General features: G+C 59.9%; 120 protein-coding genes (1 of these 120 cut by a window edge). 69 read left to right on the top strand and 51 right to left on the bottom strand.

The window, feature by feature from the left end:
• The 3 genes from AC19YS_RS19620 to AC19YS_RS19610 all read right to left on the bottom strand — a co-directional run.
• On the bottom strand, positions 1-2,626 hold the 5' portion of the coding sequence (locus AC19YS_RS19620; protein WP_500602452.1) for a dermonecrotic toxin domain-containing protein. 2,390 nt of this gene lie to the left of the window's left edge; 2,626 of the gene's 5,016 nt are visible here — the first part of the coding sequence; the start codon lies at positions 2,624-2,626; its stop codon lies off the left edge, out of view.
• A gap of 150 nt (positions 2,627-2,776) precedes the next feature.
• Positions 2,777-5,866, bottom strand: a complete 3,090-nt coding sequence (locus tag AC19YS_RS19615) for a transglycosylase domain-containing protein (protein ID WP_500602451.1) — start codon at positions 5,864-5,866, stop codon at positions 2,777-2,779.
• Between the two features lie 89 nt (positions 5,867-5,955).
• Positions 5,956-11,289, bottom strand: a complete 5,334-nt coding sequence (locus AC19YS_RS19610) for a hypothetical protein (protein ID WP_500602450.1) — start codon at positions 11,287-11,289, stop codon at positions 5,956-5,958.
• A gap of 452 nt (positions 11,290-11,741) precedes the next feature.
• Here AC19YS_RS19610 and AC19YS_RS19605 point away from each other — a divergent pair, with 452 nt between their 5' ends.
• Positions 11,742-13,154, top strand: a complete 1,413-nt coding sequence (locus tag AC19YS_RS19605) for an amino acid permease (protein ID WP_106579433.1) — start codon at positions 11,742-11,744, stop codon at positions 13,152-13,154.
• Positions 13,155-13,201: 47 nt separating this feature from the next.
• On the opposite strand, the gene AC19YS_RS19600 is transcribed toward AC19YS_RS19605, so the two are convergent.
• From AC19YS_RS19600 to AC19YS_RS19585, 4 genes are all read right to left on the bottom strand, one after another.
• Positions 13,202-14,326 carry an OpgC family protein gene (locus AC19YS_RS19600; protein WP_500602449.1) on the bottom strand — a complete coding sequence of 375 codons (1,125 nt, stop codon included), beginning with the start codon at positions 14,324-14,326 and terminating at the stop codon, positions 13,202-13,204.
• 132 nt (positions 14,327-14,458) lie between these two features.
• A complete protein-coding gene (locus AC19YS_RS19595) occupies positions 14,459-14,755 on the bottom strand; it encodes a cupin domain-containing protein (RefSeq protein WP_500602448.1) in 297 nt (98 codons plus the stop codon).
• A gap of 65 nt (positions 14,756-14,820) precedes the next feature.
• Positions 14,821-16,440 (bottom strand): FMN-binding glutamate synthase family protein, encoded by a 1,620-nt coding sequence (locus AC19YS_RS19590; protein ID WP_500602447.1) that lies wholly within the window; start codon positions 16,438-16,440, stop codon positions 14,821-14,823.
• A gap of 27 nt (positions 16,441-16,467) precedes the next feature.
• Positions 16,468-17,232: a helix-turn-helix transcriptional regulator gene (locus AC19YS_RS19585; RefSeq protein WP_106579429.1), complete on the bottom strand. Its 765-nt coding sequence runs from the start codon at positions 17,230-17,232 to the stop codon at positions 16,468-16,470.
• Between the two features lie 93 nt (positions 17,233-17,325).
• Between AC19YS_RS19585 and AC19YS_RS19580 the strand changes: the two genes are divergently transcribed.
• From AC19YS_RS19580 to AC19YS_RS19555, 6 genes are all read left to right on the top strand, one after another.
• The gene (locus AC19YS_RS19580) at positions 17,326-18,147 is read left to right on the top strand and encodes a carbon-nitrogen hydrolase family protein (RefSeq protein ID WP_124416531.1); all 822 of its coding nucleotides are present in this window, start codon (positions 17,326-17,328) and stop codon (positions 18,145-18,147) included.
• 283 nt (positions 18,148-18,430) lie between these two features.
• A complete protein-coding gene (locus tag AC19YS_RS19575; RefSeq protein ID WP_106579427.1) occupies positions 18,431-19,756 on the top strand; it encodes an APC family permease in 1,326 nt (441 codons plus the stop codon).
• Between the two features lie 100 nt (positions 19,757-19,856).
• Positions 19,857-20,129: a type B 50S ribosomal protein L31 gene (locus tag AC19YS_RS19570; RefSeq protein ID WP_500602494.1), complete on the top strand. Its 273-nt coding sequence runs from the start codon at positions 19,857-19,859 to the stop codon at positions 20,127-20,129.
• Between the two features lie 166 nt (positions 20,130-20,295).
• Positions 20,296-21,642, top strand: coding sequence for a response regulator c-di-GMP phosphodiesterase, NosR family (gene nosR, locus AC19YS_RS19565; RefSeq protein ID WP_106579425.1), 1,347 nt, complete (start codon positions 20,296-20,298; stop codon positions 21,640-21,642).
• Between the two features lie 47 nt (positions 21,643-21,689).
• Positions 21,690-22,103 carry an NUDIX hydrolase gene (locus AC19YS_RS19560; RefSeq protein ID WP_119738588.1) on the top strand — a complete coding sequence of 138 codons (414 nt, stop codon included), beginning with the start codon at positions 21,690-21,692 and terminating at the stop codon, positions 22,101-22,103.
• Positions 22,100-22,606, top strand: a complete 507-nt coding sequence (locus tag AC19YS_RS19555; RefSeq protein ID WP_500602446.1) for a GNAT family N-acetyltransferase — start codon at positions 22,100-22,102, stop codon at positions 22,604-22,606. The genes AC19YS_RS19560 and AC19YS_RS19555 overlap by 4 nt, the downstream gene beginning before the upstream one ends.
• Positions 22,607-22,735: 129 nt before the next feature.
• On the opposite strand, the gene metR is transcribed toward AC19YS_RS19555, so the two are convergent.
• A complete protein-coding gene (gene metR, locus AC19YS_RS19550) occupies positions 22,736-23,653 on the bottom strand; it encodes a transcriptional regulator MetR (RefSeq protein WP_057012200.1) in 918 nt (305 codons plus the stop codon).
• Positions 23,654-23,835: 182 nt separating this feature from the next.
• Between metR and AC19YS_RS19545 the strand changes: the two genes are divergently transcribed.
• Positions 23,836-24,855 carry an alpha/beta fold hydrolase gene (locus tag AC19YS_RS19545; protein ID WP_106579422.1) on the top strand — a complete coding sequence of 340 codons (1,020 nt, stop codon included), beginning with the start codon at positions 23,836-23,838 and terminating at the stop codon, positions 24,853-24,855.
• A 55-nt stretch (positions 24,856-24,910) separates the two neighbouring features.
• A complete protein-coding gene (locus tag AC19YS_RS19540; RefSeq protein WP_106579421.1) occupies positions 24,911-25,564 on the top strand; it encodes a DsbA family oxidoreductase in 654 nt (217 codons plus the stop codon).
• Positions 25,565-25,810: 246 nt separating this feature from the next.
• Here AC19YS_RS19540 and AC19YS_RS19535 read toward each other — a convergent pair whose 3' ends face one another.
• Entirely contained in the window at positions 25,811-26,581 is a 771-nt protein-coding gene (locus AC19YS_RS19535; protein WP_448201638.1) for a MipA/OmpV family protein, read from the bottom strand.
• A 241-nt stretch (positions 26,582-26,822) separates the two neighbouring features.
• Between AC19YS_RS19535 and AC19YS_RS19530 the strand changes: the two genes are divergently transcribed.
• From AC19YS_RS19530 to AC19YS_RS19505, 6 genes are all read left to right on the top strand, one after another.
• The gene (locus tag AC19YS_RS19530) at positions 26,823-27,521 is read left to right on the top strand and encodes an MtnX-like HAD-IB family phosphatase (protein WP_179606498.1); all 699 of its coding nucleotides are present in this window, start codon (positions 26,823-26,825) and stop codon (positions 27,519-27,521) included.
• Entirely contained in the window at positions 27,514-28,908 is a 1,395-nt protein-coding gene (locus AC19YS_RS19525; protein ID WP_106579418.1) for an aspartate aminotransferase family protein, read from the top strand. The genes AC19YS_RS19530 and AC19YS_RS19525 overlap by 8 nt, the downstream gene beginning before the upstream one ends.
• A complete protein-coding gene (locus AC19YS_RS19520) occupies positions 28,905-29,825 on the top strand; it encodes an alpha/beta hydrolase (protein ID WP_106579417.1) in 921 nt (306 codons plus the stop codon). Before AC19YS_RS19525 ends, AC19YS_RS19520 begins: the two co-directional genes overlap by 4 nt.
• Positions 29,826-29,909: 84 nt before the next feature.
• Positions 29,910-31,034 carry a GNAT family N-acetyltransferase gene (locus tag AC19YS_RS19515; protein ID WP_119738596.1) on the top strand — a complete coding sequence of 375 codons (1,125 nt, stop codon included), beginning with the start codon at positions 29,910-29,912 and terminating at the stop codon, positions 31,032-31,034.
• Entirely contained in the window at positions 31,034-32,812 is a 1,779-nt protein-coding gene (locus AC19YS_RS19510; protein WP_500602445.1) for a sensor histidine kinase, read from the top strand. Before AC19YS_RS19515 ends, AC19YS_RS19510 begins: the two co-directional genes overlap by 1 nt.
• Entirely contained in the window at positions 32,802-34,199 is a 1,398-nt protein-coding gene (locus AC19YS_RS19505) for a sigma-54-dependent transcriptional regulator (RefSeq protein ID WP_500602444.1), read from the top strand. Before AC19YS_RS19510 ends, AC19YS_RS19505 begins: the two co-directional genes overlap by 11 nt.
• A gap of 166 nt (positions 34,200-34,365) precedes the next feature.
• Here AC19YS_RS19505 and AC19YS_RS19500 read toward each other — a convergent pair whose 3' ends face one another.
• The 8 genes from AC19YS_RS19500 to AC19YS_RS19465 form a co-directional block, all read right to left on the bottom strand.
• Positions 34,366-34,704: a GlpM family protein gene (locus AC19YS_RS19500; protein ID WP_106579413.1), complete on the bottom strand. Its 339-nt coding sequence runs from the start codon at positions 34,702-34,704 to the stop codon at positions 34,366-34,368.
• Positions 34,704-36,053 carry a two-component response regulator AauR gene (gene aauR / locus AC19YS_RS19495; protein ID WP_124416536.1) on the bottom strand — a complete coding sequence of 450 codons (1,350 nt, stop codon included), beginning with the start codon at positions 36,051-36,053 and terminating at the stop codon, positions 34,704-34,706. The genes AC19YS_RS19500 and aauR overlap by 1 nt, the downstream gene beginning before the upstream one ends.
• The gene (gene aauS / locus AC19YS_RS19490) at positions 36,050-37,951 is read right to left on the bottom strand and encodes a two-component sensor histidine kinase AauS (protein ID WP_124416537.1); all 1,902 of its coding nucleotides are present in this window, start codon (positions 37,949-37,951) and stop codon (positions 36,050-36,052) included. Before aauS ends, aauR begins: the two co-directional genes overlap by 4 nt.
• Before the next feature lie 188 nt (positions 37,952-38,139).
• Positions 38,140-38,874: an amino acid ABC transporter ATP-binding protein gene (locus tag AC19YS_RS19485; protein ID WP_012722475.1), complete on the bottom strand. Its 735-nt coding sequence runs from the start codon at positions 38,872-38,874 to the stop codon at positions 38,140-38,142.
• Positions 38,871-39,542, bottom strand: a complete 672-nt coding sequence (locus tag AC19YS_RS19480) for an amino acid ABC transporter permease (RefSeq protein WP_106579410.1) — start codon at positions 39,540-39,542, stop codon at positions 38,871-38,873. Before AC19YS_RS19480 ends, AC19YS_RS19485 begins: the two co-directional genes overlap by 4 nt.
• Positions 39,542-40,288, bottom strand: coding sequence for an amino acid ABC transporter permease (locus tag AC19YS_RS19475; RefSeq protein WP_003208731.1), 747 nt, complete (start codon positions 40,286-40,288; stop codon positions 39,542-39,544). Before AC19YS_RS19475 ends, AC19YS_RS19480 begins: the two co-directional genes overlap by 1 nt.
• Before the next feature lie 194 nt (positions 40,289-40,482).
• On the bottom strand, positions 40,483-41,409 hold the full coding sequence (locus AC19YS_RS19470) for a glutamate/aspartate ABC transporter substrate-binding protein (protein WP_106579409.1): 927 nt from the start codon (positions 41,407-41,409) through the stop codon (positions 40,483-40,485).
• A 568-nt stretch (positions 41,410-41,977) separates the two neighbouring features.
• Positions 41,978-44,299: a TonB-dependent receptor gene (locus AC19YS_RS19465; protein ID WP_500602443.1), complete on the bottom strand. Its 2,322-nt coding sequence runs from the start codon at positions 44,297-44,299 to the stop codon at positions 41,978-41,980.
• A gap of 121 nt (positions 44,300-44,420) precedes the next feature.
• Between AC19YS_RS19465 and AC19YS_RS19460 the strand changes: the two genes are divergently transcribed.
• Positions 44,421-45,146: a tetratricopeptide repeat protein gene (locus AC19YS_RS19460; RefSeq protein ID WP_200624584.1), complete on the top strand. Its 726-nt coding sequence runs from the start codon at positions 44,421-44,423 to the stop codon at positions 45,144-45,146.
• 47 nt (positions 45,147-45,193) lie between these two features.
• Here AC19YS_RS19460 and glpD read toward each other — a convergent pair whose 3' ends face one another.
• From glpD to AC19YS_RS19440, 4 genes are all read right to left on the bottom strand, one after another.
• Positions 45,194-46,732, bottom strand: a complete 1,539-nt coding sequence (gene glpD, locus AC19YS_RS19455) for a glycerol-3-phosphate dehydrogenase (RefSeq protein ID WP_106577275.1) — start codon at positions 46,730-46,732, stop codon at positions 45,194-45,196.
• Positions 46,733-46,975: 243 nt separating this feature from the next.
• A complete protein-coding gene (locus AC19YS_RS19450) occupies positions 46,976-47,731 on the bottom strand; it encodes a DeoR/GlpR family transcriptional regulator (RefSeq protein WP_010212755.1) in 756 nt (251 codons plus the stop codon).
• 95 nt (positions 47,732-47,826) lie between these two features.
• Entirely contained in the window at positions 47,827-49,332 is a 1,506-nt protein-coding gene (gene glpK / locus AC19YS_RS19445; RefSeq protein WP_106577274.1) for a glycerol kinase GlpK, read from the bottom strand.
• Positions 49,333-49,412: 80 nt separating this feature from the next.
• Positions 49,413-50,267: an MIP/aquaporin family protein gene (locus AC19YS_RS19440; RefSeq protein WP_106577273.1), complete on the bottom strand. Its 855-nt coding sequence runs from the start codon at positions 50,265-50,267 to the stop codon at positions 49,413-49,415.
• 327 nt (positions 50,268-50,594) lie between these two features.
• On the opposite strand from AC19YS_RS19440, the gene ybaK reads away from it, so the two are divergent.
• On the top strand, positions 50,595-51,065 hold the full coding sequence (ybaK, locus tag AC19YS_RS19435; RefSeq protein ID WP_124416540.1) for a Cys-tRNA(Pro) deacylase: 471 nt from the start codon (positions 50,595-50,597) through the stop codon (positions 51,063-51,065).
• 143 nt (positions 51,066-51,208) lie between these two features.
• Here ybaK and AC19YS_RS19430 read toward each other — a convergent pair whose 3' ends face one another.
• Positions 51,209-52,318: an ABC transporter ATP-binding protein gene (locus AC19YS_RS19430; protein WP_500602442.1), complete on the bottom strand. Its 1,110-nt coding sequence runs from the start codon at positions 52,316-52,318 to the stop codon at positions 51,209-51,211.
• Complete coding sequence (gene argF / locus AC19YS_RS19425; RefSeq protein ID WP_500602441.1) at positions 52,315-53,235, bottom strand: ornithine carbamoyltransferase; 921 nt, start codon at positions 53,233-53,235, stop codon at positions 52,315-52,317. Before argF ends, AC19YS_RS19430 begins: the two co-directional genes overlap by 4 nt.
• A 424-nt stretch (positions 53,236-53,659) precedes the next feature.
• On the opposite strand from argF, the gene AC19YS_RS19420 reads away from it, so the two are divergent.
• Positions 53,660-55,768 (top strand): molybdopterin oxidoreductase family protein, encoded by a 2,109-nt coding sequence (locus AC19YS_RS19420; RefSeq protein ID WP_500602440.1) that lies wholly within the window; start codon positions 53,660-53,662, stop codon positions 55,766-55,768.
• Positions 55,769-55,854: 86 nt separating this feature from the next.
• Positions 55,855-56,193 (top strand): Grx4 family monothiol glutaredoxin, encoded by a 339-nt coding sequence (gene grxD, locus AC19YS_RS19415; RefSeq protein ID WP_106577269.1) that lies wholly within the window; start codon positions 55,855-55,857, stop codon positions 56,191-56,193.
• Positions 56,194-56,294: 101 nt separating this feature from the next.
• On the opposite strand, the gene bfr is transcribed toward grxD, so the two are convergent.
• On the bottom strand, positions 56,295-56,765 hold the full coding sequence (gene bfr, locus AC19YS_RS19410; RefSeq protein ID WP_106577268.1) for a bacterioferritin: 471 nt from the start codon (positions 56,763-56,765) through the stop codon (positions 56,295-56,297).
• Between the two features lie 200 nt (positions 56,766-56,965).
• The gene (locus tag AC19YS_RS19405; protein ID WP_078047118.1) at positions 56,966-57,184 is read right to left on the bottom strand and encodes a bacterioferritin-associated ferredoxin; all 219 of its coding nucleotides are present in this window, start codon (positions 57,182-57,184) and stop codon (positions 56,966-56,968) included.
• Positions 57,185-57,425: 241 nt separating this feature from the next.
• Between AC19YS_RS19405 and AC19YS_RS19400 the strand changes: the two genes are divergently transcribed.
• The gene (locus AC19YS_RS19400; RefSeq protein WP_057724790.1) at positions 57,426-58,028 is read left to right on the top strand and encodes a peroxiredoxin; all 603 of its coding nucleotides are present in this window, start codon (positions 57,426-57,428) and stop codon (positions 58,026-58,028) included.
• A 322-nt stretch (positions 58,029-58,350) separates the two neighbouring features.
• Here AC19YS_RS19400 and rnt read toward each other — a convergent pair whose 3' ends face one another.
• A complete protein-coding gene (gene rnt / locus AC19YS_RS19395; RefSeq protein ID WP_017137041.1) occupies positions 58,351-59,022 on the bottom strand; it encodes a ribonuclease T in 672 nt (223 codons plus the stop codon).
• Positions 59,019-60,065: a dihydroorotase gene (pyrC, locus tag AC19YS_RS19390; RefSeq protein WP_500602439.1), complete on the bottom strand. Its 1,047-nt coding sequence runs from the start codon at positions 60,063-60,065 to the stop codon at positions 59,019-59,021. Before pyrC ends, rnt begins: the two co-directional genes overlap by 4 nt.
• A 156-nt stretch (positions 60,066-60,221) precedes the next feature.
• Here pyrC and AC19YS_RS19385 point away from each other — a divergent pair, with 156 nt between their 5' ends.
• The 4 genes from AC19YS_RS19385 to AC19YS_RS19370 all read left to right on the top strand — a co-directional run bounded on the left by AC19YS_RS19385 (position 60,222) and on the right by AC19YS_RS19370 (position 63,741).
• Positions 60,222-61,130 (top strand): flagellar protein MotY, encoded by a 909-nt coding sequence (locus tag AC19YS_RS19385; RefSeq protein WP_500602438.1) that lies wholly within the window; start codon positions 60,222-60,224, stop codon positions 61,128-61,130.
• A gap of 129 nt (positions 61,131-61,259) precedes the next feature.
• Positions 61,260-62,477, top strand: a complete 1,218-nt coding sequence (locus AC19YS_RS19380; protein WP_017738284.1) for an argininosuccinate synthase — start codon at positions 61,260-61,262, stop codon at positions 62,475-62,477.
• A 285-nt stretch (positions 62,478-62,762) separates the two neighbouring features.
• Complete coding sequence (locus AC19YS_RS19375) at positions 62,763-63,116, top strand: hypothetical protein (protein ID WP_500602437.1); 354 nt, start codon at positions 62,763-62,765, stop codon at positions 63,114-63,116.
• Positions 63,109-63,741 carry a response regulator transcription factor gene (locus tag AC19YS_RS19370; RefSeq protein ID WP_106577265.1) on the top strand — a complete coding sequence of 211 codons (633 nt, stop codon included), beginning with the start codon at positions 63,109-63,111 and terminating at the stop codon, positions 63,739-63,741. The genes AC19YS_RS19375 and AC19YS_RS19370 overlap by 8 nt, the downstream gene beginning before the upstream one ends.
• Before the next feature lie 68 nt (positions 63,742-63,809).
• On the opposite strand, the gene AC19YS_RS19365 is transcribed toward AC19YS_RS19370, so the two are convergent.
• From AC19YS_RS19365 to metG, 4 genes are all read right to left on the bottom strand, one after another.
• Positions 63,810-63,992 (bottom strand): PA3496 family putative envelope integrity protein, encoded by a 183-nt coding sequence (locus AC19YS_RS19365; RefSeq protein WP_106577264.1) that lies wholly within the window; start codon positions 63,990-63,992, stop codon positions 63,810-63,812.
• A gap of 106 nt (positions 63,993-64,098) precedes the next feature.
• A complete protein-coding gene (gene nth / locus AC19YS_RS19360) occupies positions 64,099-64,737 on the bottom strand; it encodes an endonuclease III (RefSeq protein ID WP_106577263.1) in 639 nt (212 codons plus the stop codon).
• Between the two features lie 98 nt (positions 64,738-64,835).
• Positions 64,836-65,999, bottom strand: coding sequence for an electron transport complex subunit RsxB (gene rsxB, locus AC19YS_RS19355; protein ID WP_500602436.1), 1,164 nt, complete (start codon positions 65,997-65,999; stop codon positions 64,836-64,838).
• A gap of 240 nt (positions 66,000-66,239) precedes the next feature.
• A complete protein-coding gene (metG, locus tag AC19YS_RS19350; RefSeq protein ID WP_179678125.1) occupies positions 66,240-68,291 on the bottom strand; it encodes a methionine--tRNA ligase in 2,052 nt (683 codons plus the stop codon).
• 172 nt (positions 68,292-68,463) lie between these two features.
• On the opposite strand from metG, the gene apbC reads away from it, so the two are divergent.
• Complete coding sequence (apbC, locus tag AC19YS_RS19345; protein ID WP_145161584.1) at positions 68,464-69,558, top strand: iron-sulfur cluster carrier protein ApbC; 1,095 nt, start codon at positions 68,464-68,466, stop codon at positions 69,556-69,558.
• Between the two features lie 497 nt (positions 69,559-70,055).
• On the opposite strand, the gene fdxA is transcribed toward apbC, so the two are convergent.
• From fdxA to AC19YS_RS19320, 5 genes are all read right to left on the bottom strand, one after another.
• The gene (gene fdxA / locus AC19YS_RS19340; protein ID WP_003208688.1) at positions 70,056-70,379 is read right to left on the bottom strand and encodes a ferredoxin FdxA; all 324 of its coding nucleotides are present in this window, start codon (positions 70,377-70,379) and stop codon (positions 70,056-70,058) included.
• A 142-nt stretch (positions 70,380-70,521) separates the two neighbouring features.
• Entirely contained in the window at positions 70,522-73,101 is a 2,580-nt protein-coding gene (mutS, locus tag AC19YS_RS19335) for a DNA mismatch repair protein MutS (RefSeq protein ID WP_500602435.1), read from the bottom strand.
• 51 nt (positions 73,102-73,152) lie between these two features.
• Positions 73,153-74,142 (bottom strand): tyrosine-type recombinase/integrase, encoded by a 990-nt coding sequence (locus AC19YS_RS19330; protein ID WP_500602434.1) that lies wholly within the window; start codon positions 74,140-74,142, stop codon positions 73,153-73,155.
• A gap of 10 nt (positions 74,143-74,152) precedes the next feature.
• Positions 74,153-74,347, bottom strand: coding sequence for a DUF4224 domain-containing protein (locus tag AC19YS_RS19325; protein ID WP_005785292.1), 195 nt, complete (start codon positions 74,345-74,347; stop codon positions 74,153-74,155).
• Between the two features lie 87 nt (positions 74,348-74,434).
• Positions 74,435-74,638 (bottom strand): hypothetical protein, encoded by a 204-nt coding sequence (locus AC19YS_RS19320; protein ID WP_500602433.1) that lies wholly within the window; start codon positions 74,636-74,638, stop codon positions 74,435-74,437.
• A 124-nt stretch (positions 74,639-74,762) separates the two neighbouring features.
• Here AC19YS_RS19320 and AC19YS_RS19315 point away from each other — a divergent pair, with 124 nt between their 5' ends.
• On the top strand, positions 74,763-75,011 hold the full coding sequence (locus AC19YS_RS19315) for a hypothetical protein (RefSeq protein ID WP_218911094.1): 249 nt from the start codon (positions 74,763-74,765) through the stop codon (positions 75,009-75,011).
• Between the two features lie 35 nt (positions 75,012-75,046).
• On the opposite strand, the gene AC19YS_RS19310 is transcribed toward AC19YS_RS19315, so the two are convergent.
• The 6 genes from AC19YS_RS19310 to AC19YS_RS19285 all read right to left on the bottom strand — a co-directional run bounded on the left by AC19YS_RS19310 (position 75,047) and on the right by AC19YS_RS19285 (position 77,869).
• Positions 75,047-75,517, bottom strand: a complete 471-nt coding sequence (locus tag AC19YS_RS19310) for a class I SAM-dependent methyltransferase (RefSeq protein WP_498248974.1) — start codon at positions 75,515-75,517, stop codon at positions 75,047-75,049.
• Positions 75,518-75,566: 49 nt separating this feature from the next.
• On the bottom strand, positions 75,567-75,932 hold the full coding sequence (locus AC19YS_RS19305; RefSeq protein ID WP_500602432.1) for an HNH endonuclease: 366 nt from the start codon (positions 75,930-75,932) through the stop codon (positions 75,567-75,569).
• A 78-nt stretch (positions 75,933-76,010) separates the two neighbouring features.
• Complete coding sequence (locus tag AC19YS_RS19300; RefSeq protein WP_200625359.1) at positions 76,011-76,499, bottom strand: hypothetical protein; 489 nt, start codon at positions 76,497-76,499, stop codon at positions 76,011-76,013.
• Complete coding sequence (locus AC19YS_RS19295; RefSeq protein ID WP_500602431.1) at positions 76,496-76,711, bottom strand: hypothetical protein; 216 nt, start codon at positions 76,709-76,711, stop codon at positions 76,496-76,498. The genes AC19YS_RS19300 and AC19YS_RS19295 overlap by 4 nt, the downstream gene beginning before the upstream one ends.
• A 209-nt stretch (positions 76,712-76,920) precedes the next feature.
• Positions 76,921-77,301, bottom strand: a complete 381-nt coding sequence (locus tag AC19YS_RS19290) for a hypothetical protein (protein ID WP_500602430.1) — start codon at positions 77,299-77,301, stop codon at positions 76,921-76,923.
• Between the two features lie 10 nt (positions 77,302-77,311).
• On the bottom strand, positions 77,312-77,869 hold the full coding sequence (locus AC19YS_RS19285; RefSeq protein ID WP_500602429.1) for a hypothetical protein: 558 nt from the start codon (positions 77,867-77,869) through the stop codon (positions 77,312-77,314).
• A 249-nt stretch (positions 77,870-78,118) separates the two neighbouring features.
• Between AC19YS_RS19285 and AC19YS_RS19280 the strand changes: the two genes are divergently transcribed.
• From AC19YS_RS19280 to AC19YS_RS19270, 3 genes are all read left to right on the top strand, one after another.
• Complete coding sequence (locus AC19YS_RS19280) at positions 78,119-78,346, top strand: hypothetical protein (protein ID WP_500602428.1); 228 nt, start codon at positions 78,119-78,121, stop codon at positions 78,344-78,346.
• 67 nt (positions 78,347-78,413) lie between these two features.
• The gene (locus tag AC19YS_RS19275; protein WP_500602427.1) at positions 78,414-78,719 is read left to right on the top strand and encodes a hypothetical protein; all 306 of its coding nucleotides are present in this window, start codon (positions 78,414-78,416) and stop codon (positions 78,717-78,719) included.
• 105 nt (positions 78,720-78,824) lie between these two features.
• Positions 78,825-79,010, top strand: a complete 186-nt coding sequence (locus tag AC19YS_RS19270) for a hypothetical protein (RefSeq protein WP_500602426.1) — start codon at positions 78,825-78,827, stop codon at positions 79,008-79,010.
• Between the two features lie 35 nt (positions 79,011-79,045).
• Here the strand turns inward: AC19YS_RS19270 and AC19YS_RS19265 are convergent, their stop codons facing one another.
• Positions 79,046-79,762, bottom strand: a complete 717-nt coding sequence (locus AC19YS_RS19265; protein WP_500602425.1) for a hypothetical protein — start codon at positions 79,760-79,762, stop codon at positions 79,046-79,048.
• A gap of 98 nt (positions 79,763-79,860) precedes the next feature.
• Between AC19YS_RS19265 and AC19YS_RS19260 the strand changes: the two genes are divergently transcribed.
• A complete protein-coding gene (locus AC19YS_RS19260; protein WP_500602424.1) occupies positions 79,861-80,208 on the top strand; it encodes a hypothetical protein in 348 nt (115 codons plus the stop codon).
• On the opposite strand, the gene AC19YS_RS19255 is transcribed toward AC19YS_RS19260, so the two are convergent.
• From AC19YS_RS19255 to AC19YS_RS19245, 3 genes are all read right to left on the bottom strand, one after another.
• The gene (locus AC19YS_RS19255; RefSeq protein WP_500602423.1) at positions 80,203-80,571 is read right to left on the bottom strand and encodes a hypothetical protein; all 369 of its coding nucleotides are present in this window, start codon (positions 80,569-80,571) and stop codon (positions 80,203-80,205) included. The genes AC19YS_RS19260 and AC19YS_RS19255 overlap by 6 nt on opposite strands.
• A gap of 81 nt (positions 80,572-80,652) precedes the next feature.
• On the bottom strand, positions 80,653-80,967 hold the full coding sequence (locus AC19YS_RS19250) for a hypothetical protein (protein ID WP_500602422.1): 315 nt from the start codon (positions 80,965-80,967) through the stop codon (positions 80,653-80,655).
• Positions 80,964-81,245 carry a hypothetical protein gene (locus tag AC19YS_RS19245; RefSeq protein WP_500602421.1) on the bottom strand — a complete coding sequence of 94 codons (282 nt, stop codon included), beginning with the start codon at positions 81,243-81,245 and terminating at the stop codon, positions 80,964-80,966. The genes AC19YS_RS19250 and AC19YS_RS19245 overlap by 4 nt, the downstream gene beginning before the upstream one ends.
• A gap of 733 nt (positions 81,246-81,978) precedes the next feature.
• Between AC19YS_RS19245 and AC19YS_RS19240 the strand changes: the two genes are divergently transcribed.
• Entirely contained in the window at positions 81,979-82,290 is a 312-nt protein-coding gene (locus tag AC19YS_RS19240) for a DUF1654 domain-containing protein (protein WP_500602420.1), read from the top strand.
• A 58-nt stretch (positions 82,291-82,348) separates the two neighbouring features.
• Here AC19YS_RS19240 and AC19YS_RS19235 read toward each other — a convergent pair whose 3' ends face one another.
• From AC19YS_RS19235 to AC19YS_RS19225, 3 genes are read right to left on the bottom strand one after another with little or no spacing between them, the layout of a single operon-like run.
• A complete protein-coding gene (locus AC19YS_RS19235) occupies positions 82,349-82,867 on the bottom strand; it encodes a BRCT domain-containing protein (RefSeq protein WP_500602419.1) in 519 nt (172 codons plus the stop codon).
• 48 nt (positions 82,868-82,915) lie between these two features.
• Complete coding sequence (locus tag AC19YS_RS19230; RefSeq protein WP_500602418.1) at positions 82,916-83,155, bottom strand: hypothetical protein; 240 nt, start codon at positions 83,153-83,155, stop codon at positions 82,916-82,918.
• A 4-nt stretch (positions 83,156-83,159) separates the two neighbouring features.
• The gene (locus AC19YS_RS19225; protein WP_500602417.1) at positions 83,160-84,020 is read right to left on the bottom strand and encodes a S24 family peptidase; all 861 of its coding nucleotides are present in this window, start codon (positions 84,018-84,020) and stop codon (positions 83,160-83,162) included.
• A gap of 95 nt (positions 84,021-84,115) precedes the next feature.
• On the opposite strand from AC19YS_RS19225, the gene AC19YS_RS19220 reads away from it, so the two are divergent.
• The 34 genes from AC19YS_RS19220 (at position 84,116) to AC19YS_RS19055 (ending at position 105,751) form a co-directional block, all read left to right on the top strand.
• Entirely contained in the window at positions 84,116-84,370 is a 255-nt protein-coding gene (locus tag AC19YS_RS19220) for a transcriptional regulator (protein ID WP_500602416.1), read from the top strand.
• Positions 84,371-84,452: 82 nt separating this feature from the next.
• Positions 84,453-84,875: a phage regulatory CII family protein gene (locus AC19YS_RS19215; RefSeq protein ID WP_184316635.1), complete on the top strand. Its 423-nt coding sequence runs from the start codon at positions 84,453-84,455 to the stop codon at positions 84,873-84,875.
• A gap of 70 nt (positions 84,876-84,945) precedes the next feature.
• Positions 84,946-85,647, top strand: coding sequence for a phage antirepressor KilAC domain-containing protein (locus tag AC19YS_RS19210; RefSeq protein ID WP_500602415.1), 702 nt, complete (start codon positions 84,946-84,948; stop codon positions 85,645-85,647).
• Entirely contained in the window at positions 85,647-86,396 is a 750-nt protein-coding gene (locus AC19YS_RS19205) for a DnaT-like ssDNA-binding domain-containing protein (RefSeq protein ID WP_500602414.1), read from the top strand. The genes AC19YS_RS19210 and AC19YS_RS19205 overlap by 1 nt, the downstream gene beginning before the upstream one ends.
• The gene (locus AC19YS_RS19200; RefSeq protein ID WP_500602413.1) at positions 86,396-87,085 is read left to right on the top strand and encodes a replication protein P; all 690 of its coding nucleotides are present in this window, start codon (positions 86,396-86,398) and stop codon (positions 87,083-87,085) included. Before AC19YS_RS19205 ends, AC19YS_RS19200 begins: the two co-directional genes overlap by 1 nt.
• The gene (locus AC19YS_RS19195; RefSeq protein WP_500602412.1) at positions 87,078-87,287 is read left to right on the top strand and encodes a hypothetical protein; all 210 of its coding nucleotides are present in this window, start codon (positions 87,078-87,080) and stop codon (positions 87,285-87,287) included. The genes AC19YS_RS19200 and AC19YS_RS19195 overlap by 8 nt, the downstream gene beginning before the upstream one ends.
• Positions 87,278-87,580, top strand: coding sequence for a nuclease domain-containing protein (locus tag AC19YS_RS19190; protein ID WP_252959743.1), 303 nt, complete (start codon positions 87,278-87,280; stop codon positions 87,578-87,580). The genes AC19YS_RS19195 and AC19YS_RS19190 overlap by 10 nt, the downstream gene beginning before the upstream one ends.
• A complete protein-coding gene (locus AC19YS_RS19185) occupies positions 87,577-87,954 on the top strand; it encodes a RusA family crossover junction endodeoxyribonuclease (RefSeq protein ID WP_500602411.1) in 378 nt (125 codons plus the stop codon). The genes AC19YS_RS19190 and AC19YS_RS19185 overlap by 4 nt, the downstream gene beginning before the upstream one ends.
• Positions 87,951-89,231, top strand: coding sequence for a tyrosine-type recombinase/integrase (locus AC19YS_RS19180; RefSeq protein ID WP_500602410.1), 1,281 nt, complete (start codon positions 87,951-87,953; stop codon positions 89,229-89,231). The genes AC19YS_RS19185 and AC19YS_RS19180 overlap by 4 nt, the downstream gene beginning before the upstream one ends.
• 2 nt (positions 89,232-89,233) lie before the next feature.
• Positions 89,234-89,464 carry a hypothetical protein gene (locus tag AC19YS_RS19175; protein ID WP_500602409.1) on the top strand — a complete coding sequence of 77 codons (231 nt, stop codon included), beginning with the start codon at positions 89,234-89,236 and terminating at the stop codon, positions 89,462-89,464.
• Positions 89,461-89,775 (top strand): hypothetical protein, encoded by a 315-nt coding sequence (locus AC19YS_RS19170; RefSeq protein ID WP_177024710.1) that lies wholly within the window; start codon positions 89,461-89,463, stop codon positions 89,773-89,775. The genes AC19YS_RS19175 and AC19YS_RS19170 overlap by 4 nt, the downstream gene beginning before the upstream one ends.
• Positions 89,776-89,778: 3 nt before the next feature.
• Positions 89,779-90,342 carry a hypothetical protein gene (locus tag AC19YS_RS19165; RefSeq protein ID WP_500602408.1) on the top strand — a complete coding sequence of 188 codons (564 nt, stop codon included), beginning with the start codon at positions 89,779-89,781 and terminating at the stop codon, positions 90,340-90,342.
• Between the two features lie 118 nt (positions 90,343-90,460).
• Entirely contained in the window at positions 90,461-90,832 is a 372-nt protein-coding gene (locus tag AC19YS_RS19160; protein ID WP_197900372.1) for a chemotaxis protein, read from the top strand.
• Positions 90,832-91,149 carry a hypothetical protein gene (locus AC19YS_RS19155; RefSeq protein ID WP_500602407.1) on the top strand — a complete coding sequence of 106 codons (318 nt, stop codon included), beginning with the start codon at positions 90,832-90,834 and terminating at the stop codon, positions 91,147-91,149. The genes AC19YS_RS19160 and AC19YS_RS19155 overlap by 1 nt, the downstream gene beginning before the upstream one ends.
• 60 nt (positions 91,150-91,209) lie before the next feature.
• The gene (locus AC19YS_RS19150) at positions 91,210-91,569 is read left to right on the top strand and encodes a hypothetical protein (protein WP_500602406.1); all 360 of its coding nucleotides are present in this window, start codon (positions 91,210-91,212) and stop codon (positions 91,567-91,569) included.
• Positions 91,560-91,934: an HNH endonuclease signature motif containing protein gene (locus AC19YS_RS19145; protein WP_500602405.1), complete on the top strand. Its 375-nt coding sequence runs from the start codon at positions 91,560-91,562 to the stop codon at positions 91,932-91,934. Before AC19YS_RS19150 ends, AC19YS_RS19145 begins: the two co-directional genes overlap by 10 nt.
• Before the next feature lie 159 nt (positions 91,935-92,093).
• Positions 92,094-92,579 carry a phage terminase small subunit P27 family gene (locus tag AC19YS_RS19140; RefSeq protein WP_339455769.1) on the top strand — a complete coding sequence of 162 codons (486 nt, stop codon included), beginning with the start codon at positions 92,094-92,096 and terminating at the stop codon, positions 92,577-92,579.
• Positions 92,579-94,303 (top strand): terminase large subunit, encoded by a 1,725-nt coding sequence (locus tag AC19YS_RS19135; RefSeq protein ID WP_500602404.1) that lies wholly within the window; start codon positions 92,579-92,581, stop codon positions 94,301-94,303. Before AC19YS_RS19140 ends, AC19YS_RS19135 begins: the two co-directional genes overlap by 1 nt.
• The gene (locus AC19YS_RS19130) at positions 94,303-95,703 is read left to right on the top strand and encodes a phage portal protein (protein WP_065948820.1); all 1,401 of its coding nucleotides are present in this window, start codon (positions 94,303-94,305) and stop codon (positions 95,701-95,703) included. The genes AC19YS_RS19135 and AC19YS_RS19130 overlap by 1 nt, the downstream gene beginning before the upstream one ends.
• A 14-nt stretch (positions 95,704-95,717) precedes the next feature.
• Positions 95,718-96,605 carry a head maturation protease, ClpP-related gene (locus AC19YS_RS19125; RefSeq protein WP_500602403.1) on the top strand — a complete coding sequence of 296 codons (888 nt, stop codon included), beginning with the start codon at positions 95,718-95,720 and terminating at the stop codon, positions 96,603-96,605.
• A complete protein-coding gene (locus AC19YS_RS19120; protein WP_065948818.1) occupies positions 96,602-97,813 on the top strand; it encodes a phage major capsid protein in 1,212 nt (403 codons plus the stop codon). The genes AC19YS_RS19125 and AC19YS_RS19120 overlap by 4 nt, the downstream gene beginning before the upstream one ends.
• Before the next feature lie 41 nt (positions 97,814-97,854).
• On the top strand, positions 97,855-98,112 hold the full coding sequence (locus tag AC19YS_RS19115; protein WP_500602402.1) for a DUF7210 family protein: 258 nt from the start codon (positions 97,855-97,857) through the stop codon (positions 98,110-98,112).
• Positions 98,113-98,114: 2 nt separating this feature from the next.
• Positions 98,115-98,591, top strand: a complete 477-nt coding sequence (locus AC19YS_RS19110; RefSeq protein WP_500602401.1) for a head-tail connector protein — start codon at positions 98,115-98,117, stop codon at positions 98,589-98,591.
• Positions 98,591-98,926 (top strand): phage head closure protein, encoded by a 336-nt coding sequence (locus AC19YS_RS19105; protein WP_500602493.1) that lies wholly within the window; start codon positions 98,591-98,593, stop codon positions 98,924-98,926. Before AC19YS_RS19110 ends, AC19YS_RS19105 begins: the two co-directional genes overlap by 1 nt.
• Positions 98,919-99,410 (top strand): HK97-gp10 family putative phage morphogenesis protein, encoded by a 492-nt coding sequence (locus AC19YS_RS19100; RefSeq protein WP_500602400.1) that lies wholly within the window; start codon positions 98,919-98,921, stop codon positions 99,408-99,410. Before AC19YS_RS19105 ends, AC19YS_RS19100 begins: the two co-directional genes overlap by 8 nt.
• On the top strand, positions 99,407-99,775 hold the full coding sequence (gene gp17, locus AC19YS_RS19095) for a tail completion protein gp17 (protein WP_500602399.1): 369 nt from the start codon (positions 99,407-99,409) through the stop codon (positions 99,773-99,775). The genes AC19YS_RS19100 and gp17 overlap by 4 nt, the downstream gene beginning before the upstream one ends.
• 59 nt (positions 99,776-99,834) lie before the next feature.
• Positions 99,835-100,326, top strand: a complete 492-nt coding sequence (locus AC19YS_RS19090; RefSeq protein WP_500602398.1) for a phage tail tube protein — start codon at positions 99,835-99,837, stop codon at positions 100,324-100,326.
• A 9-nt stretch (positions 100,327-100,335) separates the two neighbouring features.
• Positions 100,336-100,683: a phage tail assembly chaperone family protein, TAC gene (locus AC19YS_RS19085; RefSeq protein WP_448194156.1), complete on the top strand. Its 348-nt coding sequence runs from the start codon at positions 100,336-100,338 to the stop codon at positions 100,681-100,683.
• A gap of 29 nt (positions 100,684-100,712) precedes the next feature.
• Positions 100,713-100,967: a phage tail assembly protein T gene (locus tag AC19YS_RS19080; protein WP_448194155.1), complete on the top strand. Its 255-nt coding sequence runs from the start codon at positions 100,713-100,715 to the stop codon at positions 100,965-100,967.
• Between the two features lie 25 nt (positions 100,968-100,992).
• On the top strand, positions 100,993-103,695 hold the full coding sequence (locus AC19YS_RS19075) for a phage tail tape measure protein (protein WP_500602397.1): 2,703 nt from the start codon (positions 100,993-100,995) through the stop codon (positions 103,693-103,695).
• A 6-nt stretch (positions 103,696-103,701) separates the two neighbouring features.
• A complete protein-coding gene (locus AC19YS_RS19070) occupies positions 103,702-104,040 on the top strand; it encodes a phage tail protein (protein ID WP_500602396.1) in 339 nt (112 codons plus the stop codon).
• Positions 104,041-104,050: 10 nt separating this feature from the next.
• The gene (locus AC19YS_RS19065; RefSeq protein WP_500602395.1) at positions 104,051-104,803 is read left to right on the top strand and encodes a phage minor tail protein L; all 753 of its coding nucleotides are present in this window, start codon (positions 104,051-104,053) and stop codon (positions 104,801-104,803) included.
• Between the two features lie 2 nt (positions 104,804-104,805).
• Positions 104,806-105,570, top strand: coding sequence for a C40 family peptidase (locus tag AC19YS_RS19060; RefSeq protein WP_367241991.1), 765 nt, complete (start codon positions 104,806-104,808; stop codon positions 105,568-105,570).
• A 25-nt stretch (positions 105,571-105,595) separates the two neighbouring features.
• Positions 105,596-105,751 carry a hypothetical protein gene (locus AC19YS_RS19055; RefSeq protein ID WP_305438138.1) on the top strand — a complete coding sequence of 52 codons (156 nt, stop codon included), beginning with the start codon at positions 105,596-105,598 and terminating at the stop codon, positions 105,749-105,751.
• Here AC19YS_RS19055 and AC19YS_RS19050 read toward each other — a convergent pair.
• A complete protein-coding gene (locus AC19YS_RS19050) occupies positions 105,748-105,933 on the bottom strand; it encodes a hypothetical protein (protein WP_305438137.1) in 186 nt (61 codons plus the stop codon). The two genes, AC19YS_RS19055 and AC19YS_RS19050, sit on opposite strands and share 4 nt — an antisense overlap.
• A 78-nt stretch (positions 105,934-106,011) precedes the next feature.
• On the bottom strand, positions 106,012-106,431 hold the full coding sequence (locus tag AC19YS_RS19045) for a hypothetical protein (RefSeq protein ID WP_367241990.1): 420 nt from the start codon (positions 106,429-106,431) through the stop codon (positions 106,012-106,014).
• A gap of 190 nt (positions 106,432-106,621) precedes the next feature.
• Here AC19YS_RS19045 and AC19YS_RS19040 point away from each other — a divergent pair, with 190 nt between their 5' ends.
• The 4 genes from AC19YS_RS19040 to AC19YS_RS19025 all read left to right on the top strand — a co-directional run.
• On the top strand, positions 106,622-107,212 hold the full coding sequence (locus tag AC19YS_RS19040) for a hypothetical protein (RefSeq protein WP_500602394.1): 591 nt from the start codon (positions 106,622-106,624) through the stop codon (positions 107,210-107,212).
• Positions 107,213-107,229: 17 nt separating this feature from the next.
• Complete coding sequence (locus AC19YS_RS19035) at positions 107,230-107,580, top strand: hypothetical protein (protein WP_367241988.1); 351 nt, start codon at positions 107,230-107,232, stop codon at positions 107,578-107,580.
• Between the two features lie 61 nt (positions 107,581-107,641).
• Positions 107,642-108,253, top strand: coding sequence for a tail assembly protein (locus tag AC19YS_RS19030; RefSeq protein WP_500602393.1), 612 nt, complete (start codon positions 107,642-107,644; stop codon positions 108,251-108,253).
• A gap of 59 nt (positions 108,254-108,312) precedes the next feature.
• Positions 108,313-110,320 (top strand): TipJ family phage tail tip protein (locus AC19YS_RS19025; protein ID WP_500602392.1); only part of this gene is annotated, 2,008 nt, incomplete at its 3' end.

Below are 110,320 nucleotides of genomic sequence, written 5' to 3'. Positions count from 1 at the left end.
TGTCGCTGTGAACCTTTAAGGTGTTGAGCACCAGTCTCTCGGTTGGGGTCGGCAGCGGCGAAGGCCAGTCAAACCCCTGAAAGGCCAGCACCGATTGGTTGGCAAACCCCAATTCACGCGCCTGGTTATGCAAGCGCAGCGGCAGTTGTCGTTGGGCGAGCGCCTGGCGTTCTTCGCCGGTGGCGCTGCCGAGCAGGGCAATGGCGGCGTTGGAGTCCAGGTACTCGAACGGCTTGCGCAGGGTTGCAAGGCTGGGCTTGTCGGTGATTTCCCGGGTCTTGTAGACCTTGTCGGCAATCTCGGGGGCGTTGCTGAGCACGCGGTCGGCCAATTGATCGCGCAGGGTGGTGAGCCGAAGGTCCTTGGGGACATCGCCGTTGAGCATGTTGCGTAGCGCGGCGTCGTCGAGAAAAGCCAGCACCTGTTCAGGCAGGGTCCCGGACAGCGTCTGAGACAGGCTCAAGGTCAGCCTCCTGGCCTGGGTCGCGTTGACGTTGCCGAAGGTGAGCGCCGGTCCGGACAGATCATCATTGAGGCACACCTTCAGGGCGTGGTCTTGTGGCCAGCCGGGCAACTCGGTGATGAGCTGTGGGAACCAATCCGATGACGGCCCGTTTGGCAGCGGCGCGCCTGTACGAACCTTACGACTGATGGCTTCGGGATAGCGCTGGGCTTCAAGGCGGCCAAGGCTGGCGGCCAACAGCGGCGGCAGCGGCTGGTTGTAGAGGTGCATCGCGCGCAGCACGTCCTCATCGGTGCCGCTGGCGATGCGCAAGTCGGCCAGTTGCTGGTCGCTGAAGTCTTGTACGCGCGGGCCAATTCGGCGCATCAGGGTCTGGCTGTCCCAGCGTTGCGGCTGTTCGCCCTCGTGCAAAAACGCGCCGTCGGCATTGAACCTCACCCAGGGCTGATACGCCTGTTCACGCGTCGGGTGCACCACGCGGTGCTCGTCGGCCCTGGCATCGTGGCGCACGTGATAATGCCGGTCCTCCAGCGGCAACAGGGTTTTGTCCGTGGGCCCCTGGGTGCTGGATTGGGCGTAGGGTGCAAGGTCCGGGTTCCACAGTTTGAGCGTGCCGTCAGCCTGTTGCACCGGGTGCAGGCCTTCGACGAACGCCGACAGTTTGAGGCGCGCGACCTCGCCGATTTTTCCCGCACCGGCAAACAAGGCGAGCTGAATCAGGTTTTCAGCCACTCCCAACACATGCTCGCCAGCCTCCTGTGCATTGCCCTGGGCCCAATCGAGGAGGCCTTCAAACACGTCGTCGCACAGTTGATAGGCGCTGTAGGCCAGCATCAATTGGCCCACCACCGGCACAAAAGGAGTGACCACCAGCAAGGCCGCATTGAGGACGTCCGAGAGTATCTGCTCGAGGTTGTCCCACCAGGCCCAGCGGGCCAGCCGGTCGACGTAGGCAGTGGATACCGCCAGCTCCCGGGCGTCATTGACGATCTTGTTGAGCTTGACCCGGTGCAGGTAGTTCCACGGGTCGTCTCGCGCCGGGTCGGCGGCGCGGTTGGGGTAATCCCGGTCAATGTCCAGCAGGCGCAATGGCAGGTGTGCACGCGACTGCAACCGCGAGAAAAACACGCCGCGCTCGGCGTGCGCCACAAATTGACTGAAAAACGCCTGATACGCCGGGCCGCTGTGCAATTGACGCGTCAGCTCTTCGACGAAGGCAATCGGCGAAGGGTACTGCTTGAGCGGATGCTCGGGGTCCTGGGGCACCCAGGCAATCAGCCGTCCACGGGCGGAGCCCTGCTCTGCAGGCGTGGCGAACAGCACAATCCCGCTCAGTTGGCAGCCTGCCAGGCTCAGGGTGTGACACTTCAAGGTGTGGCCATCGAGTGACAGGCCGAGCGGCGTGGCGATGAACCCCAGCAACGCGTGATGGGCGTCGTTTGCCAGGTGACCGCTGTGCAGGCCCAGATGGGCACTGCTGCGCAAATCCGCCTTGAGCTGGCTGACCACTTCGTCGCGCACGGTGCGGGCCAGCGCCGGCTGATCGAACCCCAGCGCGGCTTGAAGGCGGGCCTGATAAAGGCCGCCGATGTCCAGGGATCGACACACGGCCTTGAAGCGCTGCGCCGTGAGTAGCGGCCCACCGGGCCGACCCCGTATCGACAGGCTGTCGCGCTGCCCACGGGCGTCTTCCGGGCCCAGGAAGGCGTGGTCGACGAAGGTGTCGCCGGCGGCGAAGTTATGCAGGGCCATGTCCAGCAACGACAGGGTTTTGCTCTGTACGCCTCGGCTGACGTCAATCACCCACCAGGCATTGGAGGCGTCTACGTACACCCGCAGCCAGGTGTTGCGCACATCGACCTCGCCGTAGTGCGTGAACAGCGCTTGCTTGAGCAGTGGCTCGGCAAAGGCGCGCAAGTCGTTGAGCGGGCCCAGGCGTTTGTCCAGCGGCGCCTGGGCGTGCCAATGGTCAGCCACGGCGCGCTTGAGTGACACGTGCTGAGCCGGCGAGGTATCGGGGTAAGGCGCCGCAGATGGAAGACCCTGGCGTTTGAGCGCGCCAATTCGCGCCGCTGTGGTGCCCTTTACCCAAGCGGGCAATGCGTTCTGGATCAACTCGAAATGACGGCCCTGGAACGGCAGGGCGCAGGAATCGGTAGGCATGGTGTGAACCTGAACAGAGAGTGGAGACTCCCTGAGTCTATTCACGCGTCGAGGCTAAAATAAGCTTTAAAAATAGTGGCTTACGCGGGTTTTAAAGCGCGTAACGGTCAACAATTCGAGGGTGAAAAATACATAACTGACACCCTGGATTCAGCGCGCCACGCACAGCGTCTGCGTGCCCGGCTGCAGGTACGGCGTGAGGATCGGCGCCATGCCTTTGAGCACTTGCACCGGCAAAGCCGACGTGAAGGTGAAATGCTCGGCCGAGGCCCCAGGGACGAAGGCGGTCAGCGTGCCGAAGTGATGCTCGCCGATGTAGAACACAAACGTTGCGGTGCGGTTGATCGATTTGGAGCTGAGGATGCGCCCACCTGCGCCCATGGCTTCGATGCGGTTGTCGCCGGTGCCGGTCTTGCCGCCCATGGCCAACGGCGCGCCATCGGCCAGTTTGAAACTGCCGGCCACGCGTTTCGCCGTGCCCGCATCCACCACCTGCGACAGTGCACCGCGCAGCGCCGTGGCGACTTCGCTGGGCATCACGCGCTTGCCACGGTTGGGGTCGTTGATCACGAGCGTTTCATACGGCGTGCCGGCGGCAAAATGCAGGCTGTCGATGCGCAGCACCGGAATGCGCACGCCATCGTTGAGGATGATCCCCATCAGTTCGGCGAGGGCGGCGGGGCGGTCGCCGGAGCTGCCGATGGCGGTCGCCAGCGACGGTACCAGGTGGTCGAACGGGTAGCCGACAGCCTGCCAGCGCTGATGGATTTCCAGGAACGCTTCGATCTCCAGCATGGTGCGGATGCGGCTGTCGCGCGCGCTCTGGTGCCGGCTCTTGAACAGCCAGCTGTAGACTTCCTGGCGTTCGAATTCGCTGGCCTTGACGATCTCGCCGAAGGTCGCGTCGGGGTGGTTGAGCAGATAGCCCAGCAGCCACAGGTCGAGCGGGTGCACCTTGGCAATGTAGCCTTGGTCCGGCAGGTCGTAGGCGCCGGGGCCGTAGCTTTGGTAGAGCTTTTCGAGACGCTCGTCCGTAAGCTTTTCGGGGGGCTTGGGGTTCTTCAGATGGGAGCGCACAAAACGGTTGAAGCTCTCCTGGCTGGCCTGCGGCAGCAAGTAGCGGTGCACGGCAGCCAGGCGAATCGCGGTGGGGTGCAGCCCGTCCATAAAGGTGTCGAGGCGCGTCTGCGTGTCTTTGTTGCGGTACTTTTTCCAGAACTTGAGCAGGAACGCGGTGCCTTCGTGGTCGGCGAACTTGGCCAGGTATTCCTGACGGCGCGGATCGTTGTCATCTATGAGCAAGCGCGCGCTGTTGTCTTCGCCGGAGTAGGTGGTGTAGCGCACCAGGTCGCGCATCAGGCGAATGAACGGCAGGTTGATCGACTCGCGCAGCGCATCGCGCAGGGTTGGGCTGCGGCCATTGTCTTCATTGCGAAAATTGTGGAAGTGATGCAAGCCGCCGCCGGTGAAAAACGCTTCGCCGGGGCTGGCCGAATAGGTGCGGTTGAGGGCCGCGTCAAGCATCTTCGACAGGTCGCGGTCCGGGTTCTGGATCAGGTAGTCCAGCGCCCAGCGTGACAGTGGGTCCTGTTCGGGGACCTCGACTTTTTTCAACTCGGCTGGTGTGTGCGCGCGGTAGCGATCATGCAGCTCGGTGATGATTTGCAGGTAGGTGGTCAGCACGCGCAGCTTGGCGGTGGAGCCCAGTTCCAGCTTGCTGCCTTCGTTGATATCGAAGGGTTGGTCGGTGTTGTCGGTTTGCACCCGCACCCGTGCGCCGTCGGGCGTCAGTTCGAACAGGGTGAAGCTGTAGCGCACTTGCGGCGTGCTTTGCGGGGTGAGCAAGCGCGGGCCGAGCAGGCCCATTTGCCCTGCGAAGGCGGGGTCGGCCAGGTGCTTGAGATAGTCGGTGGCCTGGGTTTGCAGGTCGTATTGCAGCGTGCTCGTGGCCGACAGGTCGAGGCGATCGAGGTCATACAGCGGACGGTTGAGCAGGCTGGCAAGGCGACTGCGTGCAACGTTGATCGCCTTGTTGGTTTCCACCGGCTGGAGCGTCGGTTGTTGCTGCCAGTCGCGGTAAGTGACATGGCTGGCGAGGGCGGCCTTGGCCAGCGCCGGATCGATCACGTTGTTCTGTGCCAGCAGGCGGATATGGCTGTCGGTCAATTGCGCCAGCTCATCGCGGCCCTTGGTCAGATAATGCGAAGGGCGGCGCTGGGCGATCATCAGCGACAGCACTTCGCGCAGCGCCAGGCCTTTTGCTGGAAGGTCCTTGGGCGCGTTACCACTCAACAGCGCATTGCTCTGGTTGAAGTCGGCGCCGTACCACACGCGTAGACCTTCAGCCATGCCGTGCACTTCACCATGGCCCGGCACCGCCGACAGTGGCACGCTATTGAGGTAGTCGCGCACGATGTTCTGCCGGCTGTCCAGGGTCTGCGGCCCCGGTTGGTAGGCGCGGACGCTGGCAGACATCATCTGGCGGATTTTTTCGCCACCGGACAGCGTCAGGCCGTCGGGCGAATGGCGATACTTTTCAAGCTGGGTGGCCAGGGTGCTGCCGCCGGCGGTTTGCCCTGGCAGATGCAGCAGTTTGGCCACCTGCGACCAGGCGGCCTTGGCAAAGCGCGGCCAGTCCACCGCCGGGTTGGCCATCGGACGCTTGGGGTCCAGCAGGTCGCGGTCTTCAATAAACAACAGGCTCTGCACCACCAGCGGTGGAATGGCGGCAAAGCTGGCATAGAGTTGCTGTGGGTAACTGAAGGCGTACAGCGGCGCCGCGCGGCAGTCGGTGATGGTCAGGCCGGCCTGGACCTTTTCGGCGTAGGGCACGAACAGGCCGTGCTCGGCGTAGCTCATCAGCGCCGGGGAAAACCGCGACTGTGCCTGGATCACGTAGTTGCGTTTGATCAGGCGTGGCAAGAACTCATTCAGCGCGCTGTAGCCCAGGCGCCGGTCAAAAGGACCCTCGCCGGGATACACCATCGCATCACTCGCGCCAGGTTCCACCCGGTAGCTCAGTGATGCGGCAAAAGGGCTCAGGTGTTCAGCCTGCAGGCGCGAGGTGCGTATTTCCCGACTGGCGACCCACCCCAGGGCCACCAACGCAAGCACCAGCACCAGCCCCATCAGCCGCCACCACAGGCGTCGAGAGCGGGGGCTTTGTGGCAATGGCGGTGGATCCGCACTGTCGGTCTGGACCACAGCGGGTTTCGAATCGGTCTGCCATAAAGCGCCCATAGTCGATTGATCCATTCACGCAGATTGATCGGACTTGGTTCAAGCTTAGTCGCTGGTGATGCGCCGTGAAGATTTTGTGTGCGGGCTGCCTAGCGCCATGAAAGTTTCAGGCCGCGTTTCCAGTCCGCCAGCCAGCTGGAGTTTTCGATTCGCTCCCATTGGCCCTTGTAGTACACCGACATGTGCTGGCCGGACCAGTCACGCACCCGTTCGTTGAACGCGTTCAGGTACTGGTTTGCCGGGCAGGCAATCCTGGCCCAGGGGTCGCAGATCCACAGACCCTGCCAGTCGTCCTCCGTGAAGTCCTGGGTCTCGACCAGGCTTGACGGCGTTTTGCCGACCACCACAAAGGCATGGGTAGGCGGACGTGAGCCCCATATCTGCGAGACGCCGCCGTTGGTGCGGATCAGTTCATGGGCGACATGGGCCATCTGGTCGCAATTGCCTGCCCCGGTCTTGAGGATGATCTCGGTGTAGTCGGGCTGCCCGACCAGCGTGTATTGCCACAGCACCACAGGCGCTGCGATCCGCAACCGCGCCAGGTCGTCGACGGCATCGGTAACGAGGTTGGCGGCGCCGACTCCGGTTCTTTCGACCAGCGCCAGCGTGCTGGCGTGGGCCTTCTGCGCGAGGTACTCGTTGATCTGCGCGGCGCTGGGGCCGCCGGCTACCACCGGGCGTGGCGGCCATATGTCCAGCTGCAAGGGTTTGGCGGCGACATGCACGTCCAGACGCTGTCCCTGGCTGGACGCGTTCAACAATAATTCCCGTTGTTTGAGGGGGGTCAGGGTACTGGCGGTATGGCGCAGCCTTGCCAGGGTGCCGTCAGAAAAACCGCGGGCTGCCAGTTGCCGGTACAGCACCTCCAGCGTCGGCAGTGCCACCAGCGGTTGCGTGGGCATGAGTTCGGCAATGTCCAGGTAATCGCGCTTGTAATCGCAGAAAGCGTGGATCAGCCGCGCGGCTTCGCCGCCCTGGCTGAAGTCCAGGTAATCGAAGACCACTTCAGGCGGGTTGGCGGTCTGGATAACTTCAAAGAACACACCGGTGTCGGCCTCGACAACCCAGCGTGGGCCCGGGATCGGCCCAGGCCGGGAGAGTTCGAACACCATGGCCCGCATGACGCGCGTGTCATCAATGCCTTCGGCGATACCTTGCAGTTCCACCACCCGGGTTTCATGGCCCAGCAGGTTGTCCAGTTGGTCGTCGGGCAACCCGAATTGCGGTTCGTCGACAAGCGTGCCCAGCGTGCGACGGCGATAGATCAGGGGCGGTGCCGGGACCTGGGTCAGCTCAAAGGCAACTTCGTCACGGCTGACTTCGTAAACGGTGTGGTGATACACCAGTCGCTGCTTCGCACCGCCCTGACTGGGCGCGGGAATGATCCGGATATGCTCCAGCGCTTGCACGCGACGTTGATGAATGGAGTGGTTAAACGCAGAGAGCCTTTTGGTGAAGCAAATGAATGGGGGCGCGTTGCGTTTGCTTCGGGTGGGCGTGCAGCGGGTGTCGAAATGGTGTTCGACGCGAAAATGAGCAGGCGATGCCAGGTCGTCCAAGTGGGTCGGTGCACTGTGTTCAAGGCGCATGACCTTGCCGTCAACCAGTAAATCCGTGGCGGTGGCGCGAGGAATGAGCAATGGCGGGGTGTCAAACAGGCGCTCGGTGACGCGCGCCTGGTAACCGTTGACGCAGTGCACCGGTGTCACGCTCAGGGCGCTGTCCAGGCGAAAGTTGGGCAGCGGTGGCCCATAGGGTCGCGCGCTGAAAGGGTCGAAGGCGTACCACTGCCTTTCGCGCATTATCGCGACAATGCGCGAAAAGTCGCTCCCGCCCAGTACGGCACCGATGCCGATGTCGGCCCTGGACAGCCAGCGCACGTACTCGCGCAACGGCGTGTTGGCGGTCCAGCGTTGTGTTTGCTCGATGGCTTCCCTCAGGGTGTGCCACGCGGCCTTGCCCAGAGCGATCAGGCCATGACGGGCCAACCTGGCGAGTGTGGGAGTAAGGTCGAGGGGGTTGAGGGTTGTCTGCAGCAGGTTCGTGCTCAATTTGCCCAGTTGCAGCAGTTTTATTGGCAGCGGTGCGGTGCTTTTCAGTACCGCCAGGCCGGCCGACGAGTAGGCGCGGGCGGGCATCAGCAGGCCGAACAGGTCGAGCAGGCACTGGTAGCTGCCATACGTCATGCGGTGGGGGTCGCCCGAGGCGATGTCCTGGCCGCACGACCACAACGGCACCAGGATTTTGAGGCGTTGGGTCAACGCGTCGTGGTGGTGTTCGAAGCCCTCTTCGGCGGACGCGCCGCGCGCCTGTTGTCGCGCAGCTTCGACGTCGAGGAAAAAATGCCGCTCGACGATGGCCTGGGTGATGCTGCGCAGGATCGCCGAACCGAACCGCGGGGTGGCGGTTTCGGCGGGTGTAGGGCCCTGCTGCCATAGCTGCTCGACGACCACCGTGGAGAACACGTTCGGCCGCGGCGCGCTGCCGGTTTCGTAGGCTTGCCAATCGATGGCCAGTGGATTGCCGGTGTGCAAGACACTGACGGGTTGAACCGAGCCTGGTCGGCCGGTGGTAACCGACAGGGGCTTGCCGCCCAGGTCAAACACCAGGGCGGGGCCGCTGCGTTTATGCAGGCGGTTGAGCAGTGGGAACAACTCGTAATCGTGGGTGGCGTGGGGCAGGGTGCAGCGCAGGATGATGCCGAAGCGCCCGACGCGGGCTCTTTTTTCCTCGCGGGTTTCCAGGGTTTCGGCCTTGGTGGCCTCTTTGCTCAGCACCAGCAATTGCAGTTCGCCGATGGGCAGCCGGGCACGCTCGGCCAGCGGCAATTGTGCCAGCAGGTCCTGAAGGGTGGTGGCGTACGCCTGTTTAAGGCGGTCAATGTGGGCGTCGAAGGCGTCCTCGAAGAGCGTATTCACATGCCCCAGGCGGCTGAACGCGCTGCGCATCAGGTTCAGGTCCAGGTGTGGGTGAACCGACGCCCAGTGGCGCGAAAAAGGCTGCAGCCAGCCCTGGCTGTGCAAGTCCACGAGGGAGTACTGGCTGAGGTAAGGCACGTTGTGCCAACGCGGCGGGCCGCTGGACGCCAGGCCGAGGTTCAGTTGCAAGCGCGACGCCAACGCCCAGCGCAGGTCGGGCGTATTGATACGGGGGTGGCCCGGGAAGACGTTTCGCAGGTCATCGAGCGCCACCGACCGGCGCGTCGGAAGGTCGCTGGCGAACGTCATGAAGGCGCTTTTCAGTGCCTCCAGGCGTGCCTGCAGTCGGGCTTTCGCCGCGTTGATCGCGCCGATCGGGTAGCGTCCGTCGGCCTGTTGCGTCAGTTCACCCTGGGCGACAGCCCAATCGAGCAGGCCTTGGGTTGCGGTGTATTCGCGCCATTGTTGTTGCTCGGGCGAGGTGTCCTCCCGTGACGCCAAGGCGATGACATCGTTGTAGCTCAGTTGCTGCGGTGAGCCGGGCGCGATCCTCTGCGCCATCGCCACGCCTTGGCTGAACACCAGCCACTGGGTGGAGGTCATGAAGCGCAACGTGTCCGGCAGTTCCCGCACCAGAAACTCCGGTGCTGCCCCCGCGAGCAGCAGGTGGGCCGCCAGCGGCGTGGCCTCAGCCGAGACGACGCCGCTGCGTATCAGGTGCAGTTCCAGGTCTTCACGCAGGGCCGCGTGGGAACGGCCCCATTGGCTGCTTTGCGCGAGGTTGAACCCCGCGACGACGTAACGCTGTTCGTCCGGCAGCGGATCAAGCTCGATCATCAGCGCGGCCAGCACCAGGTTTTCAAGGCTGGCGCTGTTGGTGTGTTCGTGTGGATGCTGGCCGTACCCGCCCAGTGCCTCCAGCAACCGTCGGCCCAGTTGCCGGGCAGGAGGGCGTCTGAGCATGAGCTTGAGCAACCGGTCGGCCTGGGTGCGAATCGCGGTTCGGGACAGCTCGGTCAACAACGGCCCCGCCAGATACTCCAACAGCCTGCTGCTCGTGCGCGGCAGCCAGGCGTTGACCCGCGTTCGCACGGTCTCACGCTGGTCGGGCGTTAACGGCAAACCTTGTCGATAGTCAGCGTGTTGAGTGCTGCGCGGCAGGGTCATTTCGAGGATTTGCAGCGTACCCAGGGCGTCGCCGGCGGTACGCGGAACGGCCAGACCCTGGCCTTGTAGATGCTGGGCGAGGCTGCGCGCCTCGGTGCGCGGCGCAGGTGCGAGCGCCGGATGCAAATGGGCGTCGCCGGCGCAGGCCTGCAGCAACGTCGAGTGCGTGGCAATCACGGCCTCAGCGGCTTTGCCCTCGAGCAGCGTGCGCAAAGCCGCCGCGGCATGGTCGCGGTCATGGTCCAGACGCTGCCAGTGCAGTTGCTGCATGAGCGCAATATCGGCCTCGGCGAAGTCGCAGACGGGCGGCACGTGCAGGGGCTGCGACGCGCGCAAGCGCAGGCTCAGCGCCCTGGCCGCGTCTGGCGTGGCGGGCACCGCCAGGTCATGGCACTGCAGCAACTGCGCCACGCTGAACTGGCCGCTTTGGTGAACAGAGGTGCCGAGCTGTTGCGCCACGCTGACCAGTTGTTCGAGACGGCCTGCCAGTGGCAGCGGCAACAGCCATTCGATGCCGAGTGCCACCTGTGCGCCATTTGCGCGCTGGCCGGTGAGCTGGCGGGTGTCGGGATCGAATGTGTAGTGGCCGGGCTGCAAGCCGTGAACCGGCTCCAGCGCCAGGAAGTCTTGATGACGGGTGATGTAATCCAGCAGCGCTGCGCCGGCTTGTTGGGCGTTGGCTGCAAAAGAGCCGGAGTCGAGGGTCAGCCTGTTGCGGTGAGCGGTTTGCGGGTTGAAACCCGCTTCGCTCGCGGCAGCCTCCAGGCTGTCGGCCAGCTGCAGCAGGTCTTGGTTCAACCGCTCGAAATCACGCGCCAGCGTTGGGCTGGCGCTGGCGAAAGGGTTGAGTTGATCGAGGGCCTGGATGACGATCATGCGCTGGCCCCGGGTCTGCGGCTGAGGGTAACCGTAGAACCGCAGCACTTGGCTGGCGGGCAATTGCAGCGTGTTCTCGCCGGCAGTCATCGGCCCGTACGGCACGCCGCTGGCCGCTGGGTCCAGGATGTCGGCGATGGTCAGGAGGGGAAGGGCCAGGGCGCACCCTTGCGCGTCGTCCCACAGGGTCCAGGTTTTTTGGGTCTGGTCTGTCAGGCTGCCATTGGCCAGGGTCAGGCTGGCGAGGTCGATGTTCCGTTGCCGGGCCCAGGCGATGAAGCGCGGGCGGTTAATGGCCTGGCGCCAGAGTTGCAGCCAGCAACCTGGCGAAGAATGGGGCGGTATCAGCAGCGGCGCGGCGCTGGTGCCATTCAAATGATTGATCAGGGCAGTGACCATGTGCTGATCACCCTCCTGGCGTCGGGTGCGGCCCTGCTCGAGTCGTTCGGTAGGCGTGTCCATTGATTTTCCCTGTGCATGGAGGCTGTTCCCTCATCCTGAGGGAGTGCCGCTGGCAGGGGGATCATGACGGTTCCGATTTACCTGTGGCCGAGCTCGAAGCCTTGGGCCAGAGCCTTCGTTGACGGGCGGAGGGCGTCGGCCCAGGCATGACGCTGCACCATCACTGTGCAATACTCACGGCCCTCGCGATGACCTGATAAATGCGTAAAGGCAGGTAATGCTTCCTTGTAAAAGGCTTATTTACCCAGACTTATCGCTGAATTTAGTCATTTTTAGAGTGAAAGACCCTAGTGTCGGCTTTTTATACTGCACCCCCGCCGATCCCGCAGGCTGTGCGCTGCCGGACGTGCCTGTCCACGAAACAGGCCTGGTTGAAGTGCACCCGGCTTACCGGCTTGGCGTGCGCAACGCTCGGTGGTTCATATCCAATAACAAGACGAGGTTGTACCCCTATGCCAGTTGGCAATCACCTGCCCCATGGCGAGACCGCTCAGGGCGGCCCGCTGAAACGTGAACTGGGCGAACGGCATATTCGCCTGATGGCCCTCGGCGCCTGTATCGGTGTCGGCCTGTTCCTGGGTTCCGCCAAGGCCATCGAAATGGCCGGTCCGGCGATCATGCTCTCCTACATCATTGGCGGCCTGGCGATCCTGGTGATCATGCGCGCGCTCGGCGAAATGGCGGTGCATAACCCCGTCGCCGGTTCGTTCAGCCGTTACGCCCAGGACTACCTCGGCCCGCTGGCGGGCTTTCTTACCGGCTGGAATTACTGGTTCCTGTGGTTGGTGACCTGCGTGGCAGAAATCACCGCCGTTGCCGTCTACATGGGCGTCTGGTTTCCCGATGTGCCGCGCTGGATCTGGGCGCTGGCGGCGCTGGTCAGCATGGGCACGATCAACCTGATTGCGGTCAAGGCATTCGGTGAGTTCGAGTTCTGGTTCGCGCTGATCAAGATCGTCACGATCATTGCCATGGTGATCGGTGGCGTCGGCATCATCGCGTTCGGCTTTGGCAACGACGGCGTGGCACTGGGGATTTCCAACCTGTGGGCCCACGGCGGCTTCATGCCCAATGGCGTGACCGGCGTGTTGATGTCCCTGCAAATGGTGATGTTCGCGTACCTGGGCGTGGAAATGATCGGCCTTACCGCCGGTGAAGCGAAGAACCCGCAGAAGACTATCCCGAGCGCCATCGGCTCGGTGTTCTGGCGCATCCTGCTGTTCTACGTGGGGGCGTTGTTCGTGATTCTGTCGATCTACCCATGGAATGAAATCGGCACCCAGGGCAGCCCGTTCGTGATGACCTTCGAGCGACTGGGCATCAAGACCGCCGCCGGCATCATCAACTTTGTGGTTATCACGGCTGCGTTGTCCTCCTGCAACGGCGGCATCTTCAGCACCGGCCGCATGCTCTACAGCCTGGCGCAGAACGGTCAGGCCCCGGCCGCCTTCGGCACCACCTCAAGCAATGGCGTGCCGCGCAAGGCGCTGCTGCTGTCGATTTTCGTGCTGCTGCTGGGCGTGTTGCTCAACTACATGGTCCCCGAGAAGGTCTTCGTCTGGGTGACGTCCATCGCCACCTTCGGCGCGATCTGGACCTGGCTGATGATCCTGCTGGCTCAGCTCAAGTTCCGTAAAAGCCTGAGCCCGGCCGAGGCAGCCGGCCTCAAGTACCGCATGTGGCTGTACCCGGTCAGTTCGTACCTGGCGCTGGCGTTCCTGGTGCTGGTGGTAGGGCTGATGGCGTACTTCCCGGACACGCGTGTCGCGCTGTATGTCGGCCCGGTGTTCCTGGTGCTGCTGACAGTGCTGTTCTACGTGTTCAAGTTGCAGCCCACCCAGGCTGCGGCGCGTGCTCAAGCCTGACGTTCAGGCGCACAACAAAAAGCCCCGGGATCGGGGCTTTTTGTTTTTCAGGCGGTGGCCACGCGAGGCGATTGGCTCAGGCGTTGGTTGAATTCCAGCCAGGCGCCCAGCGCGGCCATCAGGGCGGCGCCGACCAGTGCGGTGACGATTTGCATGGTGAAGGCATCGCCAGCCAGGGCGTTGAGCATATCCGCCAACGGCGCCAGTAAGACGCCCAGGCAGAATACTTCCAACGAATAACGCCCCATCCGGCAGGTCTGCCGGGCCAGCCAATTTTGTGTCCAGGCACGCCCAGGCAACAGTTTGGCGGTGACGTAGGCCAGCGCCAGGAAGTGCAACAGTCGCACCGGTGACAAGTCGGTCTTGCTGATCGGGTAGAGCAGTTCGCTCAAGGCCGCTGGCATCAATGCGTCGTGCACCTCAGGCCAACGCCAGGCGAGGGTGAGCACACCCGCCGCCAGCGCGTAGACCGCCGCCGTGACGAACAAAGGCTGGCGCAGCAATGGCCGATTATCCTGTGCGCGGGGTTGTTGCCCGTGAATGGCCGCCGCGCCACCCAGGACAAACAGAAACTGCCAGGTGACCGGGTTGAAGTACCACACGCCGTCAGCAATGGCGGCCAGGTTCCAGCCCTGGTGCGGCGCCAGCAGGTACACCGCCATCGACACCGCGACCACCGTCCAGGTCTTGCGCAGCAGCAGTGGCAGTACCAGCGGCAAGCCCGCCAACAGCACGATATACAGGGGCAGCGGGTCCATCAGGTTCGGCTTGAAGCGCAACAGCAATTCGTCCACCAGCGCTTGCTGAGGATGGGTGACAAAATGCGTCAGGCCCATCTCTTCGACCAGGTCGCGGGTTTCGACATGGCTGTTGGCGAAGAACACAATGCCCATCAGCATTGCCAGCAGGAAGATGTGCACCACGTACAGCACCCACGTGCGCCGCAGGATCTTCAAGCAGGCCATCCAGTAGCCTTCGCGCTGCAGGACCTTGCCGTACGCCAGCACCGAGGCGTAGCCGGCAAGGAACACGAAGACTTCAGCTGCGTCGCTGAACCCGATATTGCGCAGGGTGATCTGGCCGAGGGGATTGTGGGGGACGTGATCCCAGAAAATGAAGATCAACGCCAGGCCCCGAAAAAAATCGATGCGCGGGTCGCGTCCGTTCAGCATGGCAGCGGGCTCTTGAACAAATAGTTTAGTAATGACAGGTGCACGGCAACGTTGTCGCACGCCGCACGTCGGGCGGGCGCAGGTTGGCGGTATTTATAAGCAATTGCAAAGGCTGGGTATTACTGAATGTCTCTAGACATCAATGATTACCAACGTGCCTTGGCTACCGGCAAGGACCGCGTGGGCGATACCGGCTTGGACGAGGTACATCTGGCCGGCTTCCACGCGGATTTCCTCGTCACCGATGCTCAAGCGCAGCAGGCCGCTGATCACCAGCAGGCCTTCGTTGTAAGCGTGGGTTTCTGCCTCGTAGGCCTGCTCATCCATGCGCAACACCTTGATCCGCGCCGGGCCTACCTGGCCCAGGCGCGTGGATTTCCAGCTGTCAGGCAGTTGCCCGGCGAGGGCGTCGAAGTCGAGTAACGGCATGTGAATCTCCTGGTTTCAACGATGCCGTCGGTGGTCCGGTTCAGCAGTGAATAGTTTTCATCGGGTTACGCGGCTACCAGCTCATTCGGCTCAAAACTGTCCGCGCGTGCCATCTGCCACATGCGCGAATAGAACTCGCCGTTCACTTCACCGGTAAGCAGTTCACCGGGCTTGAGGAACACATGCAGCTGCGAGAACAGTTTGATTTCAGTCGCCGACATGCGTCGCACCAGGTGCTTGGCCGACAGCTGCGAGGGGTGATCCAGACCGGCTGCGGCGAGCATTTCCGCCAGGGCCTTAAGGGTGTTGCGGTGGAAGTTAAACACGCGCTGGGCTTTGTCCGGGACCACCAGCGCACGTTGGCGCAGCGGGTCCTGGGTGGCGACGCCGGTCGGGCATTTGTTGGTGTGGCAGCTCTGCGACTGGATGCAGCCGATGGCAAACATGAAGCCGCGCGCGGAGTTGGCCCAGTCGGCACCAATGGCCAGGACGCTGGCGATATCGAACGCGCTGACGATCTTGCCGCTGGCGCCGAGCTTGATCTTGTCGCGCAGATTGAGGCCCACCAGCGTGTTGTGCACAAACAGCAGACCTTCACGCAGCGGCACACCGATATGGTCGGTGAACTCCACCGGCGCGGCGCCGGTGCCGCCTTCCTTGCCGTCGACCACGATAAAGTCCGGGAGGATGCCGGTTTCGAGCATGGCCTTGGCGATGCCCATGAACTCCCACGGGTGGCCCAGGCAAAACTTGAAGCCCACCGGTTTGCCGCCGGACAGTTCGCGCAGTTGGGCGATGAACTGCATCATTTCAATCGGCGTGGAAAACGCGCTGTGGCGCGACGGCGAGATGCAGTCGTCGCCCATCATGATGCCGCGCGTCTCGGCAATTTCCTTGGTGACCTTGTGCTTGGGCAGAATTCCGCCATGGCCGGGTTTTGCGCCCTGGCTCATCTTGATTTCGATCATGCGTACTTGCGGGTTCTGCGCCTGCGCGGCGAAGCGTTCCGGGTCGAAGCGGCCGTCGCTGGTGCGGCAGCCGAAGTAGCCACTGCCCAGTTCCCAGGTCAGGTCGCCGCCGTTTTCGCGGTGGTAAGGGCTGATGCTGCCTTCGCCGGTGTCGTGGGCAAAGTTGCCGAGCTTGGCGCCCTGGTTCAATGCGCGAATGGCGTTGGCGCTCAACGAGCCGAAGCTCATGGCCGAGATATTGAACACCGACGCCGAGTACGGGTGCTTGCACTGCGGGCCGCCGACCATCACGCGAAACGCGCTCGGGTCACTCAACGGCGCAGGGCGCATGGAGTGGCCGATGAATTCGAAGCCCGATTGATACACGTCGATCAGGGTGCCGAAGGGTTTGTCGGCGGTTTCGTTCTTGGCGCGCGAATAAACCAGTGAGCGTTGCGCGCGTGAGAAGGGCAGCGCGTCGCTGTCGGATTCGAGCAGATACTGGCGGATTTCCGGGCGGATGGCCTCCACCAGGTAACGGATGTTGCCCAGGATCGGGTAGTTGCGGCGCACCGCGTGGGGGCTTTGCAGCAGATCGAACAGACCGATCAAGCTGAGCACGCCGGTGACCACGGTGATTGGCCACAGCCATTCATGTTCGATAAAGGGGAGGCTGGCGAGGGTAAAAATGACGCACACGGCAAAGAAGGCGTAACGGCTTAGTAACGACAGGCTCATACGGTTTTCCTTGGGTTCACTCATCGGCTAGGCGTTTTGCGCCTGTAGAAAGATCGAGAACAGCTCCGACTGGGATTTGATCCCTAGCTTGCTGTACATGTGTTTTTTATGGACTTTCACGGTTTCAACAGAGATTTCCAGCTTACGAGCGATTTCCTTGCTGGAGCAACCGCTGAGCATCAAGCGGCCCACATCCAGCTCACGGGCGGTAAGTTGCGCGCCCCAGTCATCATTCTGAATCGGCGGCTGCGGCGCGCTGACCTGCTTGAGCTCAAAGGGCAGTCGCTGGCGCAGCAAACTCAAGACCCAGGGCTGGATCAGCGACAGCAGAGCGATCTGCTGCGGGTCAAACCGCTGTTTGGAGCCCAGGGACAGGCACAGGGTACGCCCATCCGCCAACTGGCAATTAAATTGGATTTCATCGGCCACCACGTTCAGGCGGAAGTAGCGCTGGTAGTACTCGGTGAGTTCAAAGTGCTCCGGCGCGACTTCGGCCAGGCGAAACAGGCCGGTGCGTGAGTGTTCGCGGCTGGCGATATAGAAGGGGTCGAGCAGGTACAGGCCGTTGAGGTAGTCCTGGAACAACTGGTCCGGCGTGCCGTCGACGCCCGGGCATTCGGCGAACACCAGCGGGCGGTGCGCGCTGCTGAACAGCAATACCACCCAGCTGTCGAACGGCACGTAGTTGTCCAGCAAGCGCACGAGCTGGGTCCAGAAGTTGGCCTGGTCGAGGGCGTCTATCATTTGCCCCACCGAACGGTGCCAGGCAATGTCTTGTAGCGAGACTGTCATTCGTCTACCCCCATAGGGTTACCCCGGCGGCGTGATTTCCCCGGCGGGTGCGGCTGCGCATACTGCGCCACAGATAAAACAACAGGACTTCCCATGAAGGTCGAATTTGCCCAGTTGGCAGGTCGTGATAACGGCACAGCTTACAACCTTGAGCGCGCCTTGGCGGCAATTGCTGCCTGCGCCGCCGACACGCAACTGATCGTATTTCCGGAAACCCACCTGATGGGCTTCCCGTCAGCCGAGACCGTCGCCGACATCGCCGAACCGGTGGATGGCCCGACCGTGCAGGCCGTTATCGAGGCGGCTCGCGCAGGCAATATCGCCGTGGTGATCGGCATGGCCGAGAGCGACGCCGGCCAATTCTATAACACCACGTTGCTGATCACCCCCGAAGGCATCGCCCTGCGGTATCGCAAGACCCACCTGTGGGCCTCGGATCGCGGCGTGTTCACGCCCGGTGACCGCTATGCCACTTGCTTGTGGAACGGTGTGCGCGTCGGCCTGTTGATCTGCTACGACATCGAGTTTCCGGAAACCGCCCGCGCCAACGCGCAACTGGGCGCCGAACTGCTGATTGTCACCAACGGCAACATGGACCCTTACGGTCCCACGCACCGCACCGCGATCATGGCGCGCGCCCAGGAAAACCAGGCGTTTGCACTGATGGTCAATCGGGTGGAAGAAGGCGATGGCGGCCTGTTGTTCGCCGGCGGCAGTGCCCTGGTCGACCCGATTGGCACGCTGCTGTTCGAAGCCGGGCGCGAGGAAGGGCAATTTACCGTCGAGCTGGATCTCGACCAACTGGTGGCGGCTCGCAAGGACTACCGCTACCTCGACGACCAGCGCTTGAAATTGCCGGGTGAGGTGATCGAGCGCACGGATGGGACGCGTGAACTGCTGATTCCTAAACCCTGAGAATTCCTATGGCGAGCGGGCTGTTGTGGCGAGCGGGCTTGCCCCGCGTTGGGCTGCGCAGCGGCCCTAAAACCTGCAACCGCAGTTCGTCTGGAGAAATACAGCGAATGTAATGGGGCCGCTTCGCAGCCCAACGCGGGGCAAGCCCGCTCGCCACATCAAGCCCGCTCGCTACATCAAGCATCGCTCGCCACAGTAAATACGCTTGATCATAAGAAAAATGACATCCGCTTCACCGACTTCAGTTCTGCCATAAATCTAATAAATCAGCGGAGAATCGCTCATGGCTCGTTTGCAACGCACCCTGTCGTTAGGGTCGGTGGTGCTGTTTGGCATCGCCTATATGACGCCGATCATTGTGCTCGGCACCTTCGGCATCCTCGCGCAATCCACTGGCGGCATGGTGCCGGCCGCTTACCTGGCCGCCCTGGTGGCGATGTTCTTTACCGCCATGAGTTACGGGCGCATGGCGTCGGCCTTTCCGGTGGCCGGTTCCGCCTACAGCTACGTGCGCAAGGCGATCAGCCCGAAACTGGGCTTTATCGCCGGTTGGGCGGTGTTGCTCGACTACCTGTTCTTGCCCATGGCCATCTGGTTGATCGGGGCGGCGTACCTGCATTCGGCATTCCCTGCGGTGCCGCAATGGATCTGGGTGCTGGCGTTTATCGGCGTCACCACGGCGATCAATATCATCGGTCTGAAACTGGCCAACGGCATTAATGCGCTGCTGATGTTGGTGCAGTTTCTGGTGCTGATTGCGTTTGTCGCGCTGTGCATCCATTACATCGGGGGCGACGCGAGCAAGCCGCTGTGGACCGTCGCGCCGTTCTTCAACGGCCAGATGCACATGCCGCTGATCATGAGCGGGGCGGCGATTGCCTGCTATTCGTTCCTGGGCTTTGACGCGGTCAGTACCTTGACTGAAGAAACCCGCGACCCACGCCGGACCATTCCGCGGGCGATCATGCTGATCACCTTGATCGGCGGGTTGATCTTCGTTGGCGTGTCGTATTTCGTGCAGATCGCGCATCCCTCGTTCGAGTTTGCCGATGTGGATTCGGCGGCCTATGAAATTGCGCGCAATGTCGGCGGTGACCTGTTTGTGTCGATCTTCCTGATCGGCTTGATCGTCGGCCAGTTCGCCTCGGGGCTGTCGGCCCAGGCCAGCGGTTCGCGCTTGTTGTTCGCGATGGGGCGCGACGGCGTGTTGCCCAAGTCGTTCTTTGGCACCTTGCATGCGCGCTTCGGCACGCCGGTCAACAGCATCCTGTTGTGTGCGGTTGTGGCGTTGCTGGCATTGAAGCTGGATGTGACCACCTCCACCTCGTTCATCAACTTCGGTGCATTCCTGGCGTTCAGCCTGGTGAACCTGTCGGTGATCTTTCACTACTGGATCGGCGCGAAAGCGCGTGGCGTGCGTGAGTTGATGTTGTTCCTGCTGTTCCCGGCCATCGGCCTCGCGGCGGACGTGTGGCTGATGGTCAGCCTCGATCATCTGGCGATTTATCTGGGCGTGGTGTGGTTGGCGATCGGCCTGGTTTACCTGGGGTTCCTGACGCGCGGCTTCTCGCAACAGCCGCCGGAAATGGACTTTCAGGAAGCTGCATAGACGCTACAGGTCTATCCTTATTACAATCGGTTCTCGTTTGGGCGCGTGATTTGTGTTACTGTGTAACACATTGATCGCACTCAAACGCCCCGGAGGCACTCTGAAAACTGGTATCCATCCCGACTACCGCACCGTGCTGTTCCACGACACCGCCGCCGACGTGTTCTTCCTGATCGGCTCCACGGCCGACAGTGATCGCACCCACACACACAGCGATGGCAACGCGTACCCTTACATCCCGTTGGACGTCTCCAGCGCCTCGCACCCGATCTACACCGGCCAGCAACGCAAGACTCAGGTCGAAGGCCGGATTGCCGGGTTCAACAAGCGTTTTGCTTCGTTTGGCGCCAGCCCGAAAAACGCCGAGGCGTGAGGGATTCACGTTTCACCTCAAAGGCCGCTCCAGCATTTGGAGCGGCTTTTTTATGCGTTGATATCGCAAGGCCATCACCTGGTAAAAACCAACTAAACTACGGGTAATCGCCAGGAGGCATTGTCCCAGACCGTAAGGAACGCAGATCGACGATCCGAGGTGTCCCATGGGAGAGTCAGTGACCTTTATCGATGCCAACCGTCCAGTGCTGCTGTTGATCGACGCCCACCCGGACGTTTTGCACAGCCTCAAGCGATTGCTCAGCCTGGAGCCTTTCGAACTGCACAGCGCCACCTGCGCCGCTGATGCCCTGGGCATTCTCGCCACTCAACCCATTGACCTGGTGATGAGCGCCGCGCGTCTGCCGGACATGGATGGTGCCTCGTTGCTGGCGCACATCCACCAACACCACCCGCACACAGTGCGCATTCTGCTGACCGGCGAGACCGACCTGACGTTGATCGTCAAAGCCATTAACGAAGGCCAGATCTACCGTTACCTGAGCAAACCCTGGAACGATGAAGAACTGCTGCTGGCCCTGCGTCAATCCTTGGCCCATCAGCATTCGGAGCGCGAACGTGGGCGCCTGGAGCTGTTGATCCAGGCGCAGAACGATGAACTCAAGCAGCTCAACGCCACATTGGAAAAACGTGTTGCCTCTCGCACCAGTGAATTGCAGCAAACCGCCGATATGCTCGACCTGGCCTACGAAGAGCTCAAACACAGCTACGCCACGGGCACCGAGGTGTTCTCGTTGTTGGCCAACCTGCGCTTACCGCGCGCCAAGCAAACCAACCGGCAAATCATCGAGTTGGTGCGCACCTGGTGTGTGGCCCATGGCGTAGATGAGGCCAGTAACCGCGACCTGACCATGGCTGCCGCGCTCTACAACATCGGCAAATTGAGCTGGAGCGACAGCATGATGGCCTCGCCTTCAGACCTGTTGCACAGCAGCGACCGTGAGCGTTATCGCGCTTACGCCACCCAAAGCGAATCGTTGCTGATGACCCTGGAACCGATGAAAGACGCAGCGCGGCTTATCCGCCATCATCAGGAACGCTGGGACGGCAGCGGTTTTCCCGATCACCTCAAGGGTGACGCGATTCCCGCAGGTTCGCGCCTGTTGAAACTGGCGGTGGATTTTATCGAGCTGCAAAAAGGCCTGATCCTCGAACGCCAGATGAACAGCGACGAAGCGCTGCTCTATATCCGCAAATACGCCGGTCGCCTTTACGACCCCGACATGGTGGAAAGTTTTGTTTCAGTCTGCGCCACGTACCTCAATGACGTGACCCTGGGCGACCCCAGTGTCAGGGTGCTGGGCACCCGCGAGCTGGAGGAGGGCATGGTGCTGGCGCGCAACCTCAACGCCGATAACGGCATGTTGTTACTCAACGCCGGCAAGGTGCTGAACCTGCCGCTGGTGGACAAGTTGATCGCCTTTGAGACCATGGAAGGCGCCAGGTACAGCGTGTTTATCAAAGAGCGGCATGAAGGATTGCTTTGCGAATAACGCGCTATCTGTGATCCTTGCGCCTTTGCATTGAAGGAAGTTTTTACATGACATCCACTATCCGCATCGCCGCTGCGCTGTTGATTGGCAGCGACGGCCGAACCCTGCTGGTGCGCAAGCGCGGCACCCAGGCGTTCATGCAACCGGGCGGCAAGATTGACGCCGGCGAACAACCGGCCCAAGCCCTGGCCCGTGAGCTGTTTGAGGAACTCAACCTGCGCATCGAGCCAAGTCAGGCTGTCTATCTTGGCCACTTCTCGGCCCCCGCCGCCAATGAGCCTGGGTTCACTGTGGACGCCGAGCTGTTCCAGGTGCACATCGACGTAGCGGTGACGCCCGCGGCCGAAATCGAAGAAGTGCGCTGGATCGACCCTGCCGGTGACGGTGGCCTGCAACTGGCGCCGTTGACGCGCGACGTGATCCTGCCGTTTTACCGCGCATCGCTGACCTGCGACGCATGATGGTTCGTTCGCTTGGCGCCAACGACGCCGAGGCTTATCGGGCGTTGATGCTTGAGGCGTACGGCGCTTATCCGCAGGCGTTCACCTCCAGCGTGGCGGAGCGCGCGCTGATGCCCTTGAGCTGGTGGGAAAAGCGCGTCGACAGCCCGCTGGATCGGCTGCTCGGGGCTTTTGAGGGGGACGCATTGGTGGGCATTGTCGGCCTGGCGTTCGAGCCGCGTGAGAAAGCTCGGCACAAGGTGACCTTGTTCGGTATGTACGTGAACCGGGCGTACCAGCACCGAGGCCTGGGCCGTCAGTTGGTGGAGGCGGCGCTCGCCGAGGCGCGTGAACATCCGCACCTCACACTGATTCAGTTGACCGTCACCGCTGGCAACGACGCCGCCTTCGCGTTGTACCAGCGCTGCGGCTTCATCCAGTACGGCCTGGAACCGCTGGCGGTGCGGGTGGGCGAGGATTATTTCGACAAGATCCACATGTGGCGTGAACTCAAGGTCGACTGAAATCCCAGGTGGAAACTCAATCCCATGTGGGAGCTGGCTTGCCTGCGATAACATCGCCTCGGTGCTGCAGTCAGACCGCGTCGTCTGCATCGCAGGCAAGCCAGCTTCCACATTTTTAATCTGTGTCGTTCAGCGAACGGCGCTGACGCCATCGAGCGTGGAAAACGACGTGTCCTTGGCCGTCAGCAAAAAGTCGCGCATGTACGGCGCGTCCAGCATGTCTGCACGAATCCCCGCATACAACGTTGCGAACAGCCCTTTCTCGCCCAACCGTTTGGCCTTCACGTAACCGCGCGAGCTGTACTCATGCAGCGCCCAATGCGGCATGCCGCACACACCACGGCCGCTGGCCACCAGCTGCATCATCATGACGGTGAGTTCCGAGGTGCGCACCTGGGCCGGTTCCACGTCGGCCGGCTCTAAAAAGCGCGTGAAAATGTCCAGCCGATCGCGTTCCACCGGGTAGGTGATCAGGGTCTCGGTGAGCAAATCTTCGGGCACGATGTACGATTTGTTCGCCAGTGCGTGCTGGTTGGCCACGGCCAGCATGGCTTCGTATGTGAACAGCGGCACGTAGGTGATGCCCGGCAATTCCAGCGGGTCGGAAGTCACCACCAGGTCCAGGTCGCCCCGCGCCAGCGCCGGCAGTGGCGCGAAGGCGAAACCGGAGGCCAGGTCCAGCTCGACTTCCGGCCAGGCATCGCGGAACTGGTCGATGGTCGGCATCAGCCACTGGAAGCAACTGTGGCACTCAATGGCCATGTGCAAACGCCCGGCGGTGCCGCCGGCGAGACGCGCAATATCGCGCTCGGCGCCGCGCAGCAAGGGCAGGGTGGCGTCGGCCAGTTGCAGCAAACGCAGACCGGCGCTGGTAAAGCGCAGTGGCTTGGTCTTGCGCACGAACAGCTGCATGCCCAAGCGCTCTTCCAGCTCCTTGAACTGATGGGACAGCGCCGACTGCGTCAGGTGCAGGCGCTCGGCGGCTTCGACCAGGCTGTCGGCTTCGCGCAAGGCGTGCAGGGTCTTGAGGTGACGGATTTCGAGCACGGGCTCTCCATGAAGACGATTTGTGAAAAACGGCAATGGCGTGAGTTTGTCTCATGTTGCAAGGCGTGTCGATCATGACCGCTGGGCGCCGTTCATCAAACTGTCACGCAACTGTGGCAGCGCGCTTGAACAAACTTCATCAGACTCGCGCTCTACTGGGGTTCTGTGTTTCGGTGTTTTTCATGCGCGTGTTGTGTTTACTGGCCGCTCTATTGTTCGGCCTGCCGTCTTTTGCGGCTTCTCGATGTGACGTCAATGTCCCGACGCAAACGGTCGACCTGGCTCAGGTGAGCATTGCCTACCAGAGCATCGGCCGTGCGTCCGACCCTGCATTGCTGCTGGTCATGGGCCTGGGCGGGCAGTTGATCCACTGGCCGGACGAAGTTGTCGTGGCGCTGTGCGAACAAGGGTTTCGGGTGATTCGCTACGACAACCGTGACGTCGGCCTGTCCACGTGGCGCCAGGCACCGGCCAGTGCCAACCTGACCTTCGAAGTGCTGCGCTACAAACTCGGCCTGCCGGTGGCGGCGCCTTACACGCTGACCGACATGGCCGACGACGCCCTGGGCTTGATGGACGCGTTGCAGATCCGCCAATTTCACGTGCTGGGTGCGAGCATGGGCGGCATGATCGCCCAGCACCTGGCGGCCATGGCGCCGCAACGGGTCGAGAGCCTGACGTTGATCATGACCAGCTCCGGCGCCGAAGGCTTGCCGGCGCCGAGTGCGGCGTTGGTGCAGTTGCTGTCGCGGCGCAGCGCGCCCAACCGTGAAGTGGCGCTGGAGCAACAGGCCGACTTGCTGGCGGCGTTGGGCAGCCCGAATGTGAAGGACGATCGCCAGGTATTGCTGCATCAGGCCGCGCTGTCCTACGACCGCGCCTTCAACCCGGACGGGGTCAAGCGCCAGATCATGGCGATCCTCGCCGAGCCCAGTCGTGTGCCGCTGCTCAATCAATTGCGTGTGCCAACGCTGGTGGTGCATGGCACTGCCGACCCGTTGCTGCCGGTGATGCACGGTGTGCATTTGGCCGCGCATATCCAGGGCAGCCAGTTGAAGTTGATTCCCGGCCTGGCGCATCGTTTTCAGGAGGCGTTCAAGGCGCCGTTGCTGGCGGCGGTGTTGCCGTACCTGCAAGCCCATCGCGAAGATGCCGCGCACTGGGCGCAGATTGATTTGGGGCAGCCTTCGAAGGTGTTGTGAAGTTGGTGTATCGTGCAGCTTTTACGGCGCATCAATGCCAGCGAGGTTGCCTACCATGAGTACTCCCCTGAAAATCGATTTCGTCAGCGACGTGTCGTGCCCCTGGTGCATTATCGGCCTGCGTGGGCTGACTGAGGCGTTGGACCAGCTGGGCGCTGAGGTGCAGGCCGAGATTCATTTCCAGCCGTTTGAGCTGAACCCGAATATGCCGGCTATCGGGCAGAACATCGTTGAGCACATCACTGAAAAATACGGCTCCACGGCAGAGGAATCGCAGGCTAACCGTGCGCGTATTCGTGACTTGGGTGCGGCGTTGGGCTTTGCGTTTCGCACTGACGGGCAGAGTCGTATCTACAACACGTTTGATGCGCATCGCTTGCTGCATTGGGCTGGGTTGGAAGGGTTGCAGTACAACCTGAAGGAAGCGCTGTTCAAGGCTTATTTCAGTGATGGGCAAGACCCGTCCGACCCTGCGACCTTGGCGATTATTGCTGAAAGTGTTGGGTTGGATGTCACGCGTGCTGCGCAGATTCTGGCCTCTGATGAATACGCCGCAGAGGTGCGCGAGCAAGAGCAGCTGTGGATTTCCCGAGGGGTGACTTCGGTGCCAACTATCGTGTTCAACGATCAGTATGCGGTCAGTGGGGGGCAACCGGCCGAGGCTTTTGTTGGGGCGATTCGTCAGATCATCAGTGAGGCCAAGGGCTGATAGGTCTTCGGGGCCTTGTGTACCTATCCTGAGTGATTGCAGCAACAGCAGATCTGTTTTTCTGTGTGAGCTGGCTTGCCTGCGATGCAGGCACCTCGGTACATCAGGCGCACCCAGTTGATGCTATCGCAGGCAAGCCAGCTCCCACATTTGACCGAGTACACCTGATGCACTGAGCTTCAAGTGTGGGAGCGGGCTCGCTCGCGAAGGCGGCGGGACGGCCGCCAGCCACCCAGAACCAACCCATCACTCAAACTTGTAACTGATCGCCGTCTGAACCTGCCCCTGGTTCACATCACCCGTCTGCTTGACGATCGTGCTGTTGGCCGCCGACCCCACCAGGTGCGTCCAACTGGCGCTGGTCAATAACGACCAATGCGTAGCCAGCGGGAATTCAAAACTCTGGGTCAGCGTCAGGTTCTGGAAACCCGCGCTGGCGTTATAGGCCCGAATGCCCGAAGCCGCAGACTCCTTGTCATCCACACCAAAAAAAGTCTGCGTCTGGCGCGCATCGGCAAAGTGCGCCATCAGGCCGGTGCTACCGATGATGCCGCCACCCAACGGGTAACCCAACTCACCGCCGAGCTTGCCCAACACGCCACTCTGATCACGCCCGCCGCCCACGGCCTGGCCAACCTGCGCGTACACGCGCCAGAACTCGGCCGGAGCGTATTGGATGAAACCGCCCACTTCCGCCATGTCCGACACATCGCGCAAACCGCGCAGTGAGCCATTGGCCGTGCGGCCCGACAGGTAATTGATGTAAGGGCCGGCAGTAATGCCGTTGGTGTTCAGCGCGCTCCAGGTCAGGCCATCGTCGGTGCCCAGGCTGACACTGCCCCAGTCCAGATCGAAGTAGGGAATCGGCCGGGTTTCGTAGCGGCTGCCGGTAGGGTCGTGGGGTTGATAGCTGACACCCGCGCCCACTTCGCCGGTAATGCCGTCGGCCCATACCGTGCTGGAAAAGCCCCACAGCCCCAGCAAACCGGCGAATACAGCAGAAGTAACCTTGAACATGGAGCCATTTCCTTATCTGAACATGCGCGCATTCACGCGCGAAGGGCGTCCCTGACGCAAGCACTCATCTTGTTTGTAGCAAGCTACAAAAATTGTAGCTCCTGCGACACAAAACACCCGGGCTAGCGGCCAAAACCCCAGCCCTGCGGGCTTTTAGCCAGTTGGCACAATCCCTGCTCTACCCCTCCTGCAAGCGCAAAGAGCGCGATTTTCTTCAAGCCCTCCAACTCAAGGAAAGGCAATGATCCACTGGCATATCGTGTGTGACTTCGACGGGACCATCACCCCAACCGACGTCATCGACAACGTCCTCCAACGCTTCGCCGGCCCCGAGTGGGAAACCATCGAACAGGAATGGCTGGATGGGCATATCGGTTCCCGCGAATGCCTGAGCCGTCAACTGGCGCTGATCAAAGCAACCCCGGCTGAACTGCTGGCGTACTTCGACAGCGTCGAGATCGACCCGGACTTCCCGGACTTCGTCGATCACGTCATGGGCCTGGGCGCGACCATCGAAGTGGTCAGCGACGGCATCGAACAAGGCATCGCGCGCATCCTGTCGCGCAACTACGTGACCTTGCTGCCGATCCTCGCCAACCGCCTGCGCCAGGTCGACCAGAACAGCTGGCGCATCGACTTCCCGTATTCCAGCGATGCCTGCCGTGCCGCCTCCGGCAACTGCAAGTGCAAATCCACCCCGCGCAACAAGCGCGTGCTGGTGATCGGCGACGGCAAGTCCGACATGTGCGTGGCCTCCACCGCCGACTTCGTCTTCGCCAAGGGCAGCCTGGCCGACTATTGCCAGGCCAACGATATTCCTCACGCGCGCTTCGACACCTTCGCCGAAGTGAGCGCATTGCTGGCCAAGCTGCCTCAGGGCATCGCGGCCAACGCTACCACCTTTACTGCTGACAACCAGGAACTCTTCCACCATGTCTGATATCCGTATCGCCACTGCCGAAGACCAGATCCTTCTGGATAAAGAAGCCAAGTACTGCTCCTACGGCGACACTGTTCACTACATCGAGCCGCCGCGTATTTTCAGCCGTTGCGAAGGCTCCTACGTGTGGGACACCGAAGACCAGGCCTACCTCGACCTGCAAATGTGGTACTCGGCCGTCAACTTCGGCTACGCCAACCCGCGCCTGAACAACGCGCTGAAACAGCAGATCGACACCCTGCCGCAAATCGCCAGCCAGTACCTGCACAAAGGCAAGATCGAGCTGTCGGAAATGATCGCGGTCGACGCCAAGAAGAAGTTTGGCCTCGACGGTCGCGTGCATTTCAACGTCGGCGGTTCGCAGTCCATCGAAGACTCCCTGAAGGTGGTGCGTAACGCCACCAACGGCAAAAGCCTGATGTTCGCCTTCGAAGGCGGCTACCACGGGCGTACCCTCGGCGCGTCGTCGATCACCTCCAGCTACCGCTACCGTCGCCGCTACGGCCACTTCGGCGAGCGCGCGCAGTTCATCCCGTTCCCGTACCACTTCCGCGGCCCCAAAGGCATGACCAAGGAAGAGTACGGCAGCCACTGCGTGCAGCAATTCGCCCGTCTGTTTGAGACCGAATACAACGGCGTGTGGGACCCGAAAGTCGGCCAGAGCGAATACGCAGCGTTTTACGTCGAGCCGATCCAGGGCACCGGCGGCTACGTGATCCCGCCGATGAACTTCTACCGCGAACTCAAGCATGTACTGGACCAGCACGGCATCCTGATGGTGTCCGATGAAATCCAGATGGGCTTCTACCGTACCGGCAAGCTGTGGTCGATCGAGCACTTCGACGTGCAGCCGGACGTGATCGTCTTCGGCAAGGCACTGACCAACGGCTTGAACCCGCTGGGCGGCATCTGGGCGCGTGAAGAGTTGATCAACCCGAAGATCTTCCCACCAGGTTCGACGCACTCCACCTTCGCCTCCAACCCACTGGGGACGGCGGTTGGCCTGGAAATGTTCAAGATGACCAGCGAAGTCGACTACGGCGCGATGGTCATGGCCAAGGGCAAATACTTCCTGGAAGGCCTGCAGGACCTGCAGAAACGTTTCCCGATCATCGGCGACGTCGATGGCCTGGGCCTGGCCCTGCGCTGCGAAATCTGTGGCCCGGATGGCTTCACGCCAGACAAGGCGACCCTGGACTACATGGTTGAAGAAGGCATGAAGGGCGACATGGTCGTCGATGGCCAGAAACTCGGCTTGATCCTCGATGTGGGCGGCTACTACAAAAACGTGATCACCCTGGCGCCGTCGCTGGAAATCAGCTACCCGGAAATCGACCTGGGCCTGAAGCTGCTCGAGCAACTGCTGGTGCGAGCGACTAAACGGTGAGCACTTCCGGGATCGACCTCGGTGAAGGTGATGCCGGCTTCGTTCTCGGTGAAGGTCCGGTCGGGATCCTGTTGATCCACGGCCTGACCGGCACCCCGACGGAATTGCGTCAAGTCGCCAAAGGCTTGGCCAAGGCGGGTAACTGCACGGTGTACGTGCCCACCCTGGCTGGGCATTGCGGCGACAACAGCGACCTGCAAGCCACCGGCTGGCTGGACTGGTACGAAGGCGTGCGCAATACCTTCGTGCAGGTCAAGCAACGCCACGAGCAGGTATTTGTCGGTGGCTTGTCTATGGGGGCGGTGATGTCGATGTACGTGGCCGCCGAACACCCTGGGCAAGTCGCCGGGCTGTTGATGTATTCCACGACCTTGAAATATGACGGCTGGAGTATTCATAAGCTGGCGTTTCTCACGCCACTGCTGATGAAGATTCCGTTCGGCGTACACATCTGTCGCTTCGAAGAGAAGCCGCCTTACGGCATCAAGAACGAGCGCCTGCGGGCCATCGTCGAACGTCAGATGAAGGAAGGGGAGAGCAGCGAAGCCGGTTTGCTGACCATGGAAGGCATTACGGTGCGCGAGTTGCACCGCATGAACGCCGTGGTCAAGAAACGCATGCCCGAGGTCAAGGTACCGGCGCTGGTTTTGCACTCCATCGAGGACGACATCACCAGCCGCTGGAACGCCGATTACGTGGAGCGCCATTTGGGCGGCCCCGTGACCAAGATCCTGTTGGACAACTGCTACCACATGATCACCGTCGACCTGCAATACCGACGCGTGATCGAGTTGAGCGCCGAGTTTGTCGAGCAACATGCCTGCGTCAGTCGCACGCGCGCGGCCAGTGGCGAGCGGGCTTGCCCCGCGGTGGGTGGCGCCGCCGCCCCATCACTGACACTGCATGCTTCCAGTTAGAACCGAGGTGCCTGGGTTTGGGGCTGCTCCGCCCACCGCGGAGCAAGCCCGCTCGCCACAAGAAATAGAAAAAAAGGGAAACCCGTGATCACCGCTCAAGCCTTCTCGACTATCCGGGCCATCCAGCGCAGTGCCTGGAACGACTGTTTTCCCGGTGCCCTGGAGGATTGGGATTTTTACGTCGCCGTGGAAAACGCGGCCATTGATGACTTCAAATGGCGTTACCTGGCCGTTTACGAAGATGAAACACTGGTGGCAGTGGCCGCTGCGTTCATCACCCATTATCGCCTCGACACCACGGTGTCGGGTGCCGGCAAGCGTTTTACCGAACGCCTGGAGCGACTGTGGCCGGGTGTTTTGCGGTTGCCGCTGTATGCCATTGGCTCGCCGATAGCCGAGCGTTGCGACGCTGGTATTGCAAGCGCCATACCCCAGGCGCGGCGCCCAGTGTTGCTCAAGCAGTTGCTGCAAGCCGCGCGACAGGATGCCAATGCCTTCGGGATTGGCCTGGTGGCGGTCAAAGATGTACCGACCGACGACCCGCACTGGGCGACCAGTTGCCGCAGCGCAGGTTTCCAGAGCATGCCGAGCTTGCCCAGCGGTCTGCTGACGGTGCCCTACGGTTCGGTAGACGCCTACCTTGGCTCGTTGTGCAAATCGACGCGCAAGGACCTGCGCCGTAAACTGCGTGCGCCGGGCCCGCGCGTGGAGTGGCGGCGCAATATTGATGATGTGTTGCCGCAGGTCATGCGCTTGTACGAGGCCACGCTCGCGCGCTCGCAGCTGCAGTTCGAACGTTTGCCGGCGCGTTACTTCACCGGCATCCTCGAACGGCTTGAAGGGCGCGCGGTCTGTGTTCTTTATTGGGTGGACGAGCATTTGGTGGCGTTCAATCTGATCCTGCTGGACCAGCACCGCCTGATCGACAAGTTCTTTGGGCACGACATGGCATTCAGCCGCGAATACAACCTGTACTTTCGCAGTTGGCTGACCAACGTCGACTACTGTATTCAGCACAAAATCCCTGTGTACGAGTGCGGTCAGGAAGGGTATGCCAGTAAGCTGCGCCTGGGGTGCGAGTTCCAAGGCAACAGCATGTTCTTCCGTCACCGTAACCGGCTGGTCAACAGCCTGCTCAAGCTCGTGAAAATGTACCTGAGACCGGACCGTTCCGACCCTGCCATGGCTGCTGCGATAAGCGAAACCTGATGATCACCAAAACCCGCCAGAAAGCCCGCCCCTTTGCCATTTCGCGCTGGAGCGTCCAGCGCAAGCTGGTGCTGGCGTTCTGGCTGGTCAGCGTTATTCCCACCATGATCGCCGCCGAGCTGGCAGCGACCACGCTGTCGCAGATTTTCGACAGTAACGTGCGTATCTGGCTGCAAGAGTCGACCAAGATCGTCAAGGACGAAATCGGCGACATCCTTCATGACAACGCGCGCATGGCCAAGCTGTTCCTGCGCTACACCAGCCCGCCTTCGACCAAGCAGGCCGCCAAGCACGACCGGCTGACCGCCGACATTGCCGACGCCACGGACATCGACGTGGTCGCGCTGATTCGCGTGAGTGATCACAAGGTCGTGTTCAGCACGGCCTCCGACGATGTGGTCAAGCAGATCGACCTGACCAGCAACGCGGTGCTGCAAACCGTGCAGGTGGCGGGCGTGAGTACGGGCCTCGTGGTCTCGACCTTCGAAACCACCCAGGAAGGCGTCGACTACCTGCTGTTGGTGGCGACGTACCTGGACAGCAGTTTCCTCACCAGCGTGGCCGATGTGCATTCACTCGACCTGCGCCTGTACCTGGCCAATCCGTCGGGCTTTAACGAAATCTTCTCGACCCAGCGTTTCGAAAACCACCCCTCGCGCATTCCCAAGGACGTCGAAACGGCCATGCGCGCCACCAAGCAGCCGAGCGAGCAGTTCACCAACAATTACAGCGGTCTGTATTGGCCAATCTTCAATGATGCCGGCGACCTGCAAGGGGTGATCTTCAGCGGTCTGCTACGCCATACCAGCCTGGTCGGGCTGGTGAATCAGAGCAACCTGTTCGTGCTGATTTTCCTGCTCAGCTCGGCGTTGTCCCTGGGCGCCGGGGTGCTGGTGTCGCGGCGCCTGACCAAACCGTTGCGCGATTTGTCCCAAGGCGTGGACGCGGTGATCTCGGGTCATTACGAACACCGCGTATTGGTCACTGGCGGCGATGAGCTGGCGCAGTTGAGCAGCACCTTCAACCACATGACCGAGCGCCTGGGCGAACTGCATCACCTTGAAGCTCAGTTGCGCCGTCGCGATCGGCTGCACGCCCTGGGCGAAGTCGCCATGGGCCTGGCTCACGAGATCCGCAACCCGCTGGGCATCATCAAAACCGCGACCCAATTGTTGCACCGTCGCGCCGACCTGGCGGAAACCGACAAGCGCCACCTGGAATACGTGATCAGCGAGGTCAGCCGCATCAACGACCTGATCACCGAATTCCTCGATTTCGCCAAACCCAACCCGCCGCTGCGCGTGCTGCAGCCGGCGCGTGCGCTGGTGGAAGAGATTCTCGGTTTCTGCAGCCCGGAACTGTCCACGCATAACATTGACGCGCAGATTGACGACCAGGCACCCGGTGCGACGATCTATGCCGATGCCAAACAACTCAAGCAGGCGTGCCTCAACCTGATTCTCAATGCCATCGACGCGATGCCCGAAGGCGGGCGTCTGACCCTGGGCATCCGCAGTGTCGACGGCAACACGGTGATCAGCATCGCCGACACCGGCCAGGGCATCCCGGCGGATATGATCGAGCGGATCTTCACACCGTTCGTCACCACCAAGGCCTCGGGCACGGGCCTGGGCCTGGCAAAAGTCTATTCGATCATGGAAAGTCACGACGGCAGCATTGAATGTGCCAGTGAGAAAGATGCCGGCGCCACCTTCAGCCTGTACATTCCGGCCCAGGGTGATCACGACGGCGACGATGAGGATGGTCATGACGCATAACGTATTGGTAGTCGACGACGAGCCCAAGCTCTGCGACTTGCTGTCGTCGGCCCTGAGCCAGAACGGCATTCAGGTATTTACCGCAAGCAACGGCCTGCACGCGCTCAAGGTGCTGGAACAGGAAGACATCGACCTGGTGATCAGTGACTGGCGCATGCCCGGCATGGACGGCCCGACGCTGCTGGCCGAGATCAAGGTGCGTTTTCCGGATTTGCCGGTGATCGTGATGACCGCCTACAGCACGGTGAAAAACGCCGTGCAATCGATGCGCAACGGCGCCTATGACTACATTGCCAAGCCGTTCGACATCGACGAACTGGACATCACCGTAGCCAAGGCCTTGCAGTTTCGCGACATCATGCGCGACAACGCGCGGCTGCGCGCCGAACTCGATCACCATGCGCAGTTTGACAGCCTGGTGGGTGACAGCCCGGCGTTTCGCCAGGTGCTGCATGCAATCGATTCGGTGCGTGACAGCAACGCCACTATCCTGCTGACTGGCGAAAGCGGCACCGGCAAGGAAATGGTCGCGCGCGCGATCCACAAGCACGGCAGCCGTGCCGACAAGCCATTTGTAGCGGTCAACTGCGCGGCGATTCCGGAAGGCTTGCTGGAAAGCGAAATGTTTGGCCATCGCAAGGGCGCCTTCACCGGCGCCGTGGCGGATCGGGTCGGGCGCTTTATGCAGGCTGACAAGGGGACGCTGTTTCTGGATGAGGTGGGCGACATGCCCCTGGCGTTGCAGGCCAAGATTCTGCGCGCGTTGCAGGAGCGGGTGATCGAGCCGGTGGGTGACCCGCGCGAGCGCAAGGTGGATGTGCGGGTGATCGCCGCCACCAACAAAAACCTGCTGGACGCGGTGGCCAATAAAGAGTTTCGCGAAGACCTGTATTACCGCCTGAATGTGTTCCCGATCCCGCTGCCGGCCCTGCGCGAACGCGCCGAGGACATCGTGCCCCTGGCCCGGCACTTCGCCCAGACCCTGAGCGCCACCGCCGGCAAACGCATCACCGGGTTCAGCCCGGAGGCCTTGCAGGCCATGGCCGCGTACAGCTGGCCGGGGAATATCCGCGAACTGCAAAACTGCGTGGAGCGCGCAACCATCGTCGCCGCCAAACCGGTGATCGAAGACATCGACCTGCCGGCCTACCTGTTTGCTTCAAAACCGGCAGAGGACGGCGTCACGGCGTTGCTTGGGGACAACCCTGGCGTGCCTGCGGACCTGGACGCGGCGCTGGCGGACGTCGAGAAAACCTACATCCTGGCGGCGTTGCACGAGAGCAACGGCGTGCAGGCTGCCGCGGCGGCGAAAATCGGGATTTCAGAAAGGAGCTTCTGGTATCGGTTGAAAAAGCTGGGGATTCAGGTCGACAAGATCGTCCGCTGAGATTCGGGTGATTCGCACCTCTGAATGTGGGAGCGGGCTTGCTCGCGAAAGCGGTGATTCAGTCAGCGGATATATCGACTGACACGCCGCCTTCGCGAGCAAGCCCGCTCCCACATTTTTGATTGAGGTGTGTCAGGTCACCCTTGCCCGTTTTTGACCGCAGTTGTCAGCTATGCAGGCGCACCCACACGCTCACCAACACCGTCGCTGCCATCAACCATGCCACCGCCGCCACGGCGAGTGATGCTTCCAGGCGCAGGCGGTCGACCATCACATACAGCGTCGCCAAATACACAAAATACGGAATGATCGACCACATCCCAAACACGATGGTGGTCTTCAGGTCCTCCACCGAGCGGCCCTTGCCGACGATGTAGTGCGCAATCAACGCAAAGGTCGGGAACAGCGGCACCAGCCCCGCGATGTAATAGTTTTTGGTCTTGGCCAACGCCGCCAGGACCAACACCACCGCCGCGCCAATGGCGGCCTTCAAGAATAGATCCATCAGTGGCTCAACCCGTATTTCTTGACCTTGTCGAACAGGGTGGTCTTGGCCATTCCCAGTTCCAGGCTGGCCTGGGTCAGGTTGCCGCCGCTGCGCTGCAGGGCATCGTTGAGCAGGTTGCGCTCGAAGGCTTCCACCGCTTCGGTGAAGGCCAGGCCGTGGTTACTGTTGCCGTTGCCGCTTTTCTTGAAGGCGGGCAAGCCCAGGGCAAAGCGCTCGGCGACGTTGCGCAGTTCGCGCACGTTGCCTGGCCAGTCGTGGCTCATCAGTGTCGACACGGTCTGGTTGTCCAGCTCAGGCGCGGTGCGATCAAAGCGCAGGGAGGATTGCTGCAGGAAGTGCTCGAACAACTGCAGGATGTCTTCGCGACGTTCGCGCAACGGCGGCAGTTCCAGGGTTACCACGTTGAGGCGGTAGTAAAGGTCGCTGCGAAATTGGCTGGCGCGGCTCAGCTCATCGAGGTCGGATTTGGTGGCGGCGATCACCCGGCAATCCACGGCCACGCTCTGGTTCGAGCCCAGCCGTTCAAGGGTGCGTTCCTGCAACACCCGCAGCAGTTTTATCTGCAGGTTGATCGGCATGCTTTCCACTTCGTCGAGAAACAGCGTGCCTTCGTGGGCGTGCTCGATCTTGCCGATGCGACGCTTGCCGGCGCCGGTAAAGGCGTTGGCTTCGTGGCCGAAAATCTCGCTTTCGAACAGGTTTTCCGGCAAGCCACCGCAGTTCAGGGCAACGAACTGATGGGAATGGCGCCGGCTGAAATCATGCAGGCAGCGCGCGACCAGTTCTTTGCCGGTGCCGGTCTCGCCTTCGATCAACACGTTGGCCGACGTGTCGGCGACGTTGGCGATCAGTTCGCGCAGGTTCTGCATCGCCGGCGAGCGGCCGATGATGCGGCCCTCCAGCGAATCACGTTCGGCCAGTTGGCGGCGCAGCGACCACACTTCTCGCGCCAGCCCGCGTTGCTCCAGGGCGCGGCGCGCGACGTCAACCAGGCGTTCGGGGGAGAAGGGCTTTTCCATGAAGTCGTAGGCGCCATTGCGCATGGCCCCGACGGCCATCGAAATATCGCCGTGCCCGGTGATCAGCACTACCGGCAGGCTTTTATCCAGCGCTTTGAGGCGGGTCAGCAGCTCGAGGCCGTCGATACCCGGCAGGCGAATGTCGCTGATGACGATGCCGGCAAAGTTCTCGCCAATGCGCTTGAGGGCTTCTTCAGCACTGCCCACGCCCACGCTGGGAATGTCTTCCAGTGCCAGGGCCTGTTGGCAGCCGAGCAGTACATGGGGATCGTCCTCGACGATCAGAACGGTGAGTTCGTCTTTTGCGGCTGTGGTGTCTGTATTCATGTCGACTCAGCTTTTTGAGTGCCCACCAGCGGCAGGCACAAGACAAAGGCAGTACCACCGCTGGCCGGGTGTTCCACGGCAAGGTTGCCGCCGGTGGCCGCCGCGAGGCTGGCGGAAAGGGTCAGGCCCAGGCCCAGGCCTTGTTCGCCGGGTTTGGTGGTGAAGAACGGTTCGAATAAATGCTTGCGCGTTTCGGGGTCGATACCATGCCCGTTGTCGCGCACGTGCAGGCGGTACTTGCCCTCAAACACGTGGCCATCCAACCACAGTTCGGGCGCAGGTTGCGCCTGCATCGCGTCCAGGGCATTGCCGATCAGGTTGACCAGGATCTGCTCCAGGCGCGTCTGGTCGATTTGCAATTGAGCGTTGGCGAAGTCGCGGTGCACGGTCAACGGCAGGCCGTCGAGACGAGCGCCGAGCACCTGGAACGCGGCGTCCACGGCTTTACCGAGGTTGGCTTCGCCCTGGTCATCGCCGCGCCGGGCAAAGGAGCGCAGGCTAGCGGTGATGCGGCCCATGCGGTCGATCAGTTCGTTGATGGTTTTGAGGTTGGCGCTGGCAGTGTCGAGGGCGCCACGTTCGAGGAAACGTACCGTGTTGCCCGACAGCGTGCGCAGTGCCGCCAGCGGCTGGTTCAACTCGTGGGCGATGCTGGTGGACATCTGGCCGATGGCAGCGAGTTTTCCCGCTTGCACCAGTTCGTCCTGGGCGCGGCGCAAGGTTTCTTCGGCCTGGCGCCGTTCGCGAATCTGGCCCTTGAGCCGTTCGTTGCTGGCACGCAGGTCGGCGGTGCGTTCGGCAATCCGACGCTCCAGCTGGCTGTTGGCTTCCTGCAAGGCTTCCCGCGCGGCGAGGCGGGTGGCGATCACCTTGCGGCGCTCGTTCCAGGCGATCAGCAAAAACGCCACCAGGCCGAATGCGACAGCGACCAGAATGCCCTGGTTGATCGCCGCGCGGCGCAGGTCATTGAGTGGGGTCAGCAGGGTGAAATTCCACGGCGTGTCGTTGAGCGGGCGGGTTTGGGCGAGGTAGCTGACCTCGTGCTCGTCGTTGACCACTTCGCTGTTGGCCGGGAAAGTCAGCTTCTCGGTGCCCTCATTGAGTCGCTCACGGGCCAGCGGCTCCAGCTCGTTAAGCGTCGCCCAGTAATATTGCAGGCTGTGGGCCAGGCGTTCTTTGGTGTCGTCGCTCAGCGGGCGCACCGCCTTGAGCCGGCGGGCGGGGTCGCTGGAGAGGATGATGATGCCGTTCTCGTCGCTCACGAACGCTTCGAGGCGCGCACGCTGCCAGCGCTCTTCGAGGGCTTCGAGGCGCACTTTGACCACGGCGACGCCGATGATCTTGCCGTGCTCTTCCAGGCCGTGGGCCAGGTAGTAGCCGGGCTCGCCGTTGGTGCTGCCGATGCCATAGAAGCGGCCCGGCTGGCCGCGCACGGCATTCTGGAAATAGGCGCGAAAGGACAGGTCTTCACCCTGGTAGCTGTCGGCATCGCGCCAGTTACTGGTGGCCAGCACACGACCGGTGGTGTCCATCACGTAGATGGCCCGACTGCGACTGCGTCGGTTCAGGCCTTCGAGGTAATCATTGACTGTCTGCCGGGTTTCCTGGTTCGGGTCGGCCAGCAGCGTGGAGACGCTGGATTCGAGCTCCAGCAGACTGGGCAGGTAGGTGTATTTGCTCAGTTCACTTTCAACGGTGCGCGCGTGCAGTTCCAACTGGCGTTCGCCGTTGTCGCTGAGGGTGCGAATGCCATAGTACTCACTGACCCAGAAGCCGATATAACCCAAGCCGATCATCAGGGCGATGATCAACGGCGGCAGGAACAGTTGGCGAATCAGACGAGGTTTCACGGCAAGTGATGGCGGTGCGGCGCGAAATTGGTTGGGGTCGCATTTCATCACAGTTGCCTTGGGTCAACCAGAGCTTGTCGGCCTGCTCAGTCCAGTGTGGGAGCGGGCTTGCTCGCGAATGCGGTGGGTCAATGAAAAATGTACCGACTGACACTCCGCCTTCGCGAGCAAGCCCGCTCCCACACAAGCCCACAGTCACATGGGCTCGGTTTTTTGCAGTGGAAGCTCTGTAGGGCTTAGTGCTGCAGGATTTTCTCAAGGAAGTGCTGCGCGCGTTCGGAGCGGGCGCTGATGTCGCCGAAGAACTCCTCCTTCGGGCAGTCTTCGATGATCTTGCCGGCGTCCATGAAGATCACACGGTCGGCCACTTTGCGCGCAAACCCCATTTCGTGGGTTACGCACATCATGGTCATGCCTTCGTGGGCCAGTTGCACCATCACGTCGAGCACTTCGTTGACCATCTCAGGGTCCAGCGCCGAGGTCGGTTCGTCGAACAACATGACGATCGGGTCCATGGCCAGGGCGCGGGCAATCGCCACCCGTTGTTGCTGGCCGCCGGAAAGCTGGCCCGGGTGCTTGTGCGCGTGTGCCGAAAGGCCGACGCGCTCAAGCAGTTGCAGGCCCTTTTTGGTGGCTTCTTCCTTGCTGCGGCCAAGCACCTTGATCTGCGCGATGGTCAGGTTTTCGGTGATGGTCAGGTGCGGGAACAGTTCGAAGTGCTGGAACACCATGCCCACGCGCGAGCGCAGTTGCGGCAGGTTGGTCTTCGGGTCGGCGATGGATGTGCCGTCCACCACCACGTCGCCTTTCTGGAACGGTTCCAGTGCGTTGACGCACTTGATCAGGGTGGATTTACCCGAGCCGGACGGCCCGCACACCACGATCACTTCGCCTTTTTTAACCTCGGTGCTGCAATCGGTCAGCACCTGGAAGTCGCCATACCACTTGTTGATGTTCTTGATAGAGATCATACGGCAAACCTTTTTTGCAGACGCTTGACCAGCAGCGAGGCGGAAAAGCTGATGATGAAGTAGACGACACCGGCGAAGATCAGGAACTCATTGGAGCGGCCAATGATGTCGCCGTTGGAGCGGGCGGAGTTGAGGAAGTCCACCAGGCCCACGGTGTAAACCAGCGAGGTGTCCTGGAACAGGATGATCGACTGTTGCAGCAGCAGCGGGGTCATCTTGCGGAACGCCTGGGGCAGGATGATCAGACGCATGGTCTGGCCATAGGTCATGCCCATCGCCTGTGCGGCGGCCATCTGGCCCTTGGGGATCGACTGCACGCCGGCCCGCACGATTTCACAGAAGTACGCGGCTTCGAACATCATGAAGGCCACGACGCAGGAGGTGAACGCACCAATCGGGGTGTCTTCGCCGGTGATCCAGCGCAACACGAACGGCACCGCCAGGTAGAACCAGGTGATCACCAACAGCAGCGGGATCGAGCGGAAGTAGTTCACGTAGGCGCCGGCCAGACGCGACAGCAGTTTGCTGGACGACAAGCGCATCAGCGCCAGCATCGTACCCAGCGCGATACCGCCGATCACACCCATGACCATCAACTGCAAGGTCATGACCATGCCGTTCCACAGGCCAGGAATGGCGGGGATGATGCCGCTGAAATCGAAGTCCATTATTTACCCCCCACGGAGATCAGGCCGGGCACCGCGACTTTCTTCTCGACCACGCGCATCAGCAGCATCAGGCTCATGTTCAGGGTGAAGTAGATCAGCGTGGCCAGGGTGAAGGCTTCAAACAGGTTGGCCGAGAACTCGGCAGTCTGTTTGGTTTGCGCCAGCAGTTCCATCAAGCCGATCAAGGACGCCACGGAGGAGTTCTTGAACACGTTGAGGAATTCCGAGGTAAGCGGCGGAATGATGATGCGGTAAGCCTGAGGCAGCAGCACGTTCCAGTAGATCTGCGGCAGCTTGAAGCCCATGGCGCGTGCGGCAGATTCCTGGCCGCGTGGCAGCGCCTGGATGCCGGTACGCACTTGTTCACACACACGGGCGGCGGTGAACAGGCCCAGGCACACGACGACGCTCAGGTAGGCCGAGGTGGTCGGGTTGAGGTCTTGTTTGTACCAGTCCTGCAGGTTTTGCGGCAGCAGATCGGGTATCAGGAAGTACCAGATAAACAGCTGAACCAGCAGCGGCACGTTACGAAACAGTTCCACGTAGCAGGTCGCGATGCCCGATACGATGCGGTTTGGCACGGTGCGCATGACGCCCAGAATGGACCCCAGCAACAAGGCGATAATCCATGCCACGACAGCGATGGCGATGGTCCAGCCCAAGCCGGCGATGTACCAGTCGAGATAAGTCTCGCTGCCCACGCCAGTGGACTTGAAGAACACGCCCCAGTCCCAGTTGTAATTCATTAGGGTCTCCCCTCGAGATCGATCGATGTACAAGCACCCGCTTGGGGAAGATCCTTTCCCGCCCGACGTTGAACGCCAGGCACACGCGATCGGCTCGAAAACCGCCAGGTCGAGTGTTCCAAATTAAAGCCAGCAGGTAGTAACAGACGCCTGAGGGAGGGTTGGCTCCCTCAGGAGATAAGCTTAGTCAGGTATCAGATTTTTACGTCAGGGGCTGGTTTGTCGCTTGGGTTAGCGATCAGCTCCTTAACCTTGTCGCTCATCGGGAAGTTGAGGTTCAGGCCTTTTGGAGGAATCGGGCTCTCGAACCACTTGCTGTAGATCTTGTTGATTTCGCCGGATTTGTACAGACCGACGATGGCGTCATCGACAGCTTTTTTGAAGGCTGGATCGTCTTTACGCACCATGCACGCGTAGGCTTCGAAAGACTGTGGCGTACCGGTGATGACCCAGTCGTCCGGCTTCTTGGCCTTGGCTTCTTCGCCTGCGAGCAGGGCGTCGTCCATCATGAAGGCGACGGCGCGGCCGCTTTCCAGCATCTGGAAGGATTCGCCGTGGTCTTTGGCGGAGATGACGTTCATGCTCATTTGCTTATCGGCGTTCATCGCTTTGATGATGCGCTCGGACGTGGTACCAGCGGTGGTCACGACGTTTTTGCCTTTCAGGTCGGCAAAGTCAGCGTAGGACGGCTTGCCATCCTTGTCTTTCTTGACCAGCAGGCGGGTGCCGATTTCGAACATGTTGACGGTGAAATCAACTTGTTGAGCGCGTTCGGCGTTGTTGGTGGTGGAGCCGCATTCGATATCCGCGGTGCCGTTCTGGATCAGCGGGATACGGGTTTGCGAGGTGACCAGGTTGTACTTGACCTTCAAATCGGGTTTGTTCAGGTCTTTTTTCAGGGCTTCAACGATGGCCAGTTGAATGTCGTGGGAGTAGCCCACGGGTTTGCCCGAGCCATCCGCGATGTAAGAAAACGGAATGGAGCTGTCGCGGTGAGCGAGAGTGATGGTGCCGGAGTCGTTGATTTTCTTCAGTGTGCCGGTGAGTTCGGCGGCGAAAACTGGAGTGCTGATCAGAGCAGCAGCGATAGCTGCGCCCAGGATATGGGGAACGATGCGCATCAATACTTCCTCGACATTTGTTTTTTTTATGAAGCCGGCTAGACGGCTCTCTTTTGTACAGCGAATGCCCGTGACGGCTCCTGAAGCGTCGCAGGCAATCGTCAGGGAGTGTAGAGCATGAGTCGTGCCATACCAGGGATAAAAGGTTATCTGGTTGATTTATATGGGTATTAAGTTTGTATGACGGGAGGGGTTTGGCGGTTTGGTCCGGCAAACCGAATGGTTTGGGGTGTGGTGTTCGGAAAACCGAATGGCTGCGGTGGGATGGGGTGTATATCCGTTGCTGCGGTCACGGCGGCTGGCGGTTCCGCTCTTACAGCGGGTCACTTTTGGCAAACGCCCGGAATGCCGGCCCAGCCAAAAGTAACCAAAAGGTCTTTGCCCCGTCACGGCGGCCCACGGATTCAAGCCGGAGTGAGGGCACACCGAGCCCAAGCGGGGTGCCGAGTGGTGGGGCAAGAGCCCTTTGGTTACTTTGGGGCTTTTCCAAAGTGACCCGCCGTAAGGGCGGAACCAAAAGCAGCCATCACCCAAGCACCGGATATGCCCCCCAAAACACCCCCCACAATCAGAACGTATAGTCAGCCGAAACAACCGCCGCACGCCCATCACCCGGCACCGCCCAACCGTTGTTACGGATGCGCGTCAGGTATTCCTTGTCGAACAGATTGTTAACGTTCAACTGCAGGTTCAACTGTTTGTTGACCTTGTAGCCGAGCATCGCGCGCTGCACGGCGTAGCCCGGCGCAGTCGGTGCCCCGGCGGCGCTGACCAGGTACTGCTTGGATTGCGCCGTGATGCCGTAGCCCACCTGAAAGTCGTAGGGCAGGTCGTACACCGTCCAAAGGCTGGCCGCATGTTTCGGCGTAAACGGCAGCGGCTCGCCTTTCTGCGCGTCGAAGCCGGTGGTGGCCAGGGTGAAGTCGCTGGCGCTGCGCAACACGCGGGTATCCAGGTAGGTGTAGTTGGCAAAGACCTTCCACTTATCCGTGATCGCACCGCTCAGGCCGAGTGCCACGCCGTCTGCGCGTGCTTTGCCGTCGAGCGATTGCGTGCCGCTCAGGTTGGTCGGGTCGGGATCGGCGACTTTGTAGTTGGTGCGGTCATTGCGAAAGATCGCGCCGGTGACCGACAAGGCATTGTCGAGGAAGTCCCATTTGGTGCCGATCTCATAGCTGACGGCGGTTTCCGGGGCAACGTTGCAGTTGTTGGTGGGCGCGCTGGACGTTTTCGCCGGGGTAAAGCAGCCACCATTGACGCTGGCTTGCGACGGCGTCTTGCTGTTGCCGTAGGCGATATAGAAACTGCCGTTTTCCACCGGTTTGTACACCAGCGCCAGGCGATAGGACGTCAGGTCATCCGCTTGGCCGTAGCGAACGCCGGGCGTTTCCACGCCGGTGCTGGAGTAGGCATTGGTGACCGAACTGCCGGCATTGTGCTCGTAACGCAAACCGCCGTTGATTTCCCATTGCGGGTTGAGTTTGAGCGTGTCGAAGGCGTAGGCGGCGCGGTTGTTCAGCGCACCGTCAACATGGGCCGCGCGGGTGAAGTTGACGGGGCCGGTCCAGTCCGAGTTGGGGGCGCTGAAGCTGACCGGCGGTGGAACGATCGTGCTGCCGTTGCTGTTGGTCAGCCATTTTCCGGTATCCGCCTCGTATTCCTCGCGGCTGATGGCGATGCCGGTCACCAGTGTGTGGTCGATAAAGCCCGTGCTGAAGTGACTGGTTACGTCAGTCTGGTTGGTGAACATTTTGTTCTGGGTGTTGCGCTCGTTGCCCAGCGAACCGCCGCTTGGCTGGAAATAGCCTGGCTTGAGGCCGGCGGCGCAAGGCGCGCCCGTTATCTGGGTGCCGCTGGCCAGGCAGCCGGCCTGGGCACCTTCGGGGCCGGAGGCGCGCAAATCCTGGCGCACGCGCTCGACGCGGGTGAAGTTGCGCACTGACACGGCGTCGTTGAAGTCGTGTTCGAGTTTCAGGCTGAACGCGTCCGAGGTGATTTGCTGGTCATTGATGTTGTGGTAACCGTAATAGTCGCTCCAACCCACACCCGGCATTGGCTTGCCGTTGTAGATGGGGATGCCGTACTGCGGCGTGTTGTCATCTTTCTGGTGTTCATAACTGACGGTAACGCGGGTCGGCGTGCCCAGGCCAAAGGCGATGGAGGGCGCAATGCCCCAGCGCGAGTAATCTTCATAATCGCGGCCCGGCACATCGTTACCATGCGCCATCAGGTTGAGCCGGAACGCCGTGGTGTCGTTGAGTTGCTGATTGGTATCCAGCGTGGTGCGCTTGTAGTTATCGGTGCCGATGCCGGCGCTGATCGTGGTTTTGTCGCGTAATTCCGGCTGCTTGGACACCAGGTTGATGGTGCCGCCGACCGCGCCGGAACCTGAGTACACCGAACTTGCGCCGCTGACGACTTCGACCTGTTCCAGGTTGAACGGGTCGGTGCGGCTGTACTGCGCGCTGTCGCGCACGCCGTCGACGTAAATGTCGCCGCTGGCCGAGAAACCGCGCAGGTTGATGCTGTCGCCGTAACCGCTGCCGCCTTCGCCGGCGCCGAAGGTAATGCCTGGCACGGTGCTGAGCACGTCGCGCAGTGTCAGCAGGTTTTGATCGTGAATGACTTCCTTGGGCACCACGGTAATCGTCTGCGGTGTATCACGCAGCGCCTCGGTGTACTTGGGGGAGGAAGGTGCTACGGGGTTGTAAACGCTCTGGCTTGGGGCCTGACCTTCGATACTGGTCGCGCCGAGCTGAATTACCCCTGTGCCGTCATCTGCAGTCTCCGCTGCATAGCTGAATCCTCCTTGCGCAGCCACTGCCAAACCCACCGCCGACGCGAGCAAATGCCGCGATGAATGAGGGGCAGAACTGATCCCGGTAGCCATTGAATAGTCTCGTGTTGTTGGAATTGAGAGGTGATCGTAATTGATAAGCGATCTCAAATGTAATAGTTTGTAACAGGATGATTCATGAAATTTTTGTCAGCTTGAGAGAGTGCAGACGAGCATGCAGAGCGCGCGGCCAGGCAATGAATCGGGTGAAATCGGTGATAACCCGCGCGCGTATGCGCGATGGGTGATGCACGCTGCGCAATTGGGTGATACCGATGCGCAGGCGACCTTGGGTCAGTTGTTGCTGGAGGGTCGGGGCATACAAAAGGACGAAGCGTTGGCGCTGAGCTGGTTTCGCATCAGCGCACGTCAGGACCACCCGATGGCGATCAACATGATCGGGCGCTGCCTTGAAAACGGCTGGGGCTGCGAAATCGACCTGCCGGACGCCGCCGAGCATTACCGCAAAGCGGGCGACCTTGGGCTGGATTGGGGGCTGTATAACCACGGCCAGTTGCTGACGCGCGGTCGCGGTGTCGAGCGCGACCTTGTCGCCGCGTATGTGTTGTTCGAGCAGGCGGCGGCCAAAGGGCATGCCAAATCGATGAACCTGCTGGGGCGGTTCCACCATGAAGGCGTCGTGGTGCCCAAGGATGTGCAACTGGCGCGGCAGTGGTATCAGCGCTCAGCCGAGGCGGGCGATTTTCGCGGGCAATACAACCACGCTGCCGAGCTGGCCGAAACCGGCGATGAGTCGCAGGCCTGCCTGTGGCTGGAGCGCGCGCTGGCAACGGCAACACCCGGGTTTTTGCAGGCGGCTTATCCGGTGTTGCTGGGCTCCGCCCTCAGCGGCATTCGTGACATGGGCCTGCGGTATCAGCGCCAGGCGCAGCAGGCATAAAAAAAGCCCCTGGCCTTTCGGCACAGGGGCTTTTCACGACGGTTTGATCAGGCTGCTTCGATCTTCGCGCGGTTCTGCTCGACCTTGGACAGGTAACGCTGCACGTTGGCCTGTTCCTCTGGGGTGGTGAACAGCCCAAGTTTGGTACGGCGCCACAACACGTCCTGCGGTTGCGTTGCCCATTCTTCGGCGCACAGGTAATCGACTTCGCGGGTGTACAGGCCGCCACCCAGGTGATCGCCCAGGTCAGCCAGCGACTGCACACCTTCGAGCAAGCGCCAGGTGCGGCTGCCATAGGTGGTGGACCAACGACGCGCGATCTCGGCCGGGACCCAGTTGAACTTGGCGCGAATTGCCTCGGCCAGCGCTTCTGGCGTGGTCATGTTCTCGCCGCCCGGCAGGCTGGCCGTGGCCGTCCAGCTTGGGCGCATCTGGGTGAAGAACGGCGCCAGCTGCGCCATCGCCGACTCGGCGAGTTTGCGGTAGGTGGTCAGCTTGCCGCCGAACACCGACAGGATTGGCGCCTCGCCAGTGCCGCCAGACAGCGACAGGGTGTAATCGCGGGTGATGGCCGACGGGTTATCCGACTCGTCGTTGCACAACGGGCGCACGCCGGAGTAGGTGTGGACGATGTCGTCGCGGCTCAACTGCTTCTTGAAGTGGGCATTTACCACTTTAAGCATGTAGTCGGTTTCACCTTCGGTAATCGCTACTTTCGCCGGGTCGCCGGTGTATTCGCGGTCGGTGGTGCCGATGATGGTCAGGTGGTTCAGGTACGGAATGGTGAAGACAATGCGCTGGTCTTCGTTCTGCAGGATGTGTGCGTGGGCACCCTCATACAGTTTCGGCACGATCAGGTGGCTGCCCTGGATCAAGCGGATACCGTAAGGCGAATCCAGCTTCAGGTCTTCCTTGATGAACTTGGCGACCCATGGGCCGGCGGCGTTCACGAGGGCGCGGGCACGGATCGAGAACAGGCTGCCATCGGCGCGTTCCATGTTCATTTCCCACATGCCGTTGTTGCGGTGCGCGCTGATGCAACGGGTCTGGGTGTGGATATGCGCGCCTTTTTCGCGAGCGGCCATGGCGTTCAACACCACCAGGCGGGCGTCATCGACCCAGCAGTCGGAGTATTCGAAACCTTTGGTGATTTCGCTTTTCAGCGGGCTGTCAGGGCCGAACTTGAGGCTCTTGGAACCGGCGAGTTTTTCACGCTTGCCCAAGTGGTCATACAGGAACAGGCCAGCACGAATCATCCACGCCGGGCGCAGATGCGGGCGGTGTGGCAACACAAAACGCATTTGCTTGACGATATGCGGGGCCTTGGCCAGTAGCACTTCACGTTCGGCCAGGGCTTCGCGCACCAGGCGGAATTCGTAATGTTCGAGGTAACGCAGGCCACCGTGGATCAGCTTGCTGCTAGCAGAGGATGTGTGGCTGGCCAAGTCGTCTTTTTCGCAAAGGAATACCGACAAACCGCGACCGGCTGCGTCTGCTGCGATGCCGACGCCGTTGATTCCGCCACCAATTACGGCAACGTCATAGACTTCGGCAAGCGGTGGAGCAGGCAAGGTGGAAGGGTTCATCGGCTAGCCTCGCGATCTTTTCGTCTTGGAATTCGAACATTAATGTTCATTTGCGAAAATGGTAGCTGATAAACGCGCACACAGCCAGCCAACTTCGATTGAAAAAACTCATCGAAGGGGGGCAAAGGGAAAATTTGTGAACATGAGGGTGGCAGATAGATCGCCATCGGGGGCAAGCCCCTCCCACAGGTTGATCGCATTCCAGTGTGGGAGGGGCTTGTCCCCGACGGCGCCAGTACGGCGCTAAACGACTTCCAGCCGAACCTTGTGCTGGTTCAACAACTGCACCAGCGCGGGCACCGGCTGCTGATCGGTCACCAAGCAGTCCACCAGGCTGATCGGCCCCAAACGAATCATGGCATTGCGCCCGAATTTGCTTGAGTCGGCCGCCAGGATCACCTGGCGCGCATTGGCAATGATCGCCTGGGAAACCCGCACTTCCTGGTAATCGAAGTCGAGCAGGCTGCCGTCTTCGTCAATACCGCTGATGCCCACCAGGGCGAAGTCGACCTTGAACTGGTTGATGAAATCGACGCTCGCCTGACCGACTACACCACCGTCACGGCGCACATTGCCGCCGGTCAACAGTACGTCGAAGTCGTCCTTGGCACTGAGCATGGTGGCTACGTTGAGGTTGTTGGTGATGATTTTCAGGTGATTGTGATTGAGCAGCGCACGCGCGATCGATTCGGTGGTGGTGCCGATATTGATGAACAGCGAGGCATGATCAGGAATTTGTGCGGCAATGGCTTCGCCGATGCGTTGTTTCTCATCGCGCATCTGGTCGGCACGCATGGCGTACGCGGTGTTCTCGACACTGGAGTCATAGGCCGCGCCGCCGTGGTAGCGGCGCAGCAGATTGGCGTCCGCCAGCTGATTGATATCGCGGCGGATGGTTTGCGGGGTGACAACAAATAGCTGCGCCATCTCCTCGATACTGACATAGCCGCGCTCGCGGACCAGTTCGAGGATTTGTTGCTGGCGGGGAGGCAGATTCATGGGGCGTCCTTTGGGCTGCCATACAAAAGTGGCCCATGATGACGCAGCACGCCGCTCCCCGCCAGTTACAACCCTATGTGGGTCCGGCGCTTGGCTTATTCAGCGCCTTCGTGCGGTTCCCAATCGCGGGTACGGCTTACCGCTTTCTGCCAGCCGGCGTAGAGTTTTTCTTTGGCGGCTTCATCCAGCGTGGGTTCGAATTCACGCTCGATCACGGCCTTGCCGCGCAGCTCGTCCAGGCTGCCCCAGAAACCACAGGCCAGGCCGGCCAGGTAAGCGGCGCCCAGCGCGGTGGTCTCGCGCATTTGCGGGCGCTCGACCCGAGTGCCGAGGATGTCGGCCTGGAACTGCATCAAGAAGTTGTTGGCGACTGCGCCGCCGTCCACACGCAGGGCTTTGAGGCGTTCGCCGGAGTCCTGTTGCATGGCGTCCAATACGTCGCGGGTCTGGTAGGCAATCGACTCCAGGGCTGCACGAATGATGTGATCAACCCGTACGCCACGGGTCAGGCCGAACAACGCGCCACGCGCATACGGGTCCCAATAAGGCGCGCCCAGGCCGGTGAAGGCTGGGACCAGGTATACGCCGTTGCTGTCTTTGACCTTGCCGGCGAAGTATTCGGTGTCGGTCGCATCGGCAATGATCTTCAGCTCGTCACGCAGCCACTGTACGGTGGAACCACCGTTGAATACCGCGCCTTCCAGGGCGTAGGCCACTTCGCCGCGGGGGCCGCAAGCGATGGTGGTGAGCATGCCGTGTTGGGATTTGACGGCCTTGTCGCCGGTGTTCATCAGCAGGAAGCAGCCGGTGCCGTAAGTGTTCTTGGCCTGACCCGCTTCTACGCACATCTGGCCGAACAGCGCCGCTTGCTGGTCACCGGCGATGCCGCCAATGGCGATACCGCTTTTGGTACGGCCGTAGATTTCCGAAGACGATTTGACTTGCGGCAGCATTTCGCGCGGCACGTCGAGAATCTCCAGCATCTTCGCATCCCACTCCAGGGTGTGGATGTTGAAGAGCATGGTGCGCGAGGCGTTGGTGTAATCGGTAACGTGGGTTTTGCCGCCGGTAAATTTCCAGATCAGCCAGCTGTCGATGGTGCCGAACAGCAGCTCGCCGTTGCGCGCACGCTCACGGCTGCCTTCGACGTTGTCGAGGATCCACTTGAGCTTGGTGCCGGAGAAGTACGGGTCGGTGACCAGGCCGGTGGTGTCATTGATGTACTGCTCGTGACCATCACGCTTGAGCTGCTGGCAGATCTCGGTGCTGCGCCGGCATTGCCAGACGATCGCGTTGTAGATCGGACGGCCAGTGATCTTGTCCCAGACCACGGTGGTTTCACGCTGGTTGGTGATACCGATGGCAGCGACCTGGTCATGGTGCAGGCCGGCTTGTGCCAGGGCCTCGACCATCACCGCGCTTTGGGTGGCGAAGATTTCCATCGGGTCATGCTCGACCCAGCCGGCTTGCGGGTAATGCTGAGTGAATTCGCGCTGGGCGGTGCAGACCACGTTGGCGTCACGGTCAAAGATGATCGCCCGCGAACTGGTGGTGCCCTGATCAAGGGCAATGATGTAGTTCTTATTCTGAATGTCGGTCATGTCGATTGCCTTGGACGGAAAATAAGAGAGTAAGGAATCAGCCTGGGCCGCAAAGGGGCAGAGGGACCAGGCTGGCGCTATCAGGAAATACGCGTCTTGCCGTTGACAGCCGTGTCAGGTGTTTCATCTATAGCAGGTGCGGCGCTCGGCAGATGACGGGCAATCAGCCCGCGATAGGCCGCAGCACCGAGGCAGGCGCCGACAATCGGCGCGAAAATCGGAATCAGGAAGTAAGGAATATCGCGGCCGCCGGTAAAGGCCATTTCACCCCAGCCGGCGAAAAAGGTCATCAGCTTGGGCCCGAAATCCCGCGCCGGGTTCATCGCAAAGCCGGTCAGTGGGCCCATGGCACTGCCAATCACCGCGATCAACAGGCCGATCAGCAGCGGGGCCAACGGGCCGCGTGGCAGGCCGTTGTTGTCGTCGGTAAGGGCCATGATCACGCCCATCAGGATGGCGGTGATGACCATTTCCACCAGAAACGCCTGGGCTGTGCTCAGCAGGGCATGCGGGTAGGTGGAGAACACCGACGCCAGCTCCAGGCTGGCCTGGGAGCCGCGAACCATGTGGTGGGTTTGTTCGTAATCGAAAAAGAGATTGCTGTATAGCGTGTACACCAGCGCGGCGGAGCAAAAGGCGCCGGCGACCTGGGCGAGGATATAGAAGGGCAGTTTGCGTTTTTCGAAATCGGCAAAAATGCACAGGGCAATGCTCACCGCCGGATTGAGGTGAGCCCCGGAAATACCGGCGCTCAGGTAGATCGCCATGCTGACGCCGATCCCCCAGATGATACTGATTTCCCACAACCCAAAGCTGGCACCCGCGACCTTGAGCGCAGCGACACATCCTGTACCGAAGAAGATCAGAAGCGCAGTCCCCAGGAATTCGGCCATGCATTGGCTCGAAAGTGAAGGCTGTTGAAGAGCAGTTGTCATGGAAAACCTCAATTGTTGTTCTTGTTTGGCGCGCGGCCTCAACGGGCTGTTGCGCGATTTTCACCGTGGCGAGGATCCCCATCCAGGACATGGCTTATTGCTGGAGTACCGCAGGTGCTATTCCTACAGTATTCGGAAACGAAAAAATATAGACAAGAATGACGGCTGTCAAAGGTCGAAAGTGAACCACTGGTCATTTTCGAACTATTGGTCTGGTGAATGATCACGCTTACGCCTATTGGTACGTCTCGCGGGAGTGGCGCACTAGAGCGTTTTGCTTACGCTTGGCCTAGAATTGGCCCTCTGTTTGCCATGCCCGGAGTAGCCATGACCCCCGCACTGGACCTGTTGAAAAAAGTTCGTGCCGAACATCACATCCACAGTTACGAACATGACCCCAAGGCAGCCTCCTATGGGCTGGAAGCTGCGGAAAAGTTGGGGCTTGACCCCGCGCAGGTGTTCAAGACCTTGCTGGCCAGCAGTGAGAAAGGGGAATTGTTGGTGGCAGTGGTGCCGGTCGTCGGAAGTCTGGATTTAAAGGCGCTCGCCCATGCGGCCGGGGTGAAAAAAGTCGAAATGGCCGACCCAGCAGCGGCGCAACGCTCCACCGGTTACTTGTTGGGCGGCATCAGCCCATTGGGACAGAAGAAGCGTTTGCGCACATTTATCGACGTGACGGCGCAGCCGTTCGCGACGATTTTTGTCAGTGCCGGGAGGAGGGGTTTGGAAGTTGAGCTGCCGGCGGCGGTGCTGGCTGAGCATACCCAGGCCACATTCGCGCCGATTGGACGGGCCTGAAACTCGCATTTTGAATACGACGAGATCCAATGTGGGAGCGGGCTTGCTCGCGAAAACGGTGGTTCAGTAATAAATTCGTTAACTGACACTCCGCATTCGCGAGCAAGCCCGCTCCCACATTTTGATCTGGTTTCGTCAGTTACTCAGTTGGCGGGGCTGTAGCGCCTTACGCCGGAGTCGGCTTTAGGAATCTGCGCCGCAACGCTGCCCGAAGCCTGAAACAACACCAAATGCTCAGCCGCCACCCGAATCCCCACGTCCACACCCACCTGATGATCAGCGTGGCTGGGGAAAATCGACTCCAGCTGTGCACCGGTCGGCAGTTGCAGGCGGTACAAGGTCGAGGCGCCGAGGAAGGTCTTGCCGACGATCCGCGCTTTCAACGCGCTGTCCGGCGCGTAGACGATGTCATCCGGGCGCAGCAGTACATCCACCGCGCCACCTGTGGGCCAGGTGTAGGCGCGGTTGCCACGCAGGTCACCCAGTTCGGTGCTGACCGACTCCGGTGAGCTCAACTGGCCACGGATGAAATAGCCCTGGCCGATAAAGCTGGCGACATAAGGCGTTTGTGGCTCGTGATAGAGGTTGTAGGGCGTATCCCACTGCTCAAGACGGCCTTCCTTGAAAACCCCCACCTGATCACTCACCGCAAAGGCTTCTTCCTGATCATGAGTGACCAGAATCGCACTGGTGCCGCGCGCCTTGAGAATGTCGCGCACCTCGTGGCTAAGCTTGCGCCGCAGTTCGCCGTCGAGGTTGGAGAACGGTTCATCCAGCAGCAACAGTTGCGGCTCCGGCGCCAAAGCGCGGGCGAGGGCGACGCGTTGTTGCTGGCCGCCGGAAAGCTCGTGGGGGAAACGCTTGCCGAGGTTCTTCAAGTTGACCAGTTCCAGCAACTCGGCGACCACGCGGTCTTTTTGCGGGTGTTTGCGAATGCCAAAGGCGATGTTGTCGGCCACGCTCAAATGCGGAAACAGCGCGTAGTCCTGGAACACCATGCCGATCCGGCGTTTCTCCGGTGCGAGGGTGAACCCGGCGCTGGAAATCACTTCGCCGGCCAGGCTGATCTCACCCTCATGCACGGGTTCGAACCCGGCAATCGCACGCAAGGTGGTGGTTTTGCCACAGCCCGAAGAGCCCAGCAGGCAGCCGATGTCGCCCGCGTTGAGGTGCAGGTTGAGGTTCTGCACCACGCGTTGATCTTGATAGCCGCATGCCAGATTGCGCAGGTTCAGCAGTAATGGCTGGCTCATGCGTGGTGGTACGCAGGCGCGACGAGGAATTCGAGCAGCGCCTTTTGCGCATGCAAGCGGTTTTCAGCCTGGTCCCAGGCGACTGAACGCTTATCGTCGAGCAGGTCGAGGCTGATTTCCTCGCCACGGTGGGCGGGCAGACAGTGCATGAACAGCACATCCGGCGCGGCCAGGTCGAGCAGGGCGCGGGTCACCTGGAACGGCGCGAACAGGGCCAGGCGCTTGGCGGTTTCTTCTTCCTGGCCCATGGAGGTCCAGACATCGGTGCTGACCAGATGGGCGCCAATCACCGCGTCACGCGGGTCACGCACGACAGTGACGCGACTGCCGGCCTGTTCCAGGAAGCGCGCGTCAGGCTCGTAGCCTTCCGGGCATGCGATGCGCAGGTGGAAGTCGAACTGGATCGCCGCTTCTATATAGCTGTTGCACATGTTGTTGCCGTCGCCGATCCAGGCCACGGTCTTGCCTTGGATCGAACCGCGATGCTCGAGGAAGGTTTGCATGTCGGCCAGCAACTGGCACGGGTGCAGGTCATCGGACAGGCCGTTGATCACCGGCACGCGGGAGTTGGCGGAAAATTCGGTCACGGTGCTGTGTGCGAAGGTACGGATCATTACCGCATCGAGCATGCGCGACATCACGCGGGCGGCGTCGGCAATCGGCTCGCCGCGGCCCAGTTGGGTATCGCGCGAGGACAGGAAGATGGCTTGGCCACCCAGCTGGATCATGCCGGCTTCGAACGACACACGGGTGCGTGTCGACGACTTCTCGAAAATCATCCCGAGCACACGGTTTTTCAAAGGCTCGAACAGTACGCCGCGGTTACGCAGGTCTTTAAGCTCAATGCCTCGACGGATCACGCTGACCAGCTCGTCGGGCGTGCAATCCATCAGGGAGAGAAAGTGCCTTGCGCTCATCATTAACTACCTTTTTGCAACAGACCGCAGATACTCAAAGCCTTGTTTATTGTGACAACGGGCGAGACCTGCGGCGAAAGCCGCACGGGGCGACGAAATAGGGGAAGGCGCGATCTTATAATTAAATGTCGCGTCTTACCAATGGGGCTACGGTTTTTAAGGGTGTTCAAGAAGGGCGCTGAAGCGCTTTTTGAAGACTGATTCCTGACAGCAGCGGGCCATTTGTACACTGGCGCTGAGACCTTTTGCAATGCGTGGGGGCGGGCGCAGGCCAGGCTGCGTCGGTTTCGGCGGCTCTTCGCAAGGTTTTGAAACATTTGCTCATGGTCTGGCCTGATGCCTCTCGATTCACGGGGCGAACCTTACTGGTACGCGCTCAGGTGACGGGCCATAGTTGGGTCAAAGCCCAATAAAGAGACTGGCCATGACCAAGACTCTCCACCACCGTGCCTGCCATCTGTGTGAAGCCATCTGCGGCCTGACCCTGGAAACCACCCGGGCCGACGACGGCAGCCTGGCGATCACCTCAATCAAGGGTGACGCGCTGGACACCTTCAGCCGTGGGCACATCTGCCCCAAAGCGGTGGCATTGCAGGACATCCAGAACGACCCGGACCGCCTGCACCAGCCCATGTTGCGCGTGGGCAGCGAATGGCAGCCGATCCCATGGGACGAGGCATTCACGCTGGTCGCTGAGCGCCTGGCGGGTATCCAGGCCCGGCATGGGCAGAATGCGGTGGCGGTGTACCAGGGCAACCCCAGCGTGCACAACTATGGGCTGATGACTCACAGCAACTACTTCCTTGGCCAGCTCAAGACGCGCAATCGGTTTTCCGCGACCTCGGTGGACCAGCTGCCTCATCACCTCACCAGTCATCTCATGTACGGCCACGGCCTGCTGCTGCCGATTCCGGATATCGATCACACCGATTTCATGCTGATCCTGGGCGGCAACCCGTTGGCGTCCAACGGCAGCATCATGACCGTGCCTGACGTAGAGAAGCGTCTCAAGGCCATTCAGGCGCGGGGCGGCAGCGTGGTGGTGGTTGACCCACGACGCAGCGAGACGGCGGCGATCGCCGATCAGCATCTGTTTGTGCGGCCCGGAGGCGATGCGGCGTTGTTGTTCGGGTTGCTCAACACCTTGTTTAGCGAGAACCTGACGCGTGAAAGCCATTTGCCGGTCGACGGTCTTGAAGACGTGCGCCGCGCGATTGCCGGGTTTACCGCTGAAGCCATGAGCCACCAATGTGCAGTGCCTGCCGAACAGATCCGCCAGCTGGCGCGGGACTTTGCCGCAGCGGACAAGGCGGTGTGTTACGGGCGCATGGGCGTGTCCACCCAAGCCTTCGGTACGCTGTGCCATTGGTTGGTGCAATTGATCAATCTGGTGACCGGCAATCTGGACCGTGTCGGCGGCGCCTTGTGCACCTCGCCGGCCGTGGACTTGGTGGCTTCAACCGGTGGCGGGCATTTCAATCGCTGGCAGAGTCGCGTGTCCGGGCGCCCGGAATATGGCGGTGAATTGCCGGTGTCCGCCTTGGCGGAGGAAATGCTCACCGAAGGCGAAGGCCAGATCCGCGCCCTGGTGACCGTGGCCGGCAACCCGGTGTTGTCGACGCCAAACGGTCGCCAGTTGGAGCAGGCGCTGGACGGGCTTGAGTTCATGGTCAGCATCGACCTCTATATCAACGAGACCACGCGTTACGCTGACCTTATCCTGCCGTCCACCTCGGCGCTGGAAAACGATCACTACGACACCACGTTCAATATGTTCGCCGTGCGCAACGTCACTCGGTTCAACCGCGCGATCCTGCCCAAGCCCGCAGGCGCGCTGCACGACTGGGAAATCTTTGTCGGCCTGGCCAAGGCCTTCGCGGCGCAGACAGGCGTGGCGCTCAAACCGACCATGGCGCCGGCGCAGATGATTGACTTTGGTTTGCGTGCCGGGGCTTACGGTGACGCTTCCGATCACAAGTTGTCGGTGGCGATGCTTGCCGACCATCCGCACGGCGTGGATTTGGGGCCGCTCAAGCCCAATCTCGCCACGCGCTTGAAGACCGCCAACGGCCGGGTGCAGGCAGCGCCGGCGGTGATCCTGGCTGACTTGGCGCGGTTCGCAGCACACCCCGGGCCGGTGTTGGATGAACTCCTGTTGATCGGCCGTCGTCATGTGCGCAGCAATAACTCGTGGATGCATAACTATCATCGTCTGGTGAAGGGCAAGCCTCGGCACCAGTTGCATATGCACCCTGATGACCTGGCCAGTCGACAATTGAGCGATGGTCAGCGGGTGCGCGTCAGTTCGCGCATCGGCATGATCGAAGTGGAAGTAGTGGCCAGCCTGGACATGATGCCCGGCGTGGTCAGCCTGCCCCATGGCTGGGGGCATGGACGCCCAGGCGTACAGATGAGCATTGCCAGCGGGCAGCCGGGGGCGAGTGCGAATGACTTGACCGACGAGCGGCAGTTGGACGAGTTATCCGGCAATGCTGCGCTCAACGGTGTGCCGGTGCAGGTAGCGGCTGCCTGAGGCGCCCGACCACCGGGCTGGAATTTTGCGTTACAATGCGCCACCGTGCCGACCTGTGAGTCGCAAAGTTCCAGCCGAGGTGTTCCATGGATATCATCGAAACGATCAAAGAGCAGATTGCCAACAACACCATTCTGCTTTACATGAAGGGCGCGCCAAACGCTCCTCAGTGCGGTTTCTCCGCGAAGGCTTCCCAAGCCATCATGCAGTGCGGCGAGAAATTCGCCTACGTGGATATCCTGCAAAACCCTGAAATCCGCGCCAACCTGCCGAAGTACGCCAACTGGCCAACGTTCCCGCAGCTGTGGGTCGCCGGTGAGCTGGTCGGCGGCAGTGACATCATCACTGAAATGGCTGCGGATGGTTCGCTGCAAGCGCTGATCAAAGAAGCAGCGGCAAACGCCGCCGCCAAGACCGACGCTTAACCCTGAAGGCGCCGGCTAGCCGGCGCCTTCAGTGCGTCAGTCAATAAAAAGCCCCGCTTCTCGAAAGAGAGCGGGGCTTTTTATGGCCTGTTGACTACGGGTTATTCACCCATCTGCGATTGCAGGTAGTTTTCCAGGCTGACTTTGTCGATCAGGCCCAGTTGGGTTTCCAGCCAGTCGATGTGTTCTTCCTGGTCTTCCAGAATGTCTTCGAGCAGTTCACGGCTGCCGAAATCGCCCTTGGTTTCGCAGTGCGCAATCGCGGCTTTGAGGTCGCTGTGGCTCTTCTGTTCGAACTTCAGGTCGCTGATGATCATTTCCTGGGTGTGCTCGCCGATGTTCAGCTTGCCCAGGTCCTGCACGTTCGGCAGGCCTTCCAGGAACAGGATGCGCTTGATCAACGCGTCCGCGTCTTTCATGGCCTTGATGGATTCTTTGTATTCGCGCTTGCCGAGCTTTTCCAGGCCCCAATCGTCATACATGCGCGCATGCAGGAAGTACTGATTGATCGCGACCAGTTCATTGGCAAGGATTTTATTGAGTTGCTGGATGACTGAGATGTCGCCTTTCATGACTGGGGTCCTGCCCTGTATTAGCTGTGTATAAGGCGGAGTTTGAGCGGCGAAATCCCTAGTGTCAAACCTAAGTTATTGAATAATAAATGAAAATTAATCGGAATAAGAATGTTTGTGTTCCGCGTCTTGACGCTAACTAATTGAATTGCGGGCATAAAAAAACCGGACACTAAGTCCGGTTCTTCAAAACACGCTATTTAAGCGTGTGTAAATTCTGCTGAGTAGGGGAGTGCTGACTGAGCGGTTTGCAGCTGCGTCAGGGTTTCCCGTACCACTTGCTTGGCGAGGCAAGCACATTTACCGCACTGGCTGGCAACGCCGGTGGTTTCACGTACTTCCTTGTAGCTGCAGCAACCTTCGTAGATTGCTTCGCGGATTTGTCCGTCGGTGACGCCAGTGCAGAGGCAGACATACATAAGGGAGAACCATCGCGGGTTAAGGCTTAAGTGCGATGGATCTTAATGTTAACGAGAATGATTGTCAAAGTAGATTCGTAGGGTATTGCCCGGCACTGCCCGTGCGCTGACGAACGGTTTTTTCAGTGTATGATGGTCGGTCTTCACGAAGCGTGACCGCGTCACAGGGCTGTCGCTTATTCGCGTCAGACTGGGCCGGTCCTTTTACTTCAATCGTCACCCCTGCATCAGGAGATAACCAATGAGCGTACTCGTCGGCAAACAAGCCCCGGATTTCGACGTACCTGCCGTCCTCGGCAATGGCGAAATCGTAGACAGCTTCAAACTGTCTGAAGCCATCAAAGGCAAATACGGCCTGGTGTTCTTCTACCCGCTGGACTTCACCTTCGTCTGCCCGTCGGAGCTGATCGCTCTGGACCACCGCATGGACGATTTCAAGGCGCGCAACGTTGAAGTGGTAGCCGTTTCCATCGACTCCCATTTCACTCACAACGCCTGGCGCAACACCGCCATCAATGATGGCGGCATCGGCAAAGTCAAATACACCATGGCTGCCGACATGAAACACGACATCGCCAAGGCCTACGACGTTGAGTCCGAAGGCGGCGTGGCTTTCCGTGGCGCGTTCCTGATCGACGACAAGGGCGTTGTGCGCTCGCAGATCATCAACGACCTGCCGCTGGGCCGTAACATGGAAGAGCTGATCCGTCTGGTCGACGCGCTGCAATTCCACGAAGAGCACGGCGAAGTTTGCCCTGCCAACTGGAAAAAAGGCGACAAAGGCATGACCGCTTCCACCGAAGGTGTTGCGGCTTACCTGACCGAGAACGCTGGCAAGCTGTAAGCCACGTTCGAAGCAAAAAAAACCGGCCTGAGAAGGCCGGTTTTTTTGTGCGCGGGAAATGACCTTGTGGCGACTGGTGTTCAGCGGCTGGCGGGTCGTGGTGGCAAATGGCTTGTTGTGGCGAGTGAGTAGGTTGTGGTGAGTGAGTAGGTTGTGGCGAGCGGGTTTGCCCCGCGTTGGGCTGCGAAGCAGCCCCAATTAGACCGCCACGATTTACCTGGCAGACCGCGTTGTTTGGTTCTGGGGCCACTGCGCGGCCCAACGCGGGGCAAGCCCGCTCACCACAACGAGCCCGTTCGCCACAACAGCGCTCGGGCAGGCCTCAGTCGTTGAAGTCTTCCCAGCCGCCCATCTGCTTCCAGCGGTTGACGATGCCGCAGAACAACTCGGCCGTCTTCTCGGTGTCGTAGCGAGCCGAGTGGGCCTCACGCCCGTCAAAGTCGATACCGGCCGCCTGACAGGCTTTCGCCAGCACGGTCTGGCCATACGCCAGGCCCGCGAGGGTAGCAGTGTCGAAGCTGGAGAACGGGTGAAACGGGTTGCGCTTCATGTCCAACCGCGTCACGGCGGCATTCAGGAAGCCCAGGTCGAAGCTGCTGTTGTGGCCGACCAGGATCGCGCGTTTGCAACCATTGGCCTTCAACGCCTTGCGCACACCACGGAAGATATCGGTCAGCGCCGCTTCTTCACTCACCGCCATGCGCAGCGGGTGGTCGAGCTTGATGCCGGTGAATTCCAAAGCGGCTGCTTCAATGTTCGCGCCCTCGAACGGCTCGACACGAAAGAAGTGGGTGTGCTCGGGAAACACAAAACCCTGCTCGTCCATGCCGATGGTGGTCGCGGCAATTTCCAGCAAGGCGTCGGTGGCGCAGTTGAAGCCACCGGTTTCTACATCGATGACCACCGGCAGATAGCCGCGAAACCGCTCGGCCATCGGGTGACGGGAACCGCCGCCACTGTGCTCGTGTTCGTCATCGTAATGGTCTTCACTCACTTGCTTTCCTCCAGCAGGCGCCAGCGCAGTGTTTCACCGGCGCGCAGCGGGATAACAGTCAGCTCGCCAAACGGCAGGCTGGCAGGGGCGGTCCATTCTTCACGAACCAGGGTAATGCGGTCGGTGTTCGCCGGCAGGCCGTAGAAACGCGGGCCGTTGAGGCTGGCGAAGCCTTCGAGCTTGTCCAGGGCATTGCGCTGTTCAAACGCTTCGGCGTACAGCTCGATCGCCGCATAAGCGGTGTAGCAGCCGGCACAGCCACACGCGGCTTCCTTGGCGTGTTGAGCGTGCGGCGCGGAGTCGGTGCCGAGGAAGAACTTCGGGCTGCCGCTGGTGGCGGCGTCCAGCAAGGCCACTTGGTGAGTGTTGCGCTTGAGGATCGGCAGGCAATAGAAGTGCGGCCGAATCCCGCCCACCAACATGTGGTTGCGGTTGTAGAGCAGGTGATGCGCGGTGATGGTCGCACCGACATTGGCCGAAGCCTCGGTCACAAACTGCACGGCGTCGGCCGTGGTGATGTGTTCGAACACTACCTTAAGCGTCGGGAACAGCTCGACCACGCGGCGCATATGCTCGTCGATGAAGACCTTCTCGCGATCGAACACATCGACATCGCCACGCGTGACTTCACCGTGAATCAGCAGCGGCATACCGACTTCAGCCATGGCTTCGATGGCCGGCAGGATCTTGTCGATACTGGTCACGCCGGAATCGGAGTTGGTGGTCGCACCCGCCGGGTACAGCTTGGCGGCGTGCACGAAGCCGGTGGCCTTGGCCTGGCGAATCTCGTCAGGCTGGGTGCGGTCAGTGAGGTAAAGCACCATCAGCGGTTCGAAGCGGCTGCCGGCCGGCCGTGCAGCGAGGATGCGCTGGCGATAGGCGTCGGCTTCAGCGGCATTACGCACCGGAGGAACGAGGTTAGGCATGATGATGGCGCGGCCAAATGTGCGCGCTACATCGGCCACGGTTTGGGGTAACGCAGCACCATCGCGAAGATGAATATGCCAGTCGTCGGGACGCAGCAGGGTCAGGCGGTCGGACATTGGGGATTCCAGGCGGGTCAATCTGGTGGGAATGCTACCGGAAAAGACTCTTGCAGGCACTCGCTATCAAGTTTTGCAGGACGCTACCGATATCCCTGGGTATGCCTTAACGACGTATGACGCTTTGAAGTGTTGTAGAAACCAGTGGAGCCTCCCGTGCGCCAGCATTATCTAGCCCTGCTCAGTGTGTTCGCCAGCCTGCCTGCGATGGCCCTCACGTTCCAGACACGTCTGGAGAATATTGAGTGGAAGGTGGAAGGCGACCAGTTCGAATGCCGCTTGACCCAGCCGATCACCGATTTCGGCTCGGGTGAGTTCGTGCGCCGGGCCGGCGAGCAGGCGACGTTTCGCCTGAAAGCCTACAACGGCGCGCTGGGTGCGGGCTCGGCGACCTTGTTGGCCGCCGCTGCGCCCTGGCAGCCGGGCCGCGGGGACATCAACCTTGGCGCCGTGCGTGCCGGCAGTGGCGAGGTGTTGTTCAACAGCTCCCAAGCTCAGGCCGGGCGGCTGTTCACCGGTTTGCTGGAAGGACGTAGCCCGACCGTGCGGCATTACGGGCGCGAAGGCGGCTACTCGGAAATCCGTCTGTTGCCGGTCAAGTTCAACAAGGCCTACAACGAATACCAATTGTGCACCACCAAGCTGTTGCCGATGAATTACGACCAGGTCAAACAGACCGAAGTCGGCTTTCCCGGCGGCGGCATTGAACTGGACGCGGCCGCGAAGAAGAAGCTGGACGTGATTGTGGCGTTCATGAAAGCCGATCCTACCGTCAACCATGTCGAGTTGAACGGCCATTCGGACAACAGCGGAAATCGCCTGACCAACCGTGATGTTTCGCGCCGCCGGGCGTTGGCGGTCACGGACTACTTAAAGGCCAATGGCATCCCGGAATCGCAGATTTCCATGCGGTTTTACGGCGAGAGCTACCCACTGGCGCCCAACACCAATGCCGCCAACCGGGCGCGCAATCGCCGCGTGAATATCCAGCTGGAACGCGTGGCAGCCCCCGAGAAACCGGCGCCGCAGGCCACTGCACCGAGCAACCCGGCACACACGTCTTAAGGTGCGACCCTCGGTCGCCCGCTCGACATAATCTGTCGCTTTATCTTCATTTGCTGTCGCGCCTCTGTAAATTCACGGTTTTGGTCGGTAGAATCGACGCCTTTCCGTACAACCCCGTGGAGTGATGGCATGGCCGACGTAAACAAGGTCGTTCTCGCGTATTCCGGCGGCCTGGACACTTCGGTGATCCTCAAGTGGCTGCAGGATACTTATAACTGTGAAGTGGTGACCTTCACCGCTGACCTGGGTCAGGGCGAAGAGGTCGAACCTGCACGTGCCAAGGCGCAAGCCATGGGCGTGAAAGAGATCTACATTGACGACCTGCGCGAAGAATTCGTCCGCGATTTCGTCTTCCCGATGTTTCGCGCCAACACCGTCTACGAAGGCGAGTACCTGCTGGGTACTTCCATCGCACGTCCGCTGATTGCCAAACGCCTGATCGAAATTGCCAATGAAACCGGCGCCGACGCCATTTCCCATGGCGCGACCGGCAAGGGCAACGATCAGGTGCGCTTCGAACTGGGCGCCTACGCGCTCAAACCAGGCGTGAAAGTGATTGCTCCGTGGCGTGAGTGGGACCTTTTGTCCCGTGAAAAGCTGATGGATTACGCTGAAAAGCACGCAATCCCGATCGAGCGTCACGGCAAGAAGAAGTCCCCGTACTCGATGGACGCCAACCTGCTGCACATCTCCTATGAAGGCGGCGTGCTGGAAGACACCTGGACCGAGCACGAAGAAGACATGTGGAAATGGACCGTCTCCCCGGAGAACGCTCCTGACAAGCCACAATACCTGGAACTGACCTACCGCAACGGCGACATCGTCGCGCTGGACGGCGTCGAAATGACCCCGGCCACCGTGCTGGCGACCCTGAACCGTATCGGTGGCGAACACGGTATCGGCCGTCTCGACATCGTCGAGAACCGTTACGTGGGCATGAAGTCCCGTGGTTGCTACGAAACCCCAGGCGGCACCATCATGCTGCGCGCTCACCGCGCCATCGAGTCCATCACTCTGGACCGTGAAGTGGCTCACCTCAAAGACGAGCTGATGCCCAAATACGCCAGCCTGATCTATACCGGCTACTGGTGGAGCCCTGAGCGTCTGATGCTGCAACAGATGATCGACGCCTCCCAGGCCCACGTGAACGGCGTTGTGCGCCTGAAGCTGTACAAGGGCAACGTGATCGTCACCGGCCGCAAGTCCGATGAATCGCTGTTCGACGCCAACATTGCTACCTTCGAAGAAGACGGCGGCGCCTACAACCAGGCGGATGCTGCAGGCTTCATCAAGTTGAACGCACTGCGCATGCGCATTGCTGCCAACAAGGGTCGCAAGCTGTTCTGAGTGATCTGCGTTGTTAGAAATGGCCCCTGTTAAGGGGCCATTTTTTTTGCCTGCCGATTAAGTCGCGGGGGTTGAACCGAACACAATGTTTAAAAACTCAGGGGGATGTTTAAGTTTTTGTCGGTCAGGAAAGTTGATGGGTTTATTTTTCAGTTCGAATTCATGTTTTGCGTTGTTGAATGAATTTTTAACACCTGACTAGGAACTATGTCTTACAGAAAATTCACTACACAAGTAAGAAAGGTATGTAAGACATGGAAAGTTCTGTAGGAAGCAGGGGTGTAAATGAATATGTTCAAAGGAACTAATGCAGGCGGTTTTTTTGCGTCTGCTCATTCGCTTGTGGGTGATGAGCAATGGGTATTTCCTGAAAGTCCTGTGCGGCACGTTTACCCTGAACCCCTTGTGCGGCGGTTATTTCACTCAAAACATGTCAGCCCCCGGAAAGGTCTGAAAGGCGCCATAAAGCCCAAACTGTCCGAGTTAATGTTTTTTTGTAGGTTAATTCCTATATCGCTGTGGGGTGGGTCTCTGCTTGCTGTTGCTTGGGGGGTAATGCTATGCCAACTAGGAAACGACTACGCTATTGTGCTTGCTCTAAATAATTCGAACAGCGAAATTGGACTTTCTCATGAATAAAGTGCTGATCGTGGATGATCATCCCGTCATTCGTCTTGCTGTGCGCATGCTAATGGAGCGTCATGGTTATGAAGTCGTTGCCGAGACTGATAACGGCGTCGATGCGTTGCAACTTGCACGGGAACATGTACCGGACATTGTCATACTGGATATCGGGATTCCCAAACTCGATGGGCTGGAAGTTATTTGCCGCCTGGCGTCTGCCAAGCAGCCCGCGCCTTTCAAGGTGTTGGTGCTGACGTCCCAGGCTCCCGGGCATTTTTCGATGCGCTGCATGCAGGCGGGAGCGGCGGGCTACGTGTGCAAACAGCAGGATTTGACCGAATTGCTGAGCGCGATAAAGGCCGTGCTCTCCGGCTACAGCTATTTCCCCAACCAGGCGCTCAATTCCGTGCGTTCAACCATGGGCAACGCCAGCGAGGCGGACATGGTCGAGCGTTTGTCGGGGCGCGAAATGATGGTGCTGCAGCAGTTGGCCCGTGGCAAAACCAACAAGGAAATCGCCGACGGCATGTTCCTGAGCAACAAGACCGTCAGTACCTACAAGACTCGCCTGTTGCTCAAGCTCAATGCCCGGTCCCTTGTGGACCTGATCGAGCTGGCTCAACGCAACGGTCTGGTCTAGAGCGGGGCGCAGAAATAGTCGGCAAAAAAAGCCTCCATCAGGGAGGCTTCCGGTCGTAAACGGGCTGATCAGAGGTCGAAATCGTAATCGGCCAGTTGTTTTTGCAGGCGTCGCTCTTCCAGAAGGTTATCGATAGTGCGGCGTTTGCTCAAATTGGTCTTGGCCACCTCTGCAACAGGTGCGTCCCCATCGTCATCCGACTCTGCAACGAGGTCGTCTTCTACATCCAGTTGTTCTTTGCCAGTGCTCATAAGGTTCACTCCAGGCTAAGACTGCCATTGGCGCTCCTTATAACGATAATCCATGAACGGGTAAAAAAGATTTTTTCAATCGACTGATCGAGAAACCAATGATCGCTCAATCGTCGGACGTCTTGTCCTTGTATTCGCACAGGTCTTCGATCCGGCAGCTGCCGCAGCGAGGCTTGCGGGCCTGGCAAACGTAACGTCCATGAAGGATCAACCAATGGTGGGAATCGAGGAGATAGGGCTTGGGCACGAACTTCATCAGCTGTTTTTCCACCTCAACGACGTTTTTGCCGCGAGCGATGCCGGTTCGGTTGCTGACACGAAAAATATGCGTGTCCACTGCCATGGTCAGTTGCCGAAACGCAGTGTTGAGCACCACATTGGCCGTCTTGCGCCCCACACCCGGCAGCGCTTCAAGGGCTTCGCGAGTTTGGGGCACTTCGCTGCCATGCAGTTCGACGAGCAGGCGGCAGGTCTCGATGACATTCTTGGCCTTGCTGTTGTACAAACCGATGGTCTTGATGTACTCCGACAACCCGTCCACACCCAGTGCGTAAATAGCCTCTGGCGTATTGGCCACCGGGTATAGCTTGGCGGTGGCCTTGTTAACGCCAACGTCCGTGGATTGGGCCGACAGAATCACCGCAATCAGCAACTCGAATGGCGACGAGTAGGCCAGTTCGGTTTTGGGCTCCGGATTGTCTTCGTGAAACCTGCGGAAAATTTCCAGGCGTTTTGCGGCGTTCATGGGGCGGGTATTTCCTTGCAGGCTGTCGTCGTAGTTTCAAAAGTGCAGGCGTTGCAGGATAAACCATCGCCACTCTGCTCTGCAGCGACTGTCGCGGATCAATCGCCGGTGTGCGCGTCCACTTGGCGCTGCGCTTGCTCGAGCGTGTGTTGTGCGGCTTTGAGCTCATCCGCGGTGGTTTGCGGCTGGCGTAGCAACCTGCTGAAGTCGGCGCGCGCGTACGCCAAGGCGGTTTTCAGCTGGCGCAGCTGAGTGTCGATGGGGCGTTTTTCCACACGCTGCAACTCAGGTCTTGGCTGCTCACTGACAGCCTCGGCGTCATGCAGGGTTTGCTCTGCGGTGGCCAGCGCGGCACTCAAGGTTGCCAATTGCTGCTCGTCAGCATTGCGGTCCTGGGCCTTCTTCAATTCGGCGCGGCGCATCGCCAGCTGGATTTTCGCGCGCTTGAGTTCAGGGTCTTTGGCGGTCGGCGGTGGAGGCGGACTGTTCGCCTCCAGTGCGCTGAGCGCCTGCTCTGCCGCTTCGAACTGCTGCTGCAGGACGATCAACTGCGACTGTTGCTCAAACGTCGGCGGATGACCGAACGCCTTCAAGGATTTGTGCAACTGGGCACGACTCATTGCCACGGTGATTTTGGCTTTCTTGACCGCTGCATCCTGGGCTGCCTGAGCACTGTCGGTGTGCACAGGCACACTGGGTGTCGGACGTTTGGCTCGCGCCAGGCGCTCGGCGAGTTTATGTGCATCTTCGCGTTGCAGCCGCGCGTTGCGTTGCTCATAGCGCCGCCGCGCCCGGTCGCGCTTGAGGGCACGCGCATGGCGCTGCTGATCATTGGCGGCCAGGCCGCCGACAATCGGCAGCACGCTCGTCGCTGGGCGCATCTCAATGCAATCGACAGGGCAGGGCGCCACACACAGGTCGCAACCGGTGCACTCATCAATGATCACGGTGTGCATCAACTTGGCGGCGCCGACAATCGCATCCACCGGGCAAGCCTGGATGCATTTGGTGCAGCCGATGCACTCGGCCTCGCGAATATAGGCGACCTGGGCGGGAGCCTCGCCTCGGCTGGTGTCCAGTTCCAGCACCGGCACGCGCAGCAACTGCGCAAGGCCCGCAATGGTTTCCTGCCCACCGGGCGGGCACTTGTTGATCGCCTCGCCCTGAGCAATGCCCTCGGCGTAAGGCTTGCAGCCCGGGTGCCCGCATTTGCCGCATTGGGTCTGCGGCAGCAGCGCGTCGATACGTTGGATCAGAGTCATGGGGTGATCATTGGCATGCCGGTTAGACAAGCAGGGCCTGTAGGGGTGAGCCCGGGCGGCTTTTCTATGGCGAGCCGGGCTGTTGTGGCGAGCGGGCTTGCCCCGCGTTGGGCTGCGAAGCGGCCCCACCAAGGCCACCGGGTTTCCAAAGGTAGAACCGGGTGTTTGGTTCAGGGGCCGCTACGCGCCCCAACGCGGGGCAAGCCCGCTCGCCACAACAAGGCTGCTTGCCACATCGTTTTACTTGATCCGTTGACCCGGTTTGGCACCGCTGTCAGGGCTCAACAGGTAGATCTCTTCACCGCCAGGGCCCGCCGCCATCACCATGCCTTCGGAAATACCGAACTTCATTTTCCGTGGCTTGAGGTTGGCAATCATCATGGTCAGACGACCATCGAGCTTGGAGGGGTCCGGGTAAGCGCTCTTGATTCCGGAGAATACGTTGCGTCGCTCATCACCGATGTCCAGCGTCAGGCGCAACAGCTTGTCGGCACCTTCCACGGCTTCGGCCTTGATGATCAGCGCAACGCGCAGGTCAACGGCGGCAAAAGCGTCGAAGTCGATTTCCGGGGAGAGCGGGTCTTTGGCCAACTCGCCGTTGCCGGCCGGTGCCGATTCGCCGGTGTCGGTCTGGCTGGCGACCAGGTCTTCTTTCGAAGCATCGGTCATCGCCTGCACCTTGACGGGATCGATACGGGTCATCAGCGGCTTGAACTCGTTCAATTGATGGTTGCTGAGCAAGGTAGCGTGGTCATTCCAGGTCAGCGGCGCGACGTTGAGGAACGCCTCGGCGTCAGCGGCCAGCAATGGCAACACCGGCTTGAGGAAGATCACCAGCTGGCGGAACAGGTTGACGCCCGTGGCGCAGATCGCCTGGACTTCAGCTTGCTTGCCTTCCTGCTTGTTCAGCGACCACGGCGCCTTGTCGGCGATCCACGCGTTGGCACGGTCGGCCAGGCCCATGATTTCGCGCATGGCGCGGGCGAAGTCGCGCGCTTCATAGGCGTCGGCAATGCTTGGCGCGGCGGCCAGGAAGGCCTCGGTCAGTTCCGGTGCGGCGTTCTCGGCCACCAACAAACCGCCATTACCCTTGTGGATAAACCCGGCGCAACGGCTGGCGATGTTGACGACTTTGCCCACCAGGTCCGAGTTGACCTTCTGTACGAAATCTTCCAGGTTCAGGTCGAGGTCGTCGACGCCACGGCCCAGCTTGGAGGCGTAGTAGTAGCGCAGGTATTCCGGCGACAAGTGGTCCAGGTAGGTGCGCGCCTTGATAAAGGTGCCACGGGACTTGGACATTTTCTGGCCGTTGACCGTCAGGTAGCCGTGCACGGCGATGCCGGTTGGCTTGCGGTAGCCCGACCCTTCAAGCATCGCCGGCCAGAACAGGGCGTGGAAGTTGACGATGTCCTTGCCGATGAAGTGGTACAGCTCGGCGGTGGAATCCTTGGCCCAGAACGCATCGAAGTCCAGCTCCGGCGTGCGGTCGCACAGGTTCTTGAAGCTGGCCATGTAACCGATCGGCGCGTCCAGCCACACATAGAAGTACTTGCCTGGCTCGTCCGGGATCTCGAAACCGAAGTACGGCGCATCGCGGGAGATGTCCCACTGCTGCAGGCCGGCATCCAGCCATTCGGCGATCTTGTTGGCCACGGCGTCTTGCAGGGTGCCGCTGCGCGTCCAGGTTTGCAGCATCTGCTGGAAGTCCGGGAGCTTGAAGAAGAAGTGCTGGGAATCCTTGAGCACCGGAATGGCGCCAGAGATGGCCGAGCGCGGGTTCTTCAGGTCAGTCGGTGCATAAGTGGCACCGCACTTTTCGCAGTTGTCGCCGTACTGGTCTTCAGTGCCGCATTTCGGGCAGGTGCCCTTGATGAAGCGGTCGGCCAGGAACATTTTCTTTTCCGGGTCGAAATATTGCGTGATCGAACGCGTGGCAATGTGCCCGGCGTCGCGCAAGCGCGTGTAGATCAGGCTCGACAGCTCGCGGTTTTCATCGGAGTGGGTCGAGTGGAAATTGTCGAAATCAACCAGGAACTCGGCAAAGTCGGCGCTGTGTTCAGCCTGCACATTGGCGATCAGTTGTTCCGGGGTGATCCCTTCCTTTTCGGCGCGCAACATGATGGCCGATCCGTGGGCGTCGTCTGCGCAGACATAAATGCATTGATTGCCGCGATGCTTCTGGAAGCGCACCCACATATCGGTCTGGATGTACTCAAGCATATGGCCAAGATGGATAGAACCATTGGCATAGGGCAGGGCGCTGGTGACGAGGATCTTGCGTGGCTCGGACATGGGGCTCGGCTACTTGATGAAACGGAGGTCGGCCACTATAAAGCGCCGGGAAATATATTTCACCCCGTGGCGCTGTTTCTGAATCCTCCCGGGGCGCGAAAGCATGCCGCTTGGCGGCTGGAACGGTTAGGATAGCCGCCTGTTTCAGTCAGTCTTTTTTCGGGAGTAGCCCATGAGCGCCGTCAATCGCGCAGCGGTGGAAGCCGTTCTTCGCCAATACACCGACCCCTATTTGAACCAGGACCCGGTCAGCGCCGGCTGTGTACGTGCCATCGACGTCCAGGGCGATCAGGTCTCGGTCCAGATGGAGCTGGGTTATGCCGCCGGCCTGTTCAAGAGCGGTTGGGCGCAGATGCTGCAAATGGCCATCGAGGGTCTCGACGGTGTGCGTTCGGCCAAGGTCGACATCCAGTGCGTGATCGCCGCGCACAAGGCCCAGGCGCAGATCCCGGGTTTGGCCAACGTCAAGAACGTGGTCGCCGTGGCATCCGGCAAGGGCGGCGTGGGCAAATCCACCACGGCCGCCAACCTTGCACTGGCGCTGGCCCGCGAAGGGGCCCGCGTTGGCATTCTCGACGCCGACATTTATGGCCCAAGCCAAGGCGTGATGTTTGGTATCGCCGAAGGCACTCGTCCCAAGGTCAAGGATCAGAAGTGGTTCGTGCCGATTGAATCGATGGGCGTCGAGGTCATGTCCATGGCCTTCCTCACCGATGACAACACGCCGATGGTGTGGCGCGGGCCGATGGTGTCCGGCGCCTTGCTGCAATTGGTCACTCAGACCGCCTGGGGCGACCTGGATTACCTGGTGATCGACATGCCGCCAGGCACCGGCGACATTCAGCTGACCCTGGCGCAGAAAGTCCCGGTGGCCGGCTCGGTGATCGTGACCACGCCCCAGGATCTGGCGCTGCTTGATGCGAGAAAAGGCGTCGAGATGTTCCGCAAGGTCAACATCCCGGTGCTGGGCGTCGTGGAAAACATGGCGGTGCACATCTGCTCCAATTGCGGGCATGCCGAGCACCTGTTCGGCGAAGGCGGCGGGGAGAAGCTGGCCACGCAATACGGCGTTGAAGTGCTGGCTTCATTGCCGCTGGCGATGGAGATTCGTGAACAGGCTGATGGCGGCAAGCCTACCGTGGCGGCTGAGCCCGATGGGCAGATTGCTATGATCTATCAGGAGTTGGCCCGTCATGTAGGCGCGCGCATCGTCCTGCAGGAAGCGGCTGCGCCGGCAATGCCGACGATTACGGTCAGCGACGACTGATCAGCCTGAAGGAAAAGAAGCCTCGACAGCGTCGGGGCTTTTTCTTGTCCGCAGGAAGGTCAACCGGGCGCTGTTGCGCTTTTACGCATTGGCGCGTGTAAGCATTCACTTACTTTTTCGTAAGTGTTTGGGTTTTTTACCGGACGTGGACATCTCGAAATGGCGAGAGACTTTTCTATCTTATTGAAATATAACAATTATTTATTGTTGTTTTAGCAATGAAGCACTTCAGCCCAGCCGTTGGATCCCGTTGAACTTCCCTTGGAACTCTCTAAGATCAGCCCTGTGTCCACGGATTGACACAGCCATCAAGGAACGATGGTTGAAGGAACGTCGCAGGATGCGATTCATCAGGATGATGAAAAAGGAATACAGGGACTAGGGAAAAAATGTGGGCGGGTCATACCGCCCCTTTTTTTTGCCTGCAGAAAAGTGAAACCTGCACTGCAGAAACGCAAAAAGGCCCGCAAGGGGCCTTTTTATTGGGCGGTGGCGCTTTAGCGCTCGAGGTCTGCAATCTTGCCTTTTTTGCCATCCCACTCCGCTGCATCCGGCATCGGATCCTTGCGTTCGGTGATATTGGGCCAGATTTCCGCCAATTCGACGTTCAACTGAATGAATTCCTGCATCTCTGCCGGGACTTCGTCCTCGGAGAAAATAGCGACGGCCGGGCATTCTGGTTCACACAGGGCGCAGTCGATGCACTCATCCGGATGGATAACCAGGAAGTTCGGGCCTTCGTAGAAGCAGTCCACCGGACACACTTCGACGCAGTCGGTGTACTTGCACTTGATGCAGTTGTCGGTAACGACGAAGGTCATTTCTAATTCTCTCCTCAGGCGGCGGCAGCGAAACCCCTTGTGGTGGGGCTCGCGAGGTTCGGGAGCGATAGTCTGCAGGCCAGGCTAAAAGCCCGCAGCATCCCAAACCGCGCGAGATTCTATCAGCTTGCAAGCGTCTGCGTTAGACCCGTGTCTTTAGTGCATAGAGCATTTCCAGCGCTTTGCGCGGCGTCATGTCGTCCAGGTCCAGCTTGGCCAACTCATCCAGGACAGGGTGAGGCAGGCTGGCGAACATGTCGCTCTGGTGCGGCGCAGCGGGTTTGCTGCTGGCTTTTTTCGGGCTTGCCACCACGGTTTCATGGGGCAAGGCCGTGGTTTCCAGGCGGCTGAGGTGCTCGCGAGCGCGGGTGATCACATCGCCCGGTACACCGGCCAATTGCGCCACGGCCAGGCCGTAACTCTGGCTCGCCGGCCCTGGCAGCACGTGGTGCAGAAACACGATACGTTCGTTGTGCTCAGTGGCATTGAGATGCACGTTGGCCACCAGCGGCTCGCTTTCCGGCAGCACGGTCAGCTCGAAATAGTGCGTGGCGAACAGGGTATAGGCGCGCAAATGCGCCAATCGCTCAGCCGCCGCCCAGGCCAGCGACAGCCCGTCGAAGGTGCTGGTGCCGCGGCCGACTTCGTCCATCAGCACCAAACTGCGCTCGGTCGCGTTGTGGAGGATGTTGGCGGTTTCGCTCATTTCCACCATAAAGGTCGAACGGCCACCGGCCAGGTCATCGCTGGAACCGATCCGCGTGAAAATGCGGTCGACCAGCGACAGCTCGCAACTGGCTGCCGGTACAAAACTGCCGATATGCGCCAGCAGCACGATCAACGCGGTCTGGCGCATGTAGGTGGATTTACCGCCCATGTTCGGACCGGTGATCACCAGCATGCGGGTGTCGTCATCCAGCGACAGGTCGTTGGCGACGAACGGCGTGGTCAACACCTGCTCCACCACCGGGTGACGACCCTGCACAATGCGCATGCACGGCTCGCTGACAAACCGCGGGCAGTTCAAATCAAGGTTCAGCGCGCGCTCGGCCAGGTTGCTCAACACATCCAGTTCCGCCAGGGCCGAGGCGGTGTCCTGCAGCGGCGCCAGACGGCTGATCAAGTCTTCGAGCAGCGCTTCATAGAGCATTTTCTCGCGCGCCAGGGCGCGGCTCTTGGCCGACAGCGCCTTGTCTTCAAACGCTTTCAGCTCCGGCGTAATGAAACGCTCGGCACCTTTGAGCGTTTGGCGACGCTGATAGTCGATCGGCGCCGACTCGGCCTGCTTGCTCGGCAACTCAATAAAGTAGCCGTGCACGCGGTTGTAACCGACCTTCAAGTTGGCCAGGCCAGTGCGGGCCTTTTCGCGGGCTTCCAGATCAATCAGGAACTGCCCGGCGTTTTCGCTCAGCGACTGCAGCTCATCCAACTCGGTGTCGTAACCGGTTTTCAGCACGCCGCCGTCACGGATGATGGCCGGCGGGTTGTCGATAATGGCTTTTTCCAGCAGCGCCGCGAGGTCCGGGTATGTGCCGGCGGTCACGGCCAGTTGTTGCAAGTGCGCAGTGTCCAGATCGGTCATCGCCACTTGCAGCTGCGGCAGGGCGCTCAAGGCATCGCGCAGACGCGCCAAGTCACGCGGCCGCGCATTACGCAGGCCAATCCGCGCCAGGATGCGCTCGATATCGCCGATTTCCTTCAGCTGCGGCTGCAGCTTTTCAAAACGATAGCCATCCAGCAGGCAGGTAATAGAGGTTTGGCGCGCTTGCAGCACGCTCAGGTCGCGCAGCGGGCGGTTCAGCCAGCGGGTCAGCAAGCGGCTGCCCATGGCGGTCTGGCAACGGTCCACCACCGATTGCAGCGTGTTATCGCGGCCACCGGCCAGGTTGGTGTCCAGCTCCAGGTTGCGCCGGCTGGCGCCATCGAGCACCACGGTGTCGTCCAGGCGCTCGTGACGCAGGCTGCGCAAATGCGGCAGGGCGGTGCGCTGGGTTTCCTTGGCATAACCGAGCAGGCAACCGGCGGCGCCGATGGCCAGGGTCAGGGTTTCGCAGCCGAAGCCTTTGAGGTCTTGCACCGAGAACTGTTGGCACAGACTTTTCAGCGCCGAATCACGCTCAAAATCCCACGGCGCACGACGCTTGGTCCCACGACGCTTTTCTGCCGGCAAGTCCTTGGGCCAATCATCCGGAATCAACAACTCCACCGGGTTGATGCGCTCAAGCTCCGCCAGCAGATTCTCCCAGCCCTTGATCTCCAGCACGCTGAAATTGCCGCTGGTGATGTCCAGCACCGACAGGCCGAACAAACGCTCATCGCCCAACACCGCCGCGATCAGGTTGTCACGACGCTCGTCCAGCAACGCCTCATCACTCACCGTGCCCGGCGTAATAATGCGCACCACCTGACGTTCCACCGGCCCTTTGCTGGTCGCCGGGTCGCCGATCTGCTCACAGATCACCACCGACTCGCCCAGCTTCACCAGCTTGACCAAGTAGCCTTCCAACGAATGGTAAGGAATCCCACACATCGGAATCGACTGCCCCGCCGACTGCCCGCGCGCGGTCAAGGTGATGTCCAGCAACTTGGCGGCCTTCTTCGCGTCTTCGTAGAAGATCTCGTAGAAGTCGCCCATGCGATAGAACATCAACTGATCAGGGTGCTGGTTTTTCAGACGCCAGTACTGCTGCATCATCGGGGTGTGGCTTGAAAGGTCTGTCATACGGGGCTTTCGGCTCTACCTGTCTATTTGACAATTCACATCTGTCTAATACTACAGGGATTTTTTAGGCATTGTAGGCGGCAGGCCCACGTTGATTTTGCGCAGGCGCAGATAACGTTGCGTCATCTTGGCGTCGGTATGGCCACCGAGCTTCTGTGCGTCGTTGCCCTGATCATCGGTATCGGAAAGCGACTTGGCGCGCAGATCGTGGAGGCTGGCATCCTCGACGCCGGCCTTCTTGCAGCTGATCGCAAATGCATCCTTGACCGAGCTGTAGTGCACCGGCTTTCCGCCGCGCGGCGAGCAGAACAGTGTGAGCCCACGGATCTTCCGTGGCAGCGCCTTCGCGCGGGCCACCAGATCCTCCAGGTCTGGCGTCATCTGCACCAGCAGCCTCGCGTTCGTCTTCTCCTGCTTGAAGGCGATGCCCTCGGGGCTTATGTCGGCCAGCCGGATCGCCAGAACGTCACCGATGCGCTGGCCTGTCAGGTAGCACATCTCGTAGATCACGCGCATGTTGTCGCTTGAGTTGGCGCAGATCGCCTGAAACTCGCCGTGGGTGATGTACCTGTCACGCTTGTGCTCCAGGTGCCTGCGGACTCCGATGCAGGGGTTCGAGTCGACTATCTGCTGCTCCAGTGCGTATGAAAACACCGCCCGCAGCACTGAGATTACCCGGTTAGACATATTCGGCGTGTCCGCCATATGCAGCTTGAGTGCGACGACGTGGCGCTGAAGCACCTCGCGCGGCTCGAAGTCGGCGAAGTTTTCCTTCAATCGCTCGGCCGCCGCCTCGTATTGCTTGAGCGTGTTCGGCTTCAGCGGCGGCTTTGTCCTGGTACGCATGTGATCGAGCGCGTCGTCGATCAGCTTGGGCATCCCGCCCATGCTGCGCTTGTCCAGTAGCATGGCGTACTCAGCGAGGGAAGCTTGAAACTCTGTGCCGAGGCGCACCCACTTGCCCTTGCGGACCAAGTAGTAGGCGCCGTGCTTCTGGTACATGCACGCCGGCAGGTGCCGGTCCTTCTTGCGCGGTCGCATCTATCTCACCTCAGCACAGCCGCAACTCCGGCCCCTTCCTTGATTGAATACCACCCAGCCGCCCGATGACAACTTGGCGCAGCACCTTCGGGTGCCCATCACCACCTACCGCGAACCCGTATCGTTCGGCGGTCAGCCACTTTATCTGTGCCCCTGGCTTTTTATATCCGGTCAGGTCGGCAACTTCCTCTGCTGTCAAAAACATACCTACCTCCCGCCGCCCTTGCTGGGCCGCGCTGTCTTGATCAATTTAATTTGGTGTCCTTGCCGCGCTGGGCGGCAGAAGGTTGGGTTATTCGGTGCGGAAGACTTCGGCGCGAACGGCGCGCCAGTCTTGTTTGGTGGTCACCGGCTCGCGACCGAACCAGCTCTCTGCCTCTTTCGCCAGGTCCTCGCGGCCCTGACTCCAGCCTCCGCCACGACGAAGCGCGCACACTCGCACCTGGTCGCCGAGCGATTGGCATCGACCGATCTTCGTTTCTGCGCAAATAAACATGCGTGCATACCTCGCCCGCCGCTCACCGGCAGGCATCTAGGGGGATGGAGTAATGGCGTTTTGCTGTGATTTCAACTGCTTCAGAAGTGATGTAAAAAAGGCTAAAACCACTTCGTGATGAGGCATGGACGTGTCACACAATATTGATGCCCCGATAGCGCATGCTTACCGGGGCCACGTGATGTTTCTCAAGTTCGACTGGCGACGCCCGAACGACAACGCCCCGGTCGCGGCCAAGATCATCGAGCCCGCTCCAATCAACGGCTTGGGCCAAGTTGCTGCTGAACTGGAAGGGCCATGGCCTGATTATCCAGCGGCACTGGACGAAGCTATGGCCGCTGCTGAACGCTGGATCGACAGCCAACTGCCCTAAGTTGGCTCACCGGCAGGCATGTAGGGGGATTGGGGTTAGGAGTGCTTCATGAACGTGATCCAGTGCGTTTTCTCGCGCTTCCCGGACTTGTGGCCAAACAGCGGCTGCTCGTCGGTGAGGGCGAGAATCTCGCTGACTCGGATCTGGGTTTCATTCCATTTGAAGATCAGGAACTGGCCAGGCCGCAGCACCCGGAAACACTCCGCGAAGCCTTTGCGCAGGTCGTCGCGCCAGTCGTCGGTCAGGATTCCGTACTTGAGCCGCAGCCAGCTTTCACGGCCGGCGCGCACCAGGTGCGGTGGATCGAACACCACCATGTTGAAGCTTGCGTCGGGGAAGGGCAGGTGCCGGAAGTCCATGATCACGTCCGGCTCGACCTTCAGCACCCGTCCATCGCACAGCACATGCTCTTCATCGCGGATGTCGCCGAACAGGGCGCGCTGGTCGCCCTTGTCGAACCACATCATGCGGCTGGCGCTGCAGGGGTCGAGGACTTGCGCATTCATGGCCTCGGCCCCTTGTAGATGAAGACGTAGGCGAACCGGAGGGTGGCGATCATGGCTGCTGTTCCTTTTCGAAGTGGAACACCACCGGCGCGCCGGTCTCGGCGACCAGTCCATAGGACTTGGCCAGGCGGTAGATTGGGTGGTAGCTGTTGAGGGAGTTGATGTGCCCGGCGATCCAGGCCCGCCAGCCCTCCAGCGTCTGCCGGCCCTTGCTGATGTTGCAGGGCGCACAGGCCGGCATCATGTTGTCGAGGTTGTGATTCTCGGCCTGCTCGGCCACGCGCTTATCACTGACCCTAATCACTGGCTCTCGGTGATCGGCGTGCCACCGATCATCCAGCAGCACACCGCAATAGGCGCAGTGACCGCCGTACTTCAGGCGCACTTGCTCGCGCTCAGCTTTCTTCAGGCGCATAGGTATCCTTGCCGCTATAGCGGCTGACTTTGAAGGGGGAGGGGTTACAGGTTTTGCGGGTGGAGTACGGATGTACTCTTATCTGGATTTGACGTTCAGGCGCTCTGCGAGCTGGCGGATCTGGATACCAGTAATTCCGGGGAATTCGGGGATGTCGTGAATGGCTTGCACGATAAGAGCAATCGTAGCTACCAGCGCGGGCTGCTCGGCGTAGAGCCCAATTTTGCGAACAAGGCCTGGCGGCGTTGGTAAGTGCGACCACTGCAGCGCAGCTAGGCCGCTCCCTTCTGGCCCGTGACAGATCCACGCCACCGGCTCGCCCTGGGGCTGGGCGGCTACCTTTGCCATAGCTTGAACCACTCCAAGCAAATAAACCGCGTCAACTTCTTCGGTGTAACCAAGGCATAGCCTATCGCCTTCATGTCGCGTGCATTCAGCCTCGTCCGTGAGGTCTGCCGAGCTACCAAGCCAGCCGCATTTAGTGCACCGCGCCGGGTAGTAAAGCCCGACAATTCTGGCCTCGCCGATGTAGCGCGGCACGCCGTCAATCGTTTGGTTGGTGGTCATGGCTTCACTCCGTTCATGCGGTCTTCGATCATCTTCCAAACGACTTCGTATTCAGGCCAGTCGCTTTCGATCACCAGACATTCACGCTTCGGAAGATGGTCAAGCAAAACCAGCATTGGGTTAACTAGCGCACCTCGATACGAAGTTGGCACCTTTTCCAAGTCAGAACGCTTGATCACGATGTAGCGGTTTTCACGCTTGAACTCACTCATAAATCACCTCAGCAAATAAGTTGTGCCAGTGCCAGCAGGCACCAGCAGTAGGCGGGGAGTTGGGCGCGCATCAGTAAGGAATCTCCCACCAATATTTCCAATTACGAATCGCGGCACCGGGTGTCGATCCATGCCCCCAGACATTGGTGTTTGGGTGGGTGCAATAAAACTCCTGTTTGGCGGGGCACCACTGAACTTTGAGTTTTGGTCTAGGCCTCATCGCCACCACCTTCTGCTGGCTTGAGTGCAACAGCCATCATCGCGTCCCACACGGGCAGCTTGCCTGCGATCTGACACGCCTCGCGCATAGCCTTTGTCGGCTTGATCGGCACGACTGCATAGCCTTCCTGGACCACTACGCAGCCCGAATGCTTCACCTCGATCTGATCGGTTTCAACTTTTACAGCGGCCACGAACTCTCGGCGCTTACGCTCGGAATCTGCAAGCCGCCCCTCCAGCACATCCGCCCGCTCATCCGCTGCGGTCAGGCGCTGTTGCAAGGCGTCACGCTCGCGGATCGCCTGAGCGTGCTTGCCGCGCCAGTGCAGTACGGCGTCCAGTTCTTCAACCGTTTGAATTACCTTGCTCATGCTTGAAGCCTCAATTGTCGGTTCCGGTGTAGGTGCGCCAAGGCACCTTCACGCCGTTGACCAGAAATCCCCAGTCACCACGCCACTTGCTGGTGATGAAGAGGGTGTAGACGCCGCCGGGCGAAAGTTCGTCGATCCGGTGGTACTCGCCGTGGTTGAGCCGAGCGGTGTCGCCGGCGTGGCGGTCGATGTATTCGGTGGCTTGGGCGCCGGATGGTACGTTCAGGCCTGACAGCACCGGATCATCGTGGTCGAGCAGGCGTTGCTCCGTGTACCAGCCGCGCAGGATGATCGTGCGGGCATCCCACGGGTGGTCGTGCAGATCCCGGTCTTCATCGGGCCGCATGATGTGGTGGATGCGGAACGACCACGGGCACCACCACAGCGCCGGCTTGTGCGTGTCGCGGGAGTAGGGGTTGAACAGCCACCAGCGGCCCATGTACATCTCGGCGCCGTCGGCGGACATGATGTGTAGGTACGGTGTGCGCTGGGCGCGGGTGATGAGCCAGGCGGCAGCCGCTGGGCGCGCAAGCAGCTTGGCGACCAGGCGCCAGAACAGGTTGATCACGGGGAGTCCTTGCCGGGCCATGCCCGGGCGGTGGAGTGGGCGGGAAGCTTGAAGTCCCATGTATTGGTAGAAGGACAACGTCCCTCCCATAATCTGGAGACTTATCTCAATGAAATGCTTGATGCTTTTGCTTCAGTTAGCTTCGTCGGTGTGCCGCCTAATCACTTCAATCGCTCATCTGGTCGACGCGCTCAGCCGTACCGGCTGGCTTTGAGCTACGATGGCCACTTCCTCTAAATGGGCAGGACCATGACCAAGCACGATATTTACGATGAGATCGAAGGCTTTCAGGTTTGGAACTACATGGAGTGCGACAAGGACGAGGAAGGCCGGGAGACCTGGCGTATCAACGTCGAGGTGAAGCGCGGTGTTGAGGTGGTGGTGCCGGTTGTTGCGGGTGACCGAACGTATGTCGACCGTGGCCTTGCGCAGGTTGCTGGGCGTGAAGTCGGGGCCAGGCTGATTGCCGCTCTATGAGCTCGCTAGGTCAGGAGGTTTAGGCGAATAGGTTTCGACTTTTGCCTGTACCCAGGTAGTGGAGATCTTGGATAGCCATCTGTTGCTCGACGGTGAACATCGGATTGCAGTCGATGCAGTGGCCGGCGATCCGAACCGCGTGGAAGCCGAGCTCATCCAGGTCGTGATCCCGCAAGCAGGACGGGCAGGTTATAGCCAGCTCGGCGTCCGGGCAGCAATGCTCGGCGGCCTTTTTGTCGCTATGAGCTTGATCACAAGCTGGGCAAACCCAGCATTCAGAAACCTCTGGCTGACAGCACCGCGTCGCGTCGTCTTCCCAATCGTGCAACTCATTGCAGGCACCGCATTCCCACTTCTGGACGACTTCTCCTAGTTTGCTCATGGGTTATCTCCAAGCGTGCGCCTGCCTCGCCGGCTGGCGTGATTCGTTGATTTGGGCTATTGGTTTGCACTCACCAAAAACCTGACGGTGACTGCGATGAGCGCGAGAACTGATGTGGAAGCGGTGCGCCTGATAGGCGACGAAGTTGTACGGCTACTCAGCCTTCCCGAGGAAAGGCTTGAGGTTGAGGTACGCCTGGGGCTCAAGCTGATCGCTGACCTGGCGCGGTGGCGCGACCTTGCCGGGTTAACTGCTACTGAGCCTTCTGGCGTGATTCGTTGATATGGGGTATTACGGGTGACCGGCATGGAGCCGGATCAGGCGGCGGCGCTGGTCGCTTCTTTGATAGCCATGATGGCGTTAGCGGCGTGGCGCACGTAGTACAGGCGAGCCATCAGGCTTGGGCATGGCTTGCTGATCGTCGACTCCCAGAGGTCGCTGCCACCGATCAACTCTTCGTGTTCGCGCAGGAAGTCATAGGCCAGCACCACCTCGCTGTCGCGGCCATCGGCGAAGGTCTCGACCTCCTCAACTACATCAGCCAGTTCGGCGAAAGGTAGGCGCTCGTCTTCTGCCTCATCGCGCTCTCGCAGCCATTCAACGATTTGTTCAGCCCGCTCCAGGGTGGCGCCCTTGTTCGGGATATCAGAAATCCATTCAGGCACTTCATCGCTCGGCAATTCGTAATCGATCCGGCCGGCAACGCATTCGCACACGGTGTCGCGGATCGCGTCGAAGTCGATCACCACGCGCTTGATGTCGCCGTCCAGCTTCTCATGGAGATACCCGTCGCTCTGGTGGCGCAAGAAGTTGATGCCGTAGCTGGAACCAACGTGGAACACCAGAGGACCGATATCACCCATCATGCTCATGCCGAAGCGGGTAACGCAGATGTCAAACCCGTAGCAGCTGCTGCCTGGCCGTGCGCAGCGCCACACCTCGACGCCATTTTCGTTCACCAGCTGGGTGTATTGGTGCTGGGCCAGGTCTTCTGCGACTCGGGAGGTCAGCGCGTTGCGTTCATGCTCTTTCATGGGTTATCTCCAGTCAGGCGCCGCCCTCCGTGACCGGATGCGACAAATGTGCAAAGCTTCATTATCAAATTCTGAAACCGTCAGAGATGGAGTCTCAAATGGAAGCGTGGATAGCCGGGCTGCTCGGCACTCTGGTTGGGAGCATAGGTTCGGTGGCTGGTATTTGGATTCAGAACCACTTTCAGGCGCGAAGAGAGCGGGTAAAAATGGTTATGGAGTTTGCCGTGCAAGACAGAAAAGACCTGATTGCCCATGCCAAGGAAATGAAACAGGTTGGCCCCGTGGCACCAGTTGCGGTATTTGCGCACTACCATGGAGAGCTATTGCGCCTCATCGAAAGTGGAAAATTTTCGAGCAAAAAGCTGATGAAGATTTCAGAAGAAAATGCCGAGATCTATCGCTCAGTGCAGGAGATGCATAAAAAACGAGTCGATGAAGGCTTATAAATCGGGCTCTACGATTTCCTCGTCATCCTCGGGCGGATCGTCGGCGAGCGACTCCAGGCCGGCAGCCCGAATAATCTGCGACACTTTTTCAGTCACTACAAAAGGTGTCGTGACACACTTGAGCATCTGCGCCTGAGTTTCGAAGTCGGCGGCGATCAGGTTGATGAGCAGCCGCTGGTGAATGTCCTGTTGGTTGTTGATGCCGTGGGCCTTCATCACTTTGTGAAGATCGCTCTTGAAAACCCCGGCCACCTCAACCGTAAACTTCTCGACGCCCAATGCAGCGTCCTTCGCTGCAGCCTTCTCTCGCTTGCGGCGCTGCTTCAGGGCTTCCGCCGTCGGCTCTTGCTGTTCCTCGGCCATGGCCTACCTCTTCGATTTCATGTGCTGGCAAATCAAGCCATGCCTGCCGGCGGCGCTGTCGCACCTGGTTGTTGATGCGCTTCATGGGGTGTCGGCAAACTTGAAGCCGTTCTCCTGGGCGATCAGCGTCACGCGCTTGATGTGCATGCTCAGGTTCTTTGCTGCCACGCTGGCCACGACGCCCTTGTCGGCTTCGGCGCGCACGGCAGGCGCAAGCTTGTCGCGTTCTTTCCGCAGGCGTTCGTGGTGTGCCGTGGTGCCGTTGTAGGGACCGTCAACACCAACGCCGTTCGGGATGAGCTGGGCTTTCTTGCCAGAGCCGAAGAACGCTTCCATCTGCTGGTTCAGCTCGTCGATGATCGAGCGCCGTGGATCCGGCATTGGTTCGCCGATCATTGCGCACGGCCCGAGAGCGTGACCTTCACGCCATCCGCACGCGCTTCAAGGGTCTGGGCAAAGTTGCTCGCCTCTTTCCAGGTCCAGCGGAAGCCCTTCACCTTTCGGGTTTCGAGCTCGACGATGTGATACGCCTTACCGCGGGTGATGATCTGATAGCGGATCTTCTGCACTGGCTGCTCCTTGCCGATCAAGGCGTAGAAGTCTTCGGTGGCAATGCGGGAGCGAACATGCAGGGCCGCAACCCCGTCTACGCGCTGTTGAATTGATGCGTGCATGGTGGATACCTCAGTGGGTTGCGTTTATTCGTCAGCACCCTGACCGCCTGGTATGTGCCGGTGGGCCCAGGGGAGGGTGCTGACGAATAAAGGCAGTCCGTAAAAAAGCCCAGTCGAAACCGGGCTTTCGTTGCGTTACATAGACCTCCCTATGTCACGCAGGGGGGGCGTTGAGCGCCCGAGCTTTATTTGTGCATGACTGAAAATCCTCCGTTGTTTGCTCACTGGGTTGGCAGTGGCCACCGTTATTTAAGGGTGTTGCATGCAGGTGGGCGGTTATAGGCCGCGATTTCGTCCACATCCCAAAGCCCACTCTTCGAATGAGCAGAGGTGATGCTTTCCCTCCTACTACCGCCGGAAGGGGCGGGGCGCATTGCTTGCCGGGTCACTCACTCGGTTCTGGCGTTTCACCATCGAGCAGCCGTCCAGGTTGTTCCTGTCGTTGGCAGGCTTTCGGGCCTGTCTGCTCGCCGGTAGCCGGTAGAGGCAATGCGGTCTGTTATTTGTTGCGCTGGCTGTTAAAGAGCGGTGGTGATCAGCAGTGGCGGTGTGTCACTGCGATGGAATGAACAATAAGCTAATGCCTAATCATCTGTAAATAGGTAATGCCTAATTATTTTCATGAGCTCGGCGTACTCGATATTCCGTTTTTGGAGATGACTTTCTCGCTAACCCTGATATAAGCTGCGCCTAAGCTGTATGGATATACAGTATGTATCTGGGAGGGGATTTCATGGCGAAGAAGCAGGCGGCACTGTCGGTACGGCAAGAAATGAGCGGCATGGAGCGGCTGGGGCTGCGCGTCTCATCGATGATCAATCATCCGGTGGCGCAAGCGCAGCGTTGGGTCACGATTCATCGCCTTGACGCGGACGGGGATCGGGAGTGGGAAGAGGTGTTGGGCGTAATCGCCGAGACGGCCGAGCTTGAGCTCACCCTCAATGACGACGGCAGCGTGACGGTGAGATGGGAGCAGCAAGAAGTCGAGGAGGTGGGAAGGGGAGAGGTCGAGTTTGAGCCTGAAGAAGAGGCGGCGCCTTTCTGATCGACAATAAAAAGCCCGCTCGCTGGCGGGCTTTCTGTAATACATGGGGTCATGCCTGCTAAGGCATCTCGCCGGTAGCTATCAAGCTCAGAAACTGCTCTGCATCAATAATGAATGCTCCGGCGTCCTGTGCTTTCGAAACCTTCGTAGGCCCGGCGTTGTCGCCATAGCAGAGAAAAGTCAGAGATTTTCCAGGAGTGCTCATAACTTTGAGTCCTGAATCCATTGCCTTTTGCTCAAGCTCGGCACGGTGCGCCGCCGCAAAGCCAGTGAAAAGAATTTGGTTGATCCCGCCGGGTGGTGTCTTTGGCTGTGGATGGTGGGAAGCAGCGGCCGATACGGCCATGTCCGCTGGACGTGGTTTTGGCAGCAGCTTGGGAGCAGGTGGCGCGGCGTCGTTCAGCAGCAGCTCAGCCCCAAAGTAAACCTCAACTATGCGATCTTTCCTGAATGTTTTGGGGAATGAGTCTGCCGCGGACCTCCCCTGAATGTAGAGCGAGTTCTCTGACCACTGGATCAGCTCGCGCTGACTCAAATCGCCCTTTGCATCCCTGTAACTGAACTTGATGATTGTCACCAAAATCGCTCCTTCGTGATGATCGAGTGCTCAGATCCGTTACGCCTTCTATTCAGGCTTTTCCCGCAAAATCCTTCCTGCCTTCACCTCGTCCACATACCCCGTCAGCCGATCCTCGTCCGCATGAAACACGGCGCACAACCTCAGCACGGCCTGGGCGTCCGATTCATTCCCTGCAAGGCTAAGTCGCTCCGCGACCCTCATCAGCTCTACGGCTGACCACTTGAGGTCGGAGGCAATACCTTGTAGGTCGCGCTTAAGGTCTTGGTTTGGCTTGGTCAAGGACATAGCGTCATACCGGTTGTCCGTTCCACACGTAAAGCACTCGAGCAAGGATGTGGGTGTCATCCACCCGGATGTCCTCGGCGTCGTGGTGCTTGTTGTCCGAGATCATCTTGAAGCGGTCCTTTCCTTTCTTCTGCAGGCGCTTCACGTACAGCATCTCGTCGTGGGAGAAGAGGTAGATGCCGTCGCCGGTGAACTCCCGGATCGTGATGTCTACGAGTAGCGGGTCACGGTCTTTGATCGTCGGAGCCATCGATTGACCCCACCCGGTGATCATCTTGAGGTGGTAGTGCTCTTTGAACGTGACACCCATCTCGCGCAAATGCTTGGGGCTGACCCGTATGTCTTGAAGCATCTCTGGGAATTCGTGCGGTATCTGCCCGCCGCCCATCGCTGCGCGCACGTCGTAGTGGGCAATCCATACCTCGTCGCCTACTTGGCCTGGGCGAGAGAAGTCGACGTGTATGACGTTTCCTGAGTCGCTCTGCTCTGCTGCGGCCAGCAGCCTGGTCCGAGCATCTTCTGAAAGGCTTTTGCCCTTGGTCGCCAACATCTGACGGACCATATCAGCTGCAGACGAAGCCATTGATTGCCCGTCATTACTGCGCTGACCAGGAGACTCCTCGTTAGCTTCCTCGAGGTTTTCGTAGGAGAAGCCTGGGCGTAGTCCCCAGTGCTCAGGGCCAACGACATCGGAGAAGTAGGCGATCACGTCCATCAGCTTTGATTTGTCGATTCTGCCGTTTTTCACCCAGCCTTGTATCGACGGAGGCTTCACGGAGAAGTCGTCTGCGAGATTCTTTTTCGATACGCCCTTGGCGATCCGCGCGGCCTCAATGGCGGCGCCTAATTCTGGTCCGGTAAGCATTGCCTAATTAAGCCTATTGTGTCGATGGTTAGGCAATGACTTGCCCGTGATAAGGTAATGCCTTATATTCGGCATAAATCTCCAGGAGAGAGCTCATGAAGTCAGCAGAAGCGGCTAAAGAAGCATCTCGCTTGCTGGGTAGTCAGGTGGAAATGGCACGCCTGCTGAAGGTCACGGCACCCACCGTTAATCAATGGTGCTCCGGCGAGCGACCTGTCCCCGCAAAGCGTGCGATTCAAATCGAAGCATTGACCGGCGGCGCCGTAAATCGCGCTGATCTTTGCCCATCTTTTCCATGGGGGCAGATCATTTCTGCGGCCGGCGAGTCTGCGCAGCAGACCGCCGCCTGAGATCCCTGCGCAGCATTCCATTGACCAAATGATCGCCTTAGCACTGCAAAGGCGCTACGGAAACAAATTTGAGGTTTTACGAATGGAAGATTTCTTGAGGGCTTGCCACACCACCATCAAGGAAAGCGGGGCAGAGGAGCTCGCCGGGAAGATGTGCCTTGCGCACGTGAGCCTGCTGCAGCGCTCGAACCCGGATAACTCCGCTCATCACCTGACGATTGAACATCTGTTCGGCGTGCTGCTGCACACCGGTGACATGCGCCCATTAATGGCCCTTGCCGACAAGTTTGGCTACGACCTGGTTGCCCGTGAAAAGCCGGCCGCCAAGCCATTGATGGTTGCACTCGGACACTTGTCCGCCGAGTGCGGTGATGTTGGCCGACTGATCTTCGATGCCGCCGCTGACAACCACATCAGCCAGCACGAAAAAGCGCAGGGAGAGAAAGCAATTCAGGAAGCCATCGAAGCGCTGCACATCCTGCGCGAATCGCTGAAGGCCGCCTGAATCGCAGGCATAAAAAAACCGCCTGGCAGGGCGGTCCTTTCAACAAATCGTAAAACACTGTGGGGCCATTATGAACACACTTGTTGCTCCAGGCAATACGGTCAGCATGTCGAGCCGGGAGATCGCTGATCTCACTGGCAAACAGCATAAGGACGTCATCCGCGACATCCGCGTGATGCGTGATGCTCTGTGCAAGGATGGCGCAGATCTGCGCCATCTCTACGAGGGCAAGGACGGCCGCGGCTACACCTCAGAATTCCTACTTGACCGCGTCCTCACTGAGACGCTTCTAACCGGTTACAGCATCCCGCTTCGCCATCGTGTCGTGACACGTTTGGGTGAACTCGAAAAGGTGTCGCGACACGCAATATCGATGCCTTCCAACTTCGCCGAAGCTCTACAGCTTGCCGCCGATCAGGCCAAGCAGAACGCTTCGCTGCACCAGGTCATCGAGCAACAGGCGCCGAAGGTTCAAGCGCTTGAGCGCCTATCCGCCACCCAAGGCTCGATCTGCATTACCTCCGCTGCGAAGCAACTGGGTATCGGCCCACTGAAACTCTTCAAGTGGCTCAGCGACAACCGCTGGATTTATCGCCGCGCCTCGTTCGCCGCTTGGTCTGCCTACCAACCTCGCCTCACTGCCGGCCTACTCGAGCACAAGCTGATCACGGTAGGGAAGGGCGGCGAGGAAGACCTCAGGGTGGTTGAGCAGGTCATGGTCACCCGAAAAGGCATCACCCATCTCGCAACAGTCATTCAGGAGGCTTTGTAATGGCCGGCGACTGGATCAAATTTGAGCTCACCACCCTGGACAAGCCCGAGGTTTGCCAGATCGCAGACTTGGCGGACATCGATCCCGACGCTGTCGTCGGCAAGCTGATGCGCGTGTGGGGCTGGTTCGACCAACAAACCGAAAACGGTAACGCTCCGAGCGTTAGCAAAAAGTTACTCGACCGTCTTGTCGGCGTTACTGGTTTCTGCGAACACATGAAATCAGTTGCCTGGATGATCGAAACAGAAGGAGTGATCAGCCTCCCGCATTTTGACCGTCACAACGGGAAGACCGCTAAAAACAGGCTTCTTACCGCTAAACGCGTGGCAAATCACAAAGCCAGTAACGCAAAAGGTAACGCTTCGAACGTTAGCGGTGCGTTACCTAAAGAAGATGTAGAGAAGAATAAAGAACCTCTCTCTTCGCGTGGTTCTGTTGACCCTCGCATGCCAAGCGAAATGACCCTCGACTGGAATCCTGATGAAAAGCTGCTGAAGACCTACTCGGTTCACTCTGGCGTAGCGCCAGACCTGTTTACCGAAGAGGCGCGCCGCGCATTCACTGCTCACTACGAGCCGCGCGGCCAAGTGAACACTCAGGCTGAGTGGGTGCAGATGCTGGTCAAGTGGGTGCTGAACGACAAGGTCCGTGCAGCTGCCAACAATGTCACGCCTATCCGCCAAAAGCCGTCGGCCGCTTCCGATTTTGATGACGACAGCATCGATTGGCAGAACGGGGTGCAATCGTGATGAAGCAGGTATCCGCCGTTACCCAGGGCCTATGGGCCAACCCCGCAGCCGGCGAGTTCATCCCGAAAGATGAGATACAGGCTCCACAGGATGAGGGTCGCCGCCAGATGGCTGTCGCTATCAATGATTTGTTCACTGAGCTTCGTCTCATTCGCTCAGCGTGGCGCCAAGCCTGGCCGGACAAGGATACGTACCGAGCGGCTAAGGTTCAGTGGATGCAGGCGTTCCTCGACGAAGGAATCCGCACCCAAGGGCAGATTGAATTCGGCATGATCAAGGCGCGCAAACAGGCGTCCGATTTCATTCCTAGCCCTGGGCAGTTCATCGAGTGGTGCAAACCGACCCCCGAAATGCTCGGGCTTCCTACCGTGGCGGCCGCGCACCGTGAAGCTGTTAGAAACGCCCATCCGAGCATGGCGGGGCAGGGCCGTTGGTCACATGACGCTGTCTGGCACGCTGCCAAAGAATGCGGTTTCGAGAGCCTGAACAAGCTCGATGCAGCGCTCAGTCTCAAGCTGTTCGACCGAAACTACACCATCACCATTAGGCGCCTGCTCGATGGATTGCCGCTGCAGCCAATGCCCAGGGCGCTTCCCGCAAAGGTCGACGGGCGAATCACCCCCGAGGTAGGGAAGGGCGCTATTGCTGAACTGCGCGCCCGGCTTGCTGGTGGTGGTCCTCATGCCTGATCGCAGTCTGGCTGTTCCTGAAATCGAAACCTACCGCTGGGCGGTTTTCTGCTGCTCGTTCAAGGTCGACTTGAGCTCGCCACCTGATCACGCGCTGGCGCTGTTCGCCGACGAAGCCATGGCCAGGCGCTACGGGTCGTGGATGTGGCCGGGGACTTACGAGGTGGTGGACGTCGTGACGGGGAAGCGGGCATGCGAGTGAGTTCGAAGAAGCTCCGCGCCTCGGCCAATGGCCAAGAGTGCACCGTCCGGATGCCAGGCATCTGCAATCACAACCCAGAAACTACCGTCCTCGCGCACCTGCCGTGCGGGCAGAAGGGCATGGGCATGAAGGGCTTCGACACCGTCGCGGTGTACGCCTGCAGCGCCTGTCACGACGTCATCGACGGCCGCGCCGCCGGCGATATCGATTGGCAGGACATGCCGCGCGCCATTGCCGAAACACACGAAGGCCTGATCCGGGCTGGAATTCTCACCGTTAAGGGGGCTGCATGATCGACATGACGCTGCCGTGGCCGCCAAAGGAATTGAGTCCGAATGCGCGCGTGCACTGGCGGCAAAAGCACAAGCACGCGAAGGCGTACCGCCGCACCTGCGGCCTGATCGCGTTGGCGCTGGATACGCCGCGCCTCATTGGCAAAAAGTACTTCTGGGTGACGTTTTGCCCGCCGAATCGCCGCTCCTACGACGATGACAACCTGCTGGCGCGCTTCAAGGCCGGCCGGGATGGCATTGCCGATGGCCTGGGCATCGATGACAAGAACTTCGTCACCACGATCAACATCGGCGAGCCGGTGCCGGGTGGCGCCGTGCGCGTGCACATTCGGGATTATCCAATCGATGCCGAACCGGCAGCGGTGGGTCAATGACTACCGCTGCAGTGAAAATCACCGATGCCGAAATCAAGCGCCAGGCCGCCGGCGGCGCGCGGGACCTTCGCGACATCGAGGCCCGAGGCCTGCACCTGCGTTTCGCGAAGGATCGCACCCGGGCGTCCTGGTACCTAGTGGTAAAGGGAGAGTGGAAGCTGATCGGCCGGTATCCAGACCTAAGTGCCAAGCAGGTCGCCGCGGCGCTGCCAGGCATCCGCCTGCGCCTGGATGCCGGGGAAGGAACCAACCTGTCGAAGTGGCTGCTGGTGGGCGAGTTGTTGGACTGGTATGCCGACCGTATGGCCCGGGACCGGAGCCTGTCGAGCAAGCGCAAGAAGACCTGCGCCTCACTGATCAAGTGCCATCTGAAACCACTGCTCGGCGCTGTGCCGCTGGCGTCGGTAAATAAACCCACCCTGGATGACCGGTTCATGTGGCCGGCCCAAGAGTCCATCGGCATCGACTATGTGCGCTCGGCGTTCCAGTTGCTGGCCCTGGCCTTCCGCCAGGCGTTCAAGCTTCGACTGATCACCATCAACCCTATGAAGGACGTGAAGTTCAGCGACTTCTCCAAGGCGAAGGTAGGGGTCAAGCCGTCGCGTCTTCGTGTCACCCAGCTCCAGGACCTGCTGATCCTGCTGCGCGATTCAATGGCCGGTGCTCCGGCTGACGCCATGCTGGCCCTGATGATGCTGTGCCACGGCACACGGATCGGCGAGACCCGTCAGGCGCAGTGGTCGCACATCAGCCTGGCAGAGCGTGAGTGGTTCATTCCGGCCGAGAACACCAAAACCGGCGTTGAGAACCATCTGCCAATCACTGATCAGGTTCGACAGCTGCTGATCACCTACCGCGACATCCAGTGGGCCGGCGGCTATGACGGCCAGTTCCTCTTTCCGTCCCGTAAAGGCAAGTCGCTCAGCGAGGGCCAAGCCTGCGCCGTGTTCACCCGCTTGGGTCAGGGTGAATGGACCAGCCACGACCTGCGCAAGGTGGCCAGGACCGGGTGGGCAGACATCGGCATCGACCACCTGATTGGGGAGCTGCTGATCAACCACGCGATGGGCCACAACGTGAAGGTGTACATCCAGTCGGATGTGATGAGCCGCAAGCGCGAGGCGCTGGATCGTTGGTGTGCGTATCTAGACGCGAAGGGTTTTAAGCGCATTCACGATGTGACCGGCTTGAGATCGGGAGATTCTGGTAATGCTCTGGAAGCCACGGAATATAAGGGCTGCGAGGCCATTCAAGAAACAACCATAGGCGAGGTTTAAAAATGGATATTTCAGAGCATGGCGCCTTCGCCCTATCCATGGCCACCGCATTAAACAGGGTCGAGAAACCAGCGTTCGATCGGTCCAAGGTGTTCATGGTCTGCATGCTGAATTACGAAGAATTCCGGCGTTTGCGCGTCGTCATGGAAGGCGGGCAAAGTTTCGAAATTGATAGCCACCAGGTGCCGTTCAACATTGATATGGCCGCCGATTGGCTTATGGGTGACATATGAAGAAGTCGCACGGCCCTGCGTTTCGGCGCGAACTGAAATTCATCGTCGAGTGCACCGTTTGCCGCGGCACTGGCATTTACACCGGTGTCTTTCATCAAATGACCTGCGACAACTGCCACGCCTCGGGATGGGTCTGCGGTAGGACTTTGAAAACCTTGCCACTCATCGATGTGGTTCAGGTGCTCAATGCAAGGCTGCGAGAAGCACTGGGGGAGATCGCCAAAGCCAACCGCGCTATCGGCGGTGCCCACGAACAATACGAACAGAACAACCGCCGTGGCCCAGGTGCCACCAACTTCACAGGGGATTGAGCCATGGCTATGTATAAGGACGTGATGGGCACCCTGGTGCGGGTGCTGGCAGCAGACAACATCGACAACAGCACCAAGCAGTCCTGGCAGAAGCTGATCGACGCCGACCTTCGGCAGGGTGGCACCGGCAGCACGTTGTCAGCGCGCGACAAGTTCGATTACGACTGCTGCCTGTACGCGCTGCTGCACCGTCAACTCGACCCGGCGCAGTGGGATGTCCTGGTGGCCAAGTACTCAACACACAAGGCCAACAAGGTCGGGGCAATCGGCAGGCTGGTGGCTCGCATGGTGTCACCGGCACCTCAATTGTTCATCTATAAGGCGCTGACAGCCTGGGCAATCCCTAAGCTCAAGGGCATCCAGTGCGGCAAGCGCTCCACGGACATGATCGTGTTGCCCGCCGAGTTCTACGACATGAACACCTGGGACTTGGCCGGCTCCCCGGAGCGCACGCGCCGCAACTGGCGAGGCGGAATCCACAAGCGTTTGGAGAAGCTCGAAGAGCAGGCGGTGATCCATGCCACCGAGATATTTGACAGCGAGCAAATCTTTGTAGATGCCGCTTGACCCATTGGCCGACTGGCCGTAAATTAACCCCATCATGTCGATCTTGCGCGTTATGAGAGACGACCAAAAATTCTGAGCCCCGCCACTGTGCGGGGCTTTTTCGTTTCTGGAGTATCGGATGGATCCTACTGACCTCGGCCCAGGCACAGCTACCTGGCTGGGCGGTAGTGCCACTGTTGTGCTGGGCGGGCTGCTCTGGCTTCGTAAGTTCCTGTCTAAAGACGCGACTGATCGAGCCATGGATAACGCCGATATCGGCACGCTACGCCGGCTTAACGAGCTATTGAACCAAGAGCGCTCAGCCCGCAAAGAGGCTGAGGCCCGCGCCGATCAGTTCGCGAAAGAGCGGAACGATCTGGCCGCAGCGGTGGGCAGGATGGAAGGGAAGATCGAAGCGCTCACCAGCCAGGTAGGCCAGCTCACCGAGCGCGTCACGCTGCAGAGCGAAGAGATCACCCGCCTGCGCACCAAGCTTGGAGGTATTGCCTGATGGACAGATGCGCATTGGAGTTCATCGCCCGCCGATGGTGGAGACGCACTGAAGTCTGGGCGATTGCCGTGCTGCTGGTTGGTGGTGGTGCAGTCCTTGGCTACCAGGCTGCTTACTGGGCTCTCGCCGAGAAGCAAAGCAACCAGGTAACCGACATTCGCAAGGCCTACGACACGGCCATGGAAGAGCGGGACAAGCGTCTTGAAGAGCTGACCCGAAAGACTGGCACCGCCGCTGACAAGGCCACCAAGGCTGCAACCACTGCCGCCCAGGCCGCCGACAAGGCGGATGAGGCCCTGAACCGAGTAGGTCAGTGATGGCTTGCAGTGGATGCGCCGCCCGGCGCGAATGGATCAACAAGATGACGAGGCTGGCATATGAGCGAGCAGAACGACTATTCAGATCAGGTCCAGAAGCTGAGCCCGAAGAAGGGCGACCTGCTGGTGGTGACGACCCCGCACCCCCTGACGAAGGAGCAGCGCAAAAGGATGGCAGACAGCCTGGCGCCCATGACTGATCGGATGGGTGTTCAGATGCTTGTGCTTGATGGTGGTGCGACTGCTCAGTTGCAGCCGGGTATTCAAGGTCTGCTGGATGAGCAGAAGAAGCAGACGGCGATCCTCGAGCGGATGGAGAAGCATCAGGCGATGCTGATCCAGGCTCTGGCGGAAGATCAGGCAGAGCAAGACCCTGATGCCCGACCGATGACGTACATGGATGGTTCACCGTGCCGCTGAGGCCGCAGAAGCCATGCAATGCCCAGGGCTGCAACACTCTGACGCGTAACCCTCGGTACTGCGACGATCACGCACACCTACTCCAGAGTTCGGCCTGGGCAAAGCCTCGGGAGAGCAGCACCAAGCGCCACTACAACTACAAGTGGCAGCAGGCGAGGGCAGGCTGGCTGGCAAAGCATCCGCTGTGTAGGTGCTGCGAGAAGGCAGGCAAGGTGGTTGCTGCGACCGATGTCGATCACATCATCCCGCACAAGGGCGAAATGGTCCTGTTCTGGGACCGGAACAACTGGCAGAGCCTCTGTGGTCCGTGCCACTCCAGCAAGACGGCCTCCGAGGATGGTGGTTTCGGCAATTCCCGGCGCTGAAAGCAAAAAAAACCAGAAAAACCAGTGAAAAACGACCAAATGAGAACGATTCGCGCAGAAAGGGAGGGGGAGGGTCAAAAGTCTAGGCCTTTTCGCTTCTAGACCGCGCCCTCAATCGTTTTCTTACACCCGCGAAATTAAAAAGTCAGGAGTTGCGCGATGGGAGGCACCGCCACGGTCGCCGGCCGTGGTCGCAAACCCAAGCCAACGGCCAAAAAAGCACTCGCCGGAAACCCTGGCAAGCGCGCGCTGAATACAGCCGAGCCACAGTTTTCCAAGATCACCCAGATCGACCCGCCGGAGTGGTTCAGCCCTCGGGCCGCCACCATGTGGAACATGATTGTCCCTGAACTGCTGCGCGAGAACGTGGTGGCGATCACGGATCTGCACAACGTTGAGGCCTTCTGTAGCGCCTACGACAACTGGCGGATGGCGCAGGAATCGATCCAGCTGCATGGCATCGTGGTAACCGGCGCCACTGGCGGGCCAATGAAAAACCCCGCCCTGACCGCTGCTAACGAAACGATGCGCCAGATGGTGACGTTTGGTTCGATGCTGGGCCTGGACCCGGCCAGCCGCACACGACTCATCGGCGGCAACAAGGAGAAAGAAACCAACGAATTTGCCAACCTGCTGAGAACCTGATGACCAAATCTGCCCACCCCAATGTCGACAAGGCAACGGCGTGGGGCCGGTCATTGCTCCGCGGTAAGGTGCCGGCGTGCCGTTATATCCACCAGGCAGTGCAGCGCCACTTCGATGATTTGGCGGCCAGCCGCAAGCGCGGTTTCCGTTTCAAGTTCGATCCAGCGAAGGCAGAGAAAAAGCTCAAGCTGATGCAGCTGTTACCGCACACCAAAGGTGAGTGGGCATTCAAGCGTCAGCTGATCACGCTCGAGCCTTGGCAGCTTTTTGGCCTTGCCGTGACGTTCGGTTGGGTCAAGAAGAAGGGTGGGCACCGCCGGTTCCGTGAAAGCTACTGGGAGGTGCCCAGGAAGAATGGCAAATCAGTTGTCGCCGGTGGCGTGGGCATAAGCATGTTCGTCGCCGATGGCGAGTTCGGTGCAGAGGTGTACGCCGGCGCAACGACGGAGAAACAGGCCTGGGAAGTTTTCCGGCCTGCGAAGCTCATGGTCAGCAAGTCACCGATGCTTATTCAGGCCGCTGGCATCGAGGTGAATGCCTCGAACATGAACATCCCGTCCGATTTCAGCCGCTTCGAGCCCCTGATAGGCAACCCTGGCGACGGCGCGTCACCCAGCTGCGCCATCGTCGACGAATACCACGAGCACCCAACGTCGGCCCAGTACGACACCATGCTCACCGGTATGGGCGCGCGGCGTCAGCCGCTGATGTTCATCATCACCACCGCCGGCGCCGACATTGAAGGCCCGTGCTACGACAAACGCCGCCAGGTCGTCGAGATGCTGGCCGGTACGGTGCCGGACGAAGAGTTGTTCGGTTGGATCTGGACGCTCGATGAGGGCGACGACTGGACCGATCCGAAAATGCTGGCCAAGGCCAACCCGAACCACGGCGTCTCGGTGTTTCAGGAGTACCTGGAGAGTCAGCAGGCCCGAGCCATTCGCTCGGCCCGCTTTGCGAACACCTTCAAAACGAAGCACCTCAACCTTTGGGTTAGCGCCAAGGCCGGCTTCTATAACATGGAAAGCTGGAAGGCATGTGAAGACACGTCGCTGACCCTGGAGCAGTTCGAGGGGCAGGAGTGGATTGCCGGTTTCGACTTGGCGCGCAAGCTCGACATGAACTCAAGGGCCAGGCTGTTCTGGCGCGTTATTGACGGGAAGAACCACTACTACAGCATTGCGCCGAAGTTCTGGGTTCCTTACGACACCGCCTTCAACACCGATAACAAGCGAATGGCTGAGCGCTTCCAGGCCTGGATTCACTCCAAGGATCTGGATGTGACCGACGGTGCCGAGGTCGACTACCGCGAAATCCTTGAGGACACCAAGGAAGCGAACCACCAAGCCCCTGTTCGCGAATGCCCAATTGATCCTCATGGTGCAACAGGCCTGAGTCATGACCTTGATGATCAGGGTTTCAATCCGGTCACCATCACGCAGAACTACACCAACATGTCGGATCCGATGAAAGAACTGGAGGCCGCGATAGAGGCTGGCCGTTTCCATCATGACGGCAACCCCATCATGACCTGGTGTGTCGGCAACGTGATTGGAAAGAACCTACCCGGCAACGATGACGTGGTTCGCCCTATCAAGCAGGGCGATGACAACAAGATCGACGGCGCCGTCGCGCTGATCATGGCCATAGGTCGGGTGCTGGCCAATGCGGGCGAGCCTGATACGAGTGGCTTCTACGAAAATCCAATTATGGTAGGCATTTAATGGCGCGCGAAAAAAAGCCTGGCCGGGTAAAGGCCGCCCTGCTGGATTGGCTCGGTGTGCCAGTTGGTATAAAGGACGGGGCTTTCTGGCAAGAATGGTTCGGAAGTTCTGTATCCGGACAGCACGTGTCTGTCGATAAAGCGATGCAGCTGTCTACGGTATGGGCGTGTGTGAGGCTTTTGTCTGAATCAGTTTCGACTCTCCCTCTTAAACTTTATCGGCGCTTACCTGATGGGTCTCGAAAGTCGGCGACTGATCACCCGCTGTATCGAGTTCTATGCCGAGTTCCAAACGCGGAGATGACTCCCCAGCGTTTCATGCTGTTGGTTGTAGCGAGCATTTGCTTGCGCGGTAACGCCTTCGTTGAGAAGAAGATGGTTGGCAGCCGAATCGTCGCACTTGTTCCTCTGCTGCCACAGTACATGCGTGTCAAAAGACAAGAAAATGGTCGTCTCAAATACACCTATAACGAAAGCGGCGTTGAGCGCGACATCCCCGAAAAAAACCTGATGCACATTCGCGGCTTCGGCTTGGACGGAGTTTGCGGAATGTTGCCGGTCACCACCGGTAAGGAAATATTCGGCTCCGCAATGGCCGTTGAGGAAGCTGCAGCGAAGGTATTCGCTCAGGGCATGCAGGCTTCCGGGATTCTCAGCAGTGACACTGCGCTGAAACCAGAGCAGCGCGAGCAACTCAGGGCCAGTCTTGGCGCATTCATGGGTTCCAAAAATGCCGGCAAAATCATGGTTGCAGAGGCTGGTTTAAAGTACCAGGGCATCACCATGAACCCCGAAGCGGCGCAGATGCTGGAGTCTCGATCTTTCAATATTGAGGAAATGTGCCGGTGGTTCCGGGTGCCGCCCTTCATGGTCGGTCACATGGATAAGCAGTCCAGCTGGGCCAGCTCGGTGGAGGCGCAGAACCTGCACTTCCTAACCAACAGTTTGCGCCCGCTTCTGGTGAACATTGAGCAGGAGATCACCCGATGCCTGATCGGTGAGGCTGACGCTGACGAGTTCTTCGCTGAGTTCGCAGTTGAAGGCCTGCTGCGCGCCGACAGCGCTGGTCGTGGCGCCTGGTACAACACCGCTCTGCAAAACGGCTGGATGTGCCGGAACGAGGTTCGGCGTCTGGAAAACATGGCTCCTATCCCGGGCGGCGATACATTCACCGTTCAGTCGGCGCTCGTGCCGCTTGATCAGCTCGGCAAACAGTCGGCCGGCATGTCGCCGGCGGCTACCGCCTTCATGTTGCGAATAACTGCGGCAAATCAGAGCGGGGATAAGGAGGCAATCAAAGAAGCCTTCGACCTGGCGACCAAGGCGCTCGATGCCGGAAACCCCGATGGGCCAATGATGGCCCATGCACTGATATCTCTACCTCGGCTTCTCGCCGCTTGATCCTGGAGTAACCAATGACCCTAAAGACCATTCCGGCGGCGCCGGAGGCTCGGCCGCGCGCGCAGGTTCACTGCGACCTGACGCCGAAGGCCTTGGAGCGGTGGAATCCATCGATCAAGGCGGCAAGCACGGACGACAACTCCATCACGATTTACGACCCAATTGGGTTTGATTGGTGGACGGGCGAGGGCGTGACTGCAAAGCGGATCAGTGCCGCGCTGCGATCAATCGGTGACAGCGATGTAACCGTGAAGATCAACAGCCCAGGCGGCGACGTGTTTGAAGGCCTGGCCATCTACAACCTGCTGCGCGAGCACAAGGGGAAGGTGACGGTGCAAGTCCTCGGCCTGGCCGCCTCGGCTGCGTCGTTCATCGCCATGGCGGCGGATGAAATCCAGATCGCGCGCGCCGGCTTCTTGATGATCCACAATAGCTGGACCATGGCCGCCGGTGACCGTAACGACATCAGAGAGGTCGCCGACTTCCTCGAGCAGATCGACGGAACACTCGCTGATATCTACGCCGTCCGTACCGGCGATCCCATTGAGGCCATGCGCAAGCTTATGGATGTCGAGACCTGGATGGGTGGCGCTGCGGCAATCGATGCAGGGTTTGCGGACAGCCTTCTGGCATCTGACGCCGCTGTCGAGGATGCCAGCGCATCGGCGCCTCACCAGGTCGCTGCGCGCCGTATGGATCTAATCCTGGCAAAACAGGGTATGCCGCGCTCCGAGCGCCGCGCCCTAATTCAAGAACTCAAGGCTGGTACGCCTGGCGCTACCACCTCCGGCAAGCAGAACGCTGCCGCAACCCCGGCCAACCTGGCCGACCCCATTGCCGAACTACAGGCCGCGCTTTCGCGGTTCTCGGCAGCAGCAATTCAAACCGGAGAAAAACCATGAGCGACACTACTGCCGAGCTGTTGAAGAACGTTTCCAACGAGCTCAAGAAGGCCACTGACGAATTCAGCAAACAGGCTGAAAACGCGCTTTCGGAAGCCAAGAAAGCTGGCTCGCTTTCCACCGAAACCAAGGCCGCTGTCGATGAGATGGCCCTGAAGTTCAACAGCCTCACCGAAGCCGAGAAGCAGCTTAAGGCCCAGCTCGGCGAACTGGAGCAGGAGTTCGCCCGAATTCCTACCCAGGCCGCTGCCGCTCAGCGCGAAACCCTCGGCGGCACCGTGATCAAAAGCGAAGCTCTGGCCGAGTTCGCAAAGAGCATTCAAGGCAACCGCCGCGTCAGCGTGCCAGTTCACGCCGCGTTGCTCAGCACCGGCGTTGCCGAGGGCGTAGTGGAGCCACAGCGCTTGCCAGGTATCGATGTGATGCCGAAGCAGCGACTGTTCATCCGTGATCTGATCGCGCCGGGCCGCACCACTTCCCCAGCGATCTTCTGGGTGCAACAGACCGGCTTTACCAACGCCGCACGCGTTGTCGCTGAAAACACCCAGAAACCGTACAGCGACATCCAGTTCAACACCAAGATCACGCCGGTCACCACGATCGCGCACATGTTCAAGGCCTCGAAGCAGATCCTGGACGACTTCGCCCAACTGCAATCGACCATCGACGCAGAAATGCGCTACGGCCTGAAATACGCCGAAGAGTCGGAGATCTTGTTCGGTGACGGCACTGGTGTGCACCTGCACGGCATCGTGCCGCAAGCTGAAGCTTATTCGGCAGCGTTCGAGCCTGACGCGATGACCCAAATCGACCAGCTGCGCCTGGCCATGTTGCAGTCGCAGCTGGCCCGCTTGCCGGCCAGCGGGCACGTGCTCCACTTCACCGACTGGGCGAAGATCGAGCTTACCAAGGACACCCTGGGTCGCTACATCATCGGCAACCCGCTGAGCCTCGCCGGTCCCACTCTGTGGGGGCTGCCAGTTGTTGCAACTGAACTGGCGGCGTTCCTGGGCAAGTTCCTGACCGGTGCTTTCCAGACCGGCGCACAGATCTTCGACCGCGAGGACGCCAACGTGGTGATCTCTACCGAAAACGCCGACGACTTCGAGAAGAACATGATCTCGATCCGTTGCGAGGAGCGTCTGGCGCTGGCTGTTAAGCGTCCGGAAGCGTTCATCTACGGCACCTTCGCCACTCCAACCCCTTGATATAGCGGGGCCGTCCAAGCGGCGGCCCTTCGGAGGTCGAAATGAAATTGAAGACCCTCAAGCCGTTGTATCTCGGCGGCAGAACTTTGGTTGAAGGCACCTCGTTTTTAACAAGTGAGCAGCACGGCCGGCAGCTGCTGCAGAAAGGCTATGCCGAGCCAGACGACGGCAAGGATGAGGCCTTGGTTGACCTGACTGACACTGAATCCGAACCCGCCCCGATGACTTCCACCAGCGTGGGCGCAACGCAAAAGCCTGGACCCAAGGCAAAGACCACCGAAAAGAAAAAGGCTGATTGAGCATGAGCGTGATCGACATCGAACTGGCCATGAAGCACCTGCTCGCGGAACCTGAGGACCAGGACCTGGTGCAGTCGCAATTGGACGGCGCCGAGGAGGCTGCTCAGCAGTTCCTGCAGCGCCGGTTCTTTGCCGATCAGGCCGCTGTGGAACTTGTAAAGTCCACCACTCTTCAGCGGACCCAGGCGGCGCGCGCCACTTACCGCGCAGCGCTGGTAGTAGCCGACGACCCTGAAAACTTCGAAGACCGCCGCCGGCTGCGCGAGCGTGCGCGCCAGGCGCTGGCGGATGCCTTCGAAGTGATCGACATGGATGAGTTCGGGATTGTCATCAACAAGAGCATTGAGGCGGCTTGCCTCCTCAAGCTTGGGCACCTGTTCGCGAACCGCGAGGAGGTAGTGGTTGGAGGCAATGCTGTCGAGCTCCCCCTGGCAAGCAAGTCGCTTCTGATGCCATATCGTATCCGGATGGGTGTGTGATGAGGGCGGGGAGGTTGCGACACCGGATCGATTTCCAACGCCCGAGCTTCGCTCAGGACCCGGTGACGGGAGAAATGATAAAGACCTGGGTCGAAGTTTGGGGAAAGGTGCCAGCCAGCGTTGAGCCGCTTTCAGCTCGCGAGTTTATTGCAGCAGCGGCTACCCAGAACGAGGTGACAGCCCGGATTGGGATTCGGAAGCGCGCTGGAGTCGACCCCACGATGCGCATCATTCATCGGGGCAAGATCTACAACATCGAGGGCGTTCTTCCTGACCCGAAAAGCGGCCTCGACTATCTGACGCTGCCATGCAGCGAAGGGGTTAACGATGGCTGACGGTGTTGAGTTCGATATCAAAGGCCTTGACTCGCTGCTGGGAAAGCTTGCGGCTGTCACGTACGACCTCAAGCGCAAAGGCGGCCGCTCTGCACTTCGCCTAGCTGCCCAACTGGTTGCTGATAAGGCCAAGGAAGGCGCCGAGAAACTGGACGACTCGGCAACCGGTAGATCTATCGCTAAAAATATCGCTCTCCGCTGGAATGGCCGGCTTTTCAAGCAGACCGGAAACCTCGGCTTTCGCGTCGGGGTACTGAGGGGGGCTGTGCTACCCAAGCGTGGTGAGCGCCCGGATCTATCCGCTGGCGGCCCCACACCCCATTGGCGGCTATGGGAATTCGGAACGGAAAAGATGCAGGGCTCGCCGTTCATGCGAAGCGCGCTCGCTGACAACATCAATGCCGCTACCGAAACCTTCGTCAGCGAATACGAAAAAGCAATTGACCGCGCATTGAAGCGCGCCACCAGCAAGGCCGCCAAATGAAGTACCCCCCAATCTTTCAAGTTGCCGCCTCGGACCCTGGCGTTACGGATCTGCTGGGAACAAACCCAACGCGCCTTTACCTTTTTGGCCTCGCGCCTGAAAAACCAGCCGGCACCTACTGTGTCTGGCAGGTCGTTAATGGTGCGCCTGAGAGCTTTCTGGCGGGTCGACCAGATGCTGAGGCCTACGGTCTTCAACTTGATGTTTATGCGTCTACGGCAGCGGCAGCGCGCGCCGCAGGGCATGCCATTGAATATGCCATTGAGCTGAGCGCCACGATCACTAGTTACAACGGTGAAACCAAGGACGCGGAGACAGGCCTGTATCGATACAGCTTCGACGTGGACTGGATCGTCCGCCGATAACCAAGCCCCAAACCCAGGCCCGCCATGAGCGGGCTTTTTTTCGTCCGCAGGAGACATCTATGTCCATTCTCACCCAGGGCACGCAGGTCTTTGCCCTCGTACCACCGTTGACCGGCACCGGCCCCTATACCGTCATGGAGGTGGAGTGTGCCACCAGCTTTGACCCGGGCGGCGCGCCAGCCGACCAGATTGAAGATACTTGCCTGAGCGCCAAGGAGCGCAGCTACAAGAAAGGATTGCGCACTCCTGGCCAGGCTTCCCTGGGCTTGAATGCCGACCCCAACAATGCCAGCCATATTCGCCTACATCAGCTATCCGAAGCCGACGGCGACACCAGCATCAAGTGGGCCGTGGGTTGGTCAGATGGCACGCAGCCGCCAACGCTTGAAGCTGGCGGCGATGATTTCGAATTGCCAGCCACGCGGACGTGGTTTGTCTTCGAAGGCTACGTCTCCGACTTCCCGTTCTCGTTCGCGGCAAACACTGTCGTGACCACCACCGCAACCATTCAGCGTTCGGGCGGTTCCGCCTGGATCAAGAAAACCACTTAAGGGCGAAACATGAACCTGAATCAACTGAAAGCTGCCGGCGGTATTGTCGGTGGCGCCATGATCAAAAAGTCAGTGGTGTGGAAGCACGAGGACGCCAAAGGCAAGCCGGTGACCAATAAATTCTCGATTTTCGTAATGCCGCAGTCCTTCGGCATGATCGAGAAGTTGTTTTCGGCAACCGAGTCCGAGGAAAGCCGCAACGCTAAGTACATCGCAACGTGTGTGACGCTCGGTGAGAACGGCGAGGAGGCAATTTCCTACGAAGATGCTTACCGCCTGGCACCCGGCCTTGGCTGGGCCATCCTCGCCGCAGTACACGAAGTCAACAACACCGGGGCTGACCGCGCAAAAAACTGACGGCCGCCGATGAGTTTTGGCACGAACTGGTGCTGAACGGAGTTGGCGGCAGAACAGTGGCGGAGGCCAAAGCCAGCATCAGCTACCCCGAGGCCATGGCCTGGGCTGCTTACCGAAACAAACATGGATCCTTCAACTTGGCAGCCCGCGCCGAGCAGATGGGCGCGATCGTTGCGCTGCAAGTCAATCGGATGGGCGGCGGTAAAGCTGAGTTGGTCGACTTCATGCCCCACCAAGAAAAAGCAGGGGTATCGCTCGAGACGGCCATGGCCGAATGGGCGTGACCTGCGCACCCACAGGAAATAGCCCATGGCTACTCGTTCGCTCGGCACGCTGACGCTGGACTTGATCGCGCGCATCGGTGGTTTCGAGCAAGGCATGGACAAGGCCGGCCGCCTCACCGAAAAGCGCATGAAGGAAATGGAGGCCCGAGCCGAGGCCGCCGGCAAGAAGATCGGTGGTGCGCTGGCCGCTGTCGTCTCTGCGACGCTCGGTGTTGGCACTGCCTCGCTGGTAATGCTGAAGAACACGGCAGCGGCCACTACCGAGACGGATCGGTGGGCCAAGTCCCTTGGTATCGGCACTACCGTGTTGCAGCAGTGGCAGTATGCTGCTGAACGCGCCGGCCTTAGCGGCGACAAGATGGCCGACATCTTCAAGGACATCGGCGACAAAATCGGTGATGCGGTAATCACCGGTGGTGGCGAGGCCATTGACGCTCTCAAGAAGCTGGGGCTATCTGCCGAAGATCTGGCGCGGATGTCGCCCGACAAGCAGCTGCTCGCGATTGCCGATGGGCTTGGTAAAGTTGCAACACAGTCCGAGAAGATCAACATTCTCGAAAGCCTCGGAAACGATCTTTCGAGAATGCTGCCTTTGCTGGACAAGGGCGGGGAGGGGCTGCGCAAGTATTTGGCCCAGGCGAAAGAGTTCGGCATCGCCATGGACCCTGCCCAGATCGCCAGCTTGGTGCGAGCAAACGAAGTCGTCCAAGACTTGCAGTTCCAAGTTGAAGGGTTGCGAAACGAGTTTGTATCCGGCTTGGCGAACGTGGATTTGGCGCCGCTACAAAACTCGCTCGACGGTTTGCGCGACATCGTCAAGGATCCAGCCTTTCAGCAGGGTATGGCAGATTTAGCGGCGCTCGTGGTGAAGCTGACCGGTGCTGCCGCGAGCGGCCTTGCGCAATTGCCCAACGACCTTCGAGCCATGGCGAGCGACCTGAAGTACGTCACCGCCTTTTTTTCGACAGATCGTAAAACCCGCCATTTAGCCGGCGTTTCTGACGAAGAGGCAACCAACCGCTCGCTGGATGCTTATAACAAATCCCAGGGCGCCCTGAATAAATTCGCTACAAATCCCACGCTGTTTGTCGGCGATTTGTTCGGACAGGACTTGGTGGGGGCCAAGAAAGCCTCAGACGAGCGCTTGGCCAGCTACAAGGCCTACACCGATCTGCGTGGTTGGGGTGACCAGAAGCTGGTCGAGGGAAACAAGCAGGTTGAGCAGCAAGAGCAAAAGGTCGCAGCGGCTTTCACTGGCACATCTGCTGCGTCCAACAAGCTGCTCGATTCATATGATCGGTTGAATAAGCTGCAGGAGGATCGTGCGGCACTCGTTGCGGCCATGGCCAAGGATCCGGACAACGCCGAGCGCTACCGGCGTGCGATCGAAGCAATCGACAAGCAGGTGGCTCAGCTCAACGGAACTACCAAGTCCGCAACCGAGGCCCAGAACAAGCTGAAGTCTCAGCTCAAAGAGGCAGCGACAGCTTTTGATCAGCTGCGTAAGACCTACGACCCGGTCAACGCGGCAGCCCATGAGTTCAGCAAGCAGACCCGCCAAATCGCTCTGCTGGAAAAAAACGGGAAAATCTCCAAGGAGCAATACGGAAAGGCCACCGCTTGGCTTGCCAGTCAATTCAACGAGGCGGTGAATTCCGCCACTGGGCTTTCCGAGGCCATGCAGTACCAGGCTGATCTCGAGCGGCAACTCAGCAATCAGCGCGAGAAGTACGCTGCCCAGGCGGCTGCTGTAGGCATGGGCAGCAAGGATTCAGATCGCTATCTGGAGCGCCTGGAACTTGAGCGGCAGACCAACGACAAGGTTCTGTCACTTCGGACTGAGCTTGCAACAGCTACCACTGACACCCAGCGCAAAGCGCTTCAAGATCAAATTGACCTGACGAACGCTAATCTGCCCAAGCAGGTTGCAGCGATGAAAGACGGCTGGGCGCAGATGGATGAAGCGCAAGGCGATTGGTCGAACGGAGCCAAAAGCGCCTGGCAGGATTATTTGGATAGTGCCAGTGATGTCGCTGGTCAGACCAAGAGTTTGTTCAGCAGTGCTTTCAGCTCCATGGAAGACGCCATCGTTAACTTTGCCACCACGGGTAAGTTCTCGTTCGCTGACTTCACGAAGTCGATTCTCGCGGATATGGCCCGCATTGCCACCAGGCAGGCCAGTTCCGCGTTGCTGAGCAGCTTGGTGGGCGCCGGCGTCAACTACTTTACAGGGGGGGGCGGTGGTAACGGGCTAGTAGCTGGATCTGCTGGCGCGGCGTCCTCAAACCTGGGCGCTTCTGCTGGCGGTTACTCCGGCAGCTACTTCCCTCAGGCCACAGGCGGCGCCTGGTCGGGCGGCGTTCAGATGTTCGCCGACGGCGGCACCTTTACCAACTCCATCGTGAGCAAGCCGACAGCGTTTGGGATGGCTGGTGGCATGGGGCTCATGGGTGAAGCAGGACCGGAGGCGATCATGCCGCTGACCAGAACCGCAAGCGGCGCCCTTGGTGTCAGGGCTGTAGGCGGTGGCTCGCAAGCGCCTGGCGGCACACAGATCAACATCAGCGTGAACGTCGCCAGTGATGGCTCTACGAGTGCCGCGACTGACGATCCTGCTTATCAGCAGTTCGGCAAGGATCTCGGGGATTTTGTTGACCAGCGTTACCGGCAACTGATTCGCAAGGATCTTGGGCAGGGCGGAAGCATCAAAAGAGCAATCAGCGGGTAATCGACTATGGCGCTTCAAAGGTTTACCTGGTGCCCGAGAACTGACCCTCAGGGCCAGGCGAAATTCCGAGTACGTACCAAGGCGTTTGGCGATGGTTACGCGCAGTCGGTCAGTGACGGCATCAACAGCAAATCGCAATCGTGGCCCCTTACGTTCCTTGGTGATGCGGTTCGCACAAAGCAAATCATGGACTTCATCGATGCTCACAAAGGCGCGCGTGGGTTCCTTTGGGCGCCGCCCCTCGGAGATCTTGGGCTCTACAAGTGCGCCGGCTACCAATTAACGCCTCACGGCGCAGAAAACTACACGTTGACTGTGACCTTCGAACAAACCTTCCAACCCTAAAGGCCTCGTTATGGCACTGATCACGGACATCCAGAAGCTGGAGCCCGGCGGCGAGATTCGCCTGTTCGAAATTGACGGGACCGAGTACGGCGCGGATTACCTGCGCTTTCACGGTCACGCCATCCCCCACACGCCGGAGGAGCTGCTGGCTTATGAAGGGTCGGCGGTGGATTTGCCTGCCAAGTCCATTTGGTGGCAGGGCGCTGAGTATGCGGCCTGGCCGGTCCAGGTTGAAGGCATCGGTTCTAACAGTGATGGCTCAGCCACACGCCCGACGTTCGCCGCCGGTAACATCAGCGGTCGCGTCACAGCGTTGTGCCTGGCGTTCGAGGACATGCTCAAGTTCAAGCTGACGGTTCGCGAAACCTTGGTGCAGTACCTGGACGCGGACAACTTCCCTGAGGGCAACCCAACTGCCGACCCGACACAGGAAGCGCTGGAAATCTGGTATCTCGACCAGAAGACTGGCGAAGACGGTGAGGCGGTAGTCTGGGAGCTTTCGTCCCCGGGCGAGATCGATAACCACGGACTGCCCGGCAGACAAATGACGACGTTCTGCCACTGGGCCATGACCAATGGTTACCGTGGGCCTGACTGCGGCTACACCGGCGCGGCCATGTTCGACGACGAGGACAATCCCACGGATGACCCGGCTAAGGATCAGTGCAAGGGCTGTCTGTCGTCCTGCAAGTTGCGCTTCGGCGAGAACAACGAACTGTCCTTTGGCGGATTCCCCGCCGTGTCTCTCATCGCCCGGAGCTGACCATGCGCAAGCACATCATTGCGGCTATCCAGGCGCATGCGGCGGCGGAGTATCCGCGAGAGTGCTGCGGCCTGCTGTTGGCCGTGGGCCGCGCACAGAAGTACTTCCCGTGCCGGAACATAGCCAAGGAGCCGAACGAAGAGTTCCGGCTCGACCCCGAGGACTACGCCGCGGCGGAAGACCTGGGTGACGTGATCGGCATCGTTCACTCGCATCCGGATGCCACCAGCAGGCCGTCACCGCACGACCTGGCCATGTGCGAGGCCACGGCCTTGCCCTGGCACATCCTGAGTTGGCCCGAGGGGGATTTGCGGACGATCACACCAAATGGCAGCACGCCGCTGCTCAAGCGGCCGTTCGTGCACGGCGCTTGGGACTGTTGGCAGGTTTGCGCCGATTGGTATCAGCGGGAATGGGGGCTGAAGTTTGAAGCCTTCCAGCGCGTCGATGGCTGGTGGGAGAGTGCAGAGAACGTAAGCCTGTACGAGCAGCATTACGAGGCAGCCGGCTTTGTGCGAGTCGACCGGCCACAGCGCGGCGACCTGATCGTCATGTATGTCGGGCGGACTGTTCACCCGAACCACGCTGGGATTTACCTGGGCACAGACCCGGCACTGCCCGATGAAGAGTCGGGCGTCTTCGGCCCAGGACCTTTCCTGCTGCATCACCTGTACAGCAGGCCGTCCGAGATCATCGTCTACGGCGGTCCCTGGCATGACCGTACGCGTCTGATCCTCAGGCATAAAGACGCAAAAGAACCAACATGACGCGGCATGGCCGCAGGAGTGCAGCATGAGTGCAAACGAAGTGATTGCTAGGGAGCTGGAAGAGCTCAAGCGTGAGATTCAAGAGCTGAAAGCTCGACTCAATGAAGAGTCGAGCCAGAGAGCTTTGGCTGATCAGAACCTTTCGACTCAAATACACATGCTTTCAGCCCGAGCCAACTAGCAGGTGTGCTCTTTCGCTGCTTCCTCTTTAGCCAACTGCTCAATTTGAGCGATGGTCAAGCTGTTGATTGGGGAGTTTGCCTTTACCCAGATTTGCGTCTGGGTGCCTGTAGCATTGCTCTTTAAGGAAACAAGCAGGCGACCGTCTTCAGAAATGCTGACGCTTGTAATGTGAAACGACATCTTGACCTCCAGGTCATAAACGCGCCGATATTGGCGCAACCCCAGTCCTTGGGCTTGCAGGCTTAGGACTTTTCTGCATCAAACAGGCTGTGAAGATGGATAGTTACTGAGGTACAGGGCTAGCTCGTCCTTCGTTCCTGGACCTGAGTCCGGGCCGGAGTGCGGAATGTAGAACGTGTTCGTGGCACGGTAATCTTTAACTGCCCGATCCACTGTGGTCATCGATGCCCAAGGTAAAAAAACATTCCCTTTCGAGAAGCCTGACGCGTCTTTTTTCCCTTCAAGGAATACGGTGAGTCCGTCATTCACCTTGAGTAGCTTTTTACTTCTCAGCTCTTTAGCCGGTTTTTCGCCGAATGCAACCTTGAGGTAGTCTTCCAAGGTGTCCATTTTGTCTGGTGTAACAATGAGAAGCTGTTGAGCACCCTGAGCGGCAACGATCAAAACTCTATTAAATTCGGCCTTTCGCTCTAAATGCTCTTCGCTGTGATATTGCATATTCGCTCCTTGATTAGTTTTCCGATATTCCTCAGCGAGGTATTGGCCGAAGAAGGCATAACGCTACTACGCCGCGCTGCGCATCCGCCACTGGCATTCCATCCACGCTGGATGCCTGGCCAGGACTCGCAGATTTTGGCTGCGGTCGGCTTGTGATGGTAGATTGCCCTTATTCACAAGGAGAGTCGGGATGCAGCGTTTAATAATTATCGGCGTTACGGCCTTGGCACTGGCTGGTTGTTTTGACAAGGAGCAGGCTGAAGGCGGCCTTGCCAAGGCTGTCAGCGCAGTGGGCGCTATTGAGGCGGCGAACAATTCGCCCGACGTTACAGTGAAGTCTTGGTGGCGGGTTAAGGATGCATCGGCGGCCATACGGATTGAGGTTTGCAAGAACAATTTGAAGCTTGCGGCACCTTACTTTGGAAAGCTTTCACAGCTGGCTGAGGGGCAGATGATTGGCGAGGGAGAGTGTGAAAAAACGCCCTTGGTCTTTGACCGGCAAATTACGAAAGTAGAGGTTCAGTCTGATACGCGCGCGGTCGTAACTGCCCATATTAAAAATGCTACACCTCCTGAAGATGGTGCCGTGCTTGATGCGGACGCTAAGAAAGGGAAGGAGGCAGGCGAGCCTTTTCAGTATGTTTTGGAGCGGCAAGATGCTAAGAGTGGCTGGAAGATAACAAAGATATCTAGCTTTTCCCTGTACACGAAAGAATGGCGAGACGCCTATCCCAAATCAGAGCCTTCAGGCAACCGTTACGTTTATGGTTCTTTCCAATAAGTTGCCGGGAATATGACATGCGAATTTTGACAATGGCGGTAGCACTGGTGATGTTGGCGGGGTGCATGGCGCCGACGATGAACGAGGCTCGCCTGGAAGGTCCTTACAAGGTACTGACCTCGCAGAAGTCCGACGCCGCACTGGCCAAGTGCGTTCAGTACGAATGGCAGAACCAGTCGATCTTCGGCGGCACACCAGGTGCAACTCTTCAGCCAGGACGCGACACCGGATACACGGTATTCACCGAGGGATCGCAGTACTTCGTTGACATCCAGCCCAAAGGCTCGGGGTCAGAAGTGAAGTATTACGTCGTGGTTGGCAACTGGATCGCCAATAAACGGCTTGTCGCACTGCAAGGCTGCCTATAGCGGCACATCAAATTGTTCAAGGCTCGCTTCGGCGGGCTTTTTATTGCCTGGAGAAAAGCACATGGCGGCACTTACCATCAATTATCAGCCTATGACCACGATTCTGCTCTATGGCCAGCTCCGACAGTTTGGGCGGTTTTTCCGGATGGCGGTGAGGACGCCAGCCGAGGCGGTGAAAGCCCTGTGCGTGCAGATCCCAGGCTTCGAACGCTTCCTATCCAACGCCAAATCCCGTGGGATTGAGTTCGCCGTATTTCGCGGAAAGGCAAACCTGACGGAGAAGGAGCTTGGATTCACGGGCGAGGGTGATATTCGCATTGCTCCGGTTATAACCGGCAGTAAGCGCGGCGGCGCACTGCAAACCATTGTCGGGGCAGTGCTGATCGTTGTCGGCCTCGTCATCACCGGCGGCACATTCGGCGCAGGGGCACCATTCGGTTCCGCGCTGATCATGATGGGCGGCTCGATGGTGCTGGGCGGTGTAATCCAAATGCTCAGTCCCCAGGCCGGAGGACTCAAGACCAGCGCTGCGCCCGAGAACACGCCCGGCTACGCCTTCGGTAGCGCCAAGAACACCACGGCCTCAGGCAACCCGGTGCCACTGTGCATTGGTGAGCGCCGTTGGGGTGGGGCGATCATCAGCGCCGCTATTTACGCCGAAGACCAGATGTAACGACGACCCGCAACACTGCAGCCGGCCGCGAGCCGGTTTTTTATTGCCTGGAGAAAAGCATGGGCGCAGCACGCAAGTTTGATATCCACGGCGCCAAGGGCGGCGAAGAGAAAGCAAAAACGCCAACTGAAGCCCCGGACAGCCTGCGCTCTGTCGCCATTGCCAAGATGCTGATCGCCGTGGGCGAGGGTGAGTTCGAAGGTACGCCAACCGCCAAGGATATCTATCTCGACAACACCCCACTGCAAGACCCTCAGGGGAACATGAACTTCCCGAACGTGAAGTGGGAATGGCGTACTGGCGCGGTCGACCAGACCTATATCCAGGGCATTCCGTCCGTCGAGAACGAGACCACCATCAGCACGGAGCTGCGTAGCGGTACGCCGTGGGTTCGGGCGATCAGCAACACTCAGCTTTCCGCTGTGCGCGTTCGATTCGCATGGCCAGCACTGCAATCCGTCGATGCGGACAACAACATCAACGGCTACCGCATTGAGTACAAGGTCGAGCTGGCCACCGATGGCGGCGCTTACAAGCAGGTGCTGAGTGAGGCTGTCGACGGCAAGACCACCAGCACCTATGAGCGCACTCGTCGCATTGATTTGCCCAAGGCAACTACCGGTTGGCTGGTGCGCATCACCCGTCTGACTATCAACCAGAACAACAACAAAATCTCGGACACGATGCAGATCGCCGGCTTCACTGAAGTGATCGACGCGAAAATTCGCTACCCGAATACCGCACTTCTCTACATCGAGTTCTCGGCAGAGCAGTTCCGCAGCATCCCGGCGGTGACCGTGGGCTGCAAGGCTCGAAAATGGTCAGTACCGAGCAATTATGACCCCGCATCGCGCACATACAGCGGCGTGTGGGACGGCACCTTCAAGGAGGCCTACACCAACAATCCGACCTGGGCGACGCTCGGCATCACCACGAACGACCGCTTCGGCCTTGGCCGCCGCATCAAGCCGTGGATGGTCGACAAGTGGGAGTTGTACCGGATCTCGCAGTACTGCGACCAGCAGGTGCCGGACGGGAGGGGTGGCCAGGAGCCGCGCTTCATCTGCAACTTGAACCTGCAGAGCAAGGCTGATGCCTGGTCGCTACTGCGCGATATCTCGGCGATCTACCGAGGAATGACATACTGGGCCCAGGGCCAGGTATTCACCCTTTCGGATATGCCGCGTGCCACGGACTTCGACTTTGCTTACACCCGGGCGAACGTCATTGATGGCAAGTTCACCTATTCCAGCGCATCGGAGCGCACCCGCTATTCCCGGGCATTGGTCAGCTACGACAACCCGCTGAACAACTACGACACCGACGTCACGGCCGTGACCGACCAAAAGCTGCAGCGGCGCTATGGCGACAATCCGTTGGAGATCAGCGCGATTGGCTGCACCCGCGAATCCGAGGCCCAGCGCCGTGGTAAGTGGGCGCTGCTCACAAACTCCAAGGATCGGGCAGTCACCTTCAAGGTCGGCCTCGACGGGCGCATTCCGCTGCCTGGCTACGTGATCCCGATCGCGGACGAACTGTTAGCCGGTCGGCCGGTGGGCGGGCGCATCTCGGCTGTGAGCGGCAGGGTCATCACCCTGGACCGCGACACCCAGGCCAAGCCCGGCGACCGGCTCATCCTAAACCTGCCTGATGGCAAGTGTGAGGGGCGGACCGTGCAACTGGTGAGTGGCCGGAAAGTCACGGTGACTGTGGCTTATTCCGTGACGCCCGAAGCTGAACTGGTGTGGGCGCTGGATGCCGATGACTTGGCGATCCCGCTGTATCGGGTCGTGAGCGTGGCCCGGCCAGACCCTGGCGTGTTCGAGATCTCGGCGGTGCAGTACGACCCAAGCAAGTTCGCCCATATCGACACGGGCGCGCGCCTGGAAGAACGGCCGATCAGCGTTATCCCAATCACCGTGGTTCCGGCGCCGGCCAGCGTCACCCTGACATCGAGCTACGCCGTAAATCAGGGCATCGCGATCAGCACCATGAACATCTCGTGGCCAGCCGTCACCGGCGCCGTCGCGTACGACGTGGAGTGGCGCAAGGACAGCGGCAACTGGA

It is taken from the genome of Pseudomonas sp. MF08831 (assembly GCF_059862645.1).
The sequence above is the reverse complement of the archived record's forward strand: the minus strand, read 5'-3'. Positions and strand labels throughout refer to the sequence as shown.

Coding starts and splice junctions, on each gene's coding strand:
- AC19YS_RS19615 (WP_500602451.1), bottom strand. CDS start 5,866: ATGGGCGCTTTATGGCAGACCGATTCGAAACCCGCTGTGGTCCAGACC.
- AC19YS_RS19610 (WP_500602450.1), bottom strand. CDS start 11,289: ATGGACACGCCTACCGAACGACTCGAGCAGGGCCGCACCCGACGCCAG.
- AC19YS_RS19605 (WP_106579433.1), top strand. CDS start 11,742: ATGCCAGTTGGCAATCACCTGCCCCATGGCGAGACCGCTCAGGGCGGC.
- AC19YS_RS19600 (WP_500602449.1), bottom strand. CDS start 14,326: ATGCTGAACGGACGCGACCCGCGCATCGATTTTTTTCGGGGCCTGGCG.
- AC19YS_RS19595 (WP_500602448.1), bottom strand. CDS start 14,755: ATGCCGTTACTCGACTTCGACGCCCTCGCCGGGCAACTGCCTGACAGC.
- AC19YS_RS19590 (WP_500602447.1), bottom strand. CDS start 16,440: ATGAGCCTGTCGTTACTAAGCCGTTACGCCTTCTTTGCCGTGTGCGTC.
- AC19YS_RS19585 (WP_106579429.1), bottom strand. CDS start 17,232: ATGACAGTCTCGCTACAAGACATTGCCTGGCACCGTTCGGTGGGGCAA.
- AC19YS_RS19580 (WP_124416531.1), top strand. CDS start 17,326: ATGAAGGTCGAATTTGCCCAGTTGGCAGGTCGTGATAACGGCACAGCT.
- AC19YS_RS19575 (WP_106579427.1), top strand. CDS start 18,431: ATGGCTCGTTTGCAACGCACCCTGTCGTTAGGGTCGGTGGTGCTGTTT.
- nosR (WP_106579425.1), top strand. CDS start 20,296: ATGGGAGAGTCAGTGACCTTTATCGATGCCAACCGTCCAGTGCTGCTG.
- AC19YS_RS19560 (WP_119738588.1), top strand. CDS start 21,690: ATGACATCCACTATCCGCATCGCCGCTGCGCTGTTGATTGGCAGCGAC.
- AC19YS_RS19555 (WP_500602446.1), top strand. CDS start 22,100: ATGATGGTTCGTTCGCTTGGCGCCAACGACGCCGAGGCTTATCGGGCG.
- AC19YS_RS19545 (WP_106579422.1), top strand. CDS start 23,836: ATGCGCGTGTTGTGTTTACTGGCCGCTCTATTGTTCGGCCTGCCGTCT.
- AC19YS_RS19540 (WP_106579421.1), top strand. CDS start 24,911: ATGAGTACTCCCCTGAAAATCGATTTCGTCAGCGACGTGTCGTGCCCC.
- AC19YS_RS19535 (WP_448201638.1), bottom strand. CDS start 26,581: ATGTTCAAGGTTACTTCTGCTGTATTCGCCGGTTTGCTGGGGCTGTGG.
- AC19YS_RS19530 (WP_179606498.1), top strand. CDS start 26,823: ATGATCCACTGGCATATCGTGTGTGACTTCGACGGGACCATCACCCCA.
- AC19YS_RS19525 (WP_106579418.1), top strand. CDS start 27,514: ATGTCTGATATCCGTATCGCCACTGCCGAAGACCAGATCCTTCTGGAT.
- AC19YS_RS19510 (WP_500602445.1), top strand. CDS start 31,034: ATGATCACCAAAACCCGCCAGAAAGCCCGCCCCTTTGCCATTTCGCGC.
- AC19YS_RS19505 (WP_500602444.1), top strand. CDS start 32,802: ATGACGCATAACGTATTGGTAGTCGACGACGAGCCCAAGCTCTGCGAC.
- AC19YS_RS19500 (WP_106579413.1), bottom strand. CDS start 34,704: ATGGATCTATTCTTGAAGGCCGCCATTGGCGCGGCGGTGGTGTTGGTC.
- aauR (WP_124416536.1), bottom strand. CDS start 36,053: ATGAATACAGACACCACAGCCGCAAAAGACGAACTCACCGTTCTGATC.
- aauS (WP_124416537.1), bottom strand. CDS start 37,951: ATGAAATGCGACCCCAACCAATTTCGCGCCGCACCGCCATCACTTGCC.
- AC19YS_RS19485 (WP_012722475.1), bottom strand. CDS start 38,874: ATGATCTCTATCAAGAACATCAACAAGTGGTATGGCGACTTCCAGGTG.
- AC19YS_RS19480 (WP_106579410.1), bottom strand. CDS start 39,542: ATGGACTTCGATTTCAGCGGCATCATCCCCGCCATTCCTGGCCTGTGG.
- AC19YS_RS19475 (WP_003208731.1), bottom strand. CDS start 40,288: ATGAATTACAACTGGGACTGGGGCGTGTTCTTCAAGTCCACTGGCGTG.
- AC19YS_RS19470 (WP_106579409.1), bottom strand. CDS start 41,409: ATGCGCATCGTTCCCCATATCCTGGGCGCAGCTATCGCTGCTGCTCTG.
- AC19YS_RS19465 (WP_500602443.1), bottom strand. CDS start 44,299: ATGGCTACCGGGATCAGTTCTGCCCCTCATTCATCGCGGCATTTGCTC.
- AC19YS_RS19460 (WP_200624584.1), top strand. CDS start 44,421: ATGCAGAGCGCGCGGCCAGGCAATGAATCGGGTGAAATCGGTGATAAC.
- glpD (WP_106577275.1), bottom strand. CDS start 46,732: ATGAACCCTTCCACCTTGCCTGCTCCACCGCTTGCCGAAGTCTATGAC.
- AC19YS_RS19450 (WP_010212755.1), bottom strand. CDS start 47,731: ATGAATCTGCCTCCCCGCCAGCAACAAATCCTCGAACTGGTCCGCGAG.
- glpK (WP_106577274.1), bottom strand. CDS start 49,332: ATGACCGACATTCAGAATAAGAACTACATCATTGCCCTTGATCAGGGC.
- AC19YS_RS19440 (WP_106577273.1), bottom strand. CDS start 50,267: ATGACAACTGCTCTTCAACAGCCTTCACTTTCGAGCCAATGCATGGCC.
- ybaK (WP_124416540.1), top strand. CDS start 50,595: ATGACCCCCGCACTGGACCTGTTGAAAAAAGTTCGTGCCGAACATCAC.
- AC19YS_RS19430 (WP_500602442.1), bottom strand. CDS start 52,318: ATGAGCCAGCCATTACTGCTGAACCTGCGCAATCTGGCATGCGGCTAT.
- argF (WP_500602441.1), bottom strand. CDS start 53,235: ATGAGCGCAAGGCACTTTCTCTCCCTGATGGATTGCACGCCCGACGAG.
- AC19YS_RS19420 (WP_500602440.1), top strand. CDS start 53,660: ATGACCAAGACTCTCCACCACCGTGCCTGCCATCTGTGTGAAGCCATC.
- grxD (WP_106577269.1), top strand. CDS start 55,855: ATGGATATCATCGAAACGATCAAAGAGCAGATTGCCAACAACACCATT.
- bfr (WP_106577268.1), bottom strand. CDS start 56,765: ATGAAAGGCGACATCTCAGTCATCCAGCAACTCAATAAAATCCTTGCC.
- AC19YS_RS19405 (WP_078047118.1), bottom strand. CDS start 57,184: ATGTATGTCTGCCTCTGCACTGGCGTCACCGACGGACAAATCCGCGAA.
- AC19YS_RS19400 (WP_057724790.1), top strand. CDS start 57,426: ATGAGCGTACTCGTCGGCAAACAAGCCCCGGATTTCGACGTACCTGCC.
- pyrC (WP_500602439.1), bottom strand. CDS start 60,065: ATGTCCGACCGCCTGACCCTGCTGCGTCCCGACGACTGGCATATTCAT.
- AC19YS_RS19380 (WP_017738284.1), top strand. CDS start 61,260: ATGGCCGACGTAAACAAGGTCGTTCTCGCGTATTCCGGCGGCCTGGAC.
- AC19YS_RS19375 (WP_500602437.1), top strand. CDS start 62,763: ATGAATATGTTCAAAGGAACTAATGCAGGCGGTTTTTTTGCGTCTGCT.
- AC19YS_RS19370 (WP_106577265.1), top strand. CDS start 63,109: ATGAATAAAGTGCTGATCGTGGATGATCATCCCGTCATTCGTCTTGCT.
- AC19YS_RS19365 (WP_106577264.1), bottom strand. CDS start 63,992: ATGAGCACTGGCAAAGAACAACTGGATGTAGAAGACGACCTCGTTGCA.
- nth (WP_106577263.1), bottom strand. CDS start 64,737: ATGAACGCCGCAAAACGCCTGGAAATTTTCCGCAGGTTTCACGAAGAC.
- rsxB (WP_500602436.1), bottom strand. CDS start 65,999: ATGACTCTGATCCAACGTATCGACGCGCTGCTGCCGCAGACCCAATGC.
- metG (WP_179678125.1), bottom strand. CDS start 68,291: ATGTCCGAGCCACGCAAGATCCTCGTCACCAGCGCCCTGCCCTATGCC.
- apbC (WP_145161584.1), top strand. CDS start 68,464: ATGAGCGCCGTCAATCGCGCAGCGGTGGAAGCCGTTCTTCGCCAATAC.
- fdxA (WP_003208688.1), bottom strand. CDS start 70,379: ATGACCTTCGTCGTTACCGACAACTGCATCAAGTGCAAGTACACCGAC.
- mutS (WP_500602435.1), bottom strand. CDS start 73,101: ATGACAGACCTTTCAAGCCACACCCCGATGATGCAGCAGTACTGGCGT.
- AC19YS_RS19330 (WP_500602434.1), bottom strand. CDS start 74,142: ATGCGACCGCGCAAGAAGGACCGGCACCTGCCGGCGTGCATGTACCAG.
- AC19YS_RS19325 (WP_005785292.1), bottom strand. CDS start 74,347: ATGTTTTTGACAGCAGAGGAAGTTGCCGACCTGACCGGATATAAAAAG.
- AC19YS_RS19320 (WP_500602433.1), bottom strand. CDS start 74,638: ATGTTTATTTGCGCAGAAACGAAGATCGGTCGATGCCAATCGCTCGGC.
- AC19YS_RS19315 (WP_218911094.1), top strand. CDS start 74,763: ATGGACGTGTCACACAATATTGATGCCCCGATAGCGCATGCTTACCGG.
- AC19YS_RS19310 (WP_498248974.1), bottom strand. CDS start 75,517: ATGAATGCGCAAGTCCTCGACCCCTGCAGCGCCAGCCGCATGATGTGG.
- AC19YS_RS19305 (WP_500602432.1), bottom strand. CDS start 75,932: ATGCGCCTGAAGAAAGCTGAGCGCGAGCAAGTGCGCCTGAAGTACGGC.
- AC19YS_RS19300 (WP_200625359.1), bottom strand. CDS start 76,499: ATGACCACCAACCAAACGATTGACGGCGTGCCGCGCTACATCGGCGAG.
- AC19YS_RS19295 (WP_500602431.1), bottom strand. CDS start 76,711: ATGAGTGAGTTCAAGCGTGAAAACCGCTACATCGTGATCAAGCGTTCT.
- AC19YS_RS19290 (WP_500602430.1), bottom strand. CDS start 77,301: ATGAGCAAGGTAATTCAAACGGTTGAAGAACTGGACGCCGTACTGCAC.
- AC19YS_RS19280 (WP_500602428.1), top strand. CDS start 78,119: ATGACCAAGCACGATATTTACGATGAGATCGAAGGCTTTCAGGTTTGG.
- AC19YS_RS19270 (WP_500602426.1), top strand. CDS start 78,825: ATGAGCGCGAGAACTGATGTGGAAGCGGTGCGCCTGATAGGCGACGAA.
- AC19YS_RS19265 (WP_500602425.1), bottom strand. CDS start 79,762: ATGAAAGAGCATGAACGCAACGCGCTGACCTCCCGAGTCGCAGAAGAC.
- AC19YS_RS19260 (WP_500602424.1), top strand. CDS start 79,861: ATGGAAGCGTGGATAGCCGGGCTGCTCGGCACTCTGGTTGGGAGCATA.
- AC19YS_RS19255 (WP_500602423.1), bottom strand. CDS start 80,571: ATGGCCGAGGAACAGCAAGAGCCGACGGCGGAAGCCCTGAAGCAGCGC.
- AC19YS_RS19250 (WP_500602422.1), bottom strand. CDS start 80,967: ATGATCGGCGAACCAATGCCGGATCCACGGCGCTCGATCATCGACGAG.
- AC19YS_RS19245 (WP_500602421.1), bottom strand. CDS start 81,245: ATGCACGCATCAATTCAACAGCGCGTAGACGGGGTTGCGGCCCTGCAT.
- AC19YS_RS19240 (WP_500602420.1), top strand. CDS start 81,979: ATGGCGAAGAAGCAGGCGGCACTGTCGGTACGGCAAGAAATGAGCGGC.
- AC19YS_RS19230 (WP_500602418.1), bottom strand. CDS start 83,155: ATGTCCTTGACCAAGCCAAACCAAGACCTTAAGCGCGACCTACAAGGT.
- AC19YS_RS19225 (WP_500602417.1), bottom strand. CDS start 84,020: ATGCTTACCGGACCAGAATTAGGCGCCGCCATTGAGGCCGCGCGGATC.
- AC19YS_RS19220 (WP_500602416.1), top strand. CDS start 84,116: ATGAAGTCAGCAGAAGCGGCTAAAGAAGCATCTCGCTTGCTGGGTAGT.
- AC19YS_RS19215 (WP_184316635.1), top strand. CDS start 84,453: ATGGAAGATTTCTTGAGGGCTTGCCACACCACCATCAAGGAAAGCGGG.
- AC19YS_RS19210 (WP_500602415.1), top strand. CDS start 84,946: ATGAACACACTTGTTGCTCCAGGCAATACGGTCAGCATGTCGAGCCGG.
- AC19YS_RS19205 (WP_500602414.1), top strand. CDS start 85,647: ATGGCCGGCGACTGGATCAAATTTGAGCTCACCACCCTGGACAAGCCC.
- AC19YS_RS19200 (WP_500602413.1), top strand. CDS start 86,396: ATGAAGCAGGTATCCGCCGTTACCCAGGGCCTATGGGCCAACCCCGCA.
- AC19YS_RS19195 (WP_500602412.1), top strand. CDS start 87,078: ATGCCTGATCGCAGTCTGGCTGTTCCTGAAATCGAAACCTACCGCTGG.
- AC19YS_RS19190 (WP_252959743.1), top strand. CDS start 87,278: ATGCGAGTGAGTTCGAAGAAGCTCCGCGCCTCGGCCAATGGCCAAGAG.
- AC19YS_RS19185 (WP_500602411.1), top strand. CDS start 87,577: ATGATCGACATGACGCTGCCGTGGCCGCCAAAGGAATTGAGTCCGAAT.
- AC19YS_RS19180 (WP_500602410.1), top strand. CDS start 87,951: ATGACTACCGCTGCAGTGAAAATCACCGATGCCGAAATCAAGCGCCAG.
- AC19YS_RS19175 (WP_500602409.1), top strand. CDS start 89,234: ATGGATATTTCAGAGCATGGCGCCTTCGCCCTATCCATGGCCACCGCA.
- AC19YS_RS19170 (WP_177024710.1), top strand. CDS start 89,461: ATGAAGAAGTCGCACGGCCCTGCGTTTCGGCGCGAACTGAAATTCATC.
- AC19YS_RS19165 (WP_500602408.1), top strand. CDS start 89,779: ATGGCTATGTATAAGGACGTGATGGGCACCCTGGTGCGGGTGCTGGCA.
- AC19YS_RS19160 (WP_197900372.1), top strand. CDS start 90,461: ATGGATCCTACTGACCTCGGCCCAGGCACAGCTACCTGGCTGGGCGGT.
- AC19YS_RS19155 (WP_500602407.1), top strand. CDS start 90,832: ATGGACAGATGCGCATTGGAGTTCATCGCCCGCCGATGGTGGAGACGC.
- AC19YS_RS19150 (WP_500602406.1), top strand. CDS start 91,210: ATGAGCGAGCAGAACGACTATTCAGATCAGGTCCAGAAGCTGAGCCCG.
- AC19YS_RS19140 (WP_339455769.1), top strand. CDS start 92,094: ATGGGAGGCACCGCCACGGTCGCCGGCCGTGGTCGCAAACCCAAGCCA.
- AC19YS_RS19135 (WP_500602404.1), top strand. CDS start 92,579: ATGACCAAATCTGCCCACCCCAATGTCGACAAGGCAACGGCGTGGGGC.
- AC19YS_RS19130 (WP_065948820.1), top strand. CDS start 94,303: ATGGCGCGCGAAAAAAAGCCTGGCCGGGTAAAGGCCGCCCTGCTGGAT.
- AC19YS_RS19125 (WP_500602403.1), top strand. CDS start 95,718: ATGACCCTAAAGACCATTCCGGCGGCGCCGGAGGCTCGGCCGCGCGCG.
- AC19YS_RS19120 (WP_065948818.1), top strand. CDS start 96,602: ATGAGCGACACTACTGCCGAGCTGTTGAAGAACGTTTCCAACGAGCTC.
- AC19YS_RS19115 (WP_500602402.1), top strand. CDS start 97,855: ATGAAATTGAAGACCCTCAAGCCGTTGTATCTCGGCGGCAGAACTTTG.
- AC19YS_RS19110 (WP_500602401.1), top strand. CDS start 98,115: ATGAGCGTGATCGACATCGAACTGGCCATGAAGCACCTGCTCGCGGAA.
- AC19YS_RS19105 (WP_500602493.1), top strand. CDS start 98,591: ATGAGGGCGGGGAGGTTGCGACACCGGATCGATTTCCAACGCCCGAGC.
- AC19YS_RS19100 (WP_500602400.1), top strand. CDS start 98,919: ATGGCTGACGGTGTTGAGTTCGATATCAAAGGCCTTGACTCGCTGCTG.
- gp17 (WP_500602399.1), top strand. CDS start 99,407: ATGAAGTACCCCCCAATCTTTCAAGTTGCCGCCTCGGACCCTGGCGTT.
- AC19YS_RS19090 (WP_500602398.1), top strand. CDS start 99,835: ATGTCCATTCTCACCCAGGGCACGCAGGTCTTTGCCCTCGTACCACCG.
- AC19YS_RS19085 (WP_448194156.1), top strand. CDS start 100,336: ATGAACCTGAATCAACTGAAAGCTGCCGGCGGTATTGTCGGTGGCGCC.
- AC19YS_RS19075 (WP_500602397.1), top strand. CDS start 100,993: ATGGCTACTCGTTCGCTCGGCACGCTGACGCTGGACTTGATCGCGCGC.
- AC19YS_RS19070 (WP_500602396.1), top strand. CDS start 103,702: ATGGCGCTTCAAAGGTTTACCTGGTGCCCGAGAACTGACCCTCAGGGC.
- AC19YS_RS19065 (WP_500602395.1), top strand. CDS start 104,051: ATGGCACTGATCACGGACATCCAGAAGCTGGAGCCCGGCGGCGAGATT.
- AC19YS_RS19060 (WP_367241991.1), top strand. CDS start 104,806: ATGCGCAAGCACATCATTGCGGCTATCCAGGCGCATGCGGCGGCGGAG.
- AC19YS_RS19055 (WP_305438138.1), top strand. CDS start 105,596: ATGAGTGCAAACGAAGTGATTGCTAGGGAGCTGGAAGAGCTCAAGCGT.
- AC19YS_RS19050 (WP_305438137.1), bottom strand. CDS start 105,933: ATGTCGTTTCACATTACAAGCGTCAGCATTTCTGAAGACGGTCGCCTG.
- AC19YS_RS19045 (WP_367241990.1), bottom strand. CDS start 106,431: ATGCAATATCACAGCGAAGAGCATTTAGAGCGAAAGGCCGAATTTAAT.
- AC19YS_RS19040 (WP_500602394.1), top strand. CDS start 106,622: ATGCAGCGTTTAATAATTATCGGCGTTACGGCCTTGGCACTGGCTGGT.
- AC19YS_RS19035 (WP_367241988.1), top strand. CDS start 107,230: ATGCGAATTTTGACAATGGCGGTAGCACTGGTGATGTTGGCGGGGTGC.
- AC19YS_RS19030 (WP_500602393.1), top strand. CDS start 107,642: ATGGCGGCACTTACCATCAATTATCAGCCTATGACCACGATTCTGCTC.